This window comes from Kitasatospora sp. McL0602, assembly GCF_052076145.1.
Classification (GTDB): Bacteria; Actinomycetota; Actinomycetes; order Streptomycetales; family Streptomycetaceae; genus Kitasatospora.
Genome location: NZ_CP197246.1, coordinates 55,109 through 167,299, shown reverse-complemented (window position 1 = coordinate 167,299; position 112,191 = coordinate 55,109). Strand labels below are relative to the sequence as shown.

109 protein-coding genes and 5 pseudogenes (2 of these 114 only partly in view) are annotated in these 112,191 nt (G+C 71.5%); 61 read left to right on the top strand and 53 right to left on the bottom strand.

Features of this window, described 5'->3' with window-relative positions:
- Both ACR68M_RS00890 and ACR68M_RS00885 read right to left on the bottom strand, forming a co-directional pair.
- Positions 1-586 carry the 5' portion of a rhomboid-like protein gene (locus tag ACR68M_RS00890; protein WP_441248419.1) on the bottom strand. The gene continues 68 nt to the left of window position 1, outside the view, so the window shows 586 of its 654 coding nt (coding positions 1-586); its start codon is at positions 584-586; the stop codon falls past the left edge of the window.
- Entirely contained in the window at positions 583-1,950 is a 1,368-nt protein-coding gene (locus tag ACR68M_RS00885; RefSeq protein ID WP_441248418.1) for a chloride channel protein, read from the bottom strand. Before ACR68M_RS00885 ends, ACR68M_RS00890 begins: the two co-directional genes overlap by 4 nt.
- Before the next feature lie 286 nt (positions 1,951-2,236).
- Between ACR68M_RS00885 and ACR68M_RS00880 the strand changes: the two genes are divergently transcribed.
- Entirely contained in the window at positions 2,237-3,709 is a 1,473-nt protein-coding gene (locus tag ACR68M_RS00880) for a bifunctional phosphatase PAP2/diacylglycerol kinase family protein (protein ID WP_441248417.1), read from the top strand.
- Between the two features lie 5 nt (positions 3,710-3,714).
- On the opposite strand, the gene ACR68M_RS00875 is transcribed toward ACR68M_RS00880, so the two are convergent.
- A complete protein-coding gene (locus ACR68M_RS00875) occupies positions 3,715-4,275 on the bottom strand; it encodes a helix-turn-helix domain-containing protein (protein ID WP_441248416.1) in 561 nt (186 codons plus the stop codon).
- Positions 4,276-4,753: 478 nt separating this feature from the next.
- Between ACR68M_RS00875 and ACR68M_RS00870 the strand changes: the two genes are divergently transcribed.
- Both ACR68M_RS00870 and ACR68M_RS00865 read left to right on the top strand, forming a co-directional pair.
- Positions 4,754-5,017, top strand: coding sequence for a hypothetical protein (locus ACR68M_RS00870; protein WP_441248415.1), 264 nt, complete (start codon positions 4,754-4,756; stop codon positions 5,015-5,017).
- Between the two features lie 174 nt (positions 5,018-5,191).
- Positions 5,192-6,331 (top strand): hypothetical protein, encoded by a 1,140-nt coding sequence (locus ACR68M_RS00865; RefSeq protein ID WP_441248414.1) that lies wholly within the window; start codon positions 5,192-5,194, stop codon positions 6,329-6,331.
- A 16-nt stretch (positions 6,332-6,347) separates the two neighbouring features.
- Here the strand turns inward: ACR68M_RS00865 and ACR68M_RS00860 are convergent, their stop codons facing one another.
- From ACR68M_RS00860 to ACR68M_RS00845, 4 genes are all read right to left on the bottom strand, one after another.
- On the bottom strand, positions 6,348-7,601 hold the full coding sequence (locus ACR68M_RS00860; protein ID WP_441248413.1) for a cytochrome P450 family protein: 1,254 nt from the start codon (positions 7,599-7,601) through the stop codon (positions 6,348-6,350).
- 257 nt (positions 7,602-7,858) lie between these two features.
- Positions 7,859-8,962 carry a Gfo/Idh/MocA family protein gene (locus ACR68M_RS00855; protein ID WP_441248412.1) on the bottom strand — a complete coding sequence of 368 codons (1,104 nt, stop codon included), beginning with the start codon at positions 8,960-8,962 and terminating at the stop codon, positions 7,859-7,861.
- Positions 8,959-9,633 carry a ThuA domain-containing protein gene (locus ACR68M_RS00850; RefSeq protein ID WP_441248411.1) on the bottom strand — a complete coding sequence of 225 codons (675 nt, stop codon included), beginning with the start codon at positions 9,631-9,633 and terminating at the stop codon, positions 8,959-8,961. Before ACR68M_RS00850 ends, ACR68M_RS00855 begins: the two co-directional genes overlap by 4 nt.
- A 99-nt stretch (positions 9,634-9,732) precedes the next feature.
- Positions 9,733-10,401 (bottom strand): MerR family transcriptional regulator, encoded by a 669-nt coding sequence (locus ACR68M_RS00845; protein ID WP_441248410.1) that lies wholly within the window; start codon positions 10,399-10,401, stop codon positions 9,733-9,735.
- A gap of 85 nt (positions 10,402-10,486) precedes the next feature.
- Between ACR68M_RS00845 and ACR68M_RS00840 the strand changes: the two genes are divergently transcribed.
- Complete coding sequence (locus tag ACR68M_RS00840; protein ID WP_441248409.1) at positions 10,487-10,966, top strand: DUF4188 domain-containing protein; 480 nt, start codon at positions 10,487-10,489, stop codon at positions 10,964-10,966.
- On the opposite strand, the gene ACR68M_RS00835 is transcribed toward ACR68M_RS00840, so the two are convergent.
- From ACR68M_RS00835 to ACR68M_RS00785, 11 genes are all read right to left on the bottom strand, one after another.
- A complete protein-coding gene (locus tag ACR68M_RS00835) occupies positions 10,963-11,475 on the bottom strand; it encodes a GNAT family N-acetyltransferase (protein ID WP_441248408.1) in 513 nt (170 codons plus the stop codon). The genes ACR68M_RS00840 and ACR68M_RS00835 overlap by 4 nt on opposite strands.
- Positions 11,476-11,559: 84 nt before the next feature.
- Entirely contained in the window at positions 11,560-12,174 is a 615-nt protein-coding gene (locus ACR68M_RS00830; RefSeq protein WP_441248407.1) for a class I SAM-dependent methyltransferase, read from the bottom strand.
- 52 nt (positions 12,175-12,226) lie between these two features.
- Positions 12,227-13,291: a class I SAM-dependent methyltransferase gene (locus tag ACR68M_RS00825; RefSeq protein WP_441248406.1), complete on the bottom strand. Its 1,065-nt coding sequence runs from the start codon at positions 13,289-13,291 to the stop codon at positions 12,227-12,229.
- Between the two features lie 149 nt (positions 13,292-13,440).
- On the bottom strand, positions 13,441-16,194 hold the full coding sequence (locus ACR68M_RS00820; protein WP_441248405.1) for a molybdopterin-dependent oxidoreductase: 2,754 nt from the start codon (positions 16,192-16,194) through the stop codon (positions 13,441-13,443).
- A complete protein-coding gene (locus ACR68M_RS00815) occupies positions 16,191-17,009 on the bottom strand; it encodes an FAD binding domain-containing protein (RefSeq protein WP_441248404.1) in 819 nt (272 codons plus the stop codon). The genes ACR68M_RS00820 and ACR68M_RS00815 overlap by 4 nt, the downstream gene beginning before the upstream one ends.
- Before the next feature lie 169 nt (positions 17,010-17,178).
- On the bottom strand, positions 17,179-18,426 hold the full coding sequence (locus ACR68M_RS00810; protein WP_441248403.1) for an MFS transporter: 1,248 nt from the start codon (positions 18,424-18,426) through the stop codon (positions 17,179-17,181).
- Positions 18,419-19,618 (bottom strand): cytochrome P450 family protein, encoded by a 1,200-nt coding sequence (locus tag ACR68M_RS00805; protein WP_441248402.1) that lies wholly within the window; start codon positions 19,616-19,618, stop codon positions 18,419-18,421. The genes ACR68M_RS00810 and ACR68M_RS00805 overlap by 8 nt, the downstream gene beginning before the upstream one ends.
- 75 nt (positions 19,619-19,693) lie before the next feature.
- A complete protein-coding gene (locus ACR68M_RS00800; RefSeq protein ID WP_441248401.1) occupies positions 19,694-20,314 on the bottom strand; it encodes a DUF5825 family protein in 621 nt (206 codons plus the stop codon).
- 46 nt (positions 20,315-20,360) lie between these two features.
- Complete coding sequence (locus ACR68M_RS00795; RefSeq protein ID WP_441248400.1) at positions 20,361-22,301, bottom strand: RiPP maturation radical SAM C-methyltransferase; 1,941 nt, start codon at positions 22,299-22,301, stop codon at positions 20,361-20,363.
- 78 nt (positions 22,302-22,379) lie between these two features.
- Positions 22,380-22,532 carry a hypothetical protein gene (locus ACR68M_RS00790; protein ID WP_441248399.1) on the bottom strand — a complete coding sequence of 51 codons (153 nt, stop codon included), beginning with the start codon at positions 22,530-22,532 and terminating at the stop codon, positions 22,380-22,382.
- Positions 22,533-22,591: 59 nt separating this feature from the next.
- Entirely contained in the window at positions 22,592-24,367 is a 1,776-nt protein-coding gene (locus ACR68M_RS00785; RefSeq protein ID WP_441248398.1) for an alpha/beta hydrolase family protein, read from the bottom strand.
- A gap of 267 nt (positions 24,368-24,634) precedes the next feature.
- On the opposite strand from ACR68M_RS00785, the gene ACR68M_RS00780 reads away from it, so the two are divergent.
- Together ACR68M_RS00780 and ACR68M_RS00775 are read left to right on the top strand one after the other, a co-directional pair.
- Positions 24,635-25,162, top strand: a complete 528-nt coding sequence (locus ACR68M_RS00780; protein WP_441248397.1) for a SigE family RNA polymerase sigma factor — start codon at positions 24,635-24,637, stop codon at positions 25,160-25,162.
- A gap of 82 nt (positions 25,163-25,244) precedes the next feature.
- Positions 25,245-26,558 (top strand): hypothetical protein, encoded by a 1,314-nt coding sequence (locus tag ACR68M_RS00775; RefSeq protein WP_441248396.1) that lies wholly within the window; start codon positions 25,245-25,247, stop codon positions 26,556-26,558.
- 23 nt (positions 26,559-26,581) lie between these two features.
- Here ACR68M_RS00775 and ACR68M_RS00770 read toward each other — a convergent pair whose 3' ends face one another.
- The gene (locus ACR68M_RS00770) at positions 26,582-27,508 is read right to left on the bottom strand and encodes a RimK family alpha-L-glutamate ligase (RefSeq protein ID WP_441248395.1); all 927 of its coding nucleotides are present in this window, start codon (positions 27,506-27,508) and stop codon (positions 26,582-26,584) included.
- A 193-nt stretch (positions 27,509-27,701) separates the two neighbouring features.
- On the opposite strand from ACR68M_RS00770, the gene ACR68M_RS00765 reads away from it, so the two are divergent.
- The 3 genes from ACR68M_RS00765 (at position 27,702) to ACR68M_RS00755 (ending at position 30,836) form a co-directional block, all read left to right on the top strand.
- The gene (locus tag ACR68M_RS00765) at positions 27,702-28,733 is read left to right on the top strand and encodes a substrate-binding domain-containing protein (protein WP_441248394.1); all 1,032 of its coding nucleotides are present in this window, start codon (positions 27,702-27,704) and stop codon (positions 28,731-28,733) included.
- A 71-nt stretch (positions 28,734-28,804) separates the two neighbouring features.
- The gene (locus ACR68M_RS00760; RefSeq protein WP_441248393.1) at positions 28,805-29,455 is read left to right on the top strand and encodes a tetratricopeptide repeat protein; all 651 of its coding nucleotides are present in this window, start codon (positions 28,805-28,807) and stop codon (positions 29,453-29,455) included.
- A gap of 166 nt (positions 29,456-29,621) precedes the next feature.
- On the top strand, positions 29,622-30,836 hold the full coding sequence (locus ACR68M_RS00755; RefSeq protein WP_441248392.1) for an AI-2E family transporter: 1,215 nt from the start codon (positions 29,622-29,624) through the stop codon (positions 30,834-30,836).
- A 12-nt stretch (positions 30,837-30,848) separates the two neighbouring features.
- Here the strand turns inward: ACR68M_RS00755 and ACR68M_RS00750 are convergent, their stop codons facing one another.
- Positions 30,849-31,445, bottom strand: coding sequence for a dihydrofolate reductase family protein (locus tag ACR68M_RS00750; protein ID WP_441248391.1), 597 nt, complete (start codon positions 31,443-31,445; stop codon positions 30,849-30,851).
- Between the two features lie 118 nt (positions 31,446-31,563).
- A complete protein-coding gene (locus ACR68M_RS00745) occupies positions 31,564-32,112 on the bottom strand; it encodes a dihydrofolate reductase family protein (RefSeq protein ID WP_441248390.1) in 549 nt (182 codons plus the stop codon).
- 203 nt (positions 32,113-32,315) lie between these two features.
- Here ACR68M_RS00745 and ACR68M_RS00740 point away from each other — a divergent pair, with 203 nt between their 5' ends.
- Positions 32,316-33,230: a LysR family transcriptional regulator gene (locus ACR68M_RS00740; RefSeq protein ID WP_441248389.1), complete on the top strand. Its 915-nt coding sequence runs from the start codon at positions 32,316-32,318 to the stop codon at positions 33,228-33,230.
- 38 nt (positions 33,231-33,268) lie between these two features.
- Here the strand turns inward: ACR68M_RS00740 and ACR68M_RS00735 are convergent, their stop codons facing one another.
- Entirely contained in the window at positions 33,269-33,886 is a 618-nt protein-coding gene (locus ACR68M_RS00735; protein ID WP_441248388.1) for an MBL fold metallo-hydrolase, read from the bottom strand.
- Positions 33,887-34,094: 208 nt separating this feature from the next.
- Between ACR68M_RS00735 and ACR68M_RS00730 the strand changes: the two genes are divergently transcribed.
- The 10 genes from ACR68M_RS00730 (at position 34,095) to ACR68M_RS00685 (ending at position 46,238) form a co-directional block, all read left to right on the top strand.
- A complete protein-coding gene (locus tag ACR68M_RS00730; protein ID WP_441248387.1) occupies positions 34,095-35,336 on the top strand; it encodes a glycosyltransferase in 1,242 nt (413 codons plus the stop codon).
- Positions 35,337-35,423: 87 nt separating this feature from the next.
- Positions 35,424-37,826 carry a HelD family protein gene (locus ACR68M_RS00725; protein WP_441248386.1) on the top strand — a complete coding sequence of 801 codons (2,403 nt, stop codon included), beginning with the start codon at positions 35,424-35,426 and terminating at the stop codon, positions 37,824-37,826.
- A gap of 435 nt (positions 37,827-38,261) precedes the next feature.
- Positions 38,262-39,350 carry a cytochrome P450 gene (locus tag ACR68M_RS00720; RefSeq protein ID WP_441248385.1) on the top strand — a complete coding sequence of 363 codons (1,089 nt, stop codon included), beginning with the start codon at positions 38,262-38,264 and terminating at the stop codon, positions 39,348-39,350.
- 63 nt (positions 39,351-39,413) lie between these two features.
- The gene (locus ACR68M_RS00715; protein ID WP_441248384.1) at positions 39,414-40,568 is read left to right on the top strand and encodes an acyl-CoA dehydrogenase family protein; all 1,155 of its coding nucleotides are present in this window, start codon (positions 39,414-39,416) and stop codon (positions 40,566-40,568) included.
- A 5-nt stretch (positions 40,569-40,573) separates the two neighbouring features.
- On the top strand, positions 40,574-41,881 hold the full coding sequence (locus ACR68M_RS00710; protein ID WP_441248383.1) for a GNAT family N-acetyltransferase: 1,308 nt from the start codon (positions 40,574-40,576) through the stop codon (positions 41,879-41,881).
- On the top strand, positions 41,868-42,380 hold the full coding sequence (locus ACR68M_RS00705; protein ID WP_441248382.1) for a type II toxin-antitoxin system RatA family toxin: 513 nt from the start codon (positions 41,868-41,870) through the stop codon (positions 42,378-42,380). Before ACR68M_RS00710 ends, ACR68M_RS00705 begins: the two co-directional genes overlap by 14 nt.
- On the top strand, positions 42,377-43,606 hold the full coding sequence (locus ACR68M_RS00700) for an aspartate aminotransferase family protein (protein WP_441248381.1): 1,230 nt from the start codon (positions 42,377-42,379) through the stop codon (positions 43,604-43,606). The genes ACR68M_RS00705 and ACR68M_RS00700 overlap by 4 nt, the downstream gene beginning before the upstream one ends.
- A gap of 25 nt (positions 43,607-43,631) precedes the next feature.
- Positions 43,632-43,886, top strand: a complete 255-nt coding sequence (locus tag ACR68M_RS00695) for an acyl carrier protein (RefSeq protein WP_441248380.1) — start codon at positions 43,632-43,634, stop codon at positions 43,884-43,886.
- Positions 43,887-43,921: 35 nt separating this feature from the next.
- Positions 43,922-45,160, top strand: a complete 1,239-nt coding sequence (locus tag ACR68M_RS00690; protein ID WP_441248379.1) for a beta-ketoacyl-[acyl-carrier-protein] synthase family protein — start codon at positions 43,922-43,924, stop codon at positions 45,158-45,160.
- 52 nt (positions 45,161-45,212) lie between these two features.
- Positions 45,213-46,238: an SDR family oxidoreductase gene (locus tag ACR68M_RS00685; RefSeq protein ID WP_441248378.1), complete on the top strand. Its 1,026-nt coding sequence runs from the start codon at positions 45,213-45,215 to the stop codon at positions 46,236-46,238.
- Positions 46,239-46,252: 14 nt separating this feature from the next.
- Here ACR68M_RS00685 and ACR68M_RS00680 read toward each other — a convergent pair whose 3' ends face one another.
- A complete protein-coding gene (locus tag ACR68M_RS00680; protein WP_441248377.1) occupies positions 46,253-47,086 on the bottom strand; it encodes an NmrA family NAD(P)-binding protein in 834 nt (277 codons plus the stop codon).
- A gap of 66 nt (positions 47,087-47,152) precedes the next feature.
- Here ACR68M_RS00680 and ACR68M_RS00675 point away from each other — a divergent pair, with 66 nt between their 5' ends.
- Complete coding sequence (locus ACR68M_RS00675) at positions 47,153-47,860, top strand: carbon-nitrogen hydrolase family protein (RefSeq protein ID WP_441248376.1); 708 nt, start codon at positions 47,153-47,155, stop codon at positions 47,858-47,860.
- 33 nt (positions 47,861-47,893) lie between these two features.
- Here the strand turns inward: ACR68M_RS00675 and ACR68M_RS00670 are convergent, their stop codons facing one another.
- Entirely contained in the window at positions 47,894-48,862 is a 969-nt protein-coding gene (locus tag ACR68M_RS00670; protein WP_441248375.1) for a GNAT family N-acetyltransferase, read from the bottom strand.
- A 114-nt stretch (positions 48,863-48,976) separates the two neighbouring features.
- A complete protein-coding gene (locus ACR68M_RS00665; protein ID WP_441248374.1) occupies positions 48,977-49,786 on the bottom strand; it encodes a ribonuclease BN in 810 nt (269 codons plus the stop codon).
- A 159-nt stretch (positions 49,787-49,945) separates the two neighbouring features.
- Between ACR68M_RS00665 and ACR68M_RS00660 the strand changes: the two genes are divergently transcribed.
- Entirely contained in the window at positions 49,946-50,563 is a 618-nt protein-coding gene (locus ACR68M_RS00660) for a hypothetical protein (RefSeq protein ID WP_441248373.1), read from the top strand.
- A 10-nt stretch (positions 50,564-50,573) separates the two neighbouring features.
- On the opposite strand, the gene ACR68M_RS00655 is transcribed toward ACR68M_RS00660, so the two are convergent.
- On the bottom strand, positions 50,574-51,248 hold the full coding sequence (locus ACR68M_RS00655; RefSeq protein WP_441248372.1) for a hypothetical protein: 675 nt from the start codon (positions 51,246-51,248) through the stop codon (positions 50,574-50,576).
- 429 nt (positions 51,249-51,677) lie between these two features.
- On the opposite strand from ACR68M_RS00655, the gene ACR68M_RS00650 reads away from it, so the two are divergent.
- The 5 genes from ACR68M_RS00650 (at position 51,678) to ACR68M_RS00630 (ending at position 54,681) form a co-directional block, all read left to right on the top strand.
- Complete coding sequence (locus ACR68M_RS00650) at positions 51,678-51,875, top strand: hypothetical protein (protein WP_441248371.1); 198 nt, start codon at positions 51,678-51,680, stop codon at positions 51,873-51,875.
- A gap of 218 nt (positions 51,876-52,093) precedes the next feature.
- Positions 52,094-52,723, top strand: coding sequence for a hypothetical protein (locus tag ACR68M_RS00645; RefSeq protein WP_441248370.1), 630 nt, complete (start codon positions 52,094-52,096; stop codon positions 52,721-52,723).
- Positions 52,724-52,829: 106 nt separating this feature from the next.
- Positions 52,830-53,327: a pyridoxamine 5'-phosphate oxidase family protein gene (locus tag ACR68M_RS00640; protein WP_441248369.1), complete on the top strand. Its 498-nt coding sequence runs from the start codon at positions 52,830-52,832 to the stop codon at positions 53,325-53,327.
- Between the two features lie 60 nt (positions 53,328-53,387).
- The gene (locus tag ACR68M_RS00635) at positions 53,388-53,747 is read left to right on the top strand and encodes a UBP-type zinc finger domain-containing protein (RefSeq protein WP_441248368.1); all 360 of its coding nucleotides are present in this window, start codon (positions 53,388-53,390) and stop codon (positions 53,745-53,747) included.
- A 193-nt stretch (positions 53,748-53,940) separates the two neighbouring features.
- Positions 53,941-54,681 carry a class I SAM-dependent methyltransferase gene (locus ACR68M_RS00630; protein ID WP_441248367.1) on the top strand — a complete coding sequence of 247 codons (741 nt, stop codon included), beginning with the start codon at positions 53,941-53,943 and terminating at the stop codon, positions 54,679-54,681.
- Positions 54,682-54,757: 76 nt separating this feature from the next.
- On the opposite strand, the gene ACR68M_RS00625 is transcribed toward ACR68M_RS00630, so the two are convergent.
- The gene (locus ACR68M_RS00625; protein ID WP_441248366.1) at positions 54,758-56,833 is read right to left on the bottom strand and encodes an alpha-galactosidase; all 2,076 of its coding nucleotides are present in this window, start codon (positions 56,831-56,833) and stop codon (positions 54,758-54,760) included.
- A gap of 221 nt (positions 56,834-57,054) precedes the next feature.
- Here ACR68M_RS00625 and ACR68M_RS00620 point away from each other — a divergent pair, with 221 nt between their 5' ends.
- The 3 genes from ACR68M_RS00620 to ACR68M_RS00610 all read left to right on the top strand — a co-directional run bounded on the left by ACR68M_RS00620 (position 57,055) and on the right by ACR68M_RS00610 (position 59,543).
- Entirely contained in the window at positions 57,055-57,225 is a 171-nt protein-coding gene (locus ACR68M_RS00620) for a hypothetical protein (RefSeq protein ID WP_441248365.1), read from the top strand.
- A 32-nt stretch (positions 57,226-57,257) separates the two neighbouring features.
- Positions 57,258-58,775, top strand: coding sequence for a phytoene desaturase family protein (locus tag ACR68M_RS00615; RefSeq protein ID WP_441248364.1), 1,518 nt, complete (start codon positions 57,258-57,260; stop codon positions 58,773-58,775).
- Positions 58,776-58,919: 144 nt separating this feature from the next.
- Complete coding sequence (locus tag ACR68M_RS00610; protein WP_441248363.1) at positions 58,920-59,543, top strand: TetR/AcrR family transcriptional regulator; 624 nt, start codon at positions 58,920-58,922, stop codon at positions 59,541-59,543.
- 204 nt (positions 59,544-59,747) lie between these two features.
- Here ACR68M_RS00610 and ACR68M_RS00605 read toward each other — a convergent pair whose 3' ends face one another.
- The 8 genes and pseudogenes from ACR68M_RS00605 to ACR68M_RS00570 form a co-directional block, all read right to left on the bottom strand.
- Complete coding sequence (locus tag ACR68M_RS00605) at positions 59,748-60,728, bottom strand: NlpC/P60 family protein (protein WP_441248362.1); 981 nt, start codon at positions 60,726-60,728, stop codon at positions 59,748-59,750.
- 4 nt (positions 60,729-60,732) lie between these two features.
- Entirely contained in the window at positions 60,733-61,206 is a 474-nt protein-coding gene (locus ACR68M_RS00600; RefSeq protein WP_441248361.1) for a poly-gamma-glutamate biosynthesis protein PgsC/CapC, read from the bottom strand.
- A complete protein-coding gene (gene pgsB, locus ACR68M_RS00595) occupies positions 61,203-62,396 on the bottom strand; it encodes a poly-gamma-glutamate synthase PgsB (RefSeq protein ID WP_441248360.1) in 1,194 nt (397 codons plus the stop codon). Before pgsB ends, ACR68M_RS00600 begins: the two co-directional genes overlap by 4 nt.
- Positions 62,396-63,451 (bottom strand): HAMP domain-containing protein, encoded by a 1,056-nt coding sequence (locus ACR68M_RS00590; protein ID WP_441248359.1) that lies wholly within the window; start codon positions 63,449-63,451, stop codon positions 62,396-62,398. Before ACR68M_RS00590 ends, pgsB begins: the two co-directional genes overlap by 1 nt.
- 229 nt (positions 63,452-63,680) lie before the next feature.
- Positions 63,681-64,073: a hypothetical protein gene (locus tag ACR68M_RS00585; RefSeq protein WP_441248358.1), complete on the bottom strand. Its 393-nt coding sequence runs from the start codon at positions 64,071-64,073 to the stop codon at positions 63,681-63,683.
- Positions 64,074-64,632: 559 nt separating this feature from the next.
- Positions 64,633-65,154 (bottom strand): annotated as a pseudogene (locus tag ACR68M_RS00580) (IS5 family transposase); the annotation flags it as partial.
- A complete protein-coding gene (locus ACR68M_RS00575) occupies positions 65,100-65,618 on the bottom strand; it encodes a transposase (protein ID WP_441251795.1) in 519 nt (172 codons plus the stop codon). The pseudogene ACR68M_RS00580 and the gene ACR68M_RS00575, both read right to left, overlap by 55 nt.
- A 285-nt stretch (positions 65,619-65,903) precedes the next feature.
- Entirely contained in the window at positions 65,904-67,061 is a 1,158-nt protein-coding gene (locus ACR68M_RS00570) for an IS701 family transposase (protein WP_441246950.1), read from the bottom strand.
- Positions 67,062-67,583: 522 nt separating this feature from the next.
- On the opposite strand from ACR68M_RS00570, the gene ftsX reads away from it, so the two are divergent.
- The 3 genes from ftsX (at position 67,584) to tpg (ending at position 71,899) form a co-directional block, all read left to right on the top strand.
- A complete protein-coding gene (ftsX, locus tag ACR68M_RS00565) occupies positions 67,584-68,495 on the top strand; it encodes a permease-like cell division protein FtsX (protein ID WP_441248357.1) in 912 nt (303 codons plus the stop codon).
- Positions 68,496-68,949: 454 nt separating this feature from the next.
- Positions 68,950-71,295: a telomere-associated protein Tap gene (tap, locus tag ACR68M_RS00560; protein WP_441248356.1), complete on the top strand. Its 2,346-nt coding sequence runs from the start codon at positions 68,950-68,952 to the stop codon at positions 71,293-71,295.
- A gap of 58 nt (positions 71,296-71,353) precedes the next feature.
- Positions 71,354-71,899 (top strand): telomere-protecting terminal protein Tpg, encoded by a 546-nt coding sequence (gene tpg, locus ACR68M_RS00555; protein WP_441248355.1) that lies wholly within the window; start codon positions 71,354-71,356, stop codon positions 71,897-71,899.
- 41 nt (positions 71,900-71,940) lie between these two features.
- Here tpg and ACR68M_RS00550 read toward each other — a convergent pair whose 3' ends face one another.
- From ACR68M_RS00550 to ACR68M_RS00535, 4 genes are all read right to left on the bottom strand, one after another.
- The gene (locus ACR68M_RS00550; RefSeq protein ID WP_441248354.1) at positions 71,941-72,633 is read right to left on the bottom strand and encodes a 2OG-Fe(II) oxygenase; all 693 of its coding nucleotides are present in this window, start codon (positions 72,631-72,633) and stop codon (positions 71,941-71,943) included.
- A 73-nt stretch (positions 72,634-72,706) separates the two neighbouring features.
- Positions 72,707-73,027: a tail fiber domain-containing protein gene (locus ACR68M_RS00545; protein WP_441248353.1), complete on the bottom strand. Its 321-nt coding sequence runs from the start codon at positions 73,025-73,027 to the stop codon at positions 72,707-72,709.
- Positions 73,028-73,089: 62 nt separating this feature from the next.
- Positions 73,090-73,629 carry a hypothetical protein gene (locus ACR68M_RS00540; protein WP_441248352.1) on the bottom strand — a complete coding sequence of 180 codons (540 nt, stop codon included), beginning with the start codon at positions 73,627-73,629 and terminating at the stop codon, positions 73,090-73,092.
- Positions 73,630-73,831: 202 nt separating this feature from the next.
- Positions 73,832-74,929 carry a polysaccharide deacetylase family protein gene (locus ACR68M_RS00535; RefSeq protein WP_441248351.1) on the bottom strand — a complete coding sequence of 366 codons (1,098 nt, stop codon included), beginning with the start codon at positions 74,927-74,929 and terminating at the stop codon, positions 73,832-73,834.
- 121 nt (positions 74,930-75,050) lie between these two features.
- Between ACR68M_RS00535 and ACR68M_RS00530 the strand changes: the two genes are divergently transcribed.
- Positions 75,051-75,782, top strand: coding sequence for a polysaccharide deacetylase family protein (locus ACR68M_RS00530; RefSeq protein ID WP_441248350.1), 732 nt, complete (start codon positions 75,051-75,053; stop codon positions 75,780-75,782).
- Between the two features lie 30 nt (positions 75,783-75,812).
- Here ACR68M_RS00530 and ACR68M_RS00525 read toward each other — a convergent pair whose 3' ends face one another.
- From ACR68M_RS00525 to ACR68M_RS00515, 3 genes are all read right to left on the bottom strand, one after another.
- Positions 75,813-76,286 (bottom strand): hypothetical protein, encoded by a 474-nt coding sequence (locus ACR68M_RS00525; RefSeq protein ID WP_441248349.1) that lies wholly within the window; start codon positions 76,284-76,286, stop codon positions 75,813-75,815.
- A 218-nt stretch (positions 76,287-76,504) separates the two neighbouring features.
- A complete protein-coding gene (locus tag ACR68M_RS00520; protein ID WP_441248348.1) occupies positions 76,505-78,421 on the bottom strand; it encodes a transglycosylase domain-containing protein in 1,917 nt (638 codons plus the stop codon).
- Complete coding sequence (locus ACR68M_RS00515) at positions 78,418-79,506, bottom strand: chitinase (RefSeq protein WP_441248347.1); 1,089 nt, start codon at positions 79,504-79,506, stop codon at positions 78,418-78,420. Before ACR68M_RS00515 ends, ACR68M_RS00520 begins: the two co-directional genes overlap by 4 nt.
- Positions 79,507-79,612: 106 nt before the next feature.
- On the opposite strand from ACR68M_RS00515, the gene ACR68M_RS00510 reads away from it, so the two are divergent.
- The 4 genes from ACR68M_RS00510 to ACR68M_RS00495 all read left to right on the top strand — a co-directional run bounded on the left by ACR68M_RS00510 (position 79,613) and on the right by ACR68M_RS00495 (position 82,563).
- Positions 79,613-80,350 (top strand): polysaccharide deacetylase family protein, encoded by a 738-nt coding sequence (locus ACR68M_RS00510; protein ID WP_441248346.1) that lies wholly within the window; start codon positions 79,613-79,615, stop codon positions 80,348-80,350.
- A 172-nt stretch (positions 80,351-80,522) separates the two neighbouring features.
- Positions 80,523-81,395, top strand: coding sequence for an MBL fold metallo-hydrolase (locus ACR68M_RS00505; protein WP_441248345.1), 873 nt, complete (start codon positions 80,523-80,525; stop codon positions 81,393-81,395).
- Between the two features lie 86 nt (positions 81,396-81,481).
- A complete protein-coding gene (locus ACR68M_RS00500; protein WP_441248344.1) occupies positions 81,482-81,916 on the top strand; it encodes a VOC family protein in 435 nt (144 codons plus the stop codon).
- Between the two features lie 131 nt (positions 81,917-82,047).
- A complete protein-coding gene (locus tag ACR68M_RS00495; protein ID WP_441248343.1) occupies positions 82,048-82,563 on the top strand; it encodes a GNAT family N-acetyltransferase in 516 nt (171 codons plus the stop codon).
- Here ACR68M_RS00495 and ACR68M_RS00490 read toward each other — a convergent pair.
- The gene (locus tag ACR68M_RS00490) at positions 82,536-83,195 is read right to left on the bottom strand and encodes a cysteine hydrolase (protein WP_441248342.1); all 660 of its coding nucleotides are present in this window, start codon (positions 83,193-83,195) and stop codon (positions 82,536-82,538) included. The two genes, ACR68M_RS00495 and ACR68M_RS00490, sit on opposite strands and share 28 nt — an antisense overlap.
- A 122-nt stretch (positions 83,196-83,317) precedes the next feature.
- Here ACR68M_RS00490 and ACR68M_RS00485 point away from each other — a divergent pair, with 122 nt between their 5' ends.
- Positions 83,318-83,899, top strand: a complete 582-nt coding sequence (locus tag ACR68M_RS00485) for a TetR family transcriptional regulator (RefSeq protein ID WP_441248341.1) — start codon at positions 83,318-83,320, stop codon at positions 83,897-83,899.
- A gap of 6 nt (positions 83,900-83,905) precedes the next feature.
- Positions 83,906-84,376: an Imm63 family immunity protein gene (locus ACR68M_RS00480; RefSeq protein ID WP_441248340.1), complete on the top strand. Its 471-nt coding sequence runs from the start codon at positions 83,906-83,908 to the stop codon at positions 84,374-84,376.
- A gap of 121 nt (positions 84,377-84,497) precedes the next feature.
- Here the strand turns inward: ACR68M_RS00480 and ACR68M_RS00475 are convergent, their stop codons facing one another.
- The gene (locus ACR68M_RS00475; RefSeq protein WP_441248339.1) at positions 84,498-85,313 is read right to left on the bottom strand and encodes a uracil-DNA glycosylase family protein; all 816 of its coding nucleotides are present in this window, start codon (positions 85,311-85,313) and stop codon (positions 84,498-84,500) included.
- A 127-nt stretch (positions 85,314-85,440) separates the two neighbouring features.
- Between ACR68M_RS00475 and ACR68M_RS00470 the strand changes: the two genes are divergently transcribed.
- Positions 85,441-87,090: an amidohydrolase family protein gene (locus ACR68M_RS00470; RefSeq protein ID WP_441248338.1), complete on the top strand. Its 1,650-nt coding sequence runs from the start codon at positions 85,441-85,443 to the stop codon at positions 87,088-87,090.
- Between the two features lie 115 nt (positions 87,091-87,205).
- A pseudogene (locus tag ACR68M_RS00465) lies at positions 87,206-87,331 on the top strand (hypothetical protein); the annotation flags it as partial.
- Between the two features lie 216 nt (positions 87,332-87,547).
- Here the strand turns inward: ACR68M_RS00465 and ACR68M_RS00460 are convergent.
- The gene (locus ACR68M_RS00460; RefSeq protein ID WP_441251815.1) at positions 87,548-87,919 is read right to left on the bottom strand and encodes a hypothetical protein; all 372 of its coding nucleotides are present in this window, start codon (positions 87,917-87,919) and stop codon (positions 87,548-87,550) included.
- A gap of 773 nt (positions 87,920-88,692) precedes the next feature.
- Here ACR68M_RS00460 and ACR68M_RS00455 point away from each other — a divergent pair.
- From ACR68M_RS00455 to ACR68M_RS00440, 4 genes are all read left to right on the top strand, one after another.
- Positions 88,693-90,597: a S53 family peptidase gene (locus tag ACR68M_RS00455; protein ID WP_441248337.1), complete on the top strand. Its 1,905-nt coding sequence runs from the start codon at positions 88,693-88,695 to the stop codon at positions 90,595-90,597.
- A gap of 311 nt (positions 90,598-90,908) precedes the next feature.
- The gene (locus ACR68M_RS00450) at positions 90,909-91,388 is read left to right on the top strand and encodes a ricin-type beta-trefoil lectin domain protein (RefSeq protein WP_441248336.1); all 480 of its coding nucleotides are present in this window, start codon (positions 90,909-90,911) and stop codon (positions 91,386-91,388) included.
- A 452-nt stretch (positions 91,389-91,840) separates the two neighbouring features.
- On the top strand, positions 91,841-92,392 hold the full coding sequence (locus ACR68M_RS00445; RefSeq protein ID WP_441248335.1) for a GNAT family N-acetyltransferase: 552 nt from the start codon (positions 91,841-91,843) through the stop codon (positions 92,390-92,392).
- 293 nt (positions 92,393-92,685) lie between these two features.
- Positions 92,686-93,057: a hypothetical protein gene (locus ACR68M_RS00440; protein WP_441248334.1), complete on the top strand. Its 372-nt coding sequence runs from the start codon at positions 92,686-92,688 to the stop codon at positions 93,055-93,057.
- Positions 93,058-93,453: 396 nt separating this feature from the next.
- On the opposite strand, the gene ACR68M_RS00435 is transcribed toward ACR68M_RS00440, so the two are convergent.
- Complete coding sequence (locus tag ACR68M_RS00435) at positions 93,454-94,074, bottom strand: L-threonylcarbamoyladenylate synthase (protein WP_441248333.1); 621 nt, start codon at positions 94,072-94,074, stop codon at positions 93,454-93,456.
- 163 nt (positions 94,075-94,237) lie between these two features.
- On the opposite strand from ACR68M_RS00435, the gene ACR68M_RS00430 reads away from it, so the two are divergent.
- The 3 genes from ACR68M_RS00430 to ACR68M_RS00420 all read left to right on the top strand — a co-directional run bounded on the left by ACR68M_RS00430 (position 94,238) and on the right by ACR68M_RS00420 (position 95,984).
- On the top strand, positions 94,238-94,450 hold the full coding sequence (locus ACR68M_RS00430; RefSeq protein WP_441248332.1) for a hypothetical protein: 213 nt from the start codon (positions 94,238-94,240) through the stop codon (positions 94,448-94,450).
- A 255-nt stretch (positions 94,451-94,705) separates the two neighbouring features.
- Complete coding sequence (locus tag ACR68M_RS00425; RefSeq protein ID WP_441248331.1) at positions 94,706-95,227, top strand: hypothetical protein; 522 nt, start codon at positions 94,706-94,708, stop codon at positions 95,225-95,227.
- A 136-nt stretch (positions 95,228-95,363) separates the two neighbouring features.
- Entirely contained in the window at positions 95,364-95,984 is a 621-nt protein-coding gene (locus ACR68M_RS00420; RefSeq protein WP_441248330.1) for a hypothetical protein, read from the top strand.
- 544 nt (positions 95,985-96,528) lie between these two features.
- On the opposite strand, the gene ACR68M_RS00415 is transcribed toward ACR68M_RS00420, so the two are convergent.
- Positions 96,529-96,969, bottom strand: coding sequence for a hypothetical protein (locus tag ACR68M_RS00415; RefSeq protein WP_441248329.1), 441 nt, complete (start codon positions 96,967-96,969; stop codon positions 96,529-96,531).
- Between the two features lie 323 nt (positions 96,970-97,292).
- Here ACR68M_RS00415 and ACR68M_RS00410 point away from each other — a divergent pair, with 323 nt between their 5' ends.
- Entirely contained in the window at positions 97,293-97,469 is a 177-nt protein-coding gene (locus ACR68M_RS00410; RefSeq protein ID WP_441248328.1) for a DUF3052 family protein, read from the top strand.
- A 229-nt stretch (positions 97,470-97,698) separates the two neighbouring features.
- Here ACR68M_RS00410 and ACR68M_RS00405 read toward each other — a convergent pair whose 3' ends face one another.
- Positions 97,699-98,328, bottom strand: coding sequence for a TetR/AcrR family transcriptional regulator (locus tag ACR68M_RS00405; RefSeq protein ID WP_441248327.1), 630 nt, complete (start codon positions 98,326-98,328; stop codon positions 97,699-97,701).
- A gap of 159 nt (positions 98,329-98,487) precedes the next feature.
- On the opposite strand from ACR68M_RS00405, the gene ACR68M_RS00400 reads away from it, so the two are divergent.
- Both ACR68M_RS00400 and ACR68M_RS00395 read left to right on the top strand, forming a co-directional pair.
- Positions 98,488-99,108 carry a DsbA family oxidoreductase gene (locus tag ACR68M_RS00400; protein WP_441248326.1) on the top strand — a complete coding sequence of 207 codons (621 nt, stop codon included), beginning with the start codon at positions 98,488-98,490 and terminating at the stop codon, positions 99,106-99,108.
- Between the two features lie 68 nt (positions 99,109-99,176).
- Positions 99,177-100,112 carry an NADP-dependent oxidoreductase gene (locus tag ACR68M_RS00395; RefSeq protein ID WP_441248325.1) on the top strand — a complete coding sequence of 312 codons (936 nt, stop codon included), beginning with the start codon at positions 99,177-99,179 and terminating at the stop codon, positions 100,110-100,112.
- Positions 100,113-100,461: 349 nt separating this feature from the next.
- Here the strand turns inward: ACR68M_RS00395 and tnpA are convergent, their stop codons facing one another.
- Positions 100,462-100,890, bottom strand: a complete 429-nt coding sequence (tnpA, locus tag ACR68M_RS00390; RefSeq protein WP_441248324.1) for an IS200/IS605 family transposase — start codon at positions 100,888-100,890, stop codon at positions 100,462-100,464.
- 51 nt (positions 100,891-100,941) lie between these two features.
- On the opposite strand from tnpA, the pseudogene ACR68M_RS00385 reads away from it, so the two are divergent.
- A pseudogene (locus ACR68M_RS00385) lies at positions 100,942-101,475 on the top strand (helix-turn-helix domain-containing protein); the annotation flags it as partial.
- A gap of 334 nt (positions 101,476-101,809) precedes the next feature.
- Here the strand turns inward: ACR68M_RS00385 and ACR68M_RS00380 are convergent.
- Positions 101,810-102,730, bottom strand: coding sequence for an MBL fold metallo-hydrolase (locus ACR68M_RS00380; RefSeq protein WP_441248323.1), 921 nt, complete (start codon positions 102,728-102,730; stop codon positions 101,810-101,812).
- Positions 102,731-102,811: 81 nt separating this feature from the next.
- On the opposite strand from ACR68M_RS00380, the gene ACR68M_RS00375 reads away from it, so the two are divergent.
- Positions 102,812-103,663: a LysR substrate-binding domain-containing protein gene (locus ACR68M_RS00375; RefSeq protein WP_441248322.1), complete on the top strand. Its 852-nt coding sequence runs from the start codon at positions 102,812-102,814 to the stop codon at positions 103,661-103,663.
- An 84-nt stretch (positions 103,664-103,747) separates the two neighbouring features.
- Positions 103,748-104,038 carry a hypothetical protein gene (locus tag ACR68M_RS00370; RefSeq protein WP_441248321.1) on the top strand — a complete coding sequence of 97 codons (291 nt, stop codon included), beginning with the start codon at positions 103,748-103,750 and terminating at the stop codon, positions 104,036-104,038.
- Positions 104,039-104,275: 237 nt separating this feature from the next.
- On the opposite strand, the pseudogene ACR68M_RS00365 reads toward ACR68M_RS00370, so the two are convergent.
- A pseudogene (locus ACR68M_RS00365) lies at positions 104,276-104,446 on the bottom strand (IS5 family transposase); the annotation flags it as partial.
- A gap of 202 nt (positions 104,447-104,648) precedes the next feature.
- Here ACR68M_RS00365 and ACR68M_RS00360 point away from each other — a divergent pair.
- A complete protein-coding gene (locus ACR68M_RS00360) occupies positions 104,649-104,975 on the top strand; it encodes a hypothetical protein (RefSeq protein ID WP_441248320.1) in 327 nt (108 codons plus the stop codon).
- 41 nt (positions 104,976-105,016) lie between these two features.
- Here the strand turns inward: ACR68M_RS00360 and ACR68M_RS00355 are convergent, their stop codons facing one another.
- Entirely contained in the window at positions 105,017-105,547 is a 531-nt protein-coding gene (locus ACR68M_RS00355; RefSeq protein WP_441248319.1) for a MarR family winged helix-turn-helix transcriptional regulator, read from the bottom strand.
- Between the two features lie 100 nt (positions 105,548-105,647).
- Between ACR68M_RS00355 and ACR68M_RS00350 the strand changes: the two genes are divergently transcribed.
- The 5 genes and pseudogenes from ACR68M_RS00350 to ACR68M_RS00330 all read left to right on the top strand — a co-directional run.
- Positions 105,648-106,061, top strand: a complete 414-nt coding sequence (locus ACR68M_RS00350) for an organic hydroperoxide resistance protein (protein WP_441248207.1) — start codon at positions 105,648-105,650, stop codon at positions 106,059-106,061.
- A 212-nt stretch (positions 106,062-106,273) separates the two neighbouring features.
- Positions 106,274-106,777 carry an aegerolysin family protein gene (locus ACR68M_RS00345; protein WP_441248318.1) on the top strand — a complete coding sequence of 168 codons (504 nt, stop codon included), beginning with the start codon at positions 106,274-106,276 and terminating at the stop codon, positions 106,775-106,777.
- 40 nt (positions 106,778-106,817) lie between these two features.
- On the top strand, positions 106,818-107,723 hold the full coding sequence (locus ACR68M_RS00340) for an aegerolysin family protein (RefSeq protein WP_441248317.1): 906 nt from the start codon (positions 106,818-106,820) through the stop codon (positions 107,721-107,723).
- A 73-nt stretch (positions 107,724-107,796) separates the two neighbouring features.
- Complete coding sequence (locus ACR68M_RS00335; RefSeq protein ID WP_441248316.1) at positions 107,797-108,702, top strand: RICIN domain-containing protein; 906 nt, start codon at positions 107,797-107,799, stop codon at positions 108,700-108,702.
- Between the two features lie 194 nt (positions 108,703-108,896).
- Positions 108,897-109,198 (top strand): annotated as a pseudogene (locus tag ACR68M_RS00330) (NF041680 family putative transposase); the annotation flags it as partial.
- A gap of 179 nt (positions 109,199-109,377) precedes the next feature.
- On the opposite strand, the gene ACR68M_RS00325 reads toward ACR68M_RS00330, so the two are convergent.
- A protein-coding gene (locus ACR68M_RS00325) for an FG-GAP-like repeat-containing protein (RefSeq protein WP_441248315.1) crosses the window boundary here: on the bottom strand, positions 109,378-112,191 show its 3' portion. The gene runs 51 nt beyond the window's last position; only the last 2,814 of its 2,865 coding nucleotides appear in the window; its start codon lies beyond the right edge, outside the window; the stop codon is at positions 109,378-109,380.

The following is a 112,191-nucleotide window of genomic DNA, read 5'->3' as shown; positions in this document are numbered from 1 at the left end:
AGCAGGCGAGCCCGAGCAGCACGGCGGTGAAGTGGCCGACGTCCGTGAACGTCCGGCCGTTGACCAGGGCGGCGCCGTAGAAGAACAGCACCCCGGCGACGTACAGGTACCGCCAGGGCGCGACGATCAGGTACGTGAGCACCGCCTCGATCCCCGCGAGGGCGTAGCTGACGCCGTAGTCCAGCGTGTAGCGCGCGGATTCGGGGGCGTGGCCGTGGTCGATCGCCCAGAGCAGCACGCCCTCGCTGATGAAGGTCGCGCCGACGTGCGCGATCAGCAGGACGGCCAGCCAGCGCCGGGTGCCCAGCCAGCGTTCGGCGGGCACGTGGAAGATGTTGTAGAGCACGAAGTAGAAGAACCAGCCGCCGCCCGCGATCCACAGCGCGCTCGTGATCAGCACCCGCACCGGGTCCTGGCTGAGGTACTCGATGTTGGTCGAGCGCTTCTCCAGGATGCCGTCGGCGAACTCGGGGGAGACGTGCCGGATGATCAGGGTCGTGACGAAGAGGATCGCCAGCCAGATGTAGGTGCCGGGCGCACTCCTGACGTACCGCCGGGCGCGCACGCCTGCCGACGCCGCACTCACGCCCGTGCCTCCTTCGTGGTCGGGGCCGAAGGCCCGGCCGTGCCCCGGGCCGCCGGGCGCCGCCCCTTCATCAGCTCACCCGTGACGAAGGCGGTGACGGCGGAGACGATGAGCAGCGGCATCGCGTTGGCGGCCTGGTCGCCGAGCAGAGCGGCGGCCAGCACGGTGCTGGTGACGGGAAAGCCGGTGATCGCGGTGCCGGAGGCGGCCAGCCCGGCGGCGAGGCCGCTCGCGGTGCCGAAGCCGGGCAGCCCGCTGCACGCCACCCCGATCGCGGCGCCGATCAGGATCGCCGGGAAGATCGGGCCGCCGCGCAGGCTGCCGAGCGCCAGGGACCAGCCGAGGCCCTTGAACACGACGAGTGCGATCAGGGCGCCGACCGGCCAGGAGTGCGGGTCGGCGGCCAGCGCGCCGAGGGTGGCCTGCCCGGAGAGTGCGGCCTCCTCGGGCGAACGGCCCGTCACCACCGCGTACGCGGCGATGCACCCGCCCACCGCGACGGCGCACAGCACCGTACGGAGGGCGAGCCCGCCCGCCGGGCCCGCGCCGGTGAAGGCCGCCACCCGGCGGCCGAGCTGGCGCCCGGCGACCAGCACCACGGCGATCAGCGCGGCGACGGGGACACCCCAGAGGAAGTCACCCGCGTTCGGCACGGCGCTGACCGGCGCCTGCGGGAGCGACAGCGCGCCGATCGACAGGCCAGTCCAGTGGCCGAAGCCGGTGAAGACCAGCGCACCCACGCCGCTGGCCAGCAGGCACGGCAGCAGCAGGACGGAGAGCTGAGGGCCCGCCAGCCCGGCGGCCTCGATGATCATCACGGCAGCCACCAGCGGGCTGCCGAAGATGGTGGAGATGGCGGCGGTGGAGCCCGCGGTGCCGAGCACCGCACCGATCTTCGGCTGGGCGGCGAGCCTGGCCGAGCGTACGGCGAGCAGGGCGAGGCCGCTGCCGATGGCCATCAGCGGGGCCTCCGGGCCCAGCACCGCGCCGAGCGGCAGGCAGGCGAGCGCCGCCAGCACCACCCCCGGCACCTCCACCGGCATGGTCGGCGGCCCGCCGAGTCCGTTCACCGGGAGGTGCCCGCCCCGGCCGGGCATCCTGGTGACGACCGGTGCGATCAGCAGGCCGGCCAGCAGCAGTGCGGGCAGCGGCCACCACCACGGCGCCCGGCCGTAGCCCGCCGCTTTCGGCAGCGACTCCCACACCCAGTGCTGGAGCTCGTGCTCCAGGCTGACGAACCCGAACGCCGCCAACGACACCGGCACGCCGACCAGCGCGGACACCAGCAGCACCCCCAGGTAGCCGCGGCTGAGCAGCACACTCCGCAGGCCGTCGCCCGTTGCCGTGCCCTGCTGCTGATCCATGCTCACGTCCTCGCCTGTTGCCCGCGCCTGCCGTTCGTCCACCTCCTGACCGAGTCTTTACCGACCGTGACGTTCGCGCACGGTGACGGCCTCGGCCTCACCCGTCCGGCGTATCCGGACTCCATTCGTCAGGGGGATCCCACCACGAGCACCCCTGCCCGTCCCTTTCACCCTCCGCTTCACCGTCCGCGTCACCCCGCATCGGTGACAGGCCGTCGGACGGCGATCTGCGCGGGCCGCACGTCGGTCACCCCATCGGCCGTCGGCGGCCCGTAGGGTCGGTTGTATGGGAGCCCTCGACGATCTGGACCGGAAGCTCTTCAGCCGCCTCGCGCTCAGTCGGCCGCGCAGGCCCGCATCGGCGCTGCCCAGGCTCAGCCGGGCCGCCAACCACGGCGCGCTCTGGCTCGGCACGGCCGCCGCCCTCGGTGCCTCCGGCAACGGCACGGCCCGCCGGGCCGCCCTGCGCGGCGTCGGCGCGCTCGCGCTCGCCTCGGCCACCGCGAACCTCCTCGGCAAGGGCGCCGTACGACGCCCCCGCCCGCTGCTCGACGAGGTGCCGGTCGTCCGGCAGCTGCTCCGGCGGCCCGTCACCAGCTCGTTCCCGTCCGGGCACTCGGCCTCGGCCGCCGCCTTCGTCGCCGGCGTGGCGATCGAGGCCCCGCTGCTGGGGGCGGTGCTCGCGCCGGTGGCGGCGGGCGTGATCGTCTCGCGGGTGTACGTCGGCGTGCACTACCCGACCGACGTCCTCGCCGGCGCCGCCCTGGGCGGTGGGCTCGCCCTGCTGACGTTGCGTTGGTGGCCGCGCCGCTCGACGGCCCCGGCCGAAGCCGCTCCGCCGGGCCTGCGAGCCCCGGCGCTGCCGGGCGGTCAGGGTCTCACGGTCGTGGTCAACGCGAGTGCCGGACCGAACGGCAGGAACACCGCCGACGAACTCCGCCAACTGCTGCCGGACGCCGACATCCGCCTCGCCGGGCCCGGCGACGACCTCCCCGCCCTGGTGAAGGAGGCGGCGGCCGAGGCGAAGAACCGCAGCGGGGCGCTCGGGGTCTGCGGGGGTGACGGCACCGTCAACCTGGCCGCCACCACCGCATTCCGTGAGCACCTGCCGCTCGCCGTCTTCCCCGGCGGCACGCTCAACCACTTCGCGGGCGACCTCGGCATCCGTGAACTGCGCGACACCGTCGAGGCGGTGGAGGCGGGCAGCGCCGCCGGAGTCGCCCTCGGCCGGGCCGAGGGCGACGGCACCGACCGGCTCTTCCTCAACACCTTCAGCATTGGCATCTACCCGGAGTTGGTACGCGTCCGAGAACGGCACGAGAAGCGGCTCGGCAAGTGGCCCGCCCTCGGCCTCGCGCTGGTGCAGGTGCTGCACCGGGCCCGGCCGATCCACCTCAGCATCTCCGGCGTCCCACGTACGCTCTGGCTGGTCTTCGCGGGCAACGGCCCGTACGACCCGTCAGGTTTCGCGCCCAGCAGGCGCAGCAGCCTGGACGACGCGCGCTTCGACATCCGGGCCGTCGACGGCAGCACCCCCTTCGCCCGCACCCGGCTGCTCGCGGCCTTCCTGACCGGCACCCTCGGCACCTCCCGGGTGTACCGCGAGGCCCGCCTGACCGGTCTCGACCTGACCGACCTCCGTGGTGTCCCCGATCTCACGCTCGACGGCGAGGTCGTCGAGGCCCCCGCACACCTGCGGCTGCAGAAGCCCGCCCGCCTGCTCACCGTCTACCGCCCGCACCGCCCTGCCGGCCGGTAGCCCGGTCATGCCCACGGACCCGGGACAAGGCCTCGACACCGGCCTACCTGGAGGCGGTGCGGCCGGTTGACGACGTGTGGGCCACGGAGCCCGAGCGGTAGCCCGAACTCGACCCCGATGCCGCCGGCTTCCGGGCCGGTGTCCTCGCGACCGGACAGCGGGTCCGTGGAGGGCTTGAAGGTGTCCGCGAGGTGGGGCTTGAGCTGGAACTTCCGCCAGATCCGCCCGATCGTCGACTTCGACAGGCCACTGCGGGCCGCCATCGAGCTCCGTGACCAGTGCGTCGCGTTCTTCGGGATCTCCTCCAGCGTCGCCACGACAACTGCTTCCACCTCGTCCCCCGCGATCGTGGGCGGTCGGCCCGGCCGGGGTTCGTCCACCAGGCCGTCCAGCCCCTCGGCGAGGAACCGACGCCGCCACTTGCGGACCGCGTCCGCGGTGATCCTCAACTCCCTTGTGACGCCGACGATCGACGGCACATCAAGGCCGTCGCAGGCCAGCACGATCCGCGCCCGCAGAGCCAACGCCTGAGCAGACGTCGCCCTGCGGGCCCATCGCGTCAGCACTGCCCGATCCTCGTCGGACAACAACAACGGCTCCAACGCGGGACCACGACGACGCACCGGAACATCCGGAGAAGAACTGATGCACGATCCAACGACGGATCTCCGGCGCAGGACACCAGGGGCCAGCCAGGCCGGCAGGCTCACGGCCAGGGTAACGGATGGGTAACGGTGTGGCTGTCCCGCTGCGGCCGAGGGTAGCCTCGATCCCGCGCCACAGCTCTGGCTACAACCAGCAAGTGGTGTAGGTCAATTGTCATGCCGTCAATGGAAGGTGGGCCTGTCATGGCTCTCGCGGACCTACCAGCTGCCTAGCTGGGGGCGATTTCCAGGAGGCGCATCCGCTCAGAATCACGGCCGGGGGGCCGTGGTGGGGGCGGGGCCAGGTCGGTAGTACCGGCTTGCCTCGTGACTGATCGGGTCTCAGGACCCAATCAGGCGACTGGATCAATCGATACCCGCGTGAGAGAGAAGGTCCGACATGACCGGAACCATCGCCGCTGTTGCGCTGGGTAGCGCAGCCGCGCTGTCCTGCGTCGTCTACGTGGCCAGGCAGGTCGAGAACGCCATTCCGGTGGTCACTTCGCTGATCAAGAGTCTGATCGACGCGTGCCAGGAGATCACCGACCACTACCGGGGCGGCCGCGCCCGGAGCGAGAAGGCCATCGGCGCGCCGCAGCTTCCGCAGCAGCTTCCCCCTGCCGACGGCGCCGAGCTGAGCGGCCGGCACCAGCACGCCGCCTGACGTGAGCACAGGGGCCGGGTGACTTTCACACCCGGCCCGGCTCGGTCGACCGGCCTGCCGCGACCCGATTCCGTCCACGGGCGAAAAGCAGTTCGATCACCCGCGGTCGATCGGCTAAAGTACGCCGACCTGGGCGGCTGCCCGGCATCGGAGTCGAACGTACTGGAGGGGGCTGTGGCCGTCGCCGCAGATCAGCAGACCGTGGACGGCGGGGAGGCCGAGGCCGGGGCAGAGCCGGAGGTGGCGGAGAAGACCGCCGACCCAGCCCGCTTCGCGAGTGTGTTCCGCCGCTTCGTCCGGGGCACGGTCGGCGACGACGTGTACCGGGAGCCGCGCTGGAGCCGGCTGGCACTCGGCGCCGTACTCCCCAGTGTCACCGGGGTGCTGTGGCCGCTCGGTCTCCTGCTGGCCGCTGCCGCCGTGTACCGCATCCGCAAGGTCGGCCAGCGGGGGTCGGTGCTCGCCTGGCTCTGCCTGGCCATGGCGGTGATCTGGCTCGGAGGCGGCACGCCGGTGCTCGGCCCGTGGTTCGGGAGCGAGGCCGTCGGCCCCCAGGGGAGAGCCATCGTCGACCTCAAGGTCGGCGACTGCCTGAGCGGTCTGCTGAGCGACGTCCAGGTGAAGGTGGGTGAGGCGCAGGTCGTCCCCTGCACCCTGCCGCACCAGGGCGAGGTGTACGCCCGCCCGAGCCTCGGCGACGCCGTCTACGGCACGGACACGGACCTGTCCGAGGAGGCCGGCAAGGCCTGCCCCCCGCTGCTCTCGGACTACGCCATGGACAGCTGGGCGATCCCGGAATCGGTCACGCTCGATGCCATCTACCCGGGCCACGGCCTCAGCACCGCGATCCGCCACTCCACCGCGATCTGCATCGTGGAGGGTGACCGGGCGGGGTGGAAGGGGACGCTGCGCCGCGACGCCGGCAACCTGACGGCCGACCAGCTGACCTACCTGCGGGCCGCGCGGGCAGCCGACGACGCGTGGGCCGCAGAACCCGAGCGGAAGCCCGAGGACCACCCCGACATCGCCCGCCGCTGGGCCGGTGTCCTCGCCACCGGTCTGGAGACGGAGACCAAGGCACTGGCCCAGGCCGGCTGGCCCGGTGCCGTCGGGCCAGCCGTCACCGCCCTGTCGGCCGAGCTGGCCCAGGCGGTCACCCACCTGCGTGCGGCCGAGCACGCCGCCGACGACGCGACGATGCTCGCCGAACTCCGGCTCGGTGTGGCCCACGCCGGCAACCAGCAGGCGAAGGCGGCCCGCGCGGCGCTCGGCCTCGCCACCGAGCCGGGCCGCCCGCTCCCGACGGGCATCTGAGACCAGGGCAGCGCGGTCAGGCACCCGGCCGGAGGTTGACCGGGATGGTCTGGTGGCCGTTGGTGATGAAGGACGCCACCGGCTTCAGCTCGGTGGCGGGGACGGCGAGGGCCAGGTCGGGGAAGCGGGTGAAGAGCGCCTCCAGGGCCGACCGTCCCTCGATCCGGGCGAGTTCGGAGCCGAGGCAGAAGTGGGTGCCGTGGCCGAACGAGAGGTGGTCGCCCCGGGTGGCGCGGCGGACGTCGAACTCCTCGGCGTCGGCGCCGTGGGTGCCCGGATCACGCCCGGCCGCCGCGAAGTTGATCAGGATGAGCTCGCCGCGCCCGAAGACGACGCCGCTCGCCTCGTCGTGGACGTCCTCGATGGCGAAGCGCGGCAGGATACTCGCGACCGGCGGCTGGTGCCGCAGGGTCTCCTCGACCACGTCCGCCCAGGTCGCCTCGCCCGCGCGGACGGCGGCGAGCTGCTCGGGGTGGGAGAGCAGGTTGACGACCGCGTGGTCGATCAGGTTGACGGTGGTCTCGTGCCCGGCGCCGATCAGCAGCATGACGCTGTCGAGCAGCTCCTGCTCGCTGAGCCGGGAGCCGGTCTCGTCGTCGCCAGCCTCGATCAGACCGGTCGTCACGTCGTCGCCCGGGGTCTCGCGCTTGGCCGCGACGAGGGCGCCGAGCAGCTGGTAGACGGCGACGGCGTTGGCGGTCGCCTGCTCCTCCGTCAGCCCGGTGGCGAACAGGCTGCCGATGGTGTCGCGGAAGGCGTCGTGCATCGTCTCCGGCACGCCGAGCAGCTCGTTGACGACGAGCAGCGGCAGCCGCCAGGCGAACTGCGCCCGCAGGTCGACGGGCCGCTCCTCGCAGTCGGCGAGCTCGTCCAGCAGCGAGGCGATGATGCGGTCGATGACGGGAACCATCGCCCGGACCCGCCGGGTGCTGAACGCGGAGGCGATCAGGCGGCGCAGCCGGGTGTGCTCGGGGCCGTACGCGGTCAGGGCGCTGCGCACGTCGATCCAGATCCGCAGCGGCCAGCCCTCGGAGATCTCGCCGTTCATGTAGGCGGGCCAGTGCCGGTGGCCGTCCTTGGAGATCCTCGGGTCGGTGAGCAGCCGACGGACGAGGGCGGGGTCGGTGACACTCCAGGCGGGCACGCCGCCGGGGAGTTCGACCTGGGCGGCGGCGCCGAAGGTACGCAGGTGGGCGGCCTCGCCGTGCAGGTCGGTGCCGTCGGGGTCGAGGGCGAAGGGGCAGCGGGCGGCGGGTGTCGTGGTGTTCAAGAGCGTTCTCCGTGATCGTGGTCGGGTGGTCTGTCCGGCCGGAGCGGGGCAGCACCGGCGGGCGGCCGCAGAGCCCCACGGCCGAGACCTCGGCCACGAACCCGCCCCCACGGGAGTCCGACCACCGACACGGTGTCAGCAGTGCTGGCCGTGGCGGCACCCGATGCTGTCCACGTCGGGAGAGCTCCGGAAGATCACCGCGACCCTAGACCCTGGGTGCGAGGCTCCGCCACCCCTTCCACAGAGTGGGAACACCGTCACCCCGGCGTCAACCCCGGCGTCAATCCCGCCGGTACCGGCGCCGGGCGCTCGCAGCTGCTGCCGACCGTGACGACCCGGCCCGTGTCCGCAGACTCGAGCAGGCTCTCCATCACATCCAGCACGTGGTACGCGAGTCGGCCGTCCGCCCGGTGCGGGGTGCCGAGTGCCAGGGCCTGCGCGAGGTCGGCCGTCCCGTACCCACGCCCGGCACCCCGGTACCCGGCCGACGGTGGGACGGTGTGCCAGCCGGGGCGGTCGGCCCGGTGGATCTCCACCGGGCCGTCGAACTCGTTCGGGTCGGGGACGGAGAGCGAGCCCGCACTGCCGTGGACCTCGATGTGCGGCAGGCGGCCGGCCCAGACGTCGAAGCTCATCAGCAGGGTCGAGAGCACGCCGCTCGCGTGCTCCAGCACGCCCGTGACGTGCGTGGCGACCTCGACGTCGAAGACCGTCCCCGCCCGGGGGCCGGTGGCGATCGTCCGGGACGGCACCGGGGCCGCCGACATGCCCGTCACCCGGTGCACCGGGCCGAGCAGGGTGATCAGGGCGGTGAGGTAGTAGGGGCCCATGTCGAACAGCGGGCCGCCGCCCGGCCGGTAGTAGAACTCCGGGTCGGGGTGCCAGAGTTCGTGCCCCGGGGTGACCATGAAGGCGGTCGCGGCGAGCGGCCGGCCCAGCTCGCCGGAGTCCAGCACGGCCCGTGCGGTCTGCACACCGGTGCCGAGCACGGTGTCGGGCGCGCAGCCGACCCGGACTCCGGCCAGCGCGGCGGCGGCCAGGACGTCCCGGGCCTCGCCGGTGGTCGCGGCGAGCGGCTTCTCGCCGTAGACGTGCTTCCCGGCGGCGATCGCGGCGTGCGCGACCTCGGCGTGCGCGGCCGGGACGGTCAGGTTGAGCACCAGGTCGACGTCGTCGGCGGCCAGGAGCGAGGGCAGGTCGATCACTCGGGCACCGGGGGCGGAGGCGGCGGCCCGCCGGGCTCGTTCGGCGTCCAGGTCGGCCACCGCGACGACGCGTACGCCGTCGAGCCCGCCCAGCGTCCGCAGGTAGGCACCGCTGATCCGCCCGGCGCCCACCACGCCGATCCGCAGCGGCGTCACCGGCTCGCCCAGGCCGCGCCCTGCCGGAAGGTCGCCGTCACCTCGGGCACCTCGAGATCGGCGAGGGTGTGCCCGACAGTGGTCACGAAGACCCGCCCGGCACCCCAACTGCGCGTCCAGGTGACCGGCACCACCGTGCCCGCCAGCTCCGGCCGGTCGGGGTCGGCGGCGAAGTCGGTCACCGCCAGGACGTCCACGCCCGGATCGACATGGACGTAGTACTGCTCGGTCGTCACGCTGTACGCACCGATCCCGGCCACGGCCGGATGACCGGCCCGGCCGGGCACCGGACGGACCTGGTAGGTGGTGAACTCCTCCGGGTGGTAGACGAACTGACCGCCCGTCATGAGCTGATAGTCGGGCGACTCGCGGAAGGCGTCGACGACCCCGCCGTGCCAGCCGGCGAAGCCCGTACCGGCGCGGACGGCACCGGAGAGCCCGGCCAGCTGCTCGTCGGTGATCCGCCCCATCGTCCAGCACTGCACCACGAGATCGGTGGCGGCGAGCAGCTCGGCGTCCAGGTAGCTGTCGAGGCTGCCGGAGACCGTCACCTCGAACCCGGAGGCCCGGAGCAGCTGCGCGCACCACTCCCCGGCGGCCACCGGCGCGTGGCCGGCCCAGCCGCCGCGTACCAGAAGCGCCCGACGGCCCCGCTGTCCGCTGGATGTCACCCGTGCCCCCCACAACATCGCTGCGCCGCCGCGAAGTCGCCGCGGCCCCGGCTGCCAGGCTAGCGGACCGGAGCCGCGAAGCAATGCGACATTGCAATGTCACAGGGTCTCCGGTCGGCCGCCCTCCGGCGGGCAGTCCTCGCCGTAGCGGCGGCCGGACTCCTTGGCCTGCGCCAGCCTGCGCAGGCTGAGCAGCACGGGCTCGTACAGCACGGTGAGGGCGACGGCCGCCTCGACCTGCTCCAGTGGTGTCTCGTACTCCTCGACCACGTCGAGCTCGTGCCGGGCGAGTTCGGCGGCGGCTCGGGCGTAGGGCGCCAGGTGGGCGGCGTCGTACGGATAGCCGAGTCGCGCCAGGGTGCCCAGTGCGGCGATCAGCGTCCGGTGCGGGGCTTCGGGCAGGCTCTCGAAGCTCCAGCCGATCTCGTCGGCCAGCAGTGCGGCCTCCCGGCGGGCCTCCGCCACCGCCGGGTCGCCGGGCTCCGGCTCCGGGCCGGGCGGTAGGGAGCGGACGGCGATGCCGAGGCGGAGGTTCTGGTCGAGATCGTCGCTCTGGATGGCGGTCAGCACCTCGCGGGCGGTGGCGACCGGTATCCGGCCGATCTGGATCAGGGCGCGCACCAGGCGCAGTCGGCGCAGGTGCTCCTCGCCGTACTCGGCCTGTTTGGTGGTCACCAGGACGCCCGGCTGCAGGAGTTGCTCGCGCAGGTAGTACTTGATGGTCGCGGGGGAGACGCCGCTGCGCTCGCTTAGTTCCGCCAGTCGCATCGCTCTTGTGTCCTCTCAAAGATAGTGCCACTATCTTACAGGAGGGTGGTTCCGCCGCCCACGTCCGACGAGGGGATCTTCCGTCATGAGCGCCAAGCCCGTACCCAGCCGGATGACCGCCGCGCACGAGGGCGACGTGGTCGTCTTCCACATCGGCATGAGGATCAACAGCTTCACCGCGGTGCGCAGTTGGTGGCCGGTCTTCCTCGCGATGCCGCGCATGCTGAAGGAGCTCTCCCGCACCCCTGACAGCGGCCTGCTCGGCTTCCGGGGCCTGCTCGGCTCCCCGCGCGAAGTCGAGCTCGTCCAGTACTGGGAGTCGAAGGAGAAGCTGCTCGCCTACGCCGCCGCCGCCGACCAGGAGCACCACCCGGCGTGGGCCGCGTTCAACCGCCGCGCCCGCCAGGGCAACGGCAACGTCGGTATCTGGCACGAGACGTACCTCGTCCCGGCCGGCAGCCACGAGAGCGTCTACGTCAACATGCCGCCCTTCGGTCTCGCCGCCGCGACCGGCTCCGCCCCCGTCGCCCGGCGCGGTGAGACCGCTGCGGAGCGTCTCGGCTAGGGCCGGCCGCCTGCCGGGTGGCGCTCCCGATCCAGGGCGTAGACCGTGCACGCGCGGCCGAGCACGACGTCCGGCCGCAGCTCGGTGAAGCCGAGCCGCTCGGCGACGGTGACCGACGCGGCGTTCCCGTGGTGGATCATCGCGGTGATCCGCCGCAGCCCCAGCGTGCCGAAGCCCCAGTCGAGCACGGCCCGCGCCGCCTCCGAGGCGTAGCCCTGACCCCAGTGCGGCCGGGCGAACGTCCACCCGATCTCCGTCTCGCCGAACTCCTCCCACCAGTTCAGCCCGCACCGCCCGACCACCTCGCCGGTCGCCGCCAACTCCACCGCGCACAGCCCGTGCCCGCGCTCGGCCCACTGCGTCTCGATGGCCAGCAGCCGCGCCGCCGCCTGCTCGGGCGAGTAGGCCCCGACGAAGCGGTTGACCTCCTGGTCGGCGTGCAGCTCGACCCACCAGGCGGCGTCCGCACCGCTCAGCGGCCGCAGCCGCAGGCGCTCGGTGAAAATCACGGTGTCCCCTCCGGTGTCTCCCGTCACCCGGCCACCCTACGTGGGCCCAGCACCCGTGTCGGTCCTGGCACCGGTCAGCAGCGGTCAGGCCCGGACGAGGCGGACGAGGGCGTCGATCGCGTCCGCCGTGCCGCCGTCGGGGCGTGCGACCGGGCGGCGCACCCGCTCCGCGCGGACGGTGGTCAGCGCCTGCCCCGCGAGGTCGTCCAGGACGTCCTGCGGGGTGAACAGCACCGCCGGGTCCTGCGGGCCACCGGTGCCCTCCGTCAGGTTGCTGCTGTCGTGGCCGACCACCAGCAGCGTCCCGCCGGGTGCCAGCGCCTCGCCCGCCCGCCGCAGGACGGCCCGCCGCTGCTCGCCGGGCAGTTGGAGGTACGCGACCACGACCAGGTCGAAGGAGCCCGGCTCAGGGCGGTGGGTCAGGAGATCGGCCCGGAGGAGGGTGACGCTCCCGGCGGGCTCCGGCCGGGCGTCGGCCAGTCGGCGGGCCCGGTCGAGCGCGACCTCGGAGAAGTCGACAGCCGTCACCTGCCAGCCCCGGTCGGCCAGCCAGAGACTGTTCCGCCCCTCACCCGCCGCGAGGTCGAGCGCCCGTCCAGGCGGCAGGCTCGCGGCCTCCTGCACCACCCACCGGTTCGCGGCGGTGCCCCACATCAACTCCGCCTGGCCGTAGCGGTCGTCCCAGGCCTGACTGTCCATCGCCGCGCCCTCCACTCGGACCGTCGCGGCCGGGGAGGAGCCCGGTGCGGGCTCAGCGCCGTGCCACGTAGTAGACGTTCAGGATGTCACCCTCGACCCGTTGGGTGTCGACCTGGCCGAAGCCCGCCGCGGTGAGCATCTCCAGCGCCTTCTGCTCGCCCCACACGGTGCCCAGGCCCGCGCCGCCCTCGCCGAGCGAGACGCTCATGCAGTAGAAGACCGAGAAGGTGTAGAGCGCCGGGCAGAGCGGGTGGCCGATGTTCTCCTCCAGGCGGCTGGACGCTGCGATGTCGCCCATCAGGAAGACGCCGTCCTCCCGCAGGGCGCCGGCGACGGCGGCCAGGGTGGGTGCGGGGCGGGCCAGGTCGTGGATGACGTCGAAGGCGGTGACGAGGTCGTACCGGTCCGTCAGTTCGGCGCTGTCGCCGACCTGGAACTCGGCGTTGCTCAGGCCCCAGGCGGCGGCCTCGGCGCGTGCCGCGGCGACGCCCTCCTCGGACTTGTCCAGCCCGTGGAAGCGCCCGGCCGGGAACGCCCTGGCCAGCACGTTGACCGCATGGCCCTGCCCGCAGCCGATGTCCAGCGCGTCGATCCCCGCCTGCAGCCGCTCCACCAGGCCGGGGACCAGCGGCACGATTCCCTCCACGAGCGCGAGGTCGAAGACCTCGCCGGACTCCTCCGCCTGCACCGACTGGAAGCGCGGGTAGGCCGAGTACGGCAGCCCGCCGCCGGTCCGGAACGCCTCCAGTACTTGCTGTTCGACCTCGGCCATCATGCTGAGATCCTGGGCGATCCGCGCCAGGTTGTCCGGCCCGGCCGCCCGGGTGAGCGAGGCCGCGTGCTCCGGTGGCAGCGCGTAGGATCCTCGCTCCGGGTCGTAGTCGACGACACCACCCGTGACCATCGAGCCCAGCCACTCCCGGACGTATCGCTCGTTCAACCCGGCGGCCTGCGCGATCTCCGCACTGGTGGCCGGCTCCAGGCCCGCCATCACGTCGAACAGTCCGCTCTCGTGCCCCAGGCCCGCCATCAACCCCAGGCAGGCGTCGTTCAGCATCTGGACCATGCGCCCCGCGAACTCGCCCTGCTTCGCCTCGTCCAGTTCCGCTACTGACATCGCTCACTCCTCCTCCGCCACCGAACCACCGGCGGAAGGACGAGGTCGGGCGGCCGCGCCCCCACGGCGAGTGGCTCGATGAGCTGCGCCGGCCCCCTCCTGCCAACGTAACAGCCCCCGTTCGGCGGTGCCCGGCGGTCGGACGGTGGTCAGGCGGCGCGGGCTCCGGTGCGGTGCTCGTGCAGGGCCAGCCACACCTTGTCGCGGAGGAACGGGGCCTCGGTGAAGCGGATGCCGGTGGCGTCGCGCAGCGCGTTGGCGAAGGCTGGCGGGACGGGGTTGAAGGGGCTCTCGCTCATGGACTTGGCGCCGAGCGGGCCGATGGCGTCGGAGGTCTCGGAGAAGTGCACCTCGGTGCGGGGGACGTCGGCGTAGGCGGGGAGGCGGTAGCGGCGGAAGGCGGCGGTGGTGACTTCGCCGCGGTCGTCCAGCAGGACCTGTTCGAAGAGGGTCGCGCCGAGGGCCTGGGCGACGCCGCCCTCGACCTGGCCCCGGCACTGCAGGGGGTTCATCACCTTCCCGGCGTCGGCGCCGTGGACGCTGCGCAGGATCCTGATCTCGCCGCTGTCCGGGTCGACCGCGATCCGGAACCACTGGGAGTTGAAGGCGATCGAGCGCGGCGAGCCGCCGAAGTGGCCGTCGGCCTTCAGCTCGACGCCCTGGCCGCGCGCGGCCTCGAAGATCTCCTTCAGCGACACCAGCCGCCCGTCACACTCGACCGAGTCGGCGGTGAGCCGCAGCAGGCTGCGCGGGGTGCGGGCGTACTCGGCGGTGAAGGAGAGGATCTGCTCGGCGAGGGTGTTGGCGGCCTTCATCACGGCCTTGCCCGCAACGACCGTACCGGCCGAGCCGAAGGCGCCGGTGTCGTGCTTGACGACGTCGGTGTCGGACTGCCGGATGGCGATCCGGTCCACCGTGGTGCCGAGCGATCCGGCGGTGATCTGCTTGTGGACGGTGGTGGTGCCGTTGCCGAACTCCGCCGTCCCCACCGCGATGTCGTACGTGCCGTCCTCCAGCAGCTGCACCGTGGCGTCGGCGAAGTGGCCGCCCGGCGGGCCACAGGCGATCGCCGCCATCGCGAAGCCCTGGCCGACCAGCCAGCCCTCGGGGGCGAGTTCGGCGCTGGTGTCGTTCGCGAGGGCGGTGCGGACGACGTTCAGGCACTGGTCGAGGCCGTAGCTGGCGATGTGCAGGTCCTCCTCCTCGCCGAGCGGGCCCTCCATGTGTTCGCCGGGGCCGATGATGTTCTTCTCACGCAGGACCAGCGGGTCGATGTCCAGGCGCCGGGCGAGTTCGTCCATCGCGGACTCGACGGCGAAGGTGACCTGGCCGAGCCCGTAGCCGCGGAAGGCCCCGGCGGGCACGCCGTTGGTGTAGACGGAGTACGCGTTGACCTTCTTGTGCGGCGCCCGGTACACGCCCATCGACTCGCCGACGCTGTGGAACATCACCGCCGGGCCGTGGTTGCCGTACGCACCGGTGTTGGAGACGACCCGGTACTGGAGGGCCGTCAGGGTGCCGTCGCTCCTGGCACCGAGCTTCACCGTCACCTTGAACGGGTGCCGGGTGGTGGCGCCGTAGAACTGCTCGGGGCGGGTGAACTCCAGCTTGACCGGGCGGTGCAGCTTCATCGCGGCGAGCACGGCGATGTCCTCGGTTAGCATCTCCTGCTTGCCGCCGAAACCGCCGCCGACCCGGCCCGCGACCACGCGGACCTGCTCCATCGGCAGGTCGTACAGGTCGCAGAGCGCCCGCCGGGTCAGGAACGGCACCTGGGTGCTGGAGCGCACCACGATCCGCTCCTCACCCGTCTCCTCGTTCTCCTCGAAGTAGACGACGCAGCCGTGCGTCTCCAGGCTGGCGTGCTGCACCCGCTGGGTCCGGAAGGTCTCCTCGTAGACGACGTCGGCCTCGGCGAAGCCCTGTTCGACGCTGCCCATCTCACCGTGCACCTCGCCGCAGACGTTGTTCTCGGCGCGGAAGATGCGCGACTCGGGCCCCTTGGGGTGGATCACCGGCGCGCCGGGCAGCATCGCCAGCTCCGGGTCGATCACGTACGGGAGTTCCTCGTACTCGACGACGATCCTGCGGCAGCCCTCCTCGGCGGCGCCCTCGCTCTCGGCGACCACCGCCGCGACGCGCTGGCCGACGAAGCGGACGACGTCGTCCAGGACGCGGGTGTCGTCCGGGTCCTCGGTGGGGTGCTCGTGGCGGGCCGAGGAGTACAGCTTGTCGGGGGCGTCGTGGTGGGTGAACACGGCGACGACGCCGGGCACCCGCAGGGCGGCCGAGGTGTCGATGGAGACGATCCGGGCGTGCGGGTGCGGGGAGCGCAGCAGCTTCATGTGCAGCAGGCCCGCCACCTCGATGTCGAAGGTGTAGCGGGCGGTGCCCGTGACCACCTGCGGCCCGGCCGGCGCCCCCAGGCTGCGGCCGACGGCCTTGCCGGCACAAGGTGCCTCGGTGTGCTTGACGCCGCGCACTGCGTCCTCGATCGCCCGGTAGCCGGTGCAGCGGCACAGGTTGCCCTTCAACGACCTCGGCAGATCGGTGAGTTGCTCCTCGTTCAGGGCCGAGGTCGTCATCAGGAAACCGGCCGTGCAGAAGCCGCACTGGAAGCCCTGCGCGTCGAGGAACTTCTGTTGCATGGGGTGCAGTTCGCCGCCCTCCTTGGCCAGGCCCTCGACGGTCGTCACCGAACGGCCCTCGGCCCGTACCGCCGGGTAGATGCAGCTGTGCACCGGTCGGCCGTCGACCTGCACGGTGCAGGCGCCGCAGTCCCCGGCGTCGCAGCCCTTCTTCACCCCGAACCAGCCCCGGTCGCGCAGGTAGGTCCGCAGGCACTGCCCCGGGCGGGGCACGGCGTCGAAGTCCTCGTCGTTGACACGGATCGCAAAGCTCATCGTCCGACCTCCTCGGTCAGCTCGCGGCGGATCTCCTCGGCGAAGCGGAACGTCATGTGCCGTCGCCAGGCGGGCAGCCCGTGGATGTCGTCGTAGTACTCCCCGGGGCCGACGGCGTACTCGACCGCCTCGCGCACGGCCTCCGCGTTCGGCGGCACGGGGAAGCGCAGCTGGATCGGCCGGACGGTCGAGGCGGTGACGGTGATCGTCAGTGTGCCGTCGACGGGGTCGAGCGCGCCGATGACCAGCGCGCCGGAGCGGCCCAGCCCGTACAGCGACGCCTGCCGGAACGCCGTACGGCTCGCCAGCGCGCGGGCGGGCAGGGTGACCGAGCGGAGCAGCTCGCCGGGGAGCAGGGCCTTGACCCCGGCGCCGATGACGAAGTCGGCGACCGGCAGCTCGCGCAGCGCGCCGGTCTGGGCCTGGAGCAGGCAGACGCCGTCGAGTGCGGCGGTGAGGGAGATCATCGGCCCGGCGGGCAGCCCGTTGCACAGGTTCCCGCCGACGGTCGCCATGTTCCAGATCTTCCAGGAGGCGAGGAAGGCCCGGCAGCACTGTTCGAACAGCGGTCCGGCCGTCCACGGCTTCGGGGAGCCGGACAGTTCGGCGATCGTGCAGGTCGCGGCGATCTCCAGGGCGCCGTCGGCGGTCACCCGGAGCGGCTCCCAGCCCATCCGGCTCAGGTCGACCAGTCGGCGGATGTGCGGCTGCGGCTCCGAGAACAGGTACGTCCCGCCGCCCAGCCAGGCGTCGCCGGGGCGCCAGGTGCTGCGGGTGCGTGCATCGCACACCTCCGTCACCGTGTTCAGATCCACGCTCTCCCACCGTCCTCGCAAGCTCGATACGGTGATTGAAGCAACGCTCACCTGCAGGAACGAGTGGGGCAGCACACCAGCGACCGCCCGCCCGGCTGGATCATCCACCAAGGCGGCCGCCAGGGCACGGCCGCGCGCGGGCCGTACGGGAGCGCGTCGAGGAGCGTGGTCAGAGGGTGCGCAGCTCGGCTCGGGTCAGGGCGTAGCCGAAGGCGCAGAGCAGGGAGGCGCCGGTCGCGACGAAGACGATCCGGGTGTCGAACGCGTTGATCGCCGCGCCGACGACGATCACGGACAGCGGGAAGACGCCGAGGCCGCAGAAGGTGATCGCCGCCATCACCCGGGCGAGCAGCGCGGGTGGGACGCCGGTCTGGACGCCCGTGACGATCAGGACGTTGGTGACGGTGCTCGCGGCCCCAGCCACGCACAGCATCACCATCGCGCCCGGCAGGCCGGCGAACGGGATCAGCGTAACGGCCACGCCCATCAGCAGACCGGAGCAGAGGGCGGTGCGGCCCCGGGAGCGCAGACCGGTGAGGCCGGCCGCCACGAGCCCGCCGACCAGTGCACCGGCGGTGAAGGCGGCGAGCAGGCCCCCGAAGCCGATCGCCCCGACCGCCAGGTCGTCGGTGGCGAGCGAGGGCAGGGCGACGCGGGTCATGCCGCCCATGGTCAGATTGGCGACGACCGTGACGGTCAGGACGCTGCGCAGCAGGCTCGACTCGCGCAGCAGGGCGCGGAAGTTCCGTGGCACCGAGGCCCGTTCGGCGATGTCCTTGGCCGGTGCGACGAAGGTGCCCCGGCCGATCATCAGCAGGGTCAGCGCCGACACCGCGAAGGTCGCCGCGTCGACGGTCAGGGCGACGGCCGGATTCAGCCAGGCCACCGCCAGCCCGGCGGCGCCGGGGCCCGCCAGCCCGGCGGCGTAAGTGACCGTCCGGCTCAGGGAGTTGCCCGCCTGGAGCTGCTCGGGCGGGAGGAGCCTGGGGGTGATCGCCCAGGCGGCGGGCAGGAAGAGCCCGGCGCCCAGGCCCACCAGGCAGGCGAGGGCGCCGATCAGGTAGAAGTCGTCCGCGCGGGTGGCGGCGACCACGGCCAGGGCCGCCGTGGCGGCCAGCCGGCCGAGGTCGGCGGCCATCATCACCCGCCAGGCACCCCAGCGGTCGGCGAGCACCCCGCCGAGCGGTGTCGCGACGAGCCGCCCGGCGCCGAAGGCCGCGACCACCAGGCTCAGTTGGCGGGCGCCGCCGCCGAAGGAGTGCACCAGCAGCGGGAGGGCGACCAGTTGGAAGGCGTTGCCGAACTCCGACGTGCCCTGCCCGGTGACCAGCAGCCGGTAGCCGCGCTCGCGCAGCGGCAGCAGGCTGAGCCGGGGCCGTGGCCGGGCGCGCCCCGCCGTGTCGGTGGGGCTAGCCACGGAGCGTCACCGGCAGGGATTCCAGGCCCCGCAGCATGATGGTGTTGCGCCAGGGCAACGTCGCTTCGTCGGCGGCGAGTTCGATCCCGGTGAAGCGGTCCAGCAGGCCGCTGAGGGCGACTTCGCCCTCCAGCTTGCCGAGGAAGGAGCCGAGGCAGCGGTGCAGGCCCTGGCCGAAGGCGAGATGGCCCGGGTCGTCCCGGTCGAGGATCAGCCGGTCCGGGTCGTCGAACCGCGCGGGGTCGCGGTTGGCCCCGCCGAGCGAGAGCAGCACCAACTCGTCGGCCGGGATCTCCACCCCGCTGACCGTCACCGGCTCGGTGGTGAAGCGCATGGTGGCCATGCTCACTGGGGACTCGTAGCGCAGGAACTCGTCCACCGCCATCGGCATCGCGCCCCGATTGGCGCGCAGCCAGGCGAGTTGGTCCGGGTGGTGCAGCAGGGCCAGCGTCGAGGTGCCGAGCAGGTTGACGGTGGTCTCGTGCCCGCCGATCAGCAGCAGGAAGACCATCGAGAAGACCTCCTGCTCGGAGAGCTCGCCGGCGTCGCGGGCCTGGGCCAGATCCGTCAGGATGTCGTCGCGCGGCGTCGCGCGGCGGGCGGTCATCAGCTCGTGGAGATAGGTCTTCATCTCGGCCGTCGCCTGCTCGAACGACATGCCGCTGCCCCGGGTGAGGATGGCGGTCGACCAGGTGCGGTAGGAGTGCAGGTCCTCGGGCGGGAAGCCCAGCAGCTCGCAGATGATCATGATTGGCAGCGGGAACGCGAAGTCCGCCACCAGATCCACCTGTTGACGCTCGCGAAGGCCGTCCAGCAGGCCGCCCGCGATCCGCTCGACCATCGGGCGCATCGCATCCACCCGCTTGCGGGTGAAGACGCCCTGGATGAGCCGCCGCAGCCGGGTGTGGTCCGGCGGGTCGCTGTTGAGCATGTGGACGACGTCCGAGCCGAGCGTGATGCCGCCCCCGGCCTTGGCGGCGATCGCCTGGCTGCGCCGGACGTCCTGCCCGAAACGCGGGTCGACCAGCGCCGCCCGGACGTCCTGGTAGCGCGTCACCAGCCAGACGGACACCCCCTCCCCGTACGCCACCAGTGAGACCGGTGAGGCCTCCCGGATCCGGGCCAGCGTCGGGTAGGGGTCGCGGATGAAGGCGGACATCCGCGAGCCGGCGTCGTCGACCGCAGTGGTCATGGGGAGTGCTCCTCAGGGGGTCGGTCGGTCGGACGGTCGGACGGTCGTCGGAGGCGGGGTCAGGCGGCCAGGCGGTCACACGGTCAGCGCGGGGAACGGCCAGCGGCGCACCCGCAGCGGCAACCACCAAGCCCGTCCGGCCTGTTCGGTGATCAGGGCGGCCTCGCCGAAGTCCCGCCGGACGTCCGGCGGGACGTCCGCGGCCGGTACGCCCTCCGCCAGCGCCTCGACGAGGTCGAGGTGGCCGGGGTCGTCGATGGTGAACAACTCCAGTGTGCCGAAGCGGCGGTCCCGCACCTCGACGAACCCGGGGCCGCGCCGGAAGATGCACTTGCTCGGGAAGTACCGGGCCCGCCACTCGGCCGCGACCTCGTCCGCCGCCCCGAGCACCTGCTCCGGCGGGTACAGGTGGTGGAACAGCCGCCGCCCGGCGCAGCCGTCCTCACAGACCGCCGTCCAGATCACCACCAGCCCCTGGCTGGTGGCCTCCCGGACGAGCAGCAGCGCGCGTGCCGACTCCGCCGGGCCGTCCGGGCAGAGCCGGACGGGCTCCGGGAGCCGTACGCAGCGGACCCCCGCACCGTGCAGCTCGGTGACGTCCGCCCTGGCCCGGCCGCGCAGCGTCGCGCTGCCCAGCGCGGTGCCCGGCAGCTGCCGGGCGGCCGGGTCGTAGTCGAGCCACAGCTCGGCCTCCACGCCCGGACGGGCGTCGTGCTCAGCTGACGGTGACGGCACAGCGGGCCTACCCAGCACTGGAGTTGACGGCAGTAGCGTGGTGCCGGTGCTCCAGCCGCATCAGCACCTGGTTGTCGGACTCGACGGCGACCTGTAGGCAGCTGTCGCCGTCGTGGAACAGCAGGCCGAGCGCCGTCCAGCGCCGCAGCACCGGGTCGACCGTCGCCGCGCCGCCGGGAGTCCGGGCGGCCAGCACGGCCGCCGTGCGCGGCCTGCCCAGTAGCCGGAACAGCGTGAGCTCCACCGGGTCGGTCAGTTCGAGGACCCGCCAGTCGTAGCCCGGCCTGGTGTTGACCAGCACGATGCGCTCGCCCGAGTCGCGGTAACTGAGCCTGCTGTCCGGGTACTGCGCGCGCCAGACGGCGACCGCCTCGGCCAACTCCCGGCCCAGGCTCTCGTCGATGCCCCGCAGCGGGGCGCTGAACACATAGGCCAGATCGGCCAGTTCGCTCTCCGGCAGCCGGTAGATGGCGCGGTACTGGAAGGCCGGGCGGATGATGTCGAAGCCCAGCTCGGGCCGGTTGAAGTACGGGCTGAACCGCTCGGTGACGATCCGGCCGGCCCCGGCGGGCGGGTCGAGGTGGTGAAGGAGCGGGAGCTGCCGCAGGACGGTCTCGTAGTCGGCCGGCTGCTCCCCGGGGAAGCCGTAGAGGTAGTTCCAGGTCACCGAGACTCCGGCGCTCTGCGCGTCCCGCAGCGCGCGGACGTTCTGACAGCCCGTGACACCCTTGTCCATGATGCGCAGCACCCGGGTGCTCAGGCTCTCGATGCCCGGCTGCACCTGCACCGCCCCCGCGTCGGCCAGCAGTTGGAACTGTTCGCGGCGCAGGTTGGCCTTCACCTCGAAGTGCAACCGCAGGTCGACCGGCAGTTCGGCCAGCGACTTCAGGACGGTGTCGAAGTAGCCCATGTCCAGGATGTTGTCGACGACGTACAGGTCCAGCAGCTGGTGGCGTTCGGCGAGCGCGAGCACCTCGGTGAGGAACGCCTCGGGCGGTTTGGAACGGAACTGCATGAAGGAGCCGTTCAGCCCGCAGAAGGTGCAGTGGTGCTTCTCGCCCCACCAGCAGCCGCGCGAGCCCTCGACCACCAGCTTCGGCTCGACCCAGCGGGCCGCGACGGAGGCGTCGAGCCGCTCGAAGAAGCCGTCGTAGCGGGGCGTCAGGATGGCGGCGGGCGGCAGCGGGTGCGTCGCCATCGCGTTGGCGACAGCCGCGCCTGATCCGTCGCGCCAGCACAGCCCGGGGATGGCCGCCGGGTCGCTGCTGCCGCTGTCGCCAGCGTCGTCGCCAGCGTCGTCGCCGTCGCCGTCGCCGTCGAGCAGGTCGAGGAGAGCGGTGAAGGCCGCCTCGCCCTCGCCACGGACGACGTAGTCCAGGAAGGGGAAGTTCCGGTGCAGGGCGGCGCCTTGGGGGCCGTCGCAGTTGGCCCCGCCCAGTACCGTCCGGGTGCGCGGGCTGGCCTGCTTCAACAGGCGCGCGGCGGCGAGGCCGGCGGTGTTCTGCTGGAAGGTCGTGGTGAACCCGACCAGGTCCGGTGCCTCGGCCGCGAGGTCCGCCACCAGGCGCTCGACGAAGTTGAGGGCGGTCGCGCGGGTGGCGCGTGCGAGTGCCATCTCCCGCTCGCTCGCGCCGTTGGCCGCCAGGTACTCGAAGTAGCGGTCCGGGTCCGGTGCGCCGGTCGTCCCGGTCGCCTCGATCGCCTCGCCGTAGAGGGCGCCCGCGAACGCCCAGTCGCCCGCGCCCTGGAAGTACGACTTCTCGCTGAAGTAGGCGTAGTCGTCCGGGCCGAAGCCCGTGGTCTCGGCCGCCCAGTCGACGAAGTCCAGGTTCGCGTACCGCACTTCGACCTGGTGACCGGCCCGGAGGGCGGCGGTGTGCAGGATGCCGAGCGCCAGCGACGGCATGTCGAGTGCGCCCCACGGCATCTGCACCAGAACGATACGCATGTGATGGTCACTTCCATTGCCGGACACGGGCGGAGGTGCCGCTCCGGGGCGCGTAGGGCGCCCCGGAGCGGCGGGTGGTCACTTGCTCTTGGGGGCCTTCGGCTGGCCCTTGAGGGCGGGCTTGACGGGAGCGGCCTTGGTGATGTCGAGCGTGAAGCTGTCGACGATCACTGCACCCCGGTCGCGCTCCGGAGTGCCGATCGGGTCGTTCTGGACACTGCGTCGCTTCATGGGTGTTCACCTCCTTTCTCGGCTGGCAGGACACTCCGCTGCGGGTCGCAGCGGAGCGGTCAGGGGGGAGAGTCCGGCCAGGTGCGCCGGGCGAAGTGGAGCATCGCGGTGAGCACGGCGGTGTGGTCCGAGGCCCGGCGGCTGCGGTGGCCGCCCTCCACCCAGACCAACTCGTGCGGCGCTCCGGAGTGTTGGAGCTCGGCCGCGTACCGGCCCACCTGCTCGGCCGGGCAGCGTTCGTCCTCGGCGGACGCCACCAGCAGCACGGGTGAGCGGACTTGGCGCACGTAGGTGAGCGGACTGGCTGCCCGGTAGCGCTCCGGGACCTCGGCCGGGGAGCCGCCGAACAGCTCCCGGTCGGTCTCGCGCAGCGCGGGCGTGGTGGCCTCGTACGCGGCGGGGTAGTCGGCGATCGGGTATGCGGCCATGGCCAGTGACCACAGGTGCGGCTGCGCGCCGACCGCGAGCAGGGCGAGGTAGCCGCCCCAGGAGAAGCCGCAGAGCCCGGTGCGTCCGGCGTCCGCCACCCCTTCGGCCACCAGCGCGGCCCGGACGGCGGCCAGGTCCTCGATCTGGGCGAGCCCGACGCGTCGGCCGTAGCCGTGCTGCCATTGCGCGCCGTAGCCGGTGGAGCCACGGTAGTTGGTCCGCACCACGGCGTAGCCGGCGTCGGTGAGGCGCTCGACGCGGGGGTCGTAGGAGTCCCGGTCGTGGGTGGCCGGGCCGCCGTGCACCAGGAAGAGCGTCGGCCACGGGCCGGTGCCCGGCGGGGTGGTGACGAAGCTGTGCACCGGGCCGTACGGCTGCGCGGTCCGGTGCTCGGCGCGGCGGGCGCCGGTGGCGGTCGCGGCAGTTGCTGCCGTCCGGGCGTGGTCGGCGTGGTCGGTCTGCTCGGAGTGGTCGCCCGGTTGCAGGACCAGCGGGCGGGGCGGCTCGGCGGCCCGGCTCCACAGGCAGTGCAGGGCGCCGTCCGGTGCGCAGGACAGGTCGTGGATCGTCCCGACGGGCGTCCGGACGGCGCGGGTGCGCGGGTGGTGGAGATCGGCGAGCAACAGGTGGCTGCGCCCGGCCCGTTCGTGCTGCACCAGGACGCCGCGCGCACCGCCGTACCAGCCGGCCGAGATCTCCGAGTCGAACGACAGTCGGGGGATGAGCCGCAGGCCGGTGCTCGCCCGCCAGGTCGCGACGGTGTACCGCCCGTCCTGCGCTGCGACCAGCAGCAGTTCCGCCTCGCCGGTGGCGGTCGGGTCGAACTCCAGTGGCCAGAGCCGCAGTTGCCCGCTCTCGCTCTCGCCCCCGCGCAGCCGCCACCCCTCGGACGGGCTCTCGGCAGGCCGGATCACCACCGCGTCGTCCCCGTCCGGCCGTCCGGCCAGCGCGAGCAGGCGGCCGCACGGTGACAGGTCGGCCAGGCTGAGATACCCCTCGGCCTCGCCGATCAGACTCGCCTCGCCCGAGGGCGGCCCGAGGTAGCACCGCGAGCTGCCGCCGACACCGATGCTGACCGCCGCGAGCGTGCCCAGGCGGTCGAACGCGACCCCGTACGCCCGGCCGATGGGCACCCCGCCCAGCGCCGCGCCCGGTTCGCCGCCTCCGTACGGCTGACGCAGCCAGCGGCCCTCGCCGCTGGTGTCGGCGTCGAACCACCAGACGCTGCCGCCGTCCGGCTCGATCTCGCTCAGGTCCACGCCCTGCGGCCGGTCGGTGAGCACCCGTCGGTGACCTGTGGCGAGATCCCAGGCGACGGCCTGGCACCGGCCGGCCACCAGCCGGGTCTCGACCGCCCGCCCGGGGGAGAGCGCGGCGAAGCCGGGAGCCTGGAGCGCACGCGTCACGACCTTGACCCTCCGGTGGGGGGACGGGGGCCGCCCGGGGGCGGCCCCCGTCGGCGACAGGGATCGGCTGCGCTGAACCTGTGGCCCGGGGAGGGCCGGTCACTTGTCGGCATGTCGTGCCGGAACTGTGACCGTGATGAGACGAAGTGGCGGTACCGGTGAATACTTCAGCCCGCACCGAGGACAGGTCAACCGTTGAGCGAACAGATGGCCGAAAGGTGCGTGCCAGGCTGTGACGCGATCACCGGCCCACAGCGTTAGGAAGGCATGGACCGCACTACGAAGAATCCGGGGCCACCCGAGCCGCTGGACTTCCTGGAGTTCGCTGCGGCAAGGGGGCGTCATCTGGTCAGAACAGCCTTCCTGCTGACCGGTGGCGACGCCCACCTCGCCGAGGACCTCGCGCAGGAGACGCTCGGGCGCCTCTACGGCAAGTGGCGCAGAATAGCCCGTCTGGAGAACCCGGCCGGCTATGCACAGACCGTTCTTGTCAACACCTTCCTCTCGCACCGGCGGCGCCGCAGCAGCCGTGAGCACGTGACCGACACCTTCGCCGAGGTCGCCGTCACCGACACGGACCCGTCCCTGCGGGTCACCCTGCTGCGCGCGCTCGGCGAACTGCCCGCCCGCGACCGGGCCGTGCTGGTGCTCCGGTTCTGGGAGGACCGCAGCGTCGAGGAGACGGCCGAGGTGCTCCAGCTGAACGCCGGCGCCGTGCGTTCGCGCAGCAGCCGGGCGCTGGCCCGGCTGCGCGATCTGCTCGGCGAGGAACTGGACGAGTTGGCCCACTCCTGACGGGGAGCCGCTCCGGCCCCGACGGCCCCCGACCGGCCCCTGTTGGGCTTCCCACGAACCAACGAAGAAGAGGAGCTCTGCCATGCCCTTCGACGACCGCTTCACCCAGATTCTGCACGAGGCAGCCGAGTTGTCCCCCGACCCGCCGGGCGCCGAACTGGCTGCCGCCGCCCGGCAGTACGGGCGGCGACGGGCAGTACGCCGCCGCGCCACGATGGCCGCGAGCGCTGCCGCTCTCGTACTCGTCGGCCTGGGCGCGTTCCAACTGCTGCCCGCCGCCCCGCGTGCCCTGCCGACACCTGCCGGGACGTCACTCTCCGTGCCGCCGACGCCGGTCTCCGGGCCGTCTCCGCGCAGCAGCTCGCCGACGCCCAAGGCGCTTCAACCCGTCCAGGTGAACGGCGCGTTCATGAAGCAGACCATCGTGTCGGTGCTGCCACCCGGGCAGATCACCGAGCTCGTGGGCTTCGGCGTGGGTGAGATGAGCCTCCCGACGATGGGGCCGACGGTGGCGCTGAAGTACGACGACGGCCACGGCGCGGGCATGGTCAACCTCACCACCGACCGCGTCGCCGTGCCGCTCACCGTCAGTACCCAGGGCACCCAGTGCACGGACCCCTTCGACGCGCCGGTCGAGAGCTGCCAACGGACCGTTCGCCCGGACGGATCGGTGCTGGTCATCGAGAAATTGCTGCCGCGTGACCCCACCTTCACCAAGTCCTGGACTGCGACCTTCACGGGCGCGGACGGCCGCCAGGTGCGGATCGACGAGCTCAACTCCCGTACAGCCGGCCCACCGATCACCCGGCCGGAGCCGCCGCTGACCGCCGAACAGCTCACCAGCGTCGTCACGAGCAGTGCATGGGACGCGGTCTTCGAGGTCTTCAACCCCGTGCCCACCCACCCGCCGACCGTCCCGAGCGGCAGCCCCGGCGCTGCACCGGCACCGGCCGCGATCGTGGACACCCTCGGCCCGCTGCTCCCGCCCGGCGCCCGGACGGAGAGTGACACCAGCCAGCAGACCAACCCCGGCCAGGCTCATCTGAAGGTCACCCTGAACGGCCGGGAGGGCATGCTCCTCGTCACCGTGGACCCGATGTGGGGGCAGGGCGTGAGTCCGGACCCTCGGAAGTCCTTCGAGGAGAACGTGACCGCTGGATCCACCCTCACCCACACGGCCGACGGCGCGAGCGTCATCACGTACACCACGGCCGCCACCAAGTCCGGGGGCGGCCCCGCAGTGTCGTGGCACACGGAGGTGCTGCACCCCAACGGCACCCGGGTCGAGATCTCGGAGTGGATCGGCAGCAGCGGCTACGAGTTCAAGCCCGGCACCCCGGTCCTGACACCGGAGCAGCTCACCGCCGTGGCCACGGCAGCCGCCTGGCGCCGCTGACCGGCTGCCCAGCCTGCGCGGTGTCAGGTGCCGTCGACGTGCCGACGGCAGGCGGCGACGATCGCCGGGGTGACGTCCGTCATGTGCCCGCGCCAGCTGACGTTGGCGTTGACCTCGCAGACGGAGAACCCGCCGTCGCTCTCGAAGAGGAGGTCGACCCCGGCGGCGCCGAGGCCCAGCACCCCGGCGGCCCGGACGGCGAGCGCCTCGCCGTCCGGGTGCCGCCCCGAGCAGAGCTCGGCGGTGCCGCCCTGGGCGAGGTTCGAGCGGAAGTCGCCGTCCCCGGAGGAGCGGATCTGGGCGGCCACCGCCCGGCCGGCGACCACGACCACGCGCAGGTCCCGCCCGTGGGAGTGCTCGACGTAGTGCTGGAACAGGTACGGGGTCTGCTGGTCCAGGCAGCCGTGGATGCTCCGGAGCAGCGCCGCGTCGGGTGCCAGGAACACCCGTTGGCCGCGCTGGCCGCGTACCGCCTTGACGACGCACGGTTCGGGCAGCGCGGCCCGGGTCACCTCGGCGAGCGGTGCTTCGGCGTAGCTGAGGGTGTCGGGCACGGGGAGTCCGGCGGCGGCGAGCTGTTGCAGCTGCCAGAACTTGTTGAGGCAGGTCAGCAGCGCGTCGGCGGGGTTGAGCAGCACCGTGCCCATGGCCTCCAGGTGCCGTAGCAGGGTGATCTCACGGTCGACGCTCACCCGGGGCGTCGACAGCCTGGCGTACGCGGCCTTCGGCGTGGCGATCTCGCGGCCCGTCAGGTCGTGCAGGGTCGGCCGGCCCCCGTGGACGCCCAGCAGCAGCTCCGTCGTCCGCACCTGTGCCCAGCGGCCCGGGAACTCCCGGTCGAAGGCGTCAGAGAGGTGGTCGCTGATCAGCCGGCCGTCGAGCCCGGCGCCGAGCACCAACCACAGATCGGCGGCACTTGCCGCTCCCGCTGCACCAGTTGTCTCCGGCACTCCAACTCACCTCGCTCGCACGGCAGGACGCTCGCTGCACGCCGTCCGATCATGGTACGGGTGCCCGATCGGTCACGAGATGGCTGTGCGAACGTGACATTTTCCTGGACGAAACACGTTGGAACAGGATTGGATTTGGTTGTTTATGTTGCCTTGAGGTGGCCGAGTGGCCACCCGCACCCCAGGAGTCACCATGCACAGACGTCGCTCCCGCCGCTCGGCCGCCGTCCTGGGCCTCGCCGCCACCCTCGGCGTGACCGCCTGCTCGGCCGGTGCGACGGGAGCAGCCACCCCGCTGGCGACCGGCCGGATCTCGCTGACCTACCTGCAGAAGCAGGGCGACCAGGGCTACTTCACGGCCGAGGCGGCCGGGGCACGGGCGAAGGCCGCCGAACTCGGCATCGACCTGAAGGTCGTCGATCTCGGCACCGATGCCCGCCGCGCGGTCAACGAGGTCAAGGACGCCGCCGCCGGTCAGCGCAGCGGGGTGATCGCCGTCCTGCCGGACCCGGCCGCCGGGCCGGACGTGGTGGAGGCCGCGAAGGCCGGGAAGCTGCCGCTGCTCACCTCGGACGACCAGGTCTGCGCGACGGACCCCGACCCGTCCGCCTGCCGTTCGGGTGATCTGGTGCCCCGGATCGGCTTCAACGGGACCCAGCTCGGCGCCGCCCTCGGCCAACGCGCCGCCGATGAGTACCGCAAGGCCGGGTGGAGCCAGGCCGACACCCGGATCGTCTCGCTCTGGAAGTTCGACGTCACCGTCTGCACCGACCGGATCAACGCGGCCAAGGACGCCTTCATCGGCGGCGCGGGCGCCAGCATCCAGAAGCTCGACGTGCTCACCGACAACACCGTCGAAGGCGCGCGGGCCCAACTCGCGACCGTCCTCGGGGAGCAGCGGGGCATACGGCACTGGATCGTCTGGGGCTGCAACGACGAGAACGTGCAGGGCGGCGTCACCGCGCTCCAGCAGGCCGGGGTGACGCCCGACAACACCATCGGCATCGGCCTCGGCGCCTACCTCGCCTGCAAGGACTGGCAGACCGGCGCGCCCACCGGCATGCGCGCCGCACTCTTCATCAACGGCCGGGACGTCGGCGCCCGCGCCGTGCAGACCATGTACGACCACCTCCGGCACGGCAAGCCGCTCCCCGCCGAGGTCGCCGTCGCCCCCGTGATGGTCGACGCCGCCACCTGGCAGAAGTCCGGCCTCAGCTGTACCTGATCGACCGGCTCGGCGGCCCTCCCGGGGGAGTTGGCCGCCGGATGCCACTGTGCCGTCGATACGATCACCGCATGACTGTGGACGATCGACTCAAGCAGGCCGAACTCCTCTACGAGCGCGCCGTGTTCGGCGGCGACAGCAGTGCACCGGCGGCGGCCGACCGCTGTCTCGACGCCGTCGAAGCGGACCTCGCACTTGCCCGCGGCCGCATCATCCACGCCCGCTTCCTGGAGGAACGGATCGAGGAAGCAGGGGAGTTGGACCTCTTCGAGCGAGCGGCCGAGCTGTTCGGACGGCTCGACGACGCCCGGGGCGAGGGCGAGGCGGTGTTCTGGATCGGCTGCTACCACCAGGTCGTCCGCGACGACACCGAGGCCGCCCTGCCCGCCTTCGAACGCGCACTCGGGCTCGCCACCCGGGCCGGTGACCGGCTGACGGAGTCGTACGTGCTGCGTCACCTCGGTTTCGCCGACCACATGGCCGGGCGGCTGGACGAGGCGCGTGCGCACTTCGAGGAATCCACCCGTCTGCGCCGCGAGTTGGGCTTCCTGCCGGGTGTCGCCGCGAACCTGGTCGGACTCGCCTACCTCGCCGCCCAGCAGAGCCGACCGGACGCGGCGGCGGCCCACCTCACGGAGGCGGGGCAGCTGGCCGCCGACAGCGGTTCGGCCGGAGTCCTGCGCTGGGTGGCGGGAGCGCGCGAGGAGCTCGCCCTGCCCTGAGACGCCTCTCGTGGTGGCGAAGTCGTCCAGGTCGAAGCACCCGCGCCACGCCGTGACGTCCTTCGGTTGCCCGGCGTGGTGCTCGGCCTAGGGTGGTGCAGGTGCCGCGCCGCGCTGGGGGCAGCACGCCACGTACGCAGCCGCTCCGCACGAAAGGCTCGCCGGGATGACGGATGACCAGGCCCGACGCTCCGGGCCGGCGGTCGGGAGAAGCGGCAGGAGCGGGAGCGCCGCGCAGACGGTGCGCCGGGCAATGCGCCGGGCGGTGCGCCAGCGGACGGCCCGGCAGCAGGCGTCCCCGCCGCACGGCCGCTCGCTGGTGCCCGCCCGACCGCAGCCCGGCCTCCGGGTGGTGCCCGGTCTGCAACGGGCGGCCGGGTACGCCTGGCGGCTGCTGGTGGTCGGCGCCGCGCTGTACGCGGTGCTGGTGCTGCTCGGCCGCCTCGTCCTGCCGGTGGTCGCCGTCTTCGTCGCGCTGGTGGTCACGGCGATGCTGCGTCCGGGCGCCGACCTGATCGGCCGGGTGACGCCACGCGCCGTCGCGGTGCTGCTGACCATCCTGGGGGCGCTGCTCCTCCTGGCCGGGCTGCTCACCCTGGTCGGTGAGACGGTCGCGGGGGAGTGGACCCGGTTGGGGAACGAGTTCCGGGGCGGGATCGACCGGATCGAGCGCTGGCTGGAGGGCGCGCCCTTCCATCTGCGGCCGAGCGCGGTCTCCGACTTCCAGGGCAAGATCAGCTCCTTTCTGTCCGCCCATCGCTCCACCCTGATCAACACGGCGGTCGGTGAGGCCGGGCGGGTGGTCGAGATCGTCACCGGCGCGGCGCTCGCCCTGTTCTGCTCGGTGTTCTTCATCCACTCGGGCGATGCGATGTGGCAGTGGGCCGAGCGCCAGCTCCCCGCCGGTGCCGGGCCGACCTGGGCCCGCGCGGGCCGGGCCGCCTGGCGGGCCTTCGCCGGGTACACCCGGGGCATCATGATCGTCGCTGCCAGCAACGCGGTGCTGGTCGGCATCGCGCTCAGCATCCTCGGCGTGCCGCTGGCCCTGCCGCTGACCCTGCTGGAGTTCTTCGCGACGCTGATCCCGCTGATCGGCTCGCCCATCGCGATGGCGGTCGCGGCGGTCGTCGCCCTCGCCGCCAAGGGGCCGGTGACAGCGCTGATCGTGCTCGCTCTGATCATCGTGATCGGACAGATCGAGGGTCATCTGCTGCACCCCCTCGTGATGAGCTGGGCCGTCCGGATCCACCCGGTCGCCATCGCCCTCTCGGTCACCGCAGGCGGCATTCTCGCGGGCGTGATCGGCGCGGCCGTCGCCGTGCCGATCGTCTCCGTCCTGTGGGCCGTCGTCCTCGAACTCCGCACCCCACCGCCCGACTGACCTGAGCTACGGTCAGGCCCGGTCGGCCGGCTGGTACGTGGCCACGTGCACGCCGGTGCTGCCGATGACGGTGGAGACGAGCTTGAGCGGGCGCTGCCCACCGTCCTCAGGGAAGATCGTCTTCCCGCCGCCGAGCAGTACCGGCATGATGATGAGTCGAAGCTCGTCGACCAGGCCCTCGGCCAGGAGGGCGCGCACCAGCGTCGGGCTGCCCATGATCAACAGGTCGCCGCCGGGCGCCTCGTGCAGGCTGCGGATGCGGGCGAGCGCCTCGGAGCCGGGAATGCGGGTGGTGTTGTCCCAGGTCAGGTCGGAGTCGGCGAGCGTGCCGGTGACGACGTACTTCGGGAGGGAGTTCATCTGGTCGGCGAACGGGTCGCCTGCCCGCTCGGGCCAGGCGGCGGCCATCGTCTGCCAGGTGCGGCGCCCGAACAGCAGGGCCTCGGCCTTGCCCAAGGCGTCAGTGAAGGCACCACCGACCACCTCCGGGTCGAAGAACGGGTGCGACCAGCCGCCGTGCGCGAAGCCGCCGTCGGTGTCCTCCTCGGGGCCGCCCGGGGCCTGCACGACGCCGTCGAGGCTGATGAACTCACTGATCACGATGCGCATGTGCGGAGGTCCTCTTCGCTATTCTCGGAAGTGTTGCGGTTTCGGGTCGTGGTCAAGCTATGGCGCGGCACTGACAGTCGGACGGAGCGACACCCCGGCCCCCTGCGCTGCGGGTGCGTCACCTCCGCACGGGCGGACGGTAGTCCAGGACGACGGCACCGGTGCCGAAGGCCGTGGTGGCGGCGAGCGTCCACGCGCCGGACGGCCCGTCCGCCGGGAAGAGGCGCTTGCCGGTGCCCACCACGACGGGGTGCACCCAGAGCTTCAGCTCGTCCACGAGCCCGAGTCCGAAGAGCGAGGTCAGCAGGTTGCCACTGCCGTAGACCAGGATGTCCCTGGTGTAGCGGGCCTTCAGGGCGGTGACCTCGGCGGCGAGGTCACCGCGCAGGACGCTGGCGTTCCAGGTCGTCCGCTCCAGCGTGGTGGAGGCCACGTGCTTGGGGAGCGAGTTCATCCGGACGGCGAAGTCGCCCTCGGAGTCCTCCATCTGCGGCCAGGCGGCGGCCATCCCCTGGTACGTGACCCGGCCCAGCAGCAGGGCGTCGCAGGCGAAGAGCTGCCGGTGGGCGTAGGCGGCGTGGTCGCTGTTGAAGTACGGGCCGGTCCAGGCCGGGTTCTCCGTGACGCCGTCCAGCGACAGGTAGGTCAGGGCGACGATCTTACCCACGGGGTTCTCCTCACAGCCGTGAACACGACGGACGGACGTACCCGGGCAACGCCCCGGGGCACCGGTAGCGGTGCGGACCCCCGTGCCGCACCGCTCCCGGGCCGTCTGTGTCAGGTTGCCGCTCCTGGGGCCGGCGAACAACGCGTGATAATGAAACCCACGTTTAGCCGGACTTAACGACGACCCGTCACGAAGGGGGCCCGATGCTCGACCGAATGGAACTGGAGGCGTTCCTCACGCTCGCCGAGGAACTGCACTTCGGCCGCACGGCCGAGCGCCTGCACGTGACCACCAGCCGGATCAGCCAGACCGTCAAGAAGCTGGAGCGCCGAATCGGCGCACCCCTCTTCGACCGCACCAACCGCAGCGTCCGCCTGACGGCGCTCGGCCACCAGCTGGACGAGGACCTCCGCCCGGCCTACGAGCAGATCCAGGCCGGGCTGGACCGTGCGACGGCCGCCGTCCAACGCGCCCACGGCGCGCTGCGCGTCGGCTTCGTCGGCGCCGCCGCCGGACAGGTCGTCCGCCAGGCCGCCGACCTCTTCCCCCAGCGCGAGCCGGGACGTACCGTCCAGGTGCGGGAGTTGCAGGTCATCGACGCGCTGCCACGGTTGCGCGCGGGAGACGTCGACATCCTCGTGATCAGCCTGCCGCTCACCGAGCCCGGCCTCGTCATCGGCCCGGTGCTGATCTCCGAACCCCGCATGCTGGCCGTCCCCGCCGGGCACCCGTTCGCCGCCCGCGAGAGCGTCACGATGGAGGACCTCGCCGAGATCCCGCTGCTGCGGCTGGCCGGCGCGGTGCCCGGCGACTGGCCCGCCGACCGCTGGCCCGAACGCACTCCGCAGGGCCGGGTGATCGCAGGCGGCCCCCGGTTCGAGACCTTCCAGGAGGCCCTGCAACTGGTCGGGGCGGGGAGTGGCGGCATCATCGTCGGCGCCCAGGTCACCCGCTTCTACACCCGCCCCGACGTCGTCTACCTCCCGTTCGCCGAGGCCGTGCCGATCGACTGGGTCCCGGTCTGGCGGAAGGCCGACAACACGCCCCACCACCGCGCCTTCGCCCAGACCGCCCAGGAGGTCGCCACCCGCATCTACCTGGCGGCGACCCACACCTGACTGACCCACACCTGACCGGCCGCCAACTGACCCGCCGTCTAGAGTTCGACCGACCCGCCGAGCGGGATGCGGGCGTAGTCGGTCCCGCCCGCGCCGGCCAGCCACCCGTCGAAGTTCCTTCGGCCGACCTCACTGTGGTGCGCGTCGTGGACGGGGAACGCGCGGGCCGGCCGGACCGCCCGGACGAACTCGACCGCCTCGCCGGTCTTCAGCCACGGGCCGGACGCCGGGACGAGCAGCGTCTCGACCGTCTCGGAGGGGACGAAGAGCGAATCCCCGGGGTGGTAGACCCCGTCCACGACGAAGCCGATGTTCGGACAGCCGGGCAAGCCGTCGACGATCTCCGCGTGCTTCCCGCCGACAGCGCTCACGGTGAACCCGGCGGCGGCGAAGGTCTCGCCGACCGCGACGCCGGTCACGCCCTCCCCGAGGGCCTCGGCCAGCGCGAGGTGGGTGTGCACGGTCAGCGCGGGGTTGGCCGCGCGGGCCGCCTTCAGCATGTCGACGTCGATGTGGTCGTCGTGCTCGTGCGTGACGAGCACGGCGGTGGCGCCCTCGAGCGCCTCCGCCCCGGTCAGCGTGCCCGGGTCGATCACCAGGACACGGTCGCCCTCTTCGAGGCGCACGCAGGCGTGGCCGTATTTCGTTATCAGCATCCGACGATGCTATCGATTGGGGTGGGGTGCCGCGCCAGTGTTTTGCAGCTTGCTGCTCCGCCCGGCGGCCGACGGTGAAGGGAAGGAGGAGAACTCACTCCTTTCCACTCCTAACATATAGCGCACCGGGGGGCTTGTGGCAAGGCCCTGGTCATGCAGCAGAATCATCCGCCTGAGCCGGAAATCGACGGAAAACGGGAGTGGCTTAATGCGGGTGCTGTTGGTTGCGTACGGATCGCGCGGGGACGTCGAGCCGATGGTGGGGTTCGCGGTCCAGCTGCGGGCGCTCGGCGCCGAGGTGCAGATGTGCGCGCCGCCGGACTTCGCGGAGCTGCTGGAGGGCGTCGGCATCCCGCTGGCGCCGATCGGTCAGCCGGTGCGCCCGGTGGTGAAGGGGGTGGTGACCGGGACGGCGCCGATGCCGGCCGAGGGCCTGCCCCAGCGCGCGGCCGCGCTCGTCGCCACGACCTACGACGCTGTCGCGGCGGTGGCCGAGGGCTTCGACGCGGTGGTCGCGACGGGTCTCCTCCCGGCTGCGGCCGGCGCCCGGTCAGTGGCCGAGAAGCTGGGCATCCTCTACTCGTTCGTGGCCTACTTCCCGACCTACCTGCCGTCGCCGCACCACCCGCCGTTCGAGCGGCCGGGCCGGCCCTTCCCGCCGGAGGTGACCGATAACCGGGCGCTGTGGGAGCTGGACTTCGAGACCATGAACGTGCTCTTCGGCACCGGGCTCAACACCCACCGGGCGTCGATCGGCCTCCCGCCGGTGGACGACTTCCGCGGCTACGTCCTCACCGGACGGCCGTGGCTCGCCACCGACCCGGCCCTGAGCCCGTGGCCGGAGCCGGCCGACATCGACGTGGTGCAGACCGGCGCGTGGTTCCGACCGGACGAACGCCCGCTCCCCGCCGACCTGGTGGCGTTCCTGGAGGGCGGCCCGGTACCCGTGTACGTGGGTTTCGGCAGCATTCCGGTGCGCGACTCGGCGGACGTCGCCCGCGCGGCGATCGAGGCCGTCCGCGCGCACGGCCGCCGGGTGATCGTCTCCGGAGGCTGGGCCGACCTGGATCTGATCGACGACCAGGGCGACTGCCTCGCCGTCGGCGAGGTCAACCATCACGTACTGTTCCGTCGGGTGGCCGCAGTCGTGCACCACGGCGGCGCGGGCACGACGACGACGGCCGCGCGGGCCGGTGCGCCCCAGGTCGTGGTCCCGCAGATGGCGGATCAGCCGTACTGGGCCGGGCGGGTCGCCGACCTGGGCATCGGCGCTGCGCACGACGGCCCGACCCCGACTTTCGAATCCCTCGTCGCCGCGCTGGAAACGGCCCTGGCCCCCGAGACCGCCGCCCGAGCCGCCGCCCTGTCCGGCATGGTCCGCACCGACGGGGCGACGGCGGCTGCGAAGCTGCTGTTCGACGCGGTACTCACCGCCGAACCGCAGCAGTAACGGTAATTCCGCCGCCGTCCTCGTCGCCCGAAAATTTGCGCGACAATTGCCCGACCGATCGAGAATCCCGAGTCAATGGAGTTGGTTTTGGTCCCCACGTCATCGTCCTCGTCGTCACCGTCCGGATTCGAACCCGACACGGCGGCAGATTCCGGAGCCGCTGTCGGTGCCGGAGCCGGGGACAGCGAGAACCGGGGCGACGACGGCGGCTCTCGGGCCACCGACAGCTGGCGGGCCGGTGAGCTGCGGGCGGAGAACGCGTACGTCGGCGAGCTGTACGACCGACTCGAGAGCCGCCGCGAAATCGCCGCTGCCCGGCTGCGCGAGCTCCACCTCCACGAGCGGGGCGGGACCATCCAGTCCCGGATGGAGCGCGACACGTTGGAGAGCCACCACACCCGTCGGCTGGCGGAGCTGTATGCCGCCGAGTACGGCCTCTGCTTCGGCTGGATCGAGAGTGCCGACGGCGAGCAGCGGTACATCGGCCGGATCGCCCTGGCGGACGACGACCACGAGCCGCTGCTGACCGACTGGCGGGCGGCGGCCGCGGAGCCCTTCTACCGGGCGACGCCCGCCGCGCCCGGCGGTGTGGTCGGGCGGCGGCACCTGCGGAGCAAGGGCCGCAAGGTCGTCGACTTCGACGACGACGCCTTCGGCCTGAGCGCGCTGGAGGGCCGGGACAGCTCCGAGCTCAGCGGCGAGACCGCCCTGCTCGCCTCGCTGACGGCGGCCCGGACGGGGCGGATGGGCGACATCGTCTCCACCATCCAGGCTGAGCAGGACAGGGTCATCCGCTCCGAGCTCGGCGGTGTGCTGGTCGTGCAGGGCGGTCCGGGCACGGGCAAGACCGTGGTCGCGCTGCACCGCGCCGCGTACCTGCTGTACACCCACCGCGAGCGGCTGGCCAAGCGCGGGGTGCTGGTGATCGGGCCGAACACGACCTTCCTGCGCTACATCGACCAGGTGCTCCCCGCGCTCGGCGAGAACGAGGTCGTGCTGAGCAGCATCGGCGCGCTCTACCCGGGCGTGACCCCGACCGGTAAGGACACGCCCGCGGCGGCCGCGGTCAAGGGCGACGCACGGATGGTGCAGGTGCTCGCCGCCGCGCTGGAGGGCCTCCGGCAGCTGCCGGGGGAGGAGCCGTGGACCATCACCGTCGCCAAGAGGTCTCCGCAGGAGGAGACGCTGGAGGTCAGCCGGGCCCTCTGCCTGCGGGCGCACGCCGCCGCGCACCGGAGCGGCCTGCCCCACAACCCGGCCCGGCCCGAGCTGGTCGAGCGGCTCTCCTCCGAGCTGGCCCTGCGGATCGCCCGGGACCGGGGCGGCGACATGGCCCTGGACGACGTGGTGAAGCTCGCCGACGGGCTCGTCGCGGAGCCCGAGTTCCGGGCCCTGGTCGAGAAGGTGTGGCCGCTGCTCAGCCCGGAGCAGCTGCTGACGACCCTGTTCGCCTCCCCGGAGCTGCTGACCCAGGCCATGCCGGACTTCACCGAGGCCGAACGCGCTGCCCTGCTTCGCGAACACCCGGAAGGGGAGCACGAGTCCATGGCCTGGACGGTCGCCGACGTGCCGCTGCTCGACGAGGCCGCCGAACTGCTCGGCGAGCTTCCCGGCAGCGCCGTCGCCCGCCAGGCCGGCCCGAGCGCCGCGGAGCTGGAGTTCGCGAAGATCGTCCTGGACGACTTCGGGGTGGGCCTGGTCGAGATGGACGCGGAGATGCTGGCCCGCCAGTACCAGGGCGAGGAGTCGCTCCGGCCGCTGGCCGAGCGCGCCGTCGAGGACCGTACGTGGGGCTTCGGGCACGTGATCGTGGACGAGGCGCAGGAGCTGTCCGCGATGGACTGGCGCCTGCTGACCCGCCGCTGCCCCGGCCGTTCCATGACGATCGTGGGTGACCTGGCGCAGACCGGGGCACCGGCCGGCCTGAGCACCTGGGGTGAGGCGCTCGACGAGTACACGGCGGGTCGCTGGCGCACGGTGGAACTCACCGTCAACTACCGGACCCCGGCCGAGATCATGCAGATCACCGAGGGTGTCCTGCGGGCGATCGACCCCGCGCTGACCGCACCCCGTGCGGTGCGCAGCGGTGGTATCCGCCCGTGGAGCCTGCGGGTCCCCGAGGACGGGCGGGACGGGGCGCTGCTGGCCGCCGTCGAGCAGGAGCTCGCGGCGCTGGACGGCCGGCGGATGGCGGTGGTCCACGCCCCGGACTGCTCGGCCGACCTGCTCGCGGGGCTGGCCGGGATGCCCGGTGTCACCGGCGTCGACGATCCGTCGGCGCTGGATTCGCCGGCCGTGTTCCTGACGGCCGCTCAGGCGAAGGGGCTGGAGTTCGACGTGGTCCTCGTCGTGGAGCCCACGGAGATCCTCGCGGCGCACAGCCGTGGCGTGAACGACCTCTATGTCGCCCTCACGCGTGCGACGAAGAGTCTCGGAGTCATCCACAGCGGCGACCTGCCGGAGATGCTGGCGGGCCTGGACCCCCGCTGACCGGGGGGCTGGTACAGCTGGACGGAGGGGGCGTGAACTTCGGCTCGCGCGCCTCCGTCCAGCTCCTTCGGGCGACCTCCGCCGGACCCGTGTCGGCCCCGGTGATTCCGGGCGGTTCGGCCCCCTCGGCCCGGCTTCGACGGGCGGCAGAATCGATGCACTGAATGGGCCCGCCAATTCCTGATCGTAGGCGCAGGAAATTTCCGCTACGCTGCCCAGGCATCACAGGTGGCCGGGCGGGAATCACTCTCCCGGTGCGAACAAGGGGCCGGAAAAGTGGATGCGGAGTCGATTCTCCTTTCGATTTTCACCCCCACGGGTAGGGAGAATCCCTATCCGGCATTCGCGGAGCTCCGGAGTGCCTCGCCTATTTATTACAATGAGACGATCGACTCCCGATTTCTCACCAGGTTCGCGGACTGCCAGGCCGTTCTCATGAATCCCGACTTCCACGTCCCGGACCTGGAATGGTGCGAGCAGACGGTGCCGGCCTGGCGCGAACACCCGGCGGCGGACTTCTTCTACTCCTCCCTGCTCGCCACCAACGGCGCGGCCCACGACCGCCTGCGGCGGCTGGTGGGCCGACGCTTCACGGCCCGCAGGGTCGCCGAACTGAGCAGCACGGTCGAGAAGACCACCGCAGAGCTGCTGGACGGCTTCGCCGACGCCACCGCGGCCGGTGGTGTCGCAGACTTCCAGGAGCTGGTGGGCTACCCGCTCCCGGCCGCCGTGGTCGGTGGGCTGGTCGGTGTGCCCCGCGCGGACGAGGCACGCTTCCGGCAGCTCGGTGCGGACGCCGGGCGGCTGTTGGAGCCGGTGCGCACCCCGGAGGACTGGGCGCGCGCCGACCGCGCGGTGGAGGCGCTGCGCGAGTACTTCGCCGACCTGCTGCACCGGCGCCGCACGCACCCGGCCGACGATCTCGCCACCAGCCTGCTCGCCCGGTGCGCACCGGCGACGGCGGCCCGCCCTGCGGACTCCGACGAGGACCCACTGACGGAGCGTGAACTCGTCGACATCCTGGTCCTGGTGTTCGTGGCCGGCTTCGAGACCACCACCGGGCTGCTCGGCACGGCCGTCCACGCCCTGCTGACCCATCCCGACCAACTCGCCCTGGTCCGGCGGCAGCCGGAGCTCGCCGCCGCCGCCGTCGAGGAGTCGCTCCGCTGGGACGGCCCGGTGCCGATGACCGAGCGCATCGCCACCCGGCCGTCGGAGGTGGGCGGCGTGCTGATCCCGGCCGGGGCGAGCATCACCACGGTGCTGGCGGCGGGCAACCGGGATCCGGAGCAGCACCCCGACCCGGACACGTTCACCGTTCGGCGCCAGGACATCCGGGTGCTCAGCTTCAGCGCGGGCGCGCACTACTGCCTCGGCGCAGCGCTGGCCCGCCTGGAGGGGGCCGCGCTGATCCGCCAACTGGTCGGCAGATTCCCCGGGTTGGCCCTGGCGGGGGAGCCGACCCGGCGTAGCGGTGTCGGCCTGCGCTCCTTCGAGCGGCTCCCGCTCGCCACCACCGGCTGACCCACGCCGACCGCACCGACCCGTGTGCCGCCCGTCCTCCTCCCACCACCGAAGGGACCGCCGGTGAACTTCCTGCACCGCGACCGCGCCACTCTCGAGACCTTCATGCCCGGTCTGGACGCAGCCCTCGCCCAACACCCGCTGGAGCGGCTGGAATCCGCGCCGAGCCCGGCGATCCAGGCCTTCCGCGCGGCGGGCGGGCCCGCCCTGCTGGTGCCGTCCGAGCACTCCGGCTCCGGCGCGACCCCGCTGCAGGCCGTCCGCGTCCAACGCGCCGTCGGCGCCCGGTGCCCCTCGCTGGCGGTGGCCACCACCATGCACCACTTCTCGGTCGCGGGCCTGGTCGCCGCCGCCGGGTACGCCGCCGGGCACAGTGCCGGGCGCGACGCCGGGCCGGAGGGGCAGCTGCTGGAGAGCATCGCCCGAGAGGGCCTGCTGCTGGCCTCCGGCTTCGCCGAGGGCCGGGCCGGACAGAACATCCTCAAACCGCACATCACCGCAGAGCGCCGGGGTGAGCACATCGTGCTCAACGGCAGCAAGATGCCCTGCAGCCTCTCCCGTTCGATGGATCTGCTCACCGCCTCGGTGACCATGACAGGCCCCGACGGCGAAGAACGGCTGGCCGTCGCACTGATCCCTGCGCAGTCCCCGGGCCTGGAGATCCGCCCGTTCTGGCGAACGCCGATCCTGGCCGGTGCGGAGAGCGACGAGGTGGTGCTCACCGACGTCGAGATCGGCCCCGAGATGCTGATGCTCACCGACGTCACCGCCGACGCGGTACCCGACGCACTCAACGTGGCCGGCTTCCTCTGGTTCGAACTGCTGCTGACCGCCGGATACTTGGGGATCACCAGCGCCCTGGTGGAACGCGTCCTGGCCAAGCCCGGCGCCGCCGCCGACGATCCGACCGCTTACCTGGTGGACATCGAGGCGGCGATGCTCGCCGTGGAGGCGGTGGCCCGCGCCATGGCCGACGAGGAGTGGACCGACAGCCTGCTCGTCTCCGCGCTGAACGCCCGCTATGCGACCCAGGACGCCATCGGCCGCACCACCCGGCGCTGCCTGGCGGCACTCGGCGGCATGGCCTTCATCAGCTCCTCCGAGGGGAGTTACCTCGCCTCGGCCGCCGCCGCACTCGCCTTCCACCCGCCGGCCCGCAACCGGATGGCCGGCCCGCTCCGGGACTTCCTCGACGGCCGCCCGCTGCGGATCGGCTGACCCCGGTGACTCGGCAGCACGGATACCGGGTCGAGGTGGTGCGCGCCGTCGAGCTGCTCCCCGACGGGCTGTGGGAGCAACTCGCGCCACCGGACGACCCGATGTGGACCCGGGCCGTCATGACCGCGATGGAACGCGGCCGGATCGGGCCCGACAGCTTCGCGTACCTACTCCTGCACGACGACACCGGTGTGATCGCGGTGCTGCCGCTCTGCCTCTTCCGGCAGCTGCGGCTGGACGACGTGGTCGACCCTCGCGCGCGCCGCCTGCTGGCGCCGGTCGGCCGGCTGTTCCCCCGGCTGCTCCGGGTGCCGATGCTCATCTGTGGCCATCTCCTCGGCCAGGGACACTTGTTGACCACCGGCCGACTCACGCCGGAGGCCTTACAGGTGCTGGTCGAGGCCGTTCTCGACCTCGCCCGCAGCGAACGGCTCGGCACGGTGCTGTTCAAGGACTTCACCCCCGTCGAGCTGGCCGCGCTGCGCCCGGCGCTGACGGCGGCCAGGTTCTTCTTCGTGCCGAGCCTGCCGGACACCGAACTCCGGCTGGGGCAGGTGTCGTTCGACGAGTACCTGGTCGGGCTCCCGGCCAAGCCGCGCCGCAACGCCCGGAGCAAGCTCCGCCGGATCGCGGCCCGCCCCGGGCTGCGGACGGAGGTGCTGGACGACTTCGCCCATCTGCTGCCCGAGGTGCTCGCGCTCTACCAGCAGGTGATGGCCAGAGCCGACCAGACCCTCGACGTGCTGGACGCCTCCTTTCTGGCCGCCGTGCACTCGGGCGCCGCCCCCGCAAGCCCCGCAAGCCCCGCAAGCCCCGCAAGCTCCGCAGGCCCCGGAGACCCCGCCGCCTCCGGCCGCCGCCTGGTCGCGTGCTTCGAGGATGAGCGGCTGGTCGCTTTCCTGCTCTGCTTCTTCGCCGGCGCGGGTGCGACCGGCGCCCGGATCGGCCTGGACTACCGGATCGCCCACGAGGCCCGGCTCTACCACGCCGTGCACTACGCGGCGATCCGACTGGCAATCGAATCCGGCTGCCGGCACATCCGGTTCGCCCAGACCGCCTACCAGCCGAAGGTCGAACTCGGCTGCGAGCTGGTCGAGCAGTACTACGCGATGACCCATCTCCGGCCGCTGCCGAGGGCGTTGCTGCGCCTGCTGCTGCCCCGGGCCCTCGCCGCCGCCCAGGCCGCCGCCCTCGGCCCGCACGCCGCCCCGCACGCTGCCGCAGACCCGATCGGTCCACCGCCCGGCCAGCCCGGTCAGTCCGGCGCGCCCGCCGAACCCGACGAGGAGAGGTACTCCCATGCCCCGCGTTGACGTGCGACTTCCCATCGCGGTACCGCCCGACACCGTCTGGGCGGCGGTGGTCGACGTCGAGTCCTACCCGCACTCCATGACGAGCGTCGACTCCGTCCAGATCACCGAACAGGCCGACGCCCGCCACCGCACCACCGCCTGGTCGGTCCGCCTCCAGGGCTCCGTGCTGCGCTGGACGGAGGCCGAGGTGATCGACCCCGTCGCCCGCCGGTTCGACTTCCGCCAGCTCACCGGCGACCTGGGCGAGTTCGCCGGGCACTGGGCGGTCGAGGAGGCCCCGGGCGGCAGCACCGTCGCGCTGCACGTCGAGTTCGACATCGGCATCCCACTGCTCGCCGAGATGCTCAACCCCGTCGCCGCGACGGCCCTGCGGGAGAACGCGGAGGAGATGCTCGCCGACCTCCGCCGACGGCTGACACCCGCCGCCCAGAGCCCGGCCCACCCAGCCGAGGCGCCCGCGCCGCGCAGCGGTCAGCTCCACCCGGCGGTGTCCAAGTGACCACCGCCACCGAGGTGTTCGACCAGCTCCGCCGACACCTCTCCCCGAAGCTCGCACTGACCGGCAGCTTCGCCGGCCGGGGCGCGGTGGAGACCGCCGCCGACGGCGTCCGCGTCACGCTCTCCGACGGCCGCTCGGTGCTCGACTTCGGGTCCTACGCCGTCACCCTGCTCGGCCACCGCCACCCCGAGGTGGTGGCCGCCGTCCGGCAGCAGCTCGACACCATGCCCACCGCGACCCGCAGCCTCGCCAACCCCGTGGCCGCCGCCGCGTCGGCCCGGCTGACCAGCCACCTCGGCGGCGCCCTGCCCAAGGTCTACTTCGGGCTGAACGGCGCCGACGTCGTGGAGGTCGCGGTCAAGCTGGCCCGGCTAGCCACCGGGCGGCCCCGGGTGATCGCGGTGCGCGGCGGCTTCCACGGGAAGTCACTCGGCGCGCTCGCCCTCACCCACAGCCCGCTCTACCGGGTCGGGCTGCAGGGCTGCGCCGTGGACGTCGTGCACGTCGACCCGGATGAACCAGACGCCGTGGCACGGGAGTTGACGTCCAGTCAGGTGGCCGCCGTAGTGTTCGAGCCCGTCCAGGGCGAGAACGGCGCCGTGCCGCTGCCGGTCGAGATCCTGCGCCGCTGGTGCCAGGACGCCCACCAGGGCGGGGCGTTCGTCATCGCCGACGAGATCCAGTGCGGCCTGCGCCGCTGCGGCGAGCCGTCGGTCGCGCTCGCCGAAGGCCTGCCCGTCGACGGCGTGCTGCTCGGCAAGCCGCTCGGCGGCGGCGTCGTGCCGCTGTCCGCGCTGGTGTGCTCGGAGAGCCTCTACGCGCCACTCGCCGCCGACCCCTTCCTGCACTCGGCGACGTTCGGCGGCCACCCGCTCAGCTGCGCCGCACTGCCCGCCGCACTCGGAGCGATCGAGCAACTGGCCGAGCACGGAAAGGCCCTGTCCTCCCAGCTGGACGCCGGGCTGGACGCGCTCCGCGACCGCCACCCGGCGGCGGTCCGCGCGGTGCGCGGCCGCGGCCTGCTTCGCGGCGTCGACCTGTGCAGCCCGGCCACCGCCGGCGCGGTGGTGCTCGAACTCGCCTCCCGGGGCCTGCTGGTGTCGCCCTGCCTGGGCCGGCCGACGACCGTACGGCTGCTGCCGCCCCTGGTCAGCACCGAGGCGGACGTGGCCGAGGCACTCGACATCCTCGACGCCGCCGTCACCGCCGCCGCGCCCACCCCCTGACCCCGACCCGGAAGGAACCACGGACATGCCCACTCGCGAGGAGCTGGCCCTGGTGGTCAGGACGACCATCTCGGACGTGCTCGGTACGGAGGTCGACGAGGTGCAGGAACGTACCAGCCTGCTGGCCGACTACGGCATCGACAGCCTGGAGTTGATGGAGATCGGCGCCCGGCTGGAGCGCGCCCTCGCGCTGCGGATCGCCGTCGAGGACCTGACCGCCGCGAGCGACGTCGGCCACGCCATCGACCTGCTCGAAGCCCGTACGGCGGCCGCCCGATGACCGGCCGGCCACTGCCCGCACACCCACTGCCCGCCATGGCCCACCCCTCCGGCGGCCACCGGGTCGCCGTGACCGGCATCGGCGTCAAGTCCCCTGCGGGCAACAGCCTGGAGACGGCCTACGAGTCGTTGCTCAAGGCCCGCTCGACGGCCGTCGTGGTCGACCACCTGGTGGAGCACGACCTCCCGGTGCAGTTCGCCTGCCTGGTGCCGCCGTTCGACGTCGACGCGTACGTCACCCGCCGCGAGGCCCGGCAGGTCGACCGGGCCACCGTACTGCTGCTCTGCGCCGCCGCCGACGCGGTGGCGGAGGCCGCGCTGCCGACGATTGCGCCGGACCGGATCGGCGTCCAGATCGGCACCGGCATCGGCGGCCTGCCCAGCATGGAGGCGGTCACCATCAGCCACGCCGCCCGGCCCCGGGACATGCCGGTGCACACCGTGCCCCGGACGATGGCGAATTCGGCCGCGAGCCGGCTGGCCCTGCGGTACGGCTTCCAGGGCTCCTGCACGACCTACTCGGCGGCCTGCGCCAGCGGCACCACGGCGATCGGCGAGGCGGCCCGCCGCATCCGGTACGGGGAGTTGGACGCCGCCGTCGCCGGAGGCGTCGACTCGTCCGTCACCACCGTGATCGTCGGTGCCTTCGCCCGGATGCGGGCGATGTCCGTGCGCAACGCCGAACCCGAGCTGGCCAGCCGCCCGTTCGACGCCGACCGGGACGGCTTCGTGATGGGCGAGGGCGCCGCCGTCCTGGTGCTCGAACGCCTGGACGCCGCCCGCGCCAGGGGGGCCAGGATCTACGGCGAGGTCGCCGGGTACGCCGACAACTGCGACGCCTTCCACATCGTCGCCCCGCACGAGGACGGCGAGATCGCCGCCCGCTGCATGCGGCGCGCCGTCGCCGACGCGGGGCTCACCCCGGCCGACATCGGGCACGTCAACGCCCACGGCACCTCGACCGTCCTCAACGACCGGGCCGAAGCCCGCGCGATCGACCGCTGCTTCGCCGGCCACCCGCCGCCCGTCACCGCCGTCAAGGGCGTCACCGGGCACCTGATCGGCGGCTCGGGCGCGCTGGAGGCCGCGCTCGCCCTGCTCTGCGCGGCCCGTGGTGTGGTGCCGCCGATCGCGAACCTGACCAGCAGCCCGGAAGGCGGCCTGGTGGACCTCGTGGCAGGCACCCCTCGTACCGTCCCGCTCGCGCCGGTGCTCTCCAACTCCTTCGGGTTCGGCGGACAGAACGCCTGCCTGGTGCTCACCCCCGGCAGCTGACCCCGCCCGGCGCCCAACCAGACTCGACCAGATCCGATCAGAAATGACGTGCATGCGAATCCTCCTGACCGGTGCGACCGGCGTGGTTGGCACCGAGGTCGCCGACCTGCTGCGGACCACCGGCCACACCCTCGTCCCGGTGGCCAGGCGGGCCACCGCCGACAGCCCGATCCGCTGGGACATCGGCGCCGAACCCCCGCCCGCCGCCCTGGCCGGGCCCTGGGACGTGATCGTGCACGCGGCGGCCAGCACCCGCTGGACGCTCAGCCGCCAGGAGGCGGTCGGCGCCAACATCGCCCCGCTGCGGGCCGTCCTCGCGCTGGGCGGGCCGCAGACCCACCTCGTCCACGTCTCCACCGCCTACGTCGGCGGCACCCGCAACCCCGAGGACCTCCGGGGCGCCGAGTTCGAGGGGTACCGCAACGGTTACGAGTGGTCCAAGGCACGCTGCGAGGACCTCGTCCGCAGCGAACACCCCGGCCCCCTGACGGTGGTCCGCCCACCGCTGGTGGTCGGCCGCCGCCGGGACGGCGGCATCGCCCGCTTCTCCGGCCCCTACACCATTCTCCAGGCCCTGGTCTCCGGCCTGGCCGCCGTCGTGGTCGGCGATCCGACCGGTTACGCCGAGATCAGCCCCGTCGACCAGGTCGCGGCCGTCATCGCCGCCGCCGCCCTCGCCCCGCCCCCGGACACCCCCCGCACCGAGATCATCGCGGCGGGCCCCGACAGCCTCACCCTCGACGCCCTCCTCGACGTCATCTGCACCACCCTCAACGACTTCCGCACCGCCCACGGAGTCCCACCGATCGACCGCCCGCCGCTCGTCCCGGTCGAGACCTGGAACCGCTTCTTCCTCCCCCTCGCCGACCAGTACCTCTCGCCCTTCCAGAGCCAGGCCGTCAAACTCCTCGCGATGTTCCAGAGCTACACCAGCATGGCCACCCCCTTCACCCCCACCCACCCCGTCCCCGACCCCGCCACCGTCATGGCCACCGCAGTCCACCACTGGGCCACCCGCAAACCCCGCCTCGCCCTGGCCCGCCCCGAGCCCTGGACCCTGCTCGCCCGCACACCCTGACCGGCCGTCACCGCCTACCGGAAGTCCGCCGCGTGATCCTGCGCCCAGGACCGGAACGTCCGTGCGGGCCGCCCCAGCAGGCGTGCGACGGTGTCGGTGACCCGCTCCGGTGAGTCGACGAAGGCTGCCCACGCCTCCAGCCTGGCCGCCACGAACTGCGGGTTGCCCCAGGCGGCCGTCAGCTGCTCGCGGGCCGCCTCCGGAGCCTGCTCCTCCCACCGCACCTCGCACCCGACGGCCTCGCCGATGATCCGGACCAGCTCGGCGTGGGTGAGTGCCTCGGGCCCGGTGAGCACGTACCTGGCGCCGTCGTGCCCGGCCGAGGTGAGCACGTGCGCGGCGACGTCCGCGATGTCGCGTTCGTGGATCAGCGATCTGGCGGCCCGTCCGTAAGGCAGCCGGACGATGCCCTGCCGGATCTGGTCGGCCCACCCGAGGGTGTTGGTGGCGAAGTCGATCGCCCGCAGGAAGGTCCAGCGGAGCCCCGAGCCCCTGATCTGCCGCTCGATCTCCTGGTGGAAGGAGGAAGCCGGTTCGCCCTCCGCGAGATCGGCGACATCCGTCGACAGATACACGACCTGCCGGGCGTGCCGGGCGACGAGCTCCACCACCCGGGGATCCACCGGAATGCCGGGCCACACCAGGTACACGCTCTCCACGCCCCGAAGCGCGGGCACCAGCGTCTGCGGGGACGAGAGGTCGCCACGGACGACCTCCACCCCCGACGGCAGCCGGGCCAGGCCCGGGTCACGTACCAGAGCCCGCACCTCGTGCCCCGCCGCAGTCAGCGAGTTGACGACATTCCTGCCCGTGCTGCCGGTCGCGCCGGTCACAAGAATCTTGGTCACGGGAAGCACAACTCCAGCCGTCCCGGGGTTATGCCGGGTGCAGCCCGCCCTGGCATCCTGTACGCCATGAAGATCGCCGCCGCGCAGCTGACCTGTGACCCCGCCGACGTTCCCGCGAACCTCCGCCGGCTCACCGTCCTCGCCCAGCAGGCCCGTGACCAGGGCGCCGACCTGGTCGTCTTCCCCGAGCTGGCACTGACCGGCTACGAGCTCCAGGCCATCGCCGCCGACCCGGGTCTGTGGACGGGCGCCGACGACCCCCGCCTCGACGGCCTCCGGTCGGCCGGGATCGCCGTCGTCGTCAACTGCGCAGCGCCCACCGAAGGCCCGCTGCCCGCCCTGGAGACGCTGGTCCTCGGCGCGGACGGCGCACTCCTCACCAGCTACCGCAAGCAGCACCTCTTCGAGCACGAGCAGGGCGTCTTCGTGGCGGGCGACCAGGACGGCCGGTTCGAACTCGGCGGCCTCCGCTTCGCCCTGGCCACCTGCTTCGACAACCACTTCGCCGACCTGATCGACCGTGAGGCCGCCGACGGCTGCGACGTGCACCTGGCCAGCTCCCTCTACGGCACCGGCGCCGGCCGCCAGGAGCGCGCCACGGTCTACCCGGGGATCGCGAAGCAGGCCGGTCTCCACGTCGTCCTCGCCAACCAGGTCGGCCCGTCCGGCCCCTGGACGGGCTGCGGCGGCGCCGCGATCTGGGCCCCCGACGGCGCCCTGCTCGCCGAGGCCGATGACAGCACCGCCATGGTCGTCACCGCCGAGATCGGCTGATCGCCTGCCCGGCACCGTCCGGGGGCTCGCGGGTCAGTCCGCCGAGAGCACCACGCGGTGGGCATCGGCGCGGTAGCCGACCCGCTCGAAGGCCGCGCGCATCGGAGTGTTCGTCAGGTCGGTGTCGGCCCGCACCCGTTCCGGGTCGGCCGCCGAGACCAGGACCCGGGTGATCTCGGCGAGGATCTCGTCCGCGTACCCGCAGCCCCGGTGTCCGGGAAGCACTCCGAGATAGCCGACCACGGGAAAAGCGTGGTTGCGGGACGGCAAACCGAAGCCCACCACCTCGCCGCTCGGCCGCCGGGCGACCCGCCACCAGGAGCGCGCTCCGAGCATCGTGTCGCGGTAGAACGCCACGTCCTCGCGAGCCTGCGCCACCGCCCCATCCACTCCCGCCCGCTCGGCGGCCTTGCGCGAGGCGGCATCGAGAGTGCCCGGCAGGACCCGGCGGAACAGGTCGACGAAGACCTCGTCGTCGGGCTCGGGGTGGAAGAGCAGGCGGCCCGACGGCGCCGGGAGACCGGCCGACGGGGTCCACTCGTAACGCACCCGGTCCACGCGCGCCGCCAGCCCGGCCCGGAAGGCGGCCTCCTCCCGCCAGGCGAGGGCTGCCACGGCATCCGGCCGGTCGTGCTGACCGCCGGACAGCAGGAGGTGGTATTCCGGCGGCTCGGCGGCGCCCGCCCTGGCGTACTCCGCGTGTGCGGCGGTGAGCAGCCCGGCGGCCAGTGCGATTCGGCCGGTGTCCGTGCCGTCCGTCGCCAGGACGAACAGCGCGTCGAGGGCACTCGGCCGGGAATCCTCCGGGGCGCCCCACCAGACGGCGAGCGCGAGTGGCGTGCCGCCGGGGGAGTCCTCGGCGATCCACGTCCAGGCCGGGCGGTACTCGCCGTCGGCGAGCCTGGCTCGGTACGTGTCGGCGGTCAGGGGGCAGGCCGGGTCGGCGACTATGAGCGGGAGAACGCGGTCGAGGTCGGACTCGACTGTGGGACGGAAGATCACGGCGCCTCCGAGGCGGTGGAGCCGGAGGAGGGTCGGCGCCGGCTGCCCGAGTTGATCATGAGATCAGCGGCCGTCAGCGTAGGGCCCCGCCCGCCCACGGGGCAACGGCAATTGTCACGGCTGCTCCGCCGGTTCGATCCCGCTGCCCGGCGGGACGCGGCGGCCGAGCAGCGCCCCGGCATAGACGGTGTACCCGACCCCGATCAGCCAGGACTGGACGACCAGCACCGTCCCGACCGCGCCGTACGAGACCGCGTTGGAGACGATCAGCGGCGCGAAGACCAGTTCGGAGAAGAACCGCAGACCGGTGAAAGCGGCGACCGTCGCGAGCGCGCCGGGCAGCAGCGCGGGCCAGGCGATCCGGGAGCCGAGCAGTAGGTGCTGCAACCACCAGAAGTAGAGGACACCGGCGCAGACCCCGAAGATGATGCGCACGGTCGCCGTCGAGACAGGGCCGTGCCAGGGGATGCCCCGCCAGGTGCTGAGCAGGATCAGGGCGATCAGCCCGGCCAGGCCGAGCACCTGACGCCAGAGCGTGTGCCAGGCGGCCGACGGCAGGCCCCAGATCCGCTCGTAGACGTTCTGCACGGCCGCCATCAGGGAGATCCCGAAGATGGCGAGCGCGGCCAGGCTGAGCGCGGTGGTGGTGCTCAACACGTCGTGTCGCGAGGCGAACAGCTCGCTCACCGCACGGGACGATCCCTCGGTCAGGCCGAGCCCGTCGTTGATCCAGTCGGCGATCCCGTTGCCACGCGTCGGAAGGGCCGCCGCGATCACCACCAACAGCGGCACCAGGGTGACGAAGAACAGCGCGGCGAAGGCCATCGCCCGATGGAGCAACTCCAACTCCCGCCCGGCCTGCCAGGTGCTGACGGCCAGACTCCTGCCGTGAGCGCCAAGCGCCCGGAGGCGTCGATCGGCCACGAGGTGCGCACCTCCTCCCGTCGGCTAGGCAGCCCGCCGGGAGGCCGGGACGGACCCGGCCGACGGCGCACCCGAGCCATTCTGGACGAACGACCGCCGCACGGCCCCGCGCACGCGCCGAGCGGCCCCGGCTGTCCGGCATCTGGCAGAGTCGTCGCCATGCCGATCTCGAAGCGCCCGCCCACCGTGCTCCCGATAGTCCTGCTTGTCATCAGCGCGGCCCTGGTGACCGGCTGCAGCTCACCGTCCGTCCGGGGCGAGCTGCGCTTCGAGGACCTTGGCCCGACCGCCCCTGCGGTCGGCTCCCCTTCCCCTTCCGCCAACTCCCCGTCCCCGTCCGTGTCCGCCTCGCCCGGCCCGGCCGGGCCGTCGCCGTACGTCGAGCCGGGTGTCGTGGACGGCGCTCCGCACAATGGGGACAACAACGCCTACCGCCGGCCGGCGGGGATGTCGGCAGACGGGGAGGCGTCGGCCACGGCAGAGGCCGGGCGGATCAAACCCCTGCTGGAGCAACTCCACGCCGCAGGCAAGTTCGACCCGGAGTCGGTCGGCAGAGCGCTGGAGCCGCTCGGCTACCCGGCCGCCGAGCTGACGGTGCGAGGGATGTACGCACGCTACGAGGACTCGGGGTACGTCACCCCGCCAGGCACGATGATCGGGCTTCGGGTCGCCAAGGACGCCTGCGTGACCGCCTTCGTGCAGCCGTCCAACGTTGGGGTCTCGGTGAACGGTCCGTACTCGGAGACCGGCTGCCTGCCCCCGCCCCTCGGCCACTGACTCCGGACGGTCAGCCCAGTACCTCTCGGCCTCGTGCGGCCCCGAACTCCCGATGCTGCGCCAGGAACGGGAGTTCCGCCCGCTCCCGCCAGTCCGCCGCCCGGTCGAACGCCGCGTCCCGGACGGCCGCGACCTCCGCTCGGTCCTCCACCCACCCGTACGGGAACGGCCTGGCCAGACCGACTTCGCCGCGCTCGGCCAGGTAGCGGGCCATCGCGGCGTCGTCCGGCAGGGTCCGGAGCTCGACCTCGCCGCGGTCCTGCTGGAATCCGACCTCCCACGTGCCGTCGACGGCACGCTGAGCTCCCCAGTCGGTGCCCCACCGGACGGCCGCCGCCGTGATCTCGCCGCCGGTTCGCGGCGTCTCGACACCCGCATCACGCAGCGCGCGGCCGACCTGCACCGGGGTGGCCCACGTGATCGGAAGACCTGCGCTCACAGCCACCGCCAACGTGGTCCGGCACGGGAACGGCGTCCGGCACGCAGAGCAGCGCGGCTGCGCATCCTGGCTGCCGTCGGCCCACGGCGAAGCCGGGCCGTGCAGCTCCAGGACTCCGGCGAGCAGGTACTGCGGCCCGCTGACCGGCGCACCGGCCTCCTTGAGATCACGCAGGAAGAGCAGAAGCAGCCGATGGAAGAGCCGGCCCTCCTCGTACGTGCCGAACGGTGGCACCGGTACCCGCACCGCAGTCACTCTCCTACGCCCCCGTCGGTCGCCATGCCGCCGAGCGTATACGCCCGACGGCAGCCCGCGCCGATGCGCGTCGGCTGTGCCACCGTGGGAGGAAGGCGAACAGGCCGCCTTGGCGAGAGGAGTGGTCATGTCATCGAAGCGACGCCGTAAGAAGAAGGCACGCTGCAAGCGCCGGGCGAACCACGGCCGCCGTCCCCAGTGCTGAGTGCAGGTGAGGCCGGCACCGCCCCTGCCGGACCGAACCCCGTAGCCGGGGATGCGTGACAGCCCGCCCACCGTCGGGCCCGGAGACGACCTCGTCCCGGGCCCGACGGTCTCTGCTGTCCGGACCAGCAGGGGTCTCGGATTCGGCAGCTTGATCGAATGGATCTTCCTGCCTATGCTGCCGGGGTCCAGAACCCCGAATCCGAAGGCTGTGCAATGGAACTGAGCAACCGCCACACCGCTCTGATCGCCGCCGCGACTGCGGCTCTCGCCGCCGCAGCGGTCGCAGGCGTCAGCGCCGGCCCGCAGCCCGCCACCGTCCCCGCCCCTGGCATCGTGGTCGAGGCTCATATGGCGATGGTGCCCCCGACCCCCGGCGACATCGTCGTCCCGGACCATATGGCCCTCTCCTGAACCTCAGCCTCCGCAGCGAGCCGAGAACCGCGCCGGACGCTGAGCCGGGCAACGCACCGGGCTCCGGGCCGAGCGGCGAGCCGGGCGATCCCGCCACCCGGCTCGTCGCCGAGACCGCCGAGCGACTGATCGGTCTCTGGGCCGCCCGCCCCAGGCTCCACCACCCCGGCTGGGCGCGACCCTTCCGGGCCCTCGGTGAGCTACTGCCGGACCAGGACGTGGAGTTCGCCGCGCACAACCCCCAGATGGTGCCGTTGCTGTGGTACCCGGCGCTGCGCCACGGCACGCGGCAGAGCCCGGTGATCGACGTCTTCGACCACCTCCCCGCCGAGCTCGGCCCGCCACTGCCCCGGCGGCAGGAGCTTTCGCGCGTCTACAGCTGGGCCCTGGCCTCCCGTACGGCCGTCGACTGGATCGCCACCTGCCTGGCGGGGCGCGGCCTGCTCGAGGTCGGCGCGGGCAGCGGCTACTGGGCATGGCTGCTCCGTGCTCACGGCGTCGACGTCCTGGCGACCGACGCCGAGGCCCGCACCGCCCACAACGGCTGGACGGACCGCTTCCAGTACACCGACGTGCGCCCGGGGCGAGCCGCCGAGGACGCCGCCGCCCACCCCGACCGCGTCCTGGCCCTGCTGTGGCCCCCGCATCGCGACCCGATGGCCGTCGACACCCTGCGGGCCTACCGTGGGCCCGGTCTCCTCTACCTCGGTGACGGCCCCGGCGGCCTCTGCGCCGACGGGTCCTTCTGGACCGAGCTGACCGCCCGCTGGCGCCCGTCCTCCCACTGCCCGCTCACGCTGCGCTGGCTCGGTAACCGCGACTCGGCCACCTTCTTCGTCCGCCGCTGACCACCACTGCCACTCCGCCCGCGCTGGTCGCGCTGGCCGCTCCTCGGAGACCTTCTAAGCTGGAGGAAGTGCCGAACGAAGCGACCGTTGGAAGGTGGGTCCGGCCGTGCAGCCGAGTGAGATCACCGAGGTCCTGAACCGTCCGATCAGCCAGGAGCTGCTGGCCCGTGACCTGACCCGCCTGGCTTACGTCGCCAAGGACGGCACACCCAGGGTCGTTCCGATCGGCTTCGCCTGGAACGGCTCGGAAGTCGTCATGTGCACGCCGAAGAACGCCCCGAAGCTGCCGGCCCTGCGCCACAACCCGATGGTCGCCCTGACCATCGACACCGAGGTGCACCCGCCGAAGATCCTGCTCATCCGTGGCCGGGCCGAGCTGGACGTCGTCGAGGGCATCCCGGACGAGTTCCTCCAGGCGAACAGCACCTACACGATGACGCCCGAGCAGCGGGTCGAGTGGGAGGCGGGTGTCCGCTCGCTCTACGACGGCATGGTCCGAATCGTCGTCACCCCGACGTGGGCGAAGCTGATCGACTTCGAGACGACCCTCCCGAGCGCGGTCGAGGAGCTGATCAGACAGCGGGACGAGCGCCAACGCGCCTGAACACCCGGCTCACCCGGCTCAACCGCTCGACCGTTCGACCACACGGCAGAGGAGCCACCAGTGGAGGAACAGAGCATTCCCGGCATCGACCCGACGGCCGCACCGACCGGTGAAGGCTGCGTTGAGTGCCTGGCCGGAGACGGTCCGGGCTGGTGGATGCACCTGCGCCGCTGCGCGGCCTGCGGGCACATCGGCTGCTGCGACTCCTCACCGTCCCAGCACGGTACGCGGCACGCCAGAGAGGCCGGCCACCCGTTCCTGACCAGCTTCGAACCCGGCGAAAGCTGGTTCTGGAACCTGGAGACCGGGCAGTTCTACGACGGTCCCGACCTTGCCCCGCCCACCTCGCACCCCCGCTCGCAGCCGGCGCCCGGCCCCGAGGGCAAGGTGCCGCCGGACTGGCAACGTGACCTCCACTGACCACAGGGGTGGTTGCCGAGAGCGGCGGTTGCGCCGGGGTTCCGATACGAACGCGAAGACCGAACCGGCCGTAGCCACGGCATATTTGTGGCTTCTGCCAGTACGTTGCCCCGGCTGACGGGAGGGAGACTTCCGGCCAGAGGTTGCGGCCTGTTCCGAAGGCCGTGGCCAACGACATTGGGGGAGCAGCACGATGAGCGGTCAGCTGTACGACGAGATCGGCGAGGCGTTCGAGGGCTTCAAGACCCTCCCTCTCGCGCGCTACGGCGAGGTGCCCGGCTTCCTCGCCCTCGTCGGAGACGTGACGGGCAAGTCGGTCCTCGACCTGGCCTCCGGAACCGGCTTCTACAGCCGGGAGTTCAAGCGCCGCGGCGCATCCCACGTCCTCGGCGTCGAGATCTCCCCCGTGATGGTCGACGCGGCCCGAGCCCTGGAGGACGGCAACCCGCTGGGCGTGCAGTACGAGGTCGGCGACGTCGCCGAAATGCGCACCTTCGACAAGCCGTTCGACATCGCGATAGCGATCCAGCTGTTCAACTACGCCGACAGCATCGCGACCATCGAGAAGATGTGTCGCAACATCCACCGCAGCATCGCACCCGGATCCGAGTTCTTCGTCTTCACGCAGCACCCGGACTTCCGCTTCGACGGGCCTTCCCTAGCCAAGTACGGCTTCCTGTGCGAGTCGCTCGGCGAGGAGACCGAGATCGGGCCGCGCGAGCAGCTCACCGCGCTGCTCGACCCGCCCGTCTCGTTCGTCGCCAACCCGCCGAGCCGCGAGGTCCTCGAGAAGTCCCTGGAGGCGGCCGGATTCAAGGAGATCACCTGGGTTCCCATGGAGATCTCCGACGCCGGCGTGCGCGAGTACGGCAAGGAGTTCTGGGACGACTACGCCGCCAATCCCCCGCTGACGATGCTGCGTTGCCGCGCCTGACCCGGAACGACGCCGTGGCGCCCGGCGGGGAGCCGGGCGCCACGGCGCCTGTGGTGGGTCGGGGGCGGGCAGTCGGTCAGGACAGGACGGTCCAGGACTGGCCCGGGGCGCCGCCGTTGGGGGAGTTGGTGACCACGGTGGCGCCGGCCGTGGTGCCGGAGGTGTCCAGGGTCAGGCCGGTGCCCACGTTGGTGATGGTCAGAGCGCCGGTGGTGGTGTTCTGCACGACCCGCCACTCCTGCCAGGGGTTACCCGGCGAGTAGTTGAGCAGGTAGGCGCTGTTGCCCGCGCTGCTGCCGGCGGCGAGCACGGTGTGGGTCTGGGTGCCGGTGTTGCAGTTGTCGCTGATCCGGACGGTGCCGTCGGGGTTGGTGGTGAACGTCCACTGCTCCGAAGTGTGGTCGCTCCACCAGGTGTTGATGTCCGCGTTGGCGCCCACGGCGGCGCTGCAGGTGCCGGCCGCCTCCAGCGCCTTGCCGCCGGTGCCGATCGAGTGGTAGCGGCCGTCGCCGACGATGGTGGCGGGGATGGTGGTCGGCAGTGCGGTCAGGCGGTAGAACGCGACGGCGTGCGGCGCGAGTGAGGCGCTGACGGTGCCGGTGAAGTTGCCACTGGCGCCGGTCCAGAGCTCCTGGTACGAGAAGCCGGGGCCGCCGAGGCCCAGCGCGCTGAGGCTGGTGGAGACGGTCCGGCTGTAGGTCGGGTCCTGGTTGACCAGGAGCACGGCTATGTCGCCGTTCGCCAACTGGCGCTTGAGCACCACCGGTGCGGTCTGCGAGTTGGGAGCGCTGCCGACCAGGGTGGCGGGCTTGGCGAGGCTGTCCTGGTCGACGGCGATCATGCCGGGGTTCTTCAGGATCGCCAGCGAGTTCGCGTTGATGCCCGTCGTCCAGTTGACGCCGTTGTAGCTGTGCTGGGATTGGGCGGCGGTGCGCAGGTCGGCGCCGGAGATCAGCGGCGAGGCCATCATCGAGAGGATCGACATCTCGGTGCGCGACTCGTCGTCGGTGAACGACCTGGAGCTGATGTTGTTGTCGGTGACCCCGTAGACGCCGTAGGGGTCGTTCCAGCCGGCGAACAGCATGTCCATGTCGTTCCAGCTGCCCGCCCGTACGTTGGAGGAGGACTGCAACGCGGTCCGCAGCTGGCCGTTGTAGAGCACGCCGCTCAGCTCACTGTCGCGGTCGCCGCCGATCCGGCACAGGTTCGCCACCTGCCCGCACCACACACCGGTCGGGGAGTAGCCGGGGGCCTGGAACTGCGGAGTGCCGGCCGCCAGGATGACCGGGTCTGTACGGGCGGGGTCGTTGGCATTGAGCAGGTACGGGACGCCGCTGTGCACGGGCTGGGCCGAGACGCTGAGAGTGACCTTCGCGGTGCCCCGGGCGGCGGAGGCCGAGTCCAGCGCCCGCTGGAAGGTCTGCACCCGGGCGTACATGGACTGGGTGAGCTCCTTGCCCTCGCCCTGGGTCCAGTAGTTGTGGCCGTCTGGGCCGACGATCTGCGGGCCGTACGGGCAGTCGTCGTACTTCACGTAGTCGACGCCCCAGGCGACGAAGTCGTTGGCGTCGGTCGCCTCGTGGCCCAGGCTGCCGGGGTGGCCCTGGCAGGTGACGTAGGTGTCCGTGCCGTAGAGGCCGAACTTCATGCCCTTGCTGTGCGCGTACCAGGCCAGGTACTGGATGCCGTTCAGCGTCTGGCCGTTGACCACCTGCGACGGGAAGTTGTTCGGGTCCGGCGTGAGGTGACCGGAGGTCGGGTCGTTGCCGGTGCCGTCGGTCCCGAGCACCGGGCTGCCGTTGCTGTCGTACAACTGCATCGCGCCGTAGGAGTTCTGTACCAGGTCGGTGGTCTGGCCGGTGCGGTGCCGCAGCGACCATCCGTCGTCGATGGTGACGGTGTTGTACCCGGCCGACACCAGGCCGTTGGCCGACATGAAGTCGATGGTCTGCACGACCTGCTGCTCGTTGACGGCGGTGCCCAGGCTGTTCCAGGAGTTCCACCCCATCGGCGGGGTGAGGGCGGTGCCGTTGCCGAGAGCGGCGGCCGCAGGCGCGGTGGTGAGGGCGAGGGCGCCGAGGCCGGGTGCGGCGAGCGCAAGCGTCAGCAGGGCGCTGGACAGGCGGGTGGTGCGTCGCGGTTGTACGCGCATGGGTGCGGCTCCAGGAGGGCGCGTCGAAGTGGGGGAGGTGGGGGATCAAACAGAAAGACACACATGGCCGGCGCATGCGGACCGCAGCCACCCACCACAGGGATGGTACGGAGCAGGGGAGTTGCTGTGGCTGTCTGCTGGAGTGTAATTGCACATGCGACATGGCAATAGGCTCCATGCGTGACTTTGTTGATTTGTGATCGGTTGCGTGCGGTCGGCGGATGACCACCGCCCGGCTCCTGCTCGCCGGTCGGCGGGTCGTCATCCTCGACGAGGCCGCCGCCGACCAGATCCTCGTCGTCGAGGTCGGCCACATCGTCGAACGCGGCGCCCACGACGACCTGATCGCCCAGGCCGGACGGTTCATCTGCCGGAATGCCACGGGGCATTGACGTGGGATCAGTGCGCTTCCTAATCTGAACACATGTTCAGAACGAACGTTCAGATCGAGCCCGGGGTCGACGTGGCCGTGATCGGCGGCGGCATGGCGGGGATGGCGACCGCGCTGCGGCTGCAGGCCGCAGGCCTCTCCACGGTGGTGCTGGAGGCGCACGGCCACGCCGGCGGCTGCGCCGGGTACTACCGCAAGCGGGGTTTCTCCTTCGATGTCGGGGCGACCACCCTGGTCGACTTCGAGCGGGGCGGGGTCGGTGCCGAGCTGCTGGAGACCGTCGGCGTCGGCCCGTTGGACGCGCAGTCGCTGCCGGGGTACCGGGCCTTCCTGCCCGATCGCGAGGTGGCGCTGCACCGCGACCCGGCCGCCTGGCACGCCGAGCGACTGCGGATGCTCGGTGACACCGTCCGGCACCGGCGCTTCTGGGCCCTGCTGGACGGCCTGGCGGAGACCTTCTGGCGGGCCAGCCGGTCGGGCGTACAGCTGCCGGTGCGCGGGCCCGCGACCGCGCTGCGGGATCTGCGCGCGGTCGGCCTCGCGGGCGTGCCGCTGGCGCGTCACCTCAACCGGACGCTCGGGGACGCGCTGCGCAGCCACGGCCTGCGCGGCGATGCGCCGTTGGTCGGGCTGCTGGCCATGATGGTCGAGGACACCGTGCACGCCGGCATCGACGACGCGCCGCTGATCAACTCGGCGCTCGGCGTGACCATCCGGGGCGCCGGGCTGAGCCGGCACGTGGGCGGTATGCACGGCTTCTGGCGGGTGCTGGTGGCGCGCTACCGGGCGCTCGGCGGCTCGCTCCGGGTGGGCTGCGAGGTGTCCCGGGTGGACGGCGGTCCCGGGGACTACCTGATCACCACTCGACAGGGCATTTCTGTCGCCGGGCGCCTGGTCTGCGCGGTGCCGGTCGCCGCCACGGCCCGGATCTGCGCCGCGCTCCCGGTCGCCGGTCGGCTGCGGCCGTACCTGGCGCGCGACGAGAAGGCGCTGGGTGGCGCCTGCGCGGTCTTCCTCGGGGTGCCCGAGGAGGAGGTGGCCGGTCAGGAATTCACCCACCACCAGCTGATGGAGTCGTACGACCGCCCGCTGGGCGATGGGAACAACATGTTCGTCTCCGTCTCCGCGCCGGGGGACGAGCTCAGCGCCCCGCCCGGCCACCGGGCCGTGATGATCTCCACCCACACCGAGCTCGCCGCCTGGAGCGGGCTCGGCGAGAGCGAGTACGCCCTACGGAAGAAGGAGATCGGCGAACACCTGATCGGTCAGGCCCGGCGCGCCTACCCTGAGTTGGCACGGCGGGCGGTGTTCGCGCAGACCGGCACACCGCGCACCTACCAGCGGTTCGGGTTCCGCCCGGGTGGGGCGGTCGGCGGACCGCGCCAGCGGTTGGACAACACCAACCAGCATGCAGTCCCGCACGACCTCGGTGGCCCGGGGCTGTGGCTGGTCGGCGACTCGACCTGGCCCGGAGTGGGCACGGTGGCCTGCGTGATGGGCAGCCGGATCGTCGCCGAGGGCATGCTCCGGGAGAAGCGGGGCCGCCGGTGAACGCCCCGGCGGGCGGGGGGTTGCTGCGGCCCTATGCTCCTGGGGTGCTGATGTATGCGGTGATGATGATCGTAGGAGGTTGGGTGCACCCGTTGCTGATGGTGCACCTTCACCTCACCGTCGACGGCAGCCGGCCGGTGCGCGTTGTCTGAGACCCGCAGCGCCGACAGCCGAGGCGCCGAGACCCGGAGCCGGATCCTGGACGCCACCCTCGCCAGCCTGGTCCGCAACGGCTACGGCGGCACCACCGCTCGGGCGATCGCGCAGTGCGGGGGCTTCGCGCCGGGCGTCATCTACTACCACTTCGCCGACCTGGACGACCTGTTGGTGGCAACCCTGGTGCACACCTGCGAGGCTCGGGCCGGCCGGTACCGCTCCGAACTGTCCGGCGTCGACCGGGCCGGGCGTGCGGTCGAGCTGCTCCGCGAGCTGTACGACGAGGACACCCAGGTCGGGCATATCGCCGCAGTCCAGGAGATCTACGCCGGGGCCCGCCCCGGCTCCCGGGTGGCCGAGCGGCTGGTGCTGGAGACCCGACGGTGGGAGGAGCTGGCAGGGGAGGTGTTGACCACGCTGCTGCGCGGCAAGCCGCTGGCCTCCCTGGTCGGGGTTCCGGTGATCGCGAGCGCCGCCGTCGCGTTCTACCTCGGGATGGAGACGCTGACGCACCTGGACGGTGACCGCTCACGGCCGGCCCAGCTCTTCGCCCAGGCGGCCAGACTCGCGGCCGTCTTCGACCGGATCCCCCGGCTGCGCCGCCGCGGCTGACCAGCCGGCCGGAGCCGGGTTTCCAGCGGTGCGGTGATAGGCCCCCGGGCCGGGTCACATGTGCCCGAGCTCGCCCCCCACGGCGGCCGGCCCGCTCGCCTCGGACCGGACGGCCACCGTGGGTTCACCGCTCTCTTGTCCGGGCGCTCTGCCTGCACCTCGGCTGCGGGGGCGAGCGGTGATCCCTCCGACGGGCCGGCGGTGTCACAGGCGCTTCGCGGAGCGGAAGGCGCGGGCGTAGAGGCCGGTGCCGTCGAGGAGGGAGGTGCCCCCCGCGTCGCCCAGGGTGGGCCCGTTGGCGGTCTTGCGGCTGGAGATGAAGCGGTGGTGTCCGGTGGAGTCGAGGCCGAGATAGACGCCGACGTGGTCGATCTGCGGCCCCCGGCCGGGGCTGGCGTTGAAGAACACCAGGTCGCCTGCCTGCAGTTCGGCGAAGTCGGTGGCCTGGCGGTGCCGGTTGGCGATGATGGTCACACCGGGGCCGTCCTCGGCGATCATGACGGCCCGGCGGGGGAGGGCCCGGCCGGTCGGCTGCTTGAACTCCATGGGGTAGCCGGAGCGGTAGCCGTAGACCATGCGGACGAAGCCCGAGCAGTCCACCGAGCCGAGGAAGTCGCTTCGCGCCTCGTTGTGGCGTCCGTTCGGGAAGGTCCAGTCGATGCCCAGGTAGTCGTTGAAGTCGGCGGTGGCCTGCCGTTCGTCGTCCTCGTCGAGCGGTCCGTAGGTGGCCGGGCCCGCGTAGCGAAGACCGTTGGCGTCGCGGCGGGCGGGTGCGCCCGGCAGGTACTGGGCGGCGGTGTCCAGCAGGTCCGGTTCGCGGCTGTCCCGCGCCTCTGCGAACCAGTCCTCGAACCAGCCGTCGTGCTCCGCGCCGGCATGCCACGGCTGCGGGGCGAGCCGGACCACGGCGCGGGTGGTGACGGTCGCCGGTGTGCTGCCTGGTTCGGCGAAGGTGCGCTCGGCGCCGGTGAGCAGGACGGTGCGGGAGCCGTCGGTCAGCACCGCGGCAGTCTTCCCGTCGGCGTCCTTGACGATCGTGCGGGCCGGGCCGTCGAGCCGTTGGTAGCGAGCGTGGTCGCCGCCGCGCAGCAGCACGGCGGTGGCGAGCAGGGCGAGGGCGGCGGTCAGTGCGGCCGTCAGCAGGACGGGCCTGCGCAGCAGCTTGCGGGTGGTGGGTCCGGTCACGGTGTCATCCCGTCAGGTTCAGCAGAAGGCCGCTGGCGAGTACGGCGTAGGTCAGGCCGGTGACGGCGGTGGTCGCGGCGGCAGTGGCCAGCCTGGGCTGGCGGAGGAACTGGTAGGCGATCAGCCCCGGCACGATGAAGCCGAGGGTCTGGTGGCTGAACAGCAGGGGGTACTGCTTGAGCAGGAAGAGCGAGAGCGTCATCTGGAGGAACACCCCGAGCATGACCACGCTCGCGAAGAGCCGCTTCCCGTACAGAATGATGACCTTCCGCGCACCGGCGGCCCCCGCCCAGGTGAGCAGGGTGACGACGACGATCAGCAGGATCCGGCGCCAGTCCTCGACCAGGGTGATCGCCAGCCACGCGGGCGTGATCATCCCGCCGGGGGACAGGTTGGTGACCAGGTAGCAGCCGAGGCCGAAGAGCAGCCCGATGGCCAGGCCGAGCGTGGCGACCTCGGGGGAGAGCGTCGGGTTCACCGTGCCCCCTCGGGGATGGTCTCCAGGTGGTGCAGCAAGCGTTCTCCTTGGCCGTGGATGTTGCCGATCGCCACCAGGGAAGCCTGGCCGGTGACCTGGGAGGTGATGGCGTGCCAGATCTCGGCCGGGTCCCGCTGCGGGCCGCCGAGGTCCACGATCCGGCCCGGCCAGTCGGCAGGGACGGCGTCGCGGGCGGACTTGGTGGGGTGCCCGATCAGGACGAGGGTGTTGGTGCCGAGGGCGGGCACGATCCGCCCCATCTGGCCGTTGCGCTCGATCCGGTCGGGGCGGCAGTTGATCAGGGTGATGAACGGCGGTGTGATCTGCCCGGCGGTCGCCAGTTGGTGGAAGTTCATCACGGTGGACTCGGGGTCGTTGGCGGCGAAGATGTTCGCCAGCCGGACGGTGCCGGTGCCGCCCGCGACCGGGTAGTCCACCACCGAGAGCACACCCGGGTCCGGCGGCGCCGCGTACATCCCGTGCAGCGCCATCGCGCGGCCGATGCCCAGCTCGGCGGCCACCGCGAGGGCGATCGCCACGTTCTCCTTGAAGGTGATCCAGCCGAAGCCGGCCATCTCCTGGTCGGTGACGCTCTCCGGGTCGACGACCACCAGCCGGCAGTCACGACGGGCGGCCTCGTGCTCCAGGACCTCGCGGCGCTCCTGCTCGGCGGTGATGCACACGCCGCCGTGCGGCATCGAGCGGGAGAGGGAGCGGGCGACGTCGTCGAGCGTGGGGCCCATCTCCTCCAGGTGGTCCTCCCGGACGTTGCAGAGCACGCCGATGGTGGAGCGGACCAGCATCTGTTGGTTGATCTCCTGGAGCGCGGGCTGGACGGCCATGCACTCCATCACCAGGGCGTCCGGCGTCGCTGCGGCCGCGCGGCGGACGATGCCGATCTGCTCGGCCACGTTGGCGATGCCGAACTTGCGGTACACCGGCTCCTCGGTGGCGTCGGGATGGATGAACCGCGCGGCGGTGCCGGTGGTCTTGGCGACCACCCGCAGTTCGCCGCCACGCAGCGCACCGGCGGTCAGCCGGGTGATGGAGCTCTTGCCGCGGATGCCGTTGACCAGGATCCGGACCGGTATCCGGGCGAGGTTGCGCTCGTGAGCGCGGCGCTCGGACAGGCCAGCCAGGAACAGCGCCGTCAGGGTCAGGGCGAAGATGCCGTACAGGTACGCGAGCATCAGGGCACCTGCCGGGGAACGGTGACCGTGGCGTGCTCCTGGTCCGGGGCGGACGGCCCTCGGTCGGACGGCTGCGGTCCGCCGCGTACCAGCCCGAGCCGTATTCGCTCCAACGCTCCCGCGACCAGGCCGAGTTCGTCGTGCCGACGGATCTCCACCCCGGTGTGCACATCACCGGCGGCGATGCCCTCGGCGTCGCGCAGCAGCGCTCGCAGCGGCCGCAGCCACACGATGTACAGCCAGCCGAAGACACCGAATGCCACCACCAGGACCGCGATGGCGACCAGTTGGGCCTGGCGGCGGGTCTGGGTCTGCGGCAGCAGCACGGTGTCGACGCTGCGCGAGGCGACGACGCGCCAGGCCGGCCCCGGGGTCTTCCCGCCGCCGCGTACCGGAGCGGCCGAGACGATCTCCCGGGCGTCGGCACTGCCGCCGGCCAGCGACACCACGGGCTTGTCCGTCTGCCCGGCCGCGCGCAGTTCCTCGCGCGGCAGTTGCTGGAAGGCGGTGAAACCGGCCGTCGACGCGACCACTTCGCCCTTGGCGTTGACCACCCAGGCGGTCGCCGGGGTGACGACGGCGAGTGCGTGCTTCAGGTTCACCAGGTCGTACTCCGCCACGGCGAGACCCCGGGAGCCGTTTCCGTAGCCGAACGGCACGTACTGCACCACCACCGGCACCTTGTCGATGCCCACCGCGTCGGCGGCGCCCGCGCTCGCCGGCTGCTCCGGGACGGCATCGGCGTGCGCCGCGCCGCCCGCTCGGGCCAGGACCTGGCGGCCCGGGTCCAGGACGTAGACGGCGCGGTAGCGCCCGAAGCGCTTCCGGAACTCCTTGAGTTGGCCCTCGAACCTGCCCGCATCGGCCGTCAGCGACAGTCCGGCGGCGAGCTGGTCCAGGTCGAGCTCGCCGGCCCGCAGGGCCGAACGGACGTGCTGCGCCGCCCCGGTGGTGACCTGCTGCTGGCCGTCGAGCACCGCTGTGGGCACCGTGACGCCCCGCTCGACGCGGCCGCCCATGGCGAGGACCGTACCCGCGATGGTGAGCAGGGCCAACAGCCCCGTGGTCCACGGCAGCCAGACCGAGGACGCCAGGCGTCGGGCCCTCGATACACGCCTTCCCCTGCCCCGGCTCACCGGTTGGTCTCCATGTGTACTTGTGCCGACAACCGCACGCCCCGCCCCTTCGATCGAACCTTCCGACGCCGGCCGAGCCTGCCGAAGGGATCGTGAGGATTCGATGAGGCCGGCCCCGAGCCCTGACGCACCGCTGCGAAACGGACCGTCATGGACTGTCACGGAAGGAGGAGATACGGCCATGCCGGTCAGTCCACAGGGCGCGAAGCACCAGGAGGAGGCTGGCGCACGTCCCCGGCAGACGCGCGCCGACCAGTAAGGGCGGGGCCCTGGCAGGGATCGACCGTTTGCCCCGTTGGTGCTGCCGGAGGCCCGGGGCTGCGGCCAGCCGACCGTCGTGGGGGTGCGGGGTTTCGCCGGGGTGGCTGAGGCGGTCGAGCCAGGTCGGCAGCCACCAGTTGCCGCGGCCGAGCAGATGCATCACGGCTGGTACCAGCAGCAGCCGGACGAGTGTGGCGTCGATCAGGATGGCCGACCCCATGCCGACTCCGATGACCTTGATCGGCAGGTCGGGGGACGGGATGAAGGCCGCGAACACCATGATGGCCGCCGCCGCGCGGTGCGGGCCAGGCCGCTGACGATGGACTCCGGGCTGTCGCCCGAGCGTAGCTTGGGGGCACGTCAGTTACTGGGAGATCGAGTCACATCGCGGCCGGAGAGGCCAACCGTTCACCGGGCTGTGCAGTGACCCGCAGGGGTCCGTCGCAGCCGGCCCCGATCCGCCAGGCGCCGCAGCTGGCCGCGCAGCGGCTCGGCCTGCGCCGACTGCACCCCTTTACCGAGCGCCAGCGCCATGTCCCCCGGCTTCACCGCCCCGTCGATCCCCACGACGACCCGCATCACCCACGTCACATGTCCACCACCTGCGGCCCCTCCCGTCCGATCCGTTCTTGGAGGGTAGGCGGACACCTCAGCCCGGTACCGCGATTGCGGCGAACCGGCCACACGACAGACGATCTCCTGCTGACGATCCCGCCCCCGACCAGCGCGAGCTCCCCAACCCCGCTCCACACCAGCCCCGCGACCTGCAACTTCGGGTTGGAAAACGCTCATTGGACGCCCGTACGCCCCCGGCGCCTAGGAGCTGTTCGGGGTTCGGATCATGTGGGTGAAGTGAGGTGCTTCAGCCACATGATCGAGCCTCGGAGGTGGAGTCCTGCCTCGAAGCTCTCCGGACTCTTGTCGTAACGAGTGGCCACCCCGCGCCAGGTCTTGACCTTCTGGAAACAACGTTCGACGGTGTTCCTCTCCTTGTAGAGCTCGGCATCGTGGCTGACGGGCCGGCCGCCCCTGCTGCCCTTCTTCTTGCGGTTGGCGGCCTGGTCCCTCTTCTCCGGGATGACGGCTCTGATGCCACGCTTGCGCAGGTAGGCCCGGTTGGCCCTGGAGGAGTAGGCCTTGTCCCCGGCGACCGTGTCCGGCCTGGTGCGCGGGCGGCCGACCGGCCCGGGGACCCTAATTTTCTCCAGCACGGTCCGGAACTGCGGGCAGTCCGCCGCCTGACCTGGTGTCAGGACAAAGGCGAGCGGAAGCCCTACGGAGTCGACCGCGGCATGGATCTTGCTGCTCAGGCCGCCCCGGGACCGGCCGAGTCCGGCAGCCTTCGCACGGGCTTTGCCACGACGCCGCGTTGCGGCAGGACCCGCACTTGCCTGGCCTGCACCGGTCGTGTCCGCTGAGGCCTGCGATGCACCACCCGCCACACCGGCGGCTGGCGCGGCAGCGGAGCCCCTTTTTCCTCGGTCAGTGCCTGCTCGAGGGCATCCAGAGTCTCCCCGGCAACCGCCAGCCCGGCGGAGTCCTGGTGCGCGCGCACAACCGTGGAGTCCACGCTCACCAACTCCAGACCCACCAGCCCACGCCCGGCCGCCTCCGCGATCAACGCGTCCATCAACCCCTGGAACACCCCGGCCCTGGACCAGCTGCTGAACCGGGAGTACACCGTGGACCAGGGCCCGTACCGCTCCGGGACATCACGCCAACCCGACCCGGTACGAAACCGCCAGATCACCCCGTTGAACTGCTCCCGCACCCGCCGAGGCAACGGCCCCGTAGCCGCGACCGGCAGAAGGGGCTCGATCAGCATCCACTCGGCATCCGTCACATCAAAACGCGCCACACCCGAGTTCTACCAGCAGCCAGCACGGCAAAGAGATCCGAACCCCGAACAGCTCCTAGTACTGCAACGGTGCTTGTCCTGACGAGGCTTCAGCTCTTGGGCTGTGGCCTCGTCGCTTGTAGTGGCTGGTCCGGGCCTGGTGCTGGCGTCTGCGGCGCCATCGGGACCAGTGCAGGACGTGGTCGATGCTTCGGCGGACAGGCCGCGTGAGGCCGGTGATCAGTCGGCGGATCTCGGGGACGGTCAGCGGGATCAGGTCTGACGTTCGAGCAGGTCCGGCCCCTTTTCAAGGTGCTGGGCCCGCATGACGGTGAGGTAGGCATGGGCGGCCATGGCGAGAGTGATGTGCCGGTACCAGCCCGAATGACGGCGGACCTGGTAGTCGTCCAGACCGCACTGACCCTTCGCACTCTGGAAGCACTCCTCGACCGCCCAGCGGGCGCCGGCGACGGCGATCAACTCGTTGAGCGTGGCGTCGGCGGGCGCGTAGGCGATGTAGTAGGCGACCTTCGTCGGGTCGGCGGCGCTCCGGCGGGCCAAAACCCAGTGCCTGCGGTCGGGCCGGTGCCACGGTCGGACCTCGACGCGGGCCCAGTCGTAGATCCGCAGACCATGGGCGCCCTCGCCGCAGGACCGGCGCTTCCACTTCTGCCGGGGTAGATCGGCGACCAGGTCGTGGAGGCGGTGGTCCATGGCCTGCCGGGTGACGACGGTGTCGTGCCGGGTGGTGGCCACGACGTGGAACACGTCGGCCTGCTCGAGCTCGTAGCGCCAGCCCTTGCTGTAACCGTATCCCGCGTCCGCGGTCACCCAGCGGAACGGGATCCGGTCGTCGATCGCTCGGCGGACCATCGCCCTCGCAAGCTGGACTTTGGTAGCGAACTCGACGCCGTCGTCGATCCCGGCGGTTCGGCAGCGCTCGCGGTCGTCGGTCCAGGACTTCGGTAGGTAGAGCGCCCGGTCGATCAGGGTCCGGCCCCGCCCGCTCGAGTACGCGAGGAACACTCCGACCTGGCAGTTCTCGGTGCGGCCCGCGGTGCCGGAGTACTGCCTTTGGACCCCGGCGGACCGCACGCCCTTCTTCAGGAACCCGGTGTCGTCCACGATCAGCACACCGCCCGGGTCGGCCAGGTGCTCGACCACGTACTCACGCACGTCGTCGAGCACCGCGTCCGGGTCCCAGTCGATACGGTTCAGCAGCCGTTGGATCCGATCCGGGCCGCCATGCCCGGCCTCCTCTGCCACCGTCCAGCCGTTCTTGCGCTCCAGCGGAGCCAACAGGCCTCGCATGTAGGCCAACGCCGACTCCCGCGACTCGCTCCGCGCGAACCGGTGCGCAAACCGCTCATGCAACCCGGCAAGCCCATCCGACCAGCGGCGAGCATCGACCTCGGATATGTCCCCACCCATGAACAGCCCAACGAGCGAACCCGACAACCGTCACGGCAAGCACCGTTGCAGTACTAGGCCAGCGCCACGCGCTGGCCTTCGGCCACCATGGACAGTCCGCCCGGCCCTGGAACTGGCTGACCGGATCTGCATGAATGCTCGGGTCGGAGCTGACGGTGGGTCATGCTGAGGCGTTCCCGGGCCGCAGGCGTTGGTATCTACCAGTGATAGGTACGGGCAAGCGCGACATACCTGGCGTCCCGTCGCTCCTGAGCGGAGGGTGGTACTGGCAGCCGCCCCAACAACCACAGCCGGGCCTGGCCCAGCACTCTGGCCGGCTGGCATGATCAAGCCGTGACTGATGAGAGTGAGCCGCCGAGGCCAGGCTGAACCATGACCCAGCACTGCCGCAGGGGCGGGCGCACCAGGACGGCACGCGCTCGCGGAGAAGCCCCCCGAAACCTCTGCGGCTACCGGCGCTGAGGCCCAGAGCCTCGTCCGCCTGCCCGCCCCTCCCGCAAAGACCCGGAGTGAGACAAAGCCATGCGCGCTCAGTTCGTTCTGTCGGAGATAGGCGTCGGTCTCCGACGCAACCTGACCATGACCATCGCCGTCGTGGTGAGCGTCGCGCTGTCGCTCGCGCTGGCCGGAGCCAGCCTCCTGGTGCGTGACCAGGTCAATTCGATGAAGGACTACTGGTACGACAAGGTCGAGGTGAGCATCTACTTCTGCACCAAGGCCGACGCCGGCAAGTCCTCGGCCGAGTGCGCGACGGGCGCCGCCACCCCTAAGGAGATCGCCGACGTCAAGTCGGAGCTCGACCGAATGCCGCTGGTGCAGAAGTCCACCTTCGAGAGCTCCGCGCAGGCCTTCGCGCACATGAAGGAGCGCAACCCCGACGACCCGCTGTTCGGTGCGGTGGGGCCGGAGGCGATGCCGCAGTCCTGGCGGGTCAAGCTCACCGACCCGACCAAGTACGGGGTGATGCACAGCGCCTTCAGCGGCCTGCCCGGGGTGAAGTCGGTCCAGGACCAGAAGAAGATCCTGGAGAACCTGTTCGGGCTGCTCGGGACCCTGCAGACGGCGGCCTTCGCGATCATGGTGTTGATGCTCCTCGTCGCCCTGCTGCTGATCGTCAACACGGTCCGGGTGTCGGCCTTCAGTCGACGGCGTGAGACCGGCATCATGCGTCTCGTCGGTGCCTCGAACTTCTACGTCCAGATGCCGTTCATCGCCGAAGCCGCGTTCGCCGCCCTGCTCGGTGCCGCGCTGGCCTCGGCGCTGCTGGTCGGCGGCTACTCCTTCGTCCTGAACAACCTGGCCAAGCGCGTGGAGTTCATCCACTTCATCGGGCTCTCCTCGGTGCTGACGGTGATCCCGCTGCTGATCGCCGGCGGAATGGGGATGGCCGCGATCGCGGCGTTCCTCACCCTGCGGAAGTACCTGAAGATCTGACGTCCGTCACCATCCGTCGCCTGCTGAACCGGATCGAGTCCGAGTTCGCGGCGTCTTGCTGCTTCGCTGCTTGGCGCTCAACGGTTCCGACCACTGCGGCCACGACGAGCCGAACGCCGAAATCACGCGGCGGCACCTCGGCCGCGGACTCGTGGGCGTGGAGCACGAGTTGAGCTCCCGGGCCACCTGCCGCCAGGGTCGCGCCGCGACCTCCGAGCCGAAGCCCACCACCGGCCGCCTGCCCGGCACCACGGCGGCTGGACAGGTAGGAGTCCGGTCATGGCGCGGCCGGCGGCAGAACCTCTGTCGCCGATCAGTGGGTGGGAGGGGTCCAGCCGGTGGCAGGTCGGACTGGGCCAGGACGGTGAGATGGCCACTGTCACCCGTTCAGCGCTAGACAGACATTAGATCCAGCCTTAGAAAAGCGGTACGGTGGCGGCCTGGAGGTGGGCCGATGTCCAAGGGGATCGATCCGGTCGAGGCGCTGCTCGCGCAGGTCGACGAGGAGGAGTTGCCGCTGCCGGTGGAGCGTCAGCGGCTGCGCAAAGCGGCGAGGCTGACCCGGCCGCAGGTCGCCGACGCGGTCGGCGTGCGGGAGGAGACGATCTGGACCTGGGAGACCGGCCGTAGCGATCCACGGCCGCCGCAGCGCGCGATCTACGCCCGGCTGCTGCGCGGCCTGGCCGAGCGATTCCCGGCCCCCGAGCTGCCGGAGTCGCCCGAGCTGACCGACGTACCGGTGCCGGAGCTTGCGGCAGAGGCGCCGCAGGCCAACGCCGTCGCCCCGGCGCAACTGGTGATGCTGGACCAGAATCCGGACGGGTCACTACTGATGGCCCCGCCCGCGCCGTGCGTGCAGTGCGGGCAGCCGTCCGTCTATCGCGCGCAGGGTCTGCCGATGCACCTGGGCGGGTTCTGCCGCCCTGCCGCTGTTCCCGTTCCCGCCGCCCCCGCCGCTGCTCCTGCGACCGCCCCCGCCGCTGCTCCCGTCGTTGCCGTGCGTCGTCCGCCGTCGGCGCCGGTCCCGGCGTCGCGTGTACGGAAGGCTCCGGCGAAGAAGTCCGCCGACACGACTGCACCGGCGGACTGGGAGACGGCTGCGGCCGCGAAGTACCCGGCGGGTCCGCTCGCGGTCCTGGATGTCGCCCCTGACGGGGCGGGCGTGGTCGCCTGGTTCGCCGACGGCAGCGTGACCGGACCTGCCGGGCAGGTCGGCGAGGTCGGCCGGTCGCTCGCGGAGGTGGTCGAGTGGGCGCTCACGGCGAAGCTCGGCTCGCCTCGGCTGCACCGGCACGGCAAGGACGGTGACCCGCTCGTCGTGCTCACCGACGCGGCGGCGGCCGAGCTGGGGCTGCCGAAGGCCGGCCGGGAGAAGGGTGACTTCGACCAGCGCGCCAACCGGGTGCCGGAGAACCACAAGGTGGTCAAGGCGCTGACGCGGGCGGGGTGGCTGCTGACCCAGCGTGGCCTGGGTCCGTGGGCCCGGGTCTACCGCTCGCCCGAGGGCGGTGGGCGTGAGTGCGTGCAGCTGTGCGTGCCGATGTGGGGTGCGCTCGCCAACGGCGGCTGGAGCATCCCCGACGGGCTGGACGCGCCCGGCCTGGCCAGGCTGCTCGGCACCTACGCCGGGCGGGTGCTCACCCCTCGTGGCAGCACGGCCGTGTCCGGCCTGGAGCTGATGACCACGCTGCGACCGCCGACCCGGGCGGTGCGTACGGAGTCCGGCTGGACGTCGGGGTGGGTGGAAGGGTCGCTGCACCGGGCGGTCGACCCGGCGCCGCCGGAGGCCCCGGACGAGCACCCGGTCGCCGAGGGCCGCGAGTTCGGTGACGTGATGGACGAGGAGGCGTGGGACTGGGTCCGTCCTCTCGGTTCGGTCGCCGACGAGGAGCGGGCCCGGCCGTGGGCGGTCGGCCTGGACGTGAACACCGCGTTCCTCGCGGCGGCCGGCCGCCTGCTCGTCGGGCTGTCCGAGCCGGTGCACGAGCTCCGCCCCGCCTTCGACAAGCGCATCCCCGGCTCGTGGCTGGTCGACCTGTCCGGCCTCGAACTGGACCCGAGGCTCCCGAACCCGTTCACCCCGACCGGCGAGCGCCCGACCGGGCCCGCCTGGTACGCGACACCGACTGTCGCGTACGCCGTCGAACTCGGCGTCCAGGTAGGGCCGTTGGAGGGGTGGCTGCGGCACGAGTCCGGGCCCTACCTGGACCCGTGGCACAAGCGGCTGCGCCAGGCGTACGTCGACACCATGGCCGCCCTCGGCGTCCCGCTGAACCTGGCGGACGAGGACCCGCAGCGTTTCCTCCAGGCGATGGCGGCTCTCAAGACGCACGGCGACCCGGTCGAACTCGCGGTCCTCGCCGCGGTCAAGCAGACCGCGAAGGGCGGCGTCGGCAAGCTCCGGGAGCGCCCGCGTGGGCAGGGGTACCGGCCGGGCCAGCGTTGGGCGGCCTTGGAGCGTCCGACCTGGCGCCCCGACATCCGGGCAGCCGTCATCTCGACCGCCCGGGTGAACTTCCACCGCAAGCTGCTGCGCACGGCCGCTCACACCGGGCAGTTCCCGCTCGGCGTGCTGTCCGACTGCGCCGTCTACGCCGCCCCCGGCCCCGGCGCCCTCGACGTGCTGCCCCGCACGCCGGACGGCAGGCCCGTGGCCGGTGCGCTCAGGCTCGGGGTGTCGCCGGGGCTGGTGAAGTTCGAGGGCGCCCGGCCGCTGCCGGAGGTCCTGGAGCTGCTCGCCGACGGGGTCAACCCGGCGCGGCACATCAAGACCGGCGGCACGGCCTCCTCCGACGAGTAGCCACACGCCGAGCAGCCACGGCCCGCCCACGGCCCGTACGTAGAAGGAGGGGTATCCCATGGGGGAGATCGACGAGGGCCTGGAGCGCGCCGAGCGCACCAAGCCGATCCCGCAGTCCACCACCGCCCGGATGCGGTTCCTGCTCAAGCGCGCCAAGGGCTCGACCAGGGCGCTGGCGGCGGAGCTCGGCGTCTCCCAACGCACCGTCCAGCGGTGGCTCAAGGGCACCACCGCGCCCAAGCCTGCCGCCGCGCAGAAGATCGAGCAGCAGGTCCGCAAGAAGTGGCAGCCCCGGGTGCGGGACCGCACCCGGCGCGCCGCCGAGCGGAACGGCTTCATGCTCCACGTCCAGGCCCAGTTCGGCTACTCCTCCGCCGCCGGTTCCACCGACGACCCCCGGCTGCGCACCATCACGCAGAGGCTGCCCGGCGAGGTCGCCCGCCGGCTGTATGCGGCCCGGGAGGAGGGAGCGAGCCAGGCCCGGCAGGAGCAGGTGCTCGCCGAGGCGCTCCAGGAGCACTACTTCAAGGACGGCGGCCACCGCGCCAGCGGCCTCGTCGCCGAGATCAGCGGCATGAACTGGGCCGATTTCGAGGTCGATTGACCCTGGGCGCGGCAACCGGGCTCAGCCGGGGGCGACGAGGATCATGGGCTGGTACCGGTCCTGCGGTCTGCGGGGTCGGGGCTGCACAGCCAGCCGTTGACGGCGAACCGGCTGTCCGGGTGCTGCCTGCTCGGGCAGGTGACCGGCCGGACTTCGTGCCAGGCGGTGGGCCGGAAGAATACGATGCTGTCGTGTTCGGGCTCCCAGTCCCGCCAGGTGCGTTCCTCCCATCCTCCGGCGGCGTCGGTGTGCAGCGGCAGGGCGACGTCGAAGACGCGCAGTTCGCCGCCGTGGAAGGGGCGGGGTGTGCGGTGCAGGTAGTACACGAAGGTGAGCAGGCGCCGAGGGGCGTACTCGGCGCTGGTGTCCTGGTGCGCTCGGTAGAAGTCGCCGTCGTTGTGCACATTGAGGCTGTAGCTGGGTTCGCTGTAACGGCAGGAGACCCCGAGTGTGTGCTCGACGGCTTCCAGCACCTCGTCGATCGCCGACATCAACTCGGGTGCGGCGAAGTCGTGCCGTGACCGGGAGCGGCGGAAGTCGGGGACGACCTCCCGGTCGCGAATCATCGAGGGTGTCAAGGTGTCGTCGCCGGAGGCGATGGCGCGTTCCAGCAGGGCTCCGGCCGTCTGCTCGCCCAGGAACCGGGTGATGCGGCAGACCGTCACCGGAAGCCGCCAGACCGCGTCCTGGCATACCGGTGGCTGCTGGTCCGTCGCCCCGGGCGGTTCCGTCATGGTGTCGTGTGGTGCCAAGGCGTCCGCCTTCTGGATCTCGATGGGTGGTCGGTGACGGGTGGCTCTTCCGTCGTCACGCGGCTTCGGCTGTGTCCACGCCCGGGGTTCCTCGCAGGCGGTTCACCTCGGCGGTGAGCTCCTCCACGCGGCGGTGCAGCGCCTGGATGCTGACCAGGGCGACGCCCAGGCCGTCGACGACGGGGATGGTGGTGCCGTCCTGGTTGAAGCCGAAGGCGGCCTGCCAGTCCTGGGCCATCGGCCCGAGGTGACGCACACCGTCGGGCTCCCAGAGGTAGCGCCAGGTGCTGATGGGCAGCGCGGCCACGGTATCCAGGACCGCGTAGCCGTTGACCGCGCCGACCGTCGCCACGCCGCCGGTCTCCTGCGCCTGCACCGGGTGCCGTACCCCGGCCCCGGGGGCAGCTGTCCGCGGCCGCCGACGGAAGATCCGCACCGCTACCGGCTCCAGTCGACCGGGACGACGTCCTGCTTGAGTGAGCGGTCACTGCAGACCGAGCACGGCTGCCCGGGGACGCCGGGGCCCTGGTCGGTGCCGACGGTGATCGCGCCGTGGGCGCCGACGGGGGCGTGGACGCCGTCGCCGATCATCGCGGCCTCGTAGCCGCCCAGGAGTTCCTGGAGGGTTCCGGGGCCGAGGTTCTCCGGAGCGGTGATCGCGGCGATGCCGTAGTAGTCCGTGTAGGCCACCCCGAGCGTCCTGCCGCCCATGGTGGCGAATACGATCTTCGCGCCACGGATGGGCTCCCCGGTCACGGCGTCGGACGCGGCCGCGTTGATGTTCTCCAGCTGCATCTGCGTGACGTTCAGGCTGGCCTGACTGGCCGTCAGCCTGGTCGGCTTCAGGTCGGAGCACTCCGAGCCGCTGCACGAGGACGCCCCCTCGGTCGCTGCGGATGCGGTTGCACCGCCGCCCAGCCCCAGTGCCGCCACAGCCACGGCCATCGCCGAGACAGCCATCCGCCCCGAAGACCTCATGTCCACTCCTGGTGTCAACAACGCAATACCGCCCCAACCGGACGGCACGGCAGACTGTATGGGCGCCCGTCCGGCGGTAATGCATGAAAATCGGAGATCCCTTCTATCGAGTGAACGGCAATAGGACGGGAGCGAACACGTTGCCGGTGGGCTCCGGAATTCGCCGGGTGTCTGCGCCACCGTCAGACGGATTAGCTACGGGTCACCGAGCGGCGGCGGGTGTGCCATCCGCCGTGCGGACCCTGAAACTCCGTACAGGGCCGTACTGTTCGCCACCCGGGGTGAGGGCGGCGGTCGCTTCGGTGCAGTCGCGCCGGTCGTGCAGTTCGACCGTGTGCCCGGTGAGGTTGCGCAGCGCGAAGGCGCGGGTGTCCGTGGCAGCGGCCGGTGGCTGGGTGAGGTTGCGGCACTCGCCCGGCCGCAGGCCGTGCTCCACGGTCTCTGCCTCGGCCGGCCCGGTGTCGGCCCCGCTGGCGTACTGCCACAGGACGGTGCCGGCGACGCCCGCCGCGGTGTCCTCGGCAGCGGTCGGTGGCACGGTGTCCCAGGGCTGCGGGTGCTCGGCGGGGCGCGCCGCAGAGGCCCGGTCGCGGTAGACGGCGCCGGGCACGAGGGTGTGGGGTGCGAGCAGTTCAGGGACGGTGACGAGGGTGTACCCGGCGGCGCGCAGGTTCCGGATGAGGCGGGGGACGGCGGCGAGGGTGTCCAGTTGGTTCTGGGTGTCGTGCATCAGGACGATCGAGCCCGGCCGTACCTGCGCCGCCACCCGGGCCAGGACCTGCGCCGGGTCGTGGTGCTGCCAGTCCAGGGTCTCGACGTCCCAGAGCACCAGCGGGTGGCCGAAGGAGCGGACAGCGGCGCTGTAGTTGCCGTACGGCGGTCGTACCAGGAGCGGGCGCGTGCCGGTGATCTCGGCGATCGCGTTCTCACCGCCGAGGAGTTCCTCGTGCACCTGGGCCGGGGTCAGGGTCGCCAGGTACGGGTGGGTGAGGCTGTGGTTGCCGATGGCATGGCCCTCGGCAACCTCCCGTCTCAACTGGGTGGGCCACCAACGGGCCTGGTCGCCCACGACGAAGAACGTCGCCCGCACCCGGGCGTCGGCGAGATCGTCCAGCAGGGCGGAGGTCGCCTCGGACGGGCCGTCGTCGAAGGTCAGCGCCACGCACGCCAGCCGTCCGCAGTCGGGACCTGCCGGGCCCACCGGAGCCGCCTCGGTCGCCCGCGCCACTCGCGCAGTCGGGGCGAGCACCGCCGCGCACAGGCCCAGGATCACCGGCCAGACCCACCCGCTCCTCCGCATGCCGTCACCGTACGCGGACCACCCCCGCCGGGCCGGGCGGCGCGGTCGGGCGGGCACCCGTTCGGCGCAGGCCGCGCGTGCCGCTGCGGGCACCGGGTCAGCAGCGCCCGATACTGCGGCAGTGACGGATCGACAGGACAGGATCGGGCGACGCCGACTGCTCGGAGCCTGTGCAGCGGCGGCGGCAGCCGTCTGCGGTGCGAGCGGGGCCGCTGGTGAGCCGGAGGGGCCGGACCGCCTCGTCGAGGCCGGGCCGATGACGATGGCGCTGACCTTCGACGACGGGCCGAGCCTCGTCTCCACACCCGAGATCCTCGCGACGCTCCGCCGGTACGGCGTCACCGCGACCTTCTTCATGATCGGCGCCAACATCGAGAAGTACCCGCAGGTCGCACGCCAGGTAGTGGGGGAGGGGCACCGGGTGGGCAACCACTCCTGGTCGCACCCCGCCTTCGAGGGGCTGCCGGCCGCCCAGGTCCGTACGGAGATCGAGCGCACCAACGCTGCCATCACCCGGGTCGGCGGCCGACGTCCGACCCTGTTCCGCGCGCCTGGGGGCCACTTCACCCCGGCGTGCATGACCGTCTGTGCCGAGCTGGGGCTGCGACCGGTCTCCTGGTCGGTGGACCCGGAGGACTGGTCGAGACCCGGGACTGACGCGATCGTCGACCGCGTGCTCGGCGCGGCCCGGACCGGCTCGATCGTGCTCAACCACGACGGCTGCCTCTCGGCCGACCACGCCCCGGCGCCGGGCAGTCCGTGCGACCGCGCCCAGACCGCCGCCGCCCTGCGCCGCTACCTGCCCCGCCTCGTCGAGGCGGGCTACCGGTTCACCGTGCCCGGCCCGCCATGAGCGGCGGGCCGGGCACGGGTAGCTGCGCGGTCAGGCCCGCTTGGCCGAGAACTCCACGCCGAGCTTGTCACCCACGCCGTTGGCGATCTCGACGATCCCGTTGATCTGGGTGACCCTCGTCCCCTTGTCGCACGCCAGGCCGGTGCTCCAGCCGTCACCTGCGAAGGTGCTGAAGGAGATCACGCCCATCCCGGTGCTGTCGGCTCGGATGACCAGGTGGCTGATCGCGTAACGCGGATTGTCCTTACCGTTGTTGAGCTCGACCTTCACCCGGCCGTCCGTCCCCATGGGGGTGATGCTCATGTCCTGCGGCGTCCCGTTGACGGACAGGGAGCCTTGGAAGGGCTTGTCCAACGTGTCCAGGCCGACGTAGTCCTTGGACTCACCGCCGCACCTGTTGACCACCGTGGAAGCCGCAACCGGCGTTACGGCGAGCCCACCGACCAGACAGACCGTGCTGCACAGCACGGCGGCCGACCTGCTTGCGAGCGAGAAATGCGACACAGGGTTCCTCCATCACCCGGGCGGGGTCGGCTGGTCGGCCCCGCCATCCGCCGAACAGTTCCCTGGCAGTCACTGGAAATAGCGATCCGGAGCGGATTTCACTCACCCAGTCGCACTATTCTGCCTGAGATCGAATAAGCAGAAATTCGCTGACGAATCAATATATAGGCGGTGACTGGAGTACCGCCGAATGCCGGAGTGAGATCGGGCAGGTGTCGTCACCGGCCTGAGCGCGGAGCGTCGGGTAGCTCCGCCGTCAGGTAGGTACGCCAGATGTCCAGGGGGTAGGTGGCGGCCAGGCCCTCCAGGGGCAGTGGGCTCAGGGGCAGTGGGCTCAGGGTCTTCGGATCGAGTCGGAACACCACGACGGCCGTGCAGATCTGCCCGCTGCAGCCGACGAACCAACCGGCCCGGTCGTCCGGCGTGGTGCCGGTCTTTCCGGCCACCGTACGACCGGGCAGCAGGGCGGCCCGTGCGGTGCCGTCGCGCACTGCGCCGACCAGGGCGTCGTGCACCAGCCCGGCTGCTCGGGGGCCGATCGCCTGGACGGCCGTCGGCGTACGCAGGGCGACTGGGCGTCCGCCTCGGGTGAGCCGCAGCACCGAGTACGGCTCGGTGCGCAGGCCGTGCGCGGCGAAGGCGGTATAGGCGTCGGCCATCCGGACCGCGCTCGGGGTGGAGTTCCCGAGGGCGAAGGCCGGCACCCGCTCACCCAGGCTGCTCGGGAGCAGCCCCAGCGCGGTGGCGGTCTGTGCCACCCGGTCGAGGCCGACGTCCATGCCGAGCTGGGTCATCGGCGCGTTGACGGACTGCTCGACCGCCGTCCGCAACGTGACGGAGCCCCAGGACCGGCCGTCGTCGTTGGCCGTCCTGACGATCCTCCCGCTGCGGTCCCAGTACGGGCCCTCGGGCGTCCGCACCGGCGACCCGTCATCAGCGTCGTAGCAGGTGTCCGGCCCGACCGGGGTGCGCTCGCGGTCGTCGCGCCGAAGCTGCACGCCGTGGTCGAGCGCCGCCGCGTAGACGAACGGAGCGAAGGCCGAACCGGCTGGCACGGTAGCGGTGTTGGCGTTGTCGAAGGTCTGCGAGAGGTAGTCGGGGCCGCCGTGGACGGCCAGGATGCGCCCATCCGTGGCGACCGACGCGGCGCCGACCGACACACCGCCCGCCGCCCCGCGCGCGGACTCGGCCAGGGCGACCACCTTCGATCGCTCGAAGGTGGTCCGGATCCGGTAGCCGCCGCTGGCGAAACGGCTCTCGGGGAGGTCGCTGTGGGCCAGCACGTACTGCCGGGCCAGGTCGACCAGGTAGCCGGTCTGACCCCGGAGACCGGATGGCTGCGTCGGCTCCACCGGTTCGGGGAAGACCGTCCAACGGGCTCGCTCTGCGGCCGACAGTCGGCCCGTCCTGACCATGCGGTCGAGCACCCATCCCCAACGGTCCACCGCGCGCCGACGGCTGGCCGGACCCATCGCCGGGTCGTACTGCCCAGCACCCTTGAGCAGTGAGACGAGGAACGCGCCCTGCCCCAGGTCGAGCTCCGCCACGTCCTTGCCGTAGTAGGCCTGGGCCGCCCGCTGGATCCCGTACGCACCCCGCCCGAACCAGCTGGTGTTGAGGTATCCCTCCAGGATCTGGCTCTTGCTCAGCCTGCCGTCCAGCTTGACGGCGAGCAGGATCTCGGTGACCTTCCGGCGAAGCGTCCGACTCGGGCTCAGGTAGGCGTTCTTGACGTACTGCTGGGTGATCGTGGAGCCGCCCTGGGTCTCGCCGCCGACGACCAGGGCTCGCAGGGCCCGGAGCATGCCGCGCGGGGAGATCCCCGGATCGGAGTAGAAGCTCTCGTTCTCGGCGGCGACGACCGCCGCCTGCAGGCTCGCGGGGACCAGCTCCAGTGGGACGTCCTGCCGGTCGACCAGGCCCGTTCTGGCCAACTCGCTGCCGTCGGACCAGAGATAGACGTTGCTCTGCCGGGTGGCGAAGGCGTTGAGGTCCTCCGGGACACTCGTCCGGGCATAGGCGTAGCCCAGCAGTGCGAACAGGCAGACGGCCATCAGGAGCAGCACCGACAGCAGCCGTCGGCCGGAGACGAGCCCGCGCGCCGCCCCGGCCGCGCGCGCGAGAGAGCCGGTCATGCGCTCCCTCGGCGATCGGCCCGTCCCGTTCCGGTCCGCGGTGACCCGGCCCGCGTCGACGGCCGAGCCCGGGAGGCGGGGTCGAGGATGCGGGCGAAGTCGTACGGGCTCTGGGTGGCGCCGCTGCAACCGGCGGAGAGGCTGCCCTCGACCTGGCAGGGCCGGTCCCGGCCGAGGGACCAGAAAGAGACGAGCCGGATGCCCTTACCAGCGGCGAAGGTGGCCAGGTCGGTGGCGTCGGAGAGGGAGAACACCTCGTGGACGGCGTCGTTGACCCCGATCATCGGGGTGTTTCCCTGCATCGCCCAGAGTTGCTCGGGGGTCTTCTCCGGCCAGATGTCGGAGAGTTGGGCGTGCAGGCCGGCCGCCGCGCGGATGGCCGCGTCGCCCATGTCGAGGTCGGGGCCGTAGTCCATCGTCATGATGTTGACGATGTCGACGTCGAGTTCGTGGCGGCGGGCGTTCTCCAGCAGGGCGAGCGCGTTGGGCGACAGACCCCAGGGGTTGACGGGCAGGGTGTAGTCCACGGCAAGGGCCCGCCCGGCGGTCGCGTACTCGCGGCGAAGCTCGGCGAGTGCCTGGTTGCGCCGGTCGTTCGCCTCCTGGTCGTCCAGCGCCGCACCTTCGATGTCCAGGTCGATCCTGGTCAGGTCGAAGGTGTCCACCACGCGCCGGTATGCCGCCTTTAGCGAGTCCACCGTGCCGCAGGCGAGGGCGAGTTCAGGCCCGCTGCCGCCGCCGAAGGAGACGATGACGTCACCGCCCGCCTCGCGGAGGCCGCGCACCGCCGAGCGCCAGCCAGGGTTGTCGAGTGGCGTCCCGCCGTCGAACACGCCGCCGCAGCCGCCGTCACCGACGATGAACGCAAGGGTGAAGTACCTGAGGCCGGTCTCCCTGCGGGCCGCGTCGAGCATGTCGGGCGGACCCCACACCTCCACGTACGGCGCGGCGAACCGGGCCGGGAAGTCCGGGCGGGTGGCGACCGCGTGGCTCGGCGGCCCGAGGAGCAGCGAAGCGGCCAGCAGCAAGGCCGCGAGCAGGGCACTCCGGTAGCGGCGGTGGTGGCGTCGGCGGTGGACGGGCAAGAAGCGCTCTCCTGGTGGGATCAGGGCCCGGCCACCGGCCGCGCGTCGGTTCGTTCTGATCGCTAATGTCCCGTTAGCTTCGTGTATGAACCTTTTTACCCGTCAGATGGCTGCCGTGGCCGCTACTGCCGTGCTGATGATGTGCGGTGTCCCCGGCAGCGCCTCCGCCTCCTCCGCCACCGGGGCGGGCCGATTGTTCGGCTCCGAGGTCCGCGAGATCCCCACCGGGCAGCACCTGGTCGCACTGACCTTCAACGCGGCGTGGGACGAGGACGGGTTGGACACCGTCCTGACGGTGTTGCGCAGGCAGCAGGCACCTGCGACCTTCTTCCCCACCGGTCAGTTCGCCGAGCGGCACCCGGCGGCCGTGCGGGCCATGGCCGCAGCGGGCCACGGCGTCGCGAACCACTCCTACAGTCACCCCCCGTTCGCCGCCCTGACCGCCCAGGAACGGCAGGACGAGGTCGACCTTGCCGACCGGGCCATCCGAGCGGCGGCCGGAACCGCCCCGCTGCCGTTCTTCCGCTTCCCGTACGGTGACACCACCCCCGAGCAGATCGCCCAGGTCAACGCATTGGGGTACGCGGACATCGAGTGGACCACCGACACCAACGGCTACCTCGGCACCGCGGGCGGCATGACGACGGAGAAGGCCGTGAAACGCGCCCTCGACGACCTGAAGCCCGGCGAGATCATCCAGATGCACATCGGCTCCCTGGACGGACAGTCGCCCGTGCTCGACGCGCAGGCACTCCCGCAGATCATCGACGCCGTCCACGCCCGGGGCTACCAGATCGTCGATCTCCGGACCCTCCTCGACCCGCCCGCCGAACAGCACGTGTAGCTCCGGCAGATCCGCACGTCAGTTCGGTACGAACGGCCCGTACAGAGCAGCGCCCCCGCCGAACCACAAGATCCGGCGCCCCTTCCACTTTCCCCGCGTCCCGGGCTACTTCTGGAGTACGAGACCTGTCGGCCTGTCTCCGGCTGGCATCCGATCCCTTGGGAGAACCGCTGTGAGTGACGACTGGTACGTGGACGACAGCTGTACGAACTGCGATGTGGCACGGCAGCTCGCGCCTGGCCTGATCGAGGAGATCGGGGGACGTTCACAGGTCGTACGCCCCCCGCGCGACGCTGCGGAGCTCGCCCAGCTGAACGCCGCCGCGTTCGCCTGCCACACCCGCTCGATCCGGCGGCTGTCCGGGCCGCTCGACGCTGCTGCGGACCCGTTCCCGTTGGCACTCGACGAGAACGTGCTGCTCTGTGGCCACAACTCCCGGCGCACCGCCGCAGCCAACTCCTACCTGCTCCGGCGGCCCTCCGGCACCCTGATGATGATCGACACGCCGCGCTGGTCACCCGAACTCGCCACCCGGTACGAGACGTTGGGGCGAGTGACCGACGTCCTCCTCACCCACCGCGACCACGCCGCCCACGGGCGCCGTTACGCTGACCGCTTCGGCGCCCGGCTGTGGATCCACGAAGGTGACCTGGTCGCCGCGCCCGACGCCGACCGGGTGCTGCGCGGCACCGAGCCCGCCGAGGTCGCCGACGGCGTGGTCGCCTACCCGCTCCCGGGACACACCGAGGGCAGCGTCCTGTACGCCGCCGACGAGCGGTACTGCTTCAGCGGCGACAGCATCTACTGGTCGCGCAGCACGGATGCGCTGGCCGTGGCCGAGTACGTAACCTGGTACTCCGTCGAGGAGTTGGCCGCCTCCCTGGCCCGCACCGCGCCGCTGCTCCGCTTCGAGTGGGTGCTGCCGGGACACGGCGACCGTAAGCACCTGCCGCCCGAGGAGATGGCCGACCACCTGCGCACGCTGACCGTCCGAGCTGCCCGGCTGCGCCAACGGCCGGTCGACTTCACGGCTCACCGCTGGTGAGATCCGAGATCCGAGATCCGAGACCCGAGACCCGAGACTCGTGATCCGGGCTTCCGGGGAGCGGCGCGCGCCACTATGGTGATCCGATGTCTTCGATCAAGCAGTTCCAAATCACCTTCGACTGCGCAGTTCCTGAGCGCGTCGCCCGCTTCTGGTGCGAGGTGCTGGGGTACGTCGTTCCGCCGCCGCCGGAGGGGTTCGCCACCTGGGAGGAGTTCGACCGCTCGCTGCCGCCCGAGCACCAGGGTTCTGCGTTCGTCGGGATCGATCCCTCAGGTGTCGGCCCGCGACTGTTCTTCCAGCGCGTCCCCGAGGGCAAGGTCGTCAAGAACCGGCTGCATCTCGACGTGCGGGTCGGCACCGGTCTCGTCGGTGAGGAGCGCCTCGCCGCGCTCGAGGCCGAGTGCGCACGACTGATCGAGCTCGGCGCGGCCCGCGTGCGCCTGCTGCGTGCCGATGAGTTCAACGAGTCGTGCCTCGTGATGCAGGACATCGAGGGAAACGAGTTCTGTCTCGACTGAGGTCGTCGGTTGTCACCGTCAACCGCCCGTCAACCTGAACGCCCGGCCCGGCCGTACGCTGCGCCAGGGCCTGCTGCCCGGGAGGCCTCCTGAAATTCTCGCCGTCGGCGGAGCTGCACACGTCCCGCCTCGTGCTGCGCGCCTGGAAGCCGTCCGATCTGGAGCCCTTTGCCGAGCTGAACGCTGACCGTGAGGGGATGGCGTACTTTCCGGCGCCCCTGGACCGGGTGGCCAGCGATGCCCTGGCCGACCGGATCTCCGCAACGATCGCGGGTGAAGGCTGGGGTTGGTGGGCGGTGGAGTTGGCTTCCACCGGCGCCTTCATCGGTTTCACGGGCCTGTCGCGGACGACGTTCGACGCCTCCTTCACCCCGGCGGTGGAAGTCGGCTGGCGGCTGGCCAGGTCGGCCTGGGGGCACGGCTATGCCACCGAAGCGGCCACCGCAGCCGTCGGCTTCGGCTTCGAGGTGCTGGGACTGACGGAGATCGTCTCCTTCACCGTCGTCGGAAACCTGCGCTCACGGGCCGTCATGGAACGCCTGGGCATGGTGCACGACCCTCGCGAGGACTTCGACCATCCACGGCTTCCGGTCGGGCACGCCCTGCGTCGGCACGTGCTCTACCGGCTCGCGCGCGAATCCGGCTGACCACCGGCCGGCGTGAGGCTGCCCAGCTCGGCGGCGAACCCGGCCGCGCTGACCTCGCCGCCGAAGTGGTGGATCACGTGCTGGCGGACGTGGTCCTGCTGGGCCGAGGTGAAGGCGGCGCAGGCGTCGTGGATCACGTGGCCCGTGTACCCGCGGTCGTGTGCCTCGCGGAGGGTGGACTCCACGCAGACGTGCAGGGCGAAGCCGGCCAGGTAGAGATCGGTGACGCCGAGTCGGCGAAGCACGAGGTCGAGATCGGAGAAGCCGGCGAAGCCGCTGGCGCCGGTCCGGCCGCGCACCACGGTCTCGCCTGCCCTGGGGGTGAACGGTGCGACGAAGTCGGTCGCGCCCGTCCCGGGGAGCCAGGTCTGTGCGCGGGGGATGGCGGCGCGCAGGCCGAGCCGGGCGGGCGTCCAGCTGTCCAGCTCGGGAGAGCCGGCCGAGAGCACGAGCGGCACGTGGATCACCGGCATGCCGTGAGCGCGTGCCGCCGCCAGGGCTGTGGTTGCGCCGGCCACCGCGGTGTCGAGCAGGTGGCGGTCCTCGACCAGACCGTGCAGCTTTCCGTGCTCGGTGTCCAGCCACTCGCGCTGGAACTCGATGAGAACGAGGGCGGAGGTGTGCTTCAGCACAGCTCGCTCCTTCCGTCAGGTGTGGGCCGAGGCCCGGAAGCCAGTTAAACCAACTGGTTGGTTGGAACCATATGAACCCCGGAGTCATGTGTCAACCAACCAGTTGGTTTAGAATGGGCGCCATGGCAAACGACTCCTCAGCCACCAAGGCCCGCATCCGTACGGCGGCTGCCGCCGAGTTCGCCGAGCACGGCGTCGCCGGCGCCCGGGTGGACCGCATCGCCGCCGCCGCGAGCGCCAACAAGCAAGCGATCTACGCCTACTTCGGCGACAAGGAGAAGTTGTTCGGCGCGGTGCTGGAAGAGGCGATGAGCGAGCTGGCCGACGCCACACCGATCACGGGCGACGACCTACCCGGCTACGTCTCGCGGCTCTTCGACTACCACGCCGCCCACCCGCAGACCCTCCGGCTGCTGCTGTGGGAGGCCCTCGAGTACGGCGCCGGGCCCGTCCCCGGCGAGGAGGACCGCACCCGTCACTACGGGGAGAAAGCGGCAGCCCTGGACGGGGCCCACCGCTCCGGCCACCTCCCCGACGGCCTCGACCCGGGTGCGCTCGCCCTACTGGTGATCGGCCTGGCCGGCTGGCCGATGGCGGTACCGCAGCTCCGCCGCATGCTCGCCCCGGGGGAGGCAGGCATGGACCGGGTCCGCGACACCGCCGTGGCCATGGTCCGCACTCTCACCACCCTGCCCACGGACTGACCCCAGGTGACCACGAGCAAGGACGAGAGCGCCCTGACGCGGCAGTACCTGGAGGCCGAGATCGCGCGACTGAGCGCCGTCCTCGGGCTCACGGGCTCCGATGTGCCCGACTTCGTGCAGCGTGACGCTGCCTGGCCGTTCATGGTCGTCGCCGAGAGCGGTGAGCTGCGCTACCTCGCCGTCGAGCGGGGGCAGTTGGTCCATGAACAAGTGACCCGCGACCCCGCCGAACTGCTGTACTGGGCATTCAGCAGCGCCACGTACAGGGTCGCCAGCAGATGGGTCCTGACGCACCCTCGCGAAGGCGAGGAGCAGCGGGTGACCCGGTGGAAGTACCAGGCCACCCTGCTCCACGCCCTTGACCCCGAGTGGGCCGAGCGTTGGCGGGCGGAGCTGATCGAGGGCCTGGCAGACCGGGACGACCACCAGCTCGTCCCCACCCTGCCACCGCCCCCGCCGGCCTTCGCCCCTTCCTGAACCCGCGCCCCTGCCGACGTACTGGTCGATGTCGAGACGGGCCGGACCGCCGACATGGCGCCCGACCGCTCGGCGGTCGATCGCAGGCCGGTGACCCCGGCCAGGGCCGAGACCATCACGGTCAGAAGGGGCGCTGATCAGCGGGGATCTGCACCACGATGGTGGCGCGCTTGTCGGCGGCGGTGGCGCCTTGGCGGCTTGCCCATGGTTCGTCGGAGCGCATCCAGGCGGGCAGGCCTGGCGGGAGGTCGGCTTCCGGGATGGTGCCGAGGTCGGCGGGGAGGAGGTCGGTGCCGTAGTGGACGAGCGGCACCGGCTGGTCCGGGGTCGGGATGGCGCCGTGGAGGGCGTCCAGCCCGCTGTTCCAGTCGGTGAGCATCTTGGCCATGGCCTGGGCGCGGTCGGCGCCGGTGGAGGCGGCGCTGTCGGGGTAGGTCGGGTGGAGGATGTGCCGGTACGCGCCGCTGTAGGCGGCGCCCGCCGGGGTGGTCCGCCAGGTGCGGAAGGCCGTGTCGGCGAGGCCGCCGAGGGCGATGACCGCCTCGATCGGGTTGTCGTTGGTGAGGGCGTCCAGCCAGGCGTTGCGGTAGGCGGCGATGGCGTCGTCGTGCGCGTGAGCGTTCCCGGCCTGCTGGCCGTACACGCTGTACAGGTACGTGTTGATCATGACGTAGCTCGAAGTGATGCCGAGCTTCGCCAGGAAGCCCTGGAAACGGCGGCCGGCTGTGCCGACCAGGATGCGCCGGGTGACGGCCTCGTGTGCGGCGGGGTCCTGCCCGATGACGAGGACCCGGGCGGAGCCGTCGAGGCGGCCGCGGTGGAAGATCGGGCCCCACTCGGTGCGGAACCCGGTGGTGGGGTAGGTCTCGGTGCCCGGGTGTGAACGCACCAGGGAGGCGTAGGGCTCACGGCCGTAGCCGGGGTCGAACTCGTGCATCGGGGCTCCCACTGTGCGGGTCTGCTCGGTACGTGATGCGTGGACGAAGAAGTCCCGTCATCATCGCCAGTGAGGTCTCGGGACGCCTTCAAGCAAGGCATCGTGTCGCACGGCGAAGGGACAGCTGATGCCTCCCACAACGGACTCGACACCACCGACACCACCGACCCCACCGGCGCCGTACGCGCTGCGAGGCCGCATCGTCACGATGGACCCGCACGACACCGTGCTGGACGACTGCGTCCTCTACATCGACCGTGGTGTCATCGCGGCGGTCCAGCCGGCCGCGGCTCCACCTCCGGCGGGCTTCGAGGCTGTCACCCCGGTCGCCACCGGCGGCACCGTCTACCCGGGCCTGATCGAGCTGCACAACCATCTTCCCTACGACGTCCTGCAGTTGTGGCAGGTGCCGAAGCGCTACACCAACCGGTCCCAGTGGGGTGGCACCGCCGAGTACCACCGTCTCGTGACCGGCCCGATGACCGCACTCGGCGAGGACCCGCAGCTCATGCCGGCCGTGGTGCGGTACGTCGAGGCCAAAGCCCTGGTCAACGGCACCACCACCAGCCAGGGCATTGCCCTGTTCAGCAATGCCGGAGCCCGCCGCATGTACCGCGGCTTGATCCGCAACGTCGAGCAGACCGACGACTCGTCCCTGCCGGAGGCCGCCTCCCGCATCGCCGATGTCGAGGCCGTCAACGCCACCAGATTCCTCGCCCGACTCCACCAACCCCACCGACTGCTGCTCCACCTGGCCGAGGGGACGGATGCCCGCGCCCGCGCCCACTTCCAGGCCCTGGAGTTCCAGCCCGGCCAGTGGGCCATCACGGACAACCTGGTCGGCATCCACTGCACCGCGCTGACCGCCGACGACCTCCGGATCCTGGCCGACCACGGCGGCTCGATGGTGTGGTCACCGCTGTCCAACCTGCTTCTGTACGGTCAGACTGCCGACATCGCCGCAGCCAAGCAGGCCGGAGTGCTGGTCGGCCTCGGCTCGGACTGGTCCGTGTCCGGCAGCAAGGGCCTGCTCGGCGAACTCAAGGCCGCCCGTCTCGCCTCCACGGTGGCCGGGTCCGTCTTCACCGACCACGAACTCGTCGCCATGGCCACCCGCGACGCCGCCACCATCCTGCACTGGGACCAGAAGCTCGGCTCGCTCCAGCCCGGCCACTACGCGGACCTCCTCACCATCGCCGGGACCGCAGGTGACCCGTACGGCGCCCTCATCGACGCCCGGGACAGCGACATCACCCTCGTCGCCATCGGCGGCACGCCCCGCTACGGCACCACCCAGCTCATGCAGGCAATCCTCCCCACCGCCCAGCTGGAGGAGCCAGGCAGCACGGCCCCCGGCGACCACCTCCTGAATCTGCACGACGACACCACCGACCCCGTCGTCGCCGGACTGACCCTGGCCGAGGCCACCGCCCGCCTCACCGCAGCCCTGACCAACCTGCCATCCCGCACCGCACCCGCCACGCATCTCCGGGCCGGCCCCACCGACACGCCCACCTGGCAGCTCGCCCTGGACGAGATCCGACCCACCGGCGCCGAACTGCGCCCACGCCTACCACTCCGCGAGAGCCCCGGCCGGCCGAGCGGACCGGCCGTACGGGCACCGGCCACGGATCAGCCCGACGGTCTGGCCGCCCTGACCGCGCTGGTCCTCGACGCGCTGGCAGCCACCCGCGACACCGACTTCATCAGAGCGCTGATCAACGAATCCAACCTGCCCGAGGACTACCGCAACGCCCTGGCCGGCCTCCTGACGTGACCTCGGCCGATACCGGCTCAGCGGCGCCCCGCCGAAGGCCCCGCCCAACCTCCTACGCGAACCGAATGACGATGTACCCGCTCCCACGTCAAGGGCACGGAGCCATGATGGGGCAATGGCGTTGCCGAGGGAGCTGACGGAGCTGACGGAGCTGTTGGGCGTGCGGCACCCGATCGTGCTGGCACCGATGGGCGGTTCGGCCGGGGGTGCACTGGCCGCGGCTGTGTCCCGCGCGGGCGGTCTCGGACTGCTGGGCGGCGGGTACGGGGACCGGGAGTGGCTGGAGCGCGAGCTGTCGATCGTCGCGGAGGGGGGTGATCAGGAGAGTTACCGGTCGACCAGATCGGATGATCGTTGGCCGCTGACCACTGAAGCTGCCCACTGTGCCGGCTGGACCTCACCGCGGACCTCTCCGAACGAAACGACGCCCCGGAAGCGGTGCTTACGAAAGCGGTGCTTACGACTCGTCCGTCCCACGACGACGCTGCCGAAGCCATGCCACCCCAGCGGCGAGACCCGCCGAGACCAGCATCGCAACCTTCACTACCCCCTTGGCCGCCAACAGTCCCAAGCCCCACGAACCGGTCCAGCCCAGCCATGACAGCACCAACAGCAACAACCCTGCGGCGATCAGCCCGCACACCACTGCGATCACCACGTCTGCTGCGGCCCACCTGCGCCGACTTCCCCCGTTGTCCACACCGGTGATCATAGCCGGACCCCTCTGAAGGCCCCTGCCTAACGCCTCGACCAGGGTCAATGAGCTCGGGAAACAGGTGTCACCGTCGATCAGCCGCACCGCCACCTCACCCGCGCTGGTGTCGTTCACCCCGTTCTCCCGCTGCTCCTGGTCGGGGCCTGTGAACTTCCGACCGGTCAACTGAGGATGAGCCTGGATCTACTCCAGCGACTCGCTCGAGATCATCGGCCTGTTCGAACCGGAAGGGCGGCGCCTCGAGGAGGCCACCACCAGCCTGCAGCGCCTTGCCCGCGTCATCGGCGGCGATCCCCACGACGCTCGCCAGGCGGTCCGCCTCCGCTCGGCGAAGGCGACTTCACCGCCGGCGAGGACGTCGCCGCGATCGCTTCGCACAAGGTGTTCCGGCTGCGGCGTGCTGGGAGAAGTTCGACCGCAGCCGCACGATCCCGTGTTCGTCCGTGTAGGCGTCGTAGACCACGTAGTCCGGCACCGTCGCCTCGAACTCCGGCCCGTCGGCGCTGACATATGGGCGGCGCCGCCGAGGTCGGCGACGATCGTCTGGTCCAGCGCAGCCAGCCTGCAGCATGCCGAGCACGATCGTGCCGAACACGATGTTTGCGCTGCCGTACGTCGAGCAGTGGCGGGACGGCGGCCCCTGGCGGGACCGCGACGGTCGTCATGGACGAAGCCTCACACCACACCGTCGGGGCCGTGAGCCGGAGGCGACCTCGGCCGGTGCCTGATGCCGGATCAGAGTACCTTTCCAGCCCTGTTTTCCCGGGTCTCCCGCCGCTATGATCCGCTCCTGACAATCGCACGGATCTACGTGCGTTCATCCCGAGGGGGGATTCATGGCGAACAGTCATGCCCGGCGACGTGCGGCCCTGACGACGGTGGCAACCATGTCACTGCTCGTCGGCACGCTCGCCTTCGGCCTTCCGGCCGCGCAGGCGCAGACCGCGCCCAGCGGGCGGGCCGAGCTGGCGGGGACCAAGCCCGTCTGGACCAGCACTGCCGCGGACCAGGGCGCCACCGCGGACGCCACCCGGGTCAGCGCCCGGGTCTACCTCGCCGGGCAGGACGCGGCGGGCCTCACGGCCTACGCGCAGGCCGTGGCGGACCCGCAGTCCTCGCAGTACGGACGGTACCTGACGCCCGAGCAGGCCCAGCAGCGCTTCGGCGCCACCCAGGCGCAGATCGACGCGGTCACCAAGTGGCTGAAGTCGGCGGGCCTGACCGTGACCGACACCAACCAGCACTACATATCCGTCTCCGGCGACGTCGCCGCCGTGCGCACGGCCTTCGGCACCTCGCTGCACGACTTCCGCAAGGACGGCCGGACGTACCGCGCCCCCGCGCAGGCCGCCTCCGCCCCCGCCGCCCTGGCCGGCGTGGTGCTCACGGTGACCGGCCTGGACAACGCCCCGCACCGGGCCAAGCCCCAGGACACCCTGCCCGGCCCCGGCGACGGCTTCCGCAACTCGGGCCCGTTCTCGACCTACTACGGCCAGAACACCGCCACCACGCTGCCGGACGCGTACGGCACCAAGATCCCGTACGCCGTGCGCGGCTACACCGGCGAGCAGCTCCGGGCCGCCTACGGCGCGGGCAGGTACACCGGCAAGGGCGTGACAGTGGCGATCACCGACGCGTACGCCTCGCCGACCATGGCGGCCGACGCGGCACAGTACGCGAAGCGCAACGGCGACCAGGCCTACCGCAAGGGCCAGTACAAGGAGGTGCTGCCCGACTCCTGGAACAGCACCACGGACTGCGGCGCCTCCGGCTGGTACGGCGAGGAGTCGCTGGACGTCGAGGCCGTGCACGCGATGGCCCCGGACGCGAACATCGTCTTCGTCGCCGGTGCCTCCTGCAACGACCCCGACCTGCTCGACGCCCTGAACAAGGTCGTCGACAAGCGGCTGGCCGACATCGTCTCCAACTCCTGGTCGGACGTCGAGGCCAACGAGACCCCGGACAGCGCCGCCGCCTACGACCGGACCTTCAAGCTGGGCGCCGTCGAGGGCATCGGCTTCTACTTCTCCTCCGGCGACGACGGCGACGAGGCCGCCAACTCCGGCAAGAAGCAGGTCGGCTCCCCGGTCAACTCGGCCTGGGTGACGGCGGTCGGCGGCACCTCGCTGGCCGTCGGCAAGAACGACAAGTACCAGTTCGAGACCGGATGGGGCACCCAGAAGGCGCTGCTGTCGGCCGACGGCACCAGCTGGGTGAACCTCCCGGGCACCTTCACCGGCGGCGCGGGCGGCGGCACCAGCGCCACCGTCCAGCAGCCGTTCTACCAGCGCGGCATCGTGCCGGACTCGCTGGCCAAGGCGGGCGGTTCGACCCGGATGCGCGCCGTGCCGGACATCGCCGCCGTCGGCGACCCCAACACCGGCTTCCTGGTGGGCCAGACCCAGGCGTGGCCCGACGGCACGGTCAGCTACGACGAGGCCCGGATCGGCGGCACCTCGCTCTCCGCCCCGGTCATCGCGGGCGTCCAGGCACTGGCCCAGCAGGCCCAGCACTTCCCGATCGGCTTCGCCAACCCGGGGATCTACGCCCGCTACCACAGCCCGCTCTACCACGACGTCACCGACCACCCGTTCGGGCCGGGCCGTGACCTCGCGGTGGCCCGCGTCGACTTCGCCAACAGCACCGACGCCGCCGACGGCCTGAAGACCTCCGTCCGCACCCTCGGCCAGGACACCTCCCTCCACGCCGTCCAGGGCTACGACGACGTCACCGGCGTCGGCACCCCCGCCCCGGGCTACATCTCCTCCTACGCCTTCCCGTTCCGCCGCTGACCCTGCTCTGCCGACCGTGCCCGTACGCCCCGCCCGGGGCGTACGGGCACGGTCGTGACCGGCGGGCGCCGACTTACACCTTGACGTCTCCCGCCATCGCCGCTGCGCCGCCACGTACTCGCTCGGCCGGCGCGCCTCTCGGGGCTGCCCAGGGCGCCTGCTTGGCTTCCCGTTCGGATGAAGGCCTTGCACGGCAACGCTTGTTCGTCAGCGATCGATGCTAGGAATGGTCATGCTCCAGGACCGATCTGTGGAAGCACCTTCCTGCCGTGCGCGCATCGCACGGCTGCAGCGAGAACGGGAACCCCCTCATGGCTGTTGCATTCCGCAAGACGCTCGCCATCGCCACGCTGGCACTGGCCGCCTCCTTCCTGCCGGCCGGTGGGGCAGGCGCCGCTGACACCACCCGCCCTGCCCCGCGCACCCCCAGCCTGTACTGCCTCGCCAATGCCTGGGGCAGCCCGAACACCTCCACGAAGCAGTGCGACTCCAAGGACATCGGCCAGTACTGGACCGTCTCGGGCCAGCAGATCTCCCTCACCAACGCGCGAGGCTACTGCCTCGCCAACACCTGGAACGCCCAGGACGTCTCGGTGAAGCCGTGCAACTCCGCTGACCAGGGCCAGTACTGGACCATCTCGGGGCAGCAGATCTCCCTCACCTTCGCCCCCGCCTACTGCCTCGCCAACGCGTGGGGCACCCCCAACATCTCCACGAAGGCGTGCGACCGTTCCGATCGCGGGCAGAGCTGGGTCGTTTTCGACAACCAGATCAGCCTCGCCCTCGCCTGACACACCCCACCGTGGTGCCCGGGGCCGCCCCCGGGCATCCCCCACAGCACCCGGACCGGCCCAGGAACCGCTCCGGCGGGCCTCCAACCACCTGGGCCCGACCGGCGGACCGGCGCCTGCCGCCCAGCTGTCGCTGACAAGCGGCGGCCACCCGCGGCGTCGGCTCGACGCCATGTCCGGCGAACTGCGCGAGCCGGCCTGCCGTCAGTTTCGTCCGGCGGCCTGGTTCGTCTGTGCGTGGAGGGTGAGGTTCCAGCTGGTGCCGGGCCGGCACCGGGTGTGCTGTCCGGGCCTGAGCGGTTTGGTCCGTGCCCACGGTGGCGTCCTGGCCGCTGCCGGGGCTGTGGCCTCACTCGTCCGAGGCCGAAATTCCTTCGGGGGCTGACACCGGAGCCGGGGGCTGGTGGGAATCCGGTTGCCATCGGTACCGGGGTTAATGTGAAGATCAGCAGATGACGCACATCATCAGGGCCGTACGGCACGAAGACTGGACCAGGATCAGAGAGCTGCGGCTGGACGCGCTGCGGGATCCGGTCGCTCATCTGGCATTCCACGAGACCTACGAGCAGGCCGCCGCCCAGCCCGACGGCTTCTGGCAGGACCGTGCCGCTGGAGCCGCTGAGGGCAAGGATGCCCGGCAGTTCGTCGCGGAGGCCGCGGACGGGCGTTGGCTCGGCACGGTCTCGGTGCTCGTGGAGCGGCGCGGTGTCGAGACCTTCTTCGGGGACGTTCCGGAGGTGCCGCAGACGCACATCGTGGGTGTCTTCGTCCGGCCCGAGGCGCGCGGCACCGGGCTCGCGGGGGAGCTCTTCCATGCCGCCCTGGAGTGGTCCTGGTCACTGGCCGGGCCGCCGGTCGAACGGGTGCGGCTCTTCGTGCACGAGGACAACGTCCGGGCTGAGGCGATGTACGGCAAGGCCGGTTTCAAGCGCACCGGCCTCTCAGTCCCCGCCGCCGGCGAGCCCACGCGCAGCGACAACGAACTCGCCCTCCTGCGCGGCTGAAGGAGCTGGGGGACGCCCGCTGACAGGAACGCCGCGGTGGCGGCCGGGCGGGCGTGTCCCTGGTGGATCGGGTGGTGTGCCGGGCTTGGCAGGCGTCCTGCCCCGTCGGCCCGAGGACGGATGACGCGGGCTGCTTCTCGTCGTGATCCATGTCCGTTGACCGTCCTGCCTGGCCCGCCGCCCTTCCTGACACGACCGCCGCCTGACACGACCACCCTCTCCCTTTCATTAGCCTTGTTGTTGTTCCTGCCGTCGTGATCGGAGCAGGGACGCCGATTCCGAAGGATGGTCCCGTGCCCTGGAAGTCCCGTTTGACCTGGACCGCCCACACTGCCGACACCGCCGCCACTGTCCATGAGGGCGAGACCTGGCACCTGTGGAAGCATGCTTCTCCGCCCGATGCCGAGGGCCGTTACAGTCCGTACAGCCGCTGGTACCTGCATGCCGACGATGGCGACGGCCGCCCCCGGGAGGAGCTTGCCAGCGCTTCCCTGGGCCGCAACCGCCGCACTGCCCAGTGCCTGGCCGAGCTGATCCTCACCGGCTGGGAGGACTCCCGTCAGTCACGCCCTTCCGACGGTGTCCAGCTGTGGCGGCGCACCGCTGACGGCAAGGAAGGCGTTCTGGTCCCGCTCGACGAACTCCTCGCCGGCCAGCACCGCTGACCGGCGGCCGGCGTACCGGGCCCGGGGCCCGGCTGGCACCGCCGGTGCCGCGGCGGTCATCGTGCTGCTGATTGGCTGCTCCCGCCGCTGTGGGTCTCGGCCGCCCCGGGCGCTCGCCCCACCCCCCAGGAGCAGCCCGGCGCTCTTGCGCCGCAGCCGGGCGGCAGGGGTGGCCAGGGGCGGCTTCGACACGGTCCCCCCAGAGCGGGCCGGCGTCGGCTGTTCCTGGTCGGGCGTGCGGTGTTCCTTCCCTTGCCCGCTGAGGATTACGTCTCCGCGCAGCGCCCCGCCCGTCGTGTCCTGCATCCAGCCCGGGGGGAGGAGCCCGGTCCGGGTGCACCGCCCTTGGTGGGACTCCGGCCCTGACAGGTGTTCAGTCGGGCCGTGTCCCTGTCGTCACTCGAAGCGGGCGGGGTCGCCGGCGCCGAGTCGGACGATCTCCGCCGCGCCGCTGGAGAAGTCGACGACGGTCGTCGGGTCCGTACCGCAGTCGCCGGAATCGACTACGGCGTCCAGCACGTGGTCGAGCCGCTCCTTGATCTCCCACCCCTGGGTCATTGGCTCGTCTTCGCCGGGGAGGAGGAGGGTGCTGGAGACGAGGGGTTCGCCGAGTTCGGCGAGCAGGGCCTGGGCGACGACGTGGTCGGGGATCCTGACCCCCACCGTCTTCTTCTTCGGGTGCATCAGACGGCGCGGGACTTCCTTGGTGGCGGGGAGGATGAAGGTGTAGCTGCCCGGCGTCGCGGCCTTGACGGCGCGGAAGACTGCGTTGTCGATGTGGACGAACTGCCCTAGCTGGGCGAAGTTCTCGCACGTGAGGGTGAAGTGGTGGTGGTCGTCGAGACGTCGGATCGACCGGATCCGTTCGAGGCCCTCGCGGTTGCCCATGCGGCAGCCCAGAGCGAAACAGGAGTCGGTCGGGTATGCGATGAGGGCTCCGGAGCGGAGGCTGTCGGTCACAGTGTGGATGGTGCGGGCCTGGGGGGTACGTGGGTGCACGTCGAAGTACTTCGCCATTGGCCGACCCTACGGGATCCACCCGGCCGGCCCCGCACGCGATGGCGGTCGACGGGGCGGTGCTGGCCTTCACCCTGGGCGGTACCGCGCCGGATGCGCCGGGAAGGATCGGCATGGTGACGTCCTGGACAGCGAAGACGCAGTTCCCGCTGCCCGGCAGGAGGTGATCCTCGCCAGGGGCATGCGCGAGCATTACTTCAAGGACGGCGGGCACCGCGCTCGCGGCCTCGACGTCGAGCTCAACGACGTCTCCTGGATCGGCGTGGAGGCATCTGGACTCCGACGGCTCCAATGTCGCCAAGGCGATCGGGTCGATCTCGGTCGTGGACATTCGGCCATGACGACGATCCTTGAGATCCGCTCCGACGTGCCGTAGCCGTCCCGGATGGGGTGGAGCTGACCCTGAATCAGCGGGCGCTCCAGATCGGGCACTCAACAGCGTGCACGGTCAGGACAACGACCGCTCCGCCGTCCAGCACCAAGCGGCTGCGCGTAACGGCGCGGCAGACCTCAGAGCACCCTTCGCTGCTCTCCTCGGCCCCGATGCCCACGACTGGCTTGGTCGGTGGGACGAAGAGCGTATGTCGGTGGTCCTGGCATCGGTTCTTGGTCCAGGGACCCGGACATGTTGGTGAAGGGCTGGCGGCACCCCGAGGCCGTGCCCGGCGTGTCGGTGCAGGCGGACATAGTCCGAGTTGTGGACCTGAGACCGGAACTGCTGCCCCCGCCTGTGAGCCGGGAACGGCTGGATGAGTTGTCTCGCGAGATCGAGCGGATCGCCGGCCTGGCGGTCGTCCGCTCCGAGAGCGCGGATAGGGCGATCGCAGCCTTCAACGTGATGACCGGTCACGACTACGGGGCCCTCGATTTCGTCGAGTACGACGCCGGCCGAGACCTGGAGGAGTTCGCAATGGAGGCCGCCCGGCCGAATCGGCCCCGGGTCCCGGGCATCACCCGGGACGAGCTCGTCGAGATCGTCCGCAGACTCCTGGAAGACTCCCCGGAGAGCGACTACTACCTACAACTCCTCGAAGCCAACGTCTCGCATCCCCGGGTCAGTGACCTGGTCTTCTGCCCTCCGGCCGGGCTGCGGGCCGCCACCGCGGAGCAGATTGTCGACGAGGCCCTGAAGTACCGACCGATCGCGCTCTGAGCCGCGGCAAGCAGTCAGGCGTTCTGGTTGCCGTCCAGGTCCGTCCGACAACGTCCACGGACCTGGTGGGACACCATCCGGGACGACAAAGCTCCAGTGGGAGGCAACAGCCCACCCCTTCAGTCAGGGAGACAACGTGTCCAAGATCCGACGCGCCATCGCCATGACCACAGCAACACTCGCCCTCGCCGCCGGCGCCACCCTCACCACCGGGGGAAGTGCGCTCGCCACCACCCACCCCCAGCCGCAGTTGAAGGTGGGGAACGCCGTACCCACGCCCGGCCTCCAGTCCACCGCCGGGAAGTGGAGCCACACCGCGCCTCAACTGGCCGCCGGGTGCGGCTGGATCTACATCGGCCAGCCCGGCAACTACGGCACTCCCGACGGCTACGCGGGGCAGGTCGAGCAGATGTACAACTCGTGCAACGGCGACGTGTACGCGCACTGGCAGTGGGACAGCTCGTTCCAGCAGAGGTTCCCGTACCGGCAGCTCCGGTTGGCGGTCGGCTCGCCGTACTACAACAACGGCAACGCGTTCTGGACGGGCGTGGTCTACGCCTACCAGGGCCAGGACGAGTGGTTCCAGTACAGCGACGGCTCCGGTGTCCCGCACGGCTGGGCGAATCCGGACGCGTGGCGCGCGGGCGCGGAGCTGGATCTGTCCGGCTGCGTTGCCTGGGGCACGCTGCACTGGTACGGCGGCCAGGACTGGGCAGGGCCGGCCGGAGGCTGCGGCGACACCATCGTCCCGGCCTGACCTCCAGGGCAGCGGCTGGACTTGCGGGTCGACTCGCTGATCCTCGATAACGCATTGGCCGACCGGGAGCGCTGCGCGGCGGCGCAGCGCTCCCGATCGTCGAGCGCAGTGTGTCCGCACTGCGGCAGTGCGTCGAGTCGGTGTCCCTCCTCTTGGGACACCGCCACCTCTGCCCCCGGATCCGATCCCTGGTTGTGCTCTGCACGACGAGGGGGCCCGGGTGCTGCCGAGGTCTAAGGTCGATCTGTACGCGGCGATCCGCCGCGATTCCCGGGCGGGTCGTTCAGCTGGCCCAGGTGTCGGCGGGGCCGACCACGAAGACCGGTACGCCGCTGTGGCTGTGGCTGTGTCGTGTCCTGGACGGGCTTGCCACCTGCCCGGGACGCGCCCTGGAAGCGGTGGCGTTTTCCGCCGCTTCCGCTTCGTGCTTCTGTTGAGGGTCCCGCTGACCGTCCGTCGGAGCGTTGCGGTGGCCGGGCTCTGTTGGTGCTGGTCTGTCCTCACCGTGGACGAGCGGGTGTGTGGCTGGTGTGGGTGTGGCCGGTCAGCGGCGGTTGGTGGCCAGGATGAGGAGGAACTGGCCGCCGCCCGTCTCGATGTCGGCGGTCACGGGCAACCCGGGTACCAGTCGGGAGAACCGGTCCACCAGCCAGTCCGCCGCCTCTTGGGCGTCTTTCCTGGTCGGACAGCGGCCCACGATCTCGCGACCCCCCTTGCGTTCCAGTCTCCCGGCTACGGTGATCAGGGGCGCGGGTTCGACGACATAGAGGCGGTCGGGCCAGGCGATGACGGCTTTGACGGCGCCTTTGCGGGTGTTGCAGGCGCGGTGTGCGAGCCGTTCGGGGACCTTGGCCTTTCGGTCGGCGGTCCGGCTGTCGACGCTGGGCCCTCGTGGGTCGTTCACCGATTTGTCGGGGTCGACCGGTTCGTCGCATACCCAGCACCGCCAGGCGTCGTGCTCGGCCACATCATCGAGGAGACTCATCCGGACAACCTAGCCTGCGCGGCTGCAACCCTGCGTGTCAGGCCCGCAGGGGTTGTGCCTGGACTCCGCAGCCGGCCGAGGGTGACGGTTCTCCCGGCCGTGGATTCGCCGCGCGGCGCTTCGGCCGGCTGGGCTGCGCGGTCGGGTCGGGGGTGTGGGTGGACCGGTGTGGCGGTCTTGGGTCAGGTGGCGGGTCCCGATTGATCGGGTAGCCCGTTGGCTTCGGCCGGCAACCCTGTCCATCGGGCATCTGCAGAGTCCAGGCACAGCCCAGCTGAGAGGAGGTAACCATCAGTGGTTGCTTCAGCGGCGCTGACGGCGACGTGGACGAGGGCTTGCGCGAGGCGGTCGCGGAGCTGACCGGTAACCACCTGGCCGGTGGGGACTGCAGCGACGATCTCGTCGGCGCTGTTGTTCTGTGGTGGCGGGACTCCGGCGGCGACCTGGTGAGTGTCCTGGTCGGCGCCTTTGAATCGCTGGCGGGAAGCGGCGTGTTCTGAGCGCTCGTCCTGAAGACCGGGTGTGGCGGGCAGGTCGGGCGGGGTGGCGGTGCGGGGGTGGCGCCGGTGGTCGGGCTGGCTCGGACCAGGTCTCTCCGTGTCGGCGCGGGCCGGAACGTCACCAGTTTCGTCGGCCGCGAGCTGGCGCTCGTGCCCGCGCTCGTGCCGGCCGTCGTTCTGGGGTCAGTGGCGGTTCCGTGTGTGTGCGCGGGGTGTGGGGTGTGCCCCGTCATGGGGTTGCGTGGGCTGGTTCGGGGGTTGTGGTGGTGGGTGCGGGTGTGGTGGTGAGGAGGGTGAAGAGGGAGTCGAGGCAGGTGCTGGCGCGGGTGGGGTCGGGGTCGGCTTTGCGTGTGATCTGCAGGCCTTGGACGGTGGTGACGAGTAGGTGGGCGGCGTTGCGTGGGCTGATGGCGGGGGAGAGGTCGCCGCCTTGGGCGGCGCGTTCGAGTTGGGTGGTGAACGCGTCCTCGGCGAACTGGAGGCTATGGCGGGCCAGTTCGGCGACTTCGGTGTCGTTGGGCAGGAGCTCGGCGATGCTGTTGACGCTGAAGCAGCCGGCGCCGGTGCAGGCGGCGTCCGCTGCGAGGAGCCGGTCGATGACGTTGCGCAGGTGGGGGAGGACCGGGCCGGTGTCGCCGAGTGCGGTGTCGAGCAGTTCGCTCTGGTGGCGGAGGTAGCGGCCGAGCGCGAGTACGAAGAGGCGGTGTTTGTCGCCGTAGGCGGCGTAGATCGAGCCGCGGCCGAGTCCCAGCTCCTCCACCAGGTCGTTCATGGTGGTGGCCTCGTAGCCCTTGCGCCAGAACAGGAGCACGGCACGGTCCAGGATCGCTTCTTCGTCGAACGTGCGCGGTCTTCCCATGGCGTCCACCGTACCGAAGCGGACGGCACAGAAGCATGTATTTGACCGTACGTTCCATAACAGTTATGTTTTGGAACGTTCAGTCCAGAACGGGAGTGTCCGTCGTGACTGTCGAGGAATCATCCATGCCCCTCCGTGAGGGATCAGCCGGGAGAAGCCGTGAAGGTCGAGATCTACTCCGATGTCGTGTGCCCGTGGTGCTACATCGGCAAGCGCCGCTTCGAGAAGGCCCTGGCGGCCTTCCCCGGTGCGGCCGACGTCGAGGTCGTCTACCGGCCCTTCCAGCTCAACCCGGCCGCCCCCGAGGCCGGTGAGCCGTCCGCGCACGTCTACGAGCGGAAGTTCGGCCGCCCGGCCGGCACCATCTTCGGCCCGCTGACCGAGGCGGCCGCCGCCGAGGGCATCACCTTCCGCATGGACGACGCGATCGCGACCAACACCTTCGCCGCCCACCGGCTGCTCTGGTTCGCCCGCCGCCACCAACGCCAGACCGAGGTGAAGGAGGGCCTGCTGGCGCACTACTTCACCCACGGCGGCCACCTCGCCGACCACGAAGCACTGGCCGGTGTGGCCGCCGCGGCCGGACTCGACCGCGACGAGGCGCTCGCCTTCCTCGCCTCCCCGGACGGCACCGACGAGGTCCGGACCGAACTCGCCGAGGCCGCCGCGCTCGGCATCTCCTCCGTCCCGACCTTCGTCTTCGACGGCAAGGTGGCCCTCCAGGGCGCGCAGAGCCCCGAGGTGCTGCTCCAGGCCCTCGAATCGGTCGCCGCCGCTTAGAACCCGACCCACTCGATCCACCTCACTCGATCCACCCCCCACGAACACGCGAACGCAAGGAACCCGTCATGAAGGCAGCAGTCATCACCACGTACGGCCAGGTCGGCGACGTCGTCACGGTCACCGAGGTCCCCACCCCCGCCGTCGGGCCCCGCGACGTCCTGATCGAGGCCCGCGCGGCCGGTGTCAACCCGATCGACCACCTGATCGTCAAGGGCTTCATGCGGGCCGGGGAACTCGCCCGTCCCCTGGTGCTCGGCAGCGAAGTGGCCGGCGTGGTCGCCGCCATCGGCGCCGACGTCACCGGCTTCGCGGTGGGCGACGAGGTCTTCACCCGGGTCGACCCCCGCGTGGGCGGGGCGTTCGCCCAGTTCGTCGCCGTGGACCAGGCACTGGTCACCGCCAAGCCGCAGCAGATCTCCTTCGAGGAGGCCGCCTCGCTGCCCCTCGTCGCGCTCACCGCCTGGCAAGCCCTGACCGAGCAGGCCAAGGTCGGCGCCGGCACCCGGGTCCTGATCCACGGGGGCGCCGGCGGGGTCGGCAGCGTCGCCGTCCAGATCGCCAAGCACCTCGGCGCCCACGTCATCGCCACGGCGAGCACCGGCAGCGTCGACCTGGTCCGCGAGCTCGGGGCCGACGAAGTGATCGACTACCGGACCGAGAAGTTCGACGAGCTGCTCTCCGGCCTCGACGTCGTCCTCGACACCGTCGGCGGCGAGACCCAGGACCGCTCCTTCGGTGTACTCAAGCCCGGCGGCACCCTGGTGTCGATCGTCCCGATCGCCGACGTCGACGCCAAGAAGGCCGCCTGGAACGTCCAGGCCGGTGCCTTCTTCATGCGCCCCGACGGCGCCCAGCTCACCCGCATCGCCCAGCTGGTGACCACCGGCGAACTCCGCCCGCTCGTCCAGCACGTCTTTACGCTGGACCGCGCCGCCGACGCCCTGCTCCAGGTCGAACGTGGCGGAGCACGCGGCAAGACGGTCATCGCCTTCGCGTCCTGACCCGCCGCTCCAGCCCGATCCACCCGGCCGTCCCCGCCGGAGCCGCTGAGGGCGAGGCAGCACATCCGGGTCAGTCACGCGGACCGTGCCGGACGGGGGCTGGCTCGGTACGGTCTCCGTGCTCGTGGAGCGGCGCGGGGTGGAGAGCTTCTTCGGGGATGTTCCCGAGGTGTCGCAGACGCGCATTCTGGGTGTTTTCGTCCGGGTCGGGGTGCGTGGCATCGGGTTCGGGGGAGTTCTTCCATCCCCTGGTCTTCGCAGGGAATCCCGGTCTTTAGGCCGGGCGGGAATGCGATCCTTGGCCTGGAGCCGCGAAGCGGCGGAGTTCTCTGCGGCTCCGGGGTGACGGTCAGACGGGCCGCTTCTGGTTCTCGATGTACTCCTTGACGATGCTCATCGGTGCACCACCGCAGGACCCCGCGAAGTACGAAGGTGCCCAGAAGACGGAACCCATACCGATCCGGTTGATGCGGCCGGTGTACTCGGCGCGCAGGTACCGGGAGCTGACGCCCTTGAGGCTGTTGACCAGCTTGGAGATGGACACCTTCGGCGGGTAGTGCACCAGCAGGTGCACGTGATCGCCTTCGCCGTTGAACTCGCGCAGCTCCGCACCGAAGCTCTCGCACACGTCCCGCATGATCGCCTCGCAGCGGGTCAGCATGTCGTCATCGAAGATGCCGCGCCGGTACTTGGTGACGAACACCAAGTGAGCGTGAAGGTCGTGGATGACGTGGTTTCCGCGTCGGATATCGGGGTCTGGTTCCCAGCGTGGTGACATGCACCAAGTGTAGTATGTGCATGCGAACTGACCTGGAAGGGGGTGGGCCTGATGATCCGTGCGTACAAGTTCCTCATGCGGCCCACGGTGGGTCAGGCGCAGGCTTTGGGCGAGATGCTCCGCGATCACTGCTCGCTGTACAACGGCGCGTTGCAGGAACGCCGTGATGCCTACCGGCACGTGTCGAGGACGAGCGTCAGGTACGGGATGCAGTCCGCGCAGCTGAAGGAGATCCGGGCGTTCGACCCGGAGCGTCAGGGACGTTGGTCGTTCTCTTCGCAGCAGGCGACGCTGCGCCGTCTGGACAAGGCGTTCGTGGCGTTCTTCTGCCGCGTCAAGTCCGGTGAGACGCCCGGTTATCCGCGTTTTCGTGGGGTGAGCTGGTTCGACACGGTGGAGTTCCCGAAGGACGGCGACGGCTGCCGGTGGGACGCCACCGCGCACGACCCGGTGACCCGCGTCCGCCTGCAAGGTGTCGGACACGTCAAGGTGCACCAGCATCGGGCGGTGGTCGGCCGGGTGAAGACGGTCAGCGTCAAGCGCGAGGGCCGTAAGTGGTTCGTCGTGCTGACCGCCGAGGTGGCTGGCGAGCCGGCGGTCGTCAATTCCGAGCGTGAGCGGGCAGTGATGGCCGCGTGGCTGCGGTCACGCCAGGACGGCGGGCTGTCGTGCCGGGCGGCGCCGGTCGTCAGGATGCAGTCGTCGGCCGTGCCTGGTCCCGGTGGCGCCCCGAGTTCGCCGGCCACTGCGTTCTGCGGTTTTGGAACTGGCCGGTGTAGGGCGGAAGTCCGGTGCTCCGCCGGTCTTCGCCCGTGATCATTACTTCTTCGTGGTGTGCGCTCGGCTGCCTGTGGTGGCGGTTCGCCCGTCGGTGCGGGGGATGTGGCGGGCCCGTGGCGGGCCGTGCCCACGTCGTGCCTCAGCTTGTCGGGCGCTGGTCCGTGAGGGTGGGGTGTTCGGCGCACAGGCAGCCGACGCCCTTGTCGATCCACTCCTGTCCGGCCCACTCGGGGTGCCGTTCGATCAGCAGGGCCCGGACCTCGGCCACGATCTCGCTCTCGGCCATCGCGTAGTCGCGTCGCCGCCAGGTCTCCTCGCGCAGCTCGCGCAGGTAGTCGCGGACGTCGGCGAGGATCTGCGGGCCGCCGACGGCGCCGTGGCCGGGGACCACCACGCGGTGCCCGTCGGCTGCCAGCCGCTCCATCACCGTCAGCCAGCCGGTGCCGGAGACGTCGGTGTCGTGCGGCGGGAACCAGGGAAAGATCGCGAACTGCCCGCTCTCGGCCAGGTCGCCGGTGAACAGCACGCCCGCGTCGGGTACCTCGATCACCTGGTCGCCCTTGGTGTGGCCCTGGCCGGTGGGCCGCAGCCGTACGGTTCGGCCGCCGAGGTCCAGGTCGTACCCGCCGTCGTAGACCACATCGGGGGTGGCGATGCGGACGCTGCCGTCGAGGCGGTCGGCGACCGGTGCGCCGAAGCCGCGGAACATCTCCAGGTAGCCCGCCCCCCTCACCGTCAGGTCCTCGGCCTGGGCGCGGTTGGCGAGGTAGGTGGCGTGGCCGTCGAAGACGTGAGCGCCGAAGGCGTGCTCGGGGTGGAAGTGGGTGGTGGTCAGGTACAGGCGGCGCCCCTTGGCGGCCTCGGACGCCAGGGCGAGAACCTGCTCGGCGTTGGCGGTGCCCATGCCCGTGTCGACGACCAGGACGGCCTCGGTGCCGCCGATGATGCCGATGTTGGGGACCAGCGGGATCCCGCGGTCCGGGACCACCAGCAGGTCGGCGGCGATCTCCTGAACGCCGGCCACGTGGACGGCGGGGTCGGGAAGAGTTGCGTCGTTCATGCGTCGATTCCACCGCCGCGGCACCCCAGCCGTCCAAGACCGATTCGCTCGCGCCCGATACCGTGCGGGTATCGTTGCAGCATGGAGCTGCGAACATTGCGCTATTTCGTCGCGGTCGCCGAAGAACTCCACTTCGGCCGGGCCGCCGCCCGACTGCACATGAGCCAGCCCCCGCTCAGCCGGGCGATCAAGCAGCTGGAGACCGACCTCGGCGCCACCCTGCTCCACCGCTCGGCCCAGGGCGTCACCCTCACCCCCGCCGGAACCGTACTGCTCAACGAAGCCCGCACCCTGCTCGACCACACCGACCGGATCCGCGCACGCATCGCCGCCCAAGCCGGCCCCACCGCCGTCACCGTGGGCCTCCTCGGCGACGGCACCGACCTCGGCGCCCTCCGCCTGGCCAACACCTACCACAGACGACACCCGGACATCGAGGTCCACATCCGCGAGACCGACCTCACCGACCCCACCTGCGGACTGCGCACCGGCCAGGTCGACATCGCCCTCACCCGCGCCCCCTTCGACGAAACCGGCCTGACCGTCCACCAGCTGCGCACCGACCCGGTCGGCGCGGTGCTGCGCACCGACGACCCCCTCGCCTCCCGGACGCGCCTGGATCTGGCCGATCTGGCCGACCGGCGCTGGTTCCACTTCCCGGACGGCACCGACCCGCTGTGGGGGTCGTACTGGACCGGCGGGGAGACTCGCGAGGGGCCTGTGGTGAGGGCCGTCCAGGAATGCCGGCAGGCCGTGCTCTGGAACGGCACGGTCGGCATCACCCCCCTCGGCCACGACATGCCCGAGGGACTGACCGCAGTACCACTGACCGACATGGCGCCCAGCCGCGTGGTGGTGGCGTGGAACGAGGGCGACACGAACCCTCTCATCCCCTCGTTCGTCCACATCGCGACAGCCACCCACCGCCGCTGAACCCCTCCCCGCCCGCACCGGTGTTCCTCAACCCAGGGCTCCGCAGAGACGAACAACTGCGGCCTTCGAAGCTCGCGCAACCAAGTGGGAAACCGCAAGCGCGTCCGGGGACTTGCGCGCAGATCCTCGCCACCCAAGGCAGAAGAGTTCGCCTTCCGCCTGACCGGCATCCACGTCGACCCGCAGTTCTCGCGCACACAGAAGCAGGCGGCCTGGCGGCGCCTGATCCGCCGCGACCCCCGCTTTCAGGACCTTCAGCAGGCCGTCAAGGTCGGCCGGGGCGCGCAGCGGACCACATTGCTGTGGGCCAACACCGCCCAGGCGATCAGTGCGATCTTCGGACCATGCTGGCCTTCGTCACCGGCGGAGCCGTAACTGCCGACTCCCAGCCGCTGGGACCACACGCCGACTACAGTCGACCTCTCGTGGTGGAGTCGACAGTACGAACAGCACACCGACACTGTCCCGCGCCACTTGGGCACTCGCCCTGATCACGGTCGCCGATCCCGAGGTGGTCACCGTGCTGGTCCACAACCTCAACGACGCGGTCAGCCACCTGCCCGCCGCCGAACTCCACGAACTTCTCACCAGGGTCTGTTTCAGAAGCGCTGGTCACAGCCACTCGTTGATGGTGGCGACGACGAGCGTGGCCTCGTAACGGACGGCGAGTTTGTCGTATCGAGTCGCGACGGCCCGGTGCCTCTTGAGACGGTTGATCCCGTACTCGACAGCATGGTGTTCGCGGTAGTCGACCTTGTCGAACTTGGGCGGCCTGCCGCCCCGTCAGCTCACGAGTCTGGCTGAAGCCATGCAGGTCGACCTGGGGATGTCTCGCCTGCTCGAATCCATCCGAGCGCTGCAGGCGGCGAGCCGCTCGAGCGAGCCACGGAGGGGGAGCTCGCCTTGACCCCGCCACGCTGCGTCGGGTCACGAGCTGGCCGGAGCGCACCTGACCAGGTCCCGGTCGCCCGGCCCGGCCCGGCACGTGGCTGCGCGAAGCTGCGGCACTCGGTTCACCTGGAGAGCGAACAACCCCCGCGTCGTCCGCTCGGAGCGATGCCATCTGCGATTCCTGCGTACGTGGCAAGCCGAGCTCCTCCCGTTCACCCACCCCGAGGCTGCCGGCCCCGACGCACTGAAGCTGGTCGAGGACGGGACGGCGGACATGCTCACCTTCGGCGCACTGTTCCTGGCCGGCCCCGACCTCCCGGCCCGCCTAGCCCTCGGCGGCCTGTTCAACGCCCGGGAAAGCTCGACCTTCTACGGCGGCGACCACCGCGGCTGCACCGACTACCCGGCACTCACGGCCTGACCGAACCGCCCCTGTCGCTCGGCAGCCGGTGGCGCAACCGGTCAGCCGCAGACGGCGCCCGGCCCCTCCAGGACGGAACCACCCAGGGCGGAGTCGTCCACGGCCCGGGTGAGCTGCTCCAGGCGCTGGCGCAGCTCGGCGATCTCGGCGAGGTCCAGGCCGGTGGCGGCGCTGACCCGCCCGGGGAGCCGGAGGGCCTGGGCCCGCAGGGCGACGCCCTCCGGGGTGAGCTGGACGGTCACCGAGCGCTCGTCGGCGGCGCTGCGCTCGCGGCGGACCAGCCCGGCCGCCTCCAGGCGCTTGAGCAGCGGGGAGAGCGTTCCGGAGTCCAGCCGGAGGCGTTCGCCGATCCGCTTCACCGGGAGTTCGCCGTCCTCCCAGAGCACCAGCATCACCAGGTACTGGGGGTAGGTCAGCCCCATCTCCTGCAGTGCGTCCCGGTAGAGGGCGTTGAAGGCGCGCGAGGCGGCGTGCAGCGCGAAGCAGATCTGGTTGTCCAGGCGAAGCCACTCCGCGCTCGGCTCGGCGCTCGGCCCGATGGTCGGCTCAGTGCTCGGCAGGTCCTCGCTCATGAGCCCAGGGTAACTCAGGCATCATTTAGTTGTGCACAATTGAATTGTGTGCTGTCATGGTGGACGTCGAGAACTTCACCGGACAGCAAGGACGGATCTCATGAGCGCGCTGTACACCGCCGTAGCCACCGCCACCAACGGCCGCCAGGGCCGCACCGTGAGCAACGACGGCCAGCTGGACCTGCAGCTGGCGATGCCCCCGGCCCTGGGCGGCAACGGTCAGGGCACCAACCCCGAGCAGCTCTTCGCGGGCGGCTACGCGGCCTGCTTCGCCAGCGCCCTCGGCCTGGTCGGCCGTCAGGCGAAGGTGGACACCTCGGAGGTCGCCGTGACCGCCGAGGTGAGCCTGGCCAAGGACGAGACCAGCTTCGGCCTCTCCGTGATCCTGCGCGTCGAGCTGCCGGACTCCCTGGAGCCCGCCACCGCCCGCGCCCTGGTCGAGCAGGCCCACCAGGTCTGCCCGTACTCCAAGGCGACCCGGGGCAACATCCCGGTCGAGCTCGTCATCGAGTAAGCCCCAGAACGCGCGTGTGCAGCGGGAGGCCCCACCGGCCTCCCGCTGCACACGCGTTTCCTGGTACCCCCGGGCCCGCACCCGGGCCGCGCACGAACCGGCGGACAGGGAAACCAGCCGGATAGATCCAGCGTGCACTGCACGTTTACGGGTCTGCAGCAGAGTCGTTCCCGACGGGGGCATCAAGCCCCGGCGCGACATCGGAGTGCTCTGTGAACAGTCTCGGAACAGCAAGGATCCGGCGGATCGGCCTGCGTGCGGCGGTGGGCGCGGTGGTCGCGGCGGCCACCGTCGCGGTGCCGGCCGGTACGGCGCAGGCGGCACAGTCGGCCAGGAGCGCCGTCGTCAACCTGGAGAACCGGACCGGCTGCGAACTACGGCTCTACGACTCCTGGTTGGACCACGGAATCTGGGACAGGAGCGCGCAGGACAACGCCGCGCTGGTCGGGGACGGCGGGCGGGCCCAGTGGGAGTCGGACTCCAACGGGTTCATGACCGGGACCGAGGGCCACGCCGTCTTCGTGACCCAGAACTGCGCAGCGCAGAACCTGAACCGCCGGGTGGTGGAGGTCCATTGGGACAACCCCTACTACGGGTCCAACTCGTACGACACCAACGGCACGGACAAGGGCTGCCTCGACGTGCGGACGAGTGGCGGCAGTGGAGACAACGCGACTGTCAGCTGGCAGGTCTGGGGCACCCCCGGAAGCTGCTGACCGCCACCACGAAAGCCACCACCACGAAAGGCTTCCCGCCATGAAGAAGTACCAGACCGCTCTCCGGCGGACCGCCCGGGTGCTGCTGACCGGTGCGCTCACCGTGTCCGCCGCCGCGCTGGCCACTGCTCCGAGCTACGCCGAGCAGCCGGCGCGCTCCGTCGACCTGACCCTGACCAACTCGACCGCGTGCACCTTGCGTCTCGACTCGGTCAGCGTCGATCACGGGCAGTGGACCTCCGCCGGCCAGCCGTCGCTGCAGGTCGACCGGGGCGGCACGACCTCGTTGCGCACGGAGTCCAACGGCTTCATGACCGGCACCGAAGGCCACGCCCGGTACCACGCGGAGAGTTGCGCGGACGGCGTCCTGAACGACGCCGTGCTGTCCATCCACTGGGACAACCCGTATGCCGGCAGCAACAGTTACGACGCGAACGGATCGAATCCCGGGTTCGCCGTGTCGATCTCGGGCGGTGGGGGCACCAACGCCGCCGTCACCTTCACGATCGGCTCGGCCGGGCTGCCGACCCGGCCCGGACACGGCCCGGTCCACGGCGGTGTCTCGTACCTGCAGGCGGCCAACGGCATGGTCGCCGACCTGGACGGCGGCCGCGTCAGCCCCGGCACCACGATCAAGGCCCAGCCGCCCAACTGGGGCGAGGCCGAGCAGTGGGTGTTCTGGGACAAGGGCAACGGCAACTGGCAGATCGAGACCCAGTACCGGGGCGGCCTGCTCATGGACTACAACTTCACCAACTGGACCACCTGGCTGGTCGGTGCGAACGGCGGCAACAACCAGCTCTGGCAGTTCCAGGACGCCGGCAACGGCTGGTACCAGATCAAGAGCGCCCGCGACGGCGGCTGCCTCACCGCCAACCAGAACCAGCAGGCGCTGGGCGTCTGGTCGTGCTCGGGCGCGGACAGCCAGAAGTGGCACCTGGTCTAGCCACCCGGCTCAGGACCGATCACCGAACCGGCCCCCGGAACAGGCCCCTCCGATCCAGGAAGTGAACTCCAGCATGCGCAAGCTCCTCACGACGGCCGGCGCCGTCCTCACCGCGATCGCACTCACCACGCCGAACGCCGGTGCCGCAACGGCGTCCGCTCACCACGTCGCGCCCAACGCCGTGGTCGGGCAGGTCCAGAGCTGGGACATGTTCCCGGAGCTCGGCGTCGACATCTCCGACATCGCCAACTACACCAACCACCAGAACGAGCGGGCCGATTTCGTCCGAGCGCTGGGCGACAGGATATCCGCCAAGATCGGCAACCTCGCCAACGTGCTGGTGGTCGACGACACGGAGTCCTACGCCCCCGACCTGCACGACGTCAACGTGGACATGGTGGTGAAGTACGACGCCTCCCACCCGTACCACGTCTACGTGTTCCAGAGCGGGAACTTCACCCTCAACGGGGACGGCGGGTGGATCCACTGGGGCATGTGGGGACGGTACGACCGCTCCGGTGACGCGGGCCGTACCGTCTCCTTCTACCCGCCCGGCGGCACCGGCCCCGCCCACGGCCGGGTGGCGACCCTGCAGTCCGCCCACGGCACCGTGGCCGACCTCGACAACGCCAGCGTCAACTCCGGCACCAGCATCAAGGCCTGGGAGCCCAACGGCAACGAGGCCCAGCAGTGGGTGTTCTGGGACAAGGGCAACGGCAACTGGCAGATCGAGACCCAGTACCGGGGCGGCCTGCTGATGGACTACAACTTCAACAGCTGGCGGACCTGGCTGGTCGGTGCGAACGGCGGCAACAACCAGCTCTGGCAGTTCCAGGACGCCGGCAACGGCTGGTACCAGATCAAGAGCGCCCGCGACGGCGGCTGCCTGACTGCCGACACCAGTGGCACCGCGCTCGGCGTCTGGTCCTGCAACGGCGGCGACGGCCAGCGCTGGCACCTGGTCAACAGCGGCGCCTGACCAGCCCGGCCCAGCCCGGCCCAGCCGGAACGGAGGGTGTCTCCGTTTTCATGTCCGGACGCTGGACCGGCTATCGCCCGGTGGATTCGGGCTCAGCGGCCCAGGACGGTCAGCCAACTGCTCGGCACCTCATGTTGGCGGTGAGGTGGCTGCCGATCGGGACGGCTTCCGGTTTTCGTCGGGTGCTTCACGCGGTCATCGCCGCCCACACCCAACTCCGCCTCGCCCGCCCGCTCGCCGAGGACCTGCGCCGGCCCTGGGAACGGGCCGCCCCACCGAACAAGCTCACGCCCGCCCGAGTCCGCCGCGGGTTCCGTCACATCCGCGCGAAGACGGCCTGCCTGGCTGCCGTGCCGCAACCGACACGCGCCCAGGCCTGGGGCGCCCGCCCGGCACGAAGAACCACAGGCCCGCACCCCGCTACGACGTCGGGAAGACCGTCAAACGCGAACTCACACTCGAAGCCCACCTCGCCAAGAACGCGACGACTGCATAAAGAGCAAGCTGAGCCCAGATCGACAATCGCCACGCCCTCGGGGGCAGGGGGGCAGGCGGCCGCCAGAGGGGCCAACCCGAGTCAAGGCTGACCGACCACCTATCCAGTTACGGCAGTCTTACCTAAAGACGGCGAAGGGCCGCTCCCCCGCCGGCGGAGAACGGCCCTCTGTCGTCGGGTCAGAAAGCGTACGCTTGGGTGGCCGAGCGGTTGCCCGCGAGGTCGACCGCCGCGACGTACAGCGTGTGACTGCCGGGAGCGAAGCCGGCGAGCGGCAGCGAGACGATGTTGTTGCGCGCGTCGAGCCGCGTCCCGTTGGTGGTGTCCAGCGGGACGTCCAGCGAGTAGACGAAGTGCGAGACCCGGCCCCGGTCGTCGGAGGCGCGGATCGTCAGCCGGTCGGACGTGGCGTAGCCGGGCACAACTGCGCCGTCGTTCCAGCGCAGGATCAGGCTGGTGGAGCCGTCGACCGTGTACTGGCCGGGCAGGACATTGACCAGGTCGCTCCAAGCACCGGCGGGCTGGTACGCGACGGAGCCGCCGAAGGTGCCGTTGCCGTTGCCCGGGTAGAGGAAGGCGCTGCCGGCGGTCCAGCGGACCAGCAGGTCGGTCTTGCCGTCACCGTTGAAGTCACCGGCGGTGACGCTCACGGCGTCCGTCCAGCCCTGCGCGGCCGAGACCAGTTCGGTGGGTGTGCCGAAAGTGCCGTCGCCGTTGCCGGGCTCGAAGGTGACGTGACCGTCGTTCCAGCGGATCACGACGTCTGCCTTGCCGTCGCCGTTGAAGTCGCCGCCGACGACGTCGACGGCGTTGCTCCAGCTGCCTGCGGGCAGGAGCGGGATCGAGCCGCCGAAGGTGCCGTTGCCGTTGCCCGGGTAGAGGAAGACGCTGCCGGAGCTCCAGCGGACCAGCAGGTCGGTGTTGCCGTCGCCGAGGAAGGTACCGGCGGTGATGCTCTTGGCGTCCGACCAGTCGGCCGCGATCAGGCGGGGGGAGCTGTTGAACGTGCCGCTGCCGCCGTTGGGGTAGAGGAAGACGCTCCCGGAGTTCCACTGCACCAGCAGGTCGGTCTGGGTACTGCTGGTGAAGTTGCCCGGGATCACTCTGGCCGCGTCGAGCCAGCCGCCCGAACCGACGGGCCGGACCGACCTCGCCGTTCCGAAGCCGCCCTTCCCGTCGCCGGGGAGGAAGTCGACCTTCTGGGTGATCGACGGCGGGTCGGGCCGGCCCTCGACGGACGGCGGGTTGGTCCAGCGGATCAGCAGATCGGTCCTGCCGTCGCCGTTGAAGTCACCGGCCGTCAGATCGCGCGCGGTCGCCCAGGTCGGTGCCGCGACCACGGGGACGGACGCGCCGAGGTGGCCCTGGCCGTCACCTGGGTAGAGGAAGGCGCTGCCGGAGGTCCAGCGGACCAGCAGGTCGGCCTTGCCGTCGCCGTTGAAGTCACCGGCGGTGATGTCGCTGGCGTCCCACCAGCCCTGGGCGGCGGAGACCAACTCGGTGGACGTGCCGAAGGTGCCGTCGCCGTTACCCGGATAGAAGGTGACGTGACCGTCGTTCTCCCAGGGGTTGGCCGCGTTCCAGCGGACCACGAGGTCGGTCTTGCCGTCCCCGTTGAAGTCACCCGCGACGATGTCGGCGGCGTTGGTCAGGCTGCCTGCGGGCATGACCTCGACGGAATTGCCGAGGTGGCCGTGGCCGTCGCCCGGGTAGAGGAAGACTCTGCCGGAGGTCCAGCGGGCCAGCAGATCGGTCTTGCCGTCGCCGTTGAAGTCACCGGCGGTGATGCTCTTGGCATCCCACCAGCCCTGGGCGGCCGAGACCAGCTGGATGCCGATGCCGAAGTGGCCGTTGCCGTCACCCGGGTAGAGGGTGACCGTCCCGGCTGCGTTCCTCAGCACCAGGTCCGTCTTGCCGTCGCCGTTGAAGTCACCACTGGTGTGGTCCACGGCGTTCAGCCAGTCGTTCTGCCGGGCGATCGAGGCGGAGCCGGGGGCCACCAGTGGGGTGGCAGGTGCCTGGGTGTCGGGCCTCTGCGGGAAGACCCCCCGGTACATCACGTGGTCGGAGAGGCTGTTGCCGCCGAACTGCGCGTCCGCCGTGTCGGCCGTCGCCGGGCCGAAGTACGCGGCGCTGGCGAAGAGATAGTCGAACTTGCGATCGGGACGCGTGATGCCGTGCGTGTGATCGGGGATGGTCTGCCCGTTGACGACCTTGGTGCCGTCCCGGTGACCCGCCGTCGGGGAACCCGAGCGGCAGGCGGCCAGGCCGGTGCAGTTCCGCGAGAAGTACGCGCGGTTGGCCTGGTCGGCCTCGTTGAACTCCCCGTTGCCGCCCTGGGCGATGTAGTACTGGCCCATGTTGGAGTCCTGCGTGTCCGCGTTGAAGTCGCCGCCGAGGATCACCGGGCCACCGTGCGCCCAGCCCCGGATCGCGGTGACCACCTGCGGGGCGCCCTCGTCCTTCATCTCCGGGGACGTGTGCGTGGTGCAGAGCAGGGTCGAGATCCCGTTGACCGGCACCTGGGCGCAGACCACGCCGCGCTGCTCACGACCCGGGGCGACGTTGCGCAGCAAGTGGCCGAGCGGCTGCGGCGCGGCCGTGGCCTTCACCAGCATCCCGATACCGATCGGGGCGTTGGATTTGGGAGCGCCGTCGTAAAGCCACTTCCCGCAGCCGTAGCCCTTGCTTTTGGCCGCGTCCGTGACGCTGCCCGTCTCCAGCCAGACCTCCTGGTAGCCGGGCAGCCGGGCCGCGGCGGCGTCGAGCTGGCCCTTGCAGAGCTCCTCGAACATCACCGCGTCGGGGTTCCACCCCTTGAGGGACGCCGCCAGGGTGTTCGCCCAGTCGTTCAGCCCGAGGGTGGACTCGCAGTCGTCGATGTAGCCGCCGCACAGGTTGTAGTTGATCACCCGGACCGACGGCGTCGGAGTGGCGGTAGCCGCAGCAGCCGGGCCCGCAACCCCCGGGACTGCCAGCGGGCTCAGCAGCAG

Coding starts and splice junctions, on each gene's coding strand:
- ACR68M_RS00885 (WP_441248418.1), bottom strand. CDS start 1,950: ATGGATCAGCAGCAGGGCACGGCAACGGGCGACGGCCTGCGGAGTGTG.
- ACR68M_RS00880 (WP_441248417.1), top strand. CDS start 2,237: ATGGGAGCCCTCGACGATCTGGACCGGAAGCTCTTCAGCCGCCTCGCG.
- ACR68M_RS00870 (WP_441248415.1), top strand. CDS start 4,754: ATGACCGGAACCATCGCCGCTGTTGCGCTGGGTAGCGCAGCCGCGCTG.
- ACR68M_RS00845 (WP_441248410.1), bottom strand. CDS start 10,401: ATGCGACTGGCGGAACTAAGCGAGCGCAGCGGCGTCTCCCCCGCGACC.
- ACR68M_RS00840 (WP_441248409.1), top strand. CDS start 10,487: ATGAGCGCCAAGCCCGTACCCAGCCGGATGACCGCCGCGCACGAGGGC.
- ACR68M_RS00830 (WP_441248407.1), bottom strand. CDS start 12,174: ATGGACAGTCAGGCCTGGGACGACCGCTACGGCCAGGCGGAGTTGATG.
- ACR68M_RS00825 (WP_441248406.1), bottom strand. CDS start 13,291: ATGTCAGTAGCGGAACTGGACGAGGCGAAGCAGGGCGAGTTCGCGGGG.
- ACR68M_RS00820 (WP_441248405.1), bottom strand. CDS start 16,194: ATGAGCTTTGCGATCCGTGTCAACGACGAGGACTTCGACGCCGTGCCC.
- ACR68M_RS00805 (WP_441248402.1), bottom strand. CDS start 19,618: ATGACCACTGCGGTCGACGACGCCGGCTCGCGGATGTCCGCCTTCATC.
- ACR68M_RS00795 (WP_441248400.1), bottom strand. CDS start 22,301: ATGCGTATCGTTCTGGTGCAGATGCCGTGGGGCGCACTCGACATGCCG.
- ACR68M_RS00790 (WP_441248399.1), bottom strand. CDS start 22,532: ATGAAGCGACGCAGTGTCCAGAACGACCCGATCGGCACTCCGGAGCGC.
- ACR68M_RS00780 (WP_441248397.1), top strand. CDS start 24,635: ATGGACCGCACTACGAAGAATCCGGGGCCACCCGAGCCGCTGGACTTC.
- ACR68M_RS00775 (WP_441248396.1), top strand. CDS start 25,245: ATGCCCTTCGACGACCGCTTCACCCAGATTCTGCACGAGGCAGCCGAG.
- ACR68M_RS00765 (WP_441248394.1), top strand. CDS start 27,702: ATGCACAGACGTCGCTCCCGCCGCTCGGCCGCCGTCCTGGGCCTCGCC.
- ACR68M_RS00760 (WP_441248393.1), top strand. CDS start 28,805: ATGACTGTGGACGATCGACTCAAGCAGGCCGAACTCCTCTACGAGCGC.
- ACR68M_RS00755 (WP_441248392.1), top strand. CDS start 29,622: ATGACGGATGACCAGGCCCGACGCTCCGGGCCGGCGGTCGGGAGAAGC.
- ACR68M_RS00750 (WP_441248391.1), bottom strand. CDS start 31,445: ATGCGCATCGTGATCAGTGAGTTCATCAGCCTCGACGGCGTCGTGCAG.
- ACR68M_RS00740 (WP_441248389.1), top strand. CDS start 32,316: ATGCTCGACCGAATGGAACTGGAGGCGTTCCTCACGCTCGCCGAGGAA.
- ACR68M_RS00735 (WP_441248388.1), bottom strand. CDS start 33,886: ATGCTGATAACGAAATACGGCCACGCCTGCGTGCGCCTCGAAGAGGGC.
- ACR68M_RS00730 (WP_441248387.1), top strand. CDS start 34,095: ATGCGGGTGCTGTTGGTTGCGTACGGATCGCGCGGGGACGTCGAGCCG.
- ACR68M_RS00720 (WP_441248385.1), top strand. CDS start 38,262: ATGAATCCCGACTTCCACGTCCCGGACCTGGAATGGTGCGAGCAGACG.
- ACR68M_RS00705 (WP_441248382.1), top strand. CDS start 41,868: ATGCCCCGCGTTGACGTGCGACTTCCCATCGCGGTACCGCCCGACACC.
- ACR68M_RS00695 (WP_441248380.1), top strand. CDS start 43,632: ATGCCCACTCGCGAGGAGCTGGCCCTGGTGGTCAGGACGACCATCTCG.
- ACR68M_RS00690 (WP_441248379.1), top strand. CDS start 43,922: ATGGCCCACCCCTCCGGCGGCCACCGGGTCGCCGTGACCGGCATCGGC.
- ACR68M_RS00685 (WP_441248378.1), top strand. CDS start 45,213: ATGCGAATCCTCCTGACCGGTGCGACCGGCGTGGTTGGCACCGAGGTC.
- ACR68M_RS00675 (WP_441248376.1), top strand. CDS start 47,153: ATGAAGATCGCCGCCGCGCAGCTGACCTGTGACCCCGCCGACGTTCCC.
- ACR68M_RS00660 (WP_441248373.1), top strand. CDS start 49,946: ATGCCGATCTCGAAGCGCCCGCCCACCGTGCTCCCGATAGTCCTGCTT.
- ACR68M_RS00650 (WP_441248371.1), top strand. CDS start 51,678: ATGGAACTGAGCAACCGCCACACCGCTCTGATCGCCGCCGCGACTGCG.
- ACR68M_RS00630 (WP_441248367.1), top strand. CDS start 53,941: ATGAGCGGTCAGCTGTACGACGAGATCGGCGAGGCGTTCGAGGGCTTC.
- ACR68M_RS00625 (WP_441248366.1), bottom strand. CDS start 56,833: ATGCGCGTACAACCGCGACGCACCACCCGCCTGTCCAGCGCCCTGCTG.
- ACR68M_RS00620 (WP_441248365.1), top strand. CDS start 57,055: ATGACCACCGCCCGGCTCCTGCTCGCCGGTCGGCGGGTCGTCATCCTC.
- ACR68M_RS00615 (WP_441248364.1), top strand. CDS start 57,258: ATGTTCAGAACGAACGTTCAGATCGAGCCCGGGGTCGACGTGGCCGTG.
- pgsB (WP_441248360.1), bottom strand. CDS start 62,396: ATGCTCGCGTACCTGTACGGCATCTTCGCCCTGACCCTGACGGCGCTG.
- ACR68M_RS00585 (WP_441248358.1), bottom strand. CDS start 64,073: ATGGTGTTCGCGGCCTTCATCCCGTCCCCCGACCTGCCGATCAAGGTC.
- ACR68M_RS00575 (WP_441251795.1), bottom strand. CDS start 65,618: ATGCTGATCGAGCCCCTTCTGCCGGTCGCGGCTACGGGGCCGTTGCCT.
- ACR68M_RS00570 (WP_441246950.1), bottom strand. CDS start 67,061: ATGGGTGGGGACATATCCGAGGTCGATGCTCGCCGCTGGTCGGATGGG.
- ftsX (WP_441248357.1), top strand. CDS start 67,584: ATGCGCGCTCAGTTCGTTCTGTCGGAGATAGGCGTCGGTCTCCGACGC.
- tap (WP_441248356.1), top strand. CDS start 68,950: ATGTCCAAGGGGATCGATCCGGTCGAGGCGCTGCTCGCGCAGGTCGAC.
- tpg (WP_441248355.1), top strand. CDS start 71,354: ATGGGGGAGATCGACGAGGGCCTGGAGCGCGCCGAGCGCACCAAGCCG.
- ACR68M_RS00550 (WP_441248354.1), bottom strand. CDS start 72,633: ATGACGGAACCGCCCGGGGCGACGGACCAGCAGCCACCGGTATGCCAG.
- ACR68M_RS00540 (WP_441248352.1), bottom strand. CDS start 73,629: ATGAGGTCTTCGGGGCGGATGGCTGTCTCGGCGATGGCCGTGGCTGTG.
- ACR68M_RS00535 (WP_441248351.1), bottom strand. CDS start 74,929: ATGCGGAGGAGCGGGTGGGTCTGGCCGGTGATCCTGGGCCTGTGCGCG.
- ACR68M_RS00520 (WP_441248348.1), bottom strand. CDS start 78,421: ATGACCGGCTCTCTCGCGCGCGCGGCCGGGGCGGCGCGCGGGCTCGTC.
- ACR68M_RS00510 (WP_441248346.1), top strand. CDS start 79,613: ATGGCTGCCGTGGCCGCTACTGCCGTGCTGATGATGTGCGGTGTCCCC.
- ACR68M_RS00500 (WP_441248344.1), top strand. CDS start 81,482: ATGTCTTCGATCAAGCAGTTCCAAATCACCTTCGACTGCGCAGTTCCT.
- ACR68M_RS00485 (WP_441248341.1), top strand. CDS start 83,318: ATGGCAAACGACTCCTCAGCCACCAAGGCCCGCATCCGTACGGCGGCT.
- ACR68M_RS00475 (WP_441248339.1), bottom strand. CDS start 85,313: ATGCACGAGTTCGACCCCGGCTACGGCCGTGAGCCCTACGCCTCCCTG.
- ACR68M_RS00470 (WP_441248338.1), top strand. CDS start 85,441: ATGCCTCCCACAACGGACTCGACACCACCGACACCACCGACCCCACCG.
- ACR68M_RS00455 (WP_441248337.1), top strand. CDS start 88,693: ATGTCACTGCTCGTCGGCACGCTCGCCTTCGGCCTTCCGGCCGCGCAG.
- ACR68M_RS00450 (WP_441248336.1), top strand. CDS start 90,909: ATGGCTGTTGCATTCCGCAAGACGCTCGCCATCGCCACGCTGGCACTG.
- ACR68M_RS00445 (WP_441248335.1), top strand. CDS start 91,841: ATGACGCACATCATCAGGGCCGTACGGCACGAAGACTGGACCAGGATC.
- ACR68M_RS00435 (WP_441248333.1), bottom strand. CDS start 94,074: ATGGCGAAGTACTTCGACGTGCACCCACGTACCCCCCAGGCCCGCACC.
- ACR68M_RS00415 (WP_441248329.1), bottom strand. CDS start 96,969: ATGAGTCTCCTCGATGATGTGGCCGAGCACGACGCCTGGCGGTGCTGG.
- ACR68M_RS00405 (WP_441248327.1), bottom strand. CDS start 98,328: ATGGGAAGACCGCGCACGTTCGACGAAGAAGCGATCCTGGACCGTGCC.
- ACR68M_RS00395 (WP_441248325.1), top strand. CDS start 99,177: ATGAAGGCAGCAGTCATCACCACGTACGGCCAGGTCGGCGACGTCGTC.
- tnpA (WP_441248324.1), bottom strand. CDS start 100,890: ATGTCACCACGCTGGGAACCAGACCCCGATATCCGACGCGGAAACCAC.
- ACR68M_RS00380 (WP_441248323.1), bottom strand. CDS start 102,730: ATGAACGACGCAACTCTTCCCGACCCCGCCGTCCACGTGGCCGGCGTT.
- ACR68M_RS00375 (WP_441248322.1), top strand. CDS start 102,812: ATGGAGCTGCGAACATTGCGCTATTTCGTCGCGGTCGCCGAAGAACTC.
- ACR68M_RS00355 (WP_441248319.1), bottom strand. CDS start 105,547: ATGAGCGAGGACCTGCCGAGCACTGAGCCGACCATCGGGCCGAGCGCC.
- ACR68M_RS00350 (WP_441248207.1), top strand. CDS start 105,648: ATGAGCGCGCTGTACACCGCCGTAGCCACCGCCACCAACGGCCGCCAG.
- ACR68M_RS00340 (WP_441248317.1), top strand. CDS start 106,818: ATGAAGAAGTACCAGACCGCTCTCCGGCGGACCGCCCGGGTGCTGCTG.
- ACR68M_RS00335 (WP_441248316.1), top strand. CDS start 107,797: ATGCGCAAGCTCCTCACGACGGCCGGCGCCGTCCTCACCGCGATCGCA.